This is a genomic window from Leucobacter japonicus (assembly GCF_001273855.1).
GTDB classification, from domain to species: Bacteria; Actinomycetota; Actinomycetes; order Actinomycetales; family Microbacteriaceae; genus Leucobacter; species Leucobacter japonicus.
This window is the reverse complement of sequence record NZ_JHBX01000079.1, coordinates 56,193-168,528: the sequence shown is the minus strand read 5'-3', so window position 1 is coordinate 168,528 and position 112,336 is coordinate 56,193. Positions and strand designations below refer to the sequence as shown.

Here is a 112,336-nt window from a genome sequence, read left to right as displayed (position 1 = left end):
TCGCATAGATCTCGCGACCCCAACGCGTCCAGGTCAGGAAGACGCCGATGAGTACCATCACGATGATCGCGGTGATTGAGATCGGCGAGAAGACCCAGTACTTCACCAGAAGCGGGTCGGTGGCCAGGTAGTTCTTGAGCATCACGGGGCCTCCACCGGCGAGAATCCATGCGGCACCCTGGAGCACCGTGAGCATGCCGACGGTGAACACCAGTGAGTTGATGCCGAGCTTCGCGATGAGCCAGCCCTGCAGGGCGCCGACTGCGGCACCGGCGATGCTCGCAATCGCGATGCTCGGGAACAGGCCGAGGTCGCCGAGCTGCACGGCGATGACGCCGGCGAACACCGCCATGCCGGCAACCGACAAGTCGAGTTCTGCGGCGATCATCGTCACGGCGAGACCGGCCGTGATGATGCCGAGCAGTACGAGTCGCTCGAGAATCGCGTACACCGCCGATTCTCCGCCGAAGTCGGGTGCGAGGAATGAGAGCGCGACGATCAGCAGCGCGAAGATGCCGAGTTGCAGGCCGTAGCGGCGTGCGATGAGTCGAAGCTTGTCGTTCATCGTGCGGTCGCCTTTCGAAGTACGTGGAGCACGGACACGACGATGACGACGAGCAGGCCGACACCGAGCAGGCGCACACCGGTGGGCAGCCCGAGCAGCAGCATGATGTTCGACAGCACGACGATCAGCAGCGCGCCGAGCGCCGAGCGGAGGGGCGAGCCCTCACCGCCGGCGATCGCCGAGCCACCGACGAGCACCGCCGCGATCACGTCCATCGTGAGTGTGGAGAGGTCGTTCGACTGGATCTGGCGCAGCTGCGCTGCGGAGAGAATGCCGGCGATCGCGATCCCCACCGACATGAACAGATACGCCCACGTGGTGGTGCGTCGCACCGAGATTCCGCTGTTGAGCGCCGTCTGGCGATTCGATCCCATCAGCAGGATGCGCCTGCCGACGACGGTGTACTCGATGACCAGCCAGTTGATGATGAGGTAGGCCACGAAGATGTAGACGGGCAACGGGAGCCCCAAGAAGTTCGTGAGCGCGAGCCAGCTGATGCTGATCCCCTCGGGAACGATGACCTGACCGCCGGTAAAGAGCGTCACCAGGCCGAAGATCACAGTCCCCACCGCCAACGTGGTGATGATGGGGTTCAGACCCGCAGCGACGACCATGCCCTGAGCAACCCCGACGACGCAGAGCACGGCGACGGCCGCGAGCATGCCGAGCAGCACTGATCCGGTCACGTTGCCGACGCTCAGGAAGAGCACGGCGGCGAGCACCGTCGATTGGGTCGCGCCCAGCGAGAAGAAGTTGCCGGAGAGCGTCACGGGCGTCATGCCCACGGCGACGATACCGACGATCGACGTGTTGATGAGGATCGCACGGATGTTGTCGAAGCTGAGGAAGCGGGGCGTGGTCAGCGCCGCGATCACGACAATCACGAGAAGCAGAATCGGCAACGCCCAGGTCGACACGAAATGCAGTGTCGACCGGCGCGGAATCACCTGCACCGCGGTGGTGCGGGCTTCGGGGGCGGTGGTCGTCATGCGACGCTCTCCTTCCGCTGCATGACCTCGCGCACGAGATCGGGTTCGGTCCATTCGCTCCACGGCCGAATGTTCGTCTGCTCACCCTTGAAGAAGGTGGCAATGGTGTCGCACAGCCCGAAGACCTCGTTCGTGTCGGAGGAGCTCACGATGATGGCGACACCCGCATCGCTGAGTTCGCGCAGCTGCCGATAGATCTCGGCGCGCGCACCGACATCGACGCCGCGGGTCGGCTCCTCGACGAGCAGCAGCTCCGGCGCGATGCCCAACCATTTACCGACCGCGACCTTCTGCTGGTTACCACCCGACAGCGTCCCGACGGAGGATTGCATGCGCTTCACGTCGATGGCGAACTGCTCGGCATTCGACCGCGCCTGCTGCGCTTCGATACGCGGATTCACGAAGCCGAATCGCGATACCCGGCTCAGCCAGGGTGACGACAGATTGCGAAGAATGGAGATTCCGCCGAATATGCCGTTTCGTTTGCGGTCGGCGGAGCAGTAAGCGATGCCCGAGGCGATGCCTCGTTTGCGGCTGCGCAGATCGACACGTCGACCGTGCAGTGTCGCGCTGCCGCCGAGCACGCTCTCGACACCGGCGAGGCTCTGCATGAACGACTGCGTGCCCGAGCCGAGCTGACCGGTGAGCCCGACGATCTCGCCGCGGCGCACCTGAAGGTCGATCGCACTCTTCAGGCCTGGGGCCTGGAGGCCGGTGACCTGCAGCACCGGTTCGCCGATACCTGCCGAACGCGGCGGGTACATATGACCGAGTTGGCGACCGATCATCATGGCGATCACCTGGTCGACGTCGAGACCGGCGATCTCGCACGGTGCTTCGCTGCGGCCATTACGGAACACCGTCACTCGATCGGCGATCTGGAAGACCTCGCCGAGGCGGTGCGTCACATAGATGATGCTGCGGCCCTCTGCGGCGAGCGCCTTGACCACATCGAGCACGCGCACGATCTCGGCATCGGAAAGTGCTGCTGTCGGTTCGTCGAAGATGACGATCTTCGCGTCACGCGCCAACACGCGCGCAATCTCGATGAGCTGCATCTCCGCAACCGAGAGCTCCTCGATGAGCGTATCGGGATCGAGAGTTTCGAGACCGACGCGCTGCAGCAGCGACGTCGCGTGCGCCCGCAATTTGGCGCGGCCCCACCACAGTGGAGCGTTCATCTGCCCGAGCACGAGGTTCTCGGCGATCGACATCGTTCCAACCGTGCTGTATTCCTGTTGCACGACAGCGATGCCTGCGGACTGCGAGAGCGCGCTCGTCGAGATGTCTGCCGGCGATCCGTCGATCGTGATGTCGGCTCCGGCATCGGGTTTCACCAGCCCGGAGATGACTTTGACGATCGTGCTCTTCCCGGCGCCGTTCTCTCCGAGCAGCGCCATTACCTCGCCGGGTTTGAGCTCGAAACGCACGTCGCTCAGTGCCCGCACGGCTCCGTACGTCTTGGAGACGTTCTCGGCCAGCAGCCGGAACGGCTGTGGATCCTGCATCACACTCACTCCTTCGTGGTGGTGGTCTGGAAGGGCCGGCGCTGACGAAATCGTGCAGCGCCGGCCCGAGGCGTATACCTCGTACTACTTGACCAGATCGTCGACCGTCATGCCCCAGATCTTGAACGAATCGTAGGTGTCGGCCGTGATCGGCGGATTCATCATGAATGTCGTCTTGTTCGGCGGCGTCATCTCGAGTTCCGGCTTCTCCTCATCGGAGGGCAGCGTTGCCGTGCCATCGACGACCTCGCCGGTAGCGAGGTACTGCGCTGCGGTGCGCACGACGAGCATGCCCTCGAGCACCGGAGACTGAATCACGGCGGAGGCAATCTTGCCCTCGCGCAGCGGAGCCTTGTCGCCCGAGTAGTCGCCCGCCACAACGATGACGTCCTCGCCCGGGGTCAGGCCGTTCTGCTCGAGCGCTTGCACCACGCCCGCGGCAGAGTTGTTGTTCTGCGCGTAGATGTAGTCGATGCCATCGCTCTTGAACTTCGGAATGATCTGGCTGGCAGCCTCGTAACCGGACTGCGCGTCGGTCGCCTTCAGCGGCTCCACGACGAGCTCGTTGAACGCCCCGTCGGTTGCCTTGACAAACGCCTCGTGGCGGTCGTCGCCGGCAACGTAGCCGGTGGGGAAGCGGAACTCGATGATGTTCGGCTTCCCGTCTGGGCCGCTGAACTTGACGCCTTCGGCCTTGCGCGCTTCCAGTGACTCGAGCGCGCTCTTGCCTGCCTGCTCACCGATGCCGAGGTCGCTCACACCGGCGTAGGCGGTCACGAACTCTTCTGCGTCGGGCTGCACACCCTGATTGAACTGGAACACCGGAGCCTTCTGCGACAGCAGTCGGATCGAGTTCGTCGCGGCCTCTCCCGCGCTGGGCCAGAACAGAATCGCAGCGGCATCCTCGCCAGTGGCGATCCATTCCTGCACCTGCTGGTCCTGCTCGGTCTGATCGAAATTGTTCTCGAATGCCTTGACCGTGAAGTTCAGTTCTTTGGCCTCGCTCTTGATCGCGGCGAGGTCGGCGGCCATGTAGACATTCGACGTGGTGGGCATGAACACGATGAGGTTCTGGCCGTCCCCGTCGAGAGTGCCGCTGCCCTCGGTCGTCGTCCCGCCTTCGGCGCCGCCGGCAGCTGATCCGCCGCCGCTTCCGCACGCAGCCAGGCTGGCGGCGAGGCCCAGGGAGGCGATGGCGATTCCCACCTTTCGCCAGGTGGTGAATCGTGAACCGATTGATTTCATCTCGATGCTCCTTTGCAACACGGTTTTCGCGAGGCCCGAGTACCGCACCAGCTCCGGTGCTCTCCCTGATCCGCTTGATGTACCAACGTGAAACTGGCCGGAAATGTCTACGATGCAGATGGCAGACGAGCCCGGCGAAAAGTACTCTTCCATAGATCGTGACTGAACACAACTGGTAATGCTAACGTTTGCATAACCGGTATTCCCCAGTTGCTAACGATTGCACCTTCGCATATGTTTGCTTTGGGTTAACATTTTGTCACGCTGAATGTTGCTCAGAAACACTCCGTTCTCTGATCTGCACAGCACCCGCGACCCCGAGGAAGGCGACCCCAATGACGCAGCGCATCCCCCGCTTGCTCCCGACGAGTTGGACCACAGCCGGCAACGCGACTCCGCAGAGCGCCGATGAACGCAGCCCACTCACGCTCCCTGATCGAATCGCGGCGGTTGCCGCTGGCGGTTGGCAGGGATTCGGCCTCGTGCATGATGACTTGGTCGAGTTTCTGCGAACGGGCAGCCTTGATGACCTCTCAGCACTGCTGGGCGACCACGGAATCACCCACCTCGAACTCGAGTTCCTCGGAGACTGGTGGACCACAGGTGATCGACGCGACGCTTCCGACCGCATGCGGCGGGAACTGTTCGCCGCTGCTGAGCGCCTCGGTGCTCGCACGGTAAAAGTCGCGCCGGCGACGCTCGAGGAGCCGATCGACCGCGATCGATTCTTCGAGGAGTTCAATCGCCTGGCTACGGAGGCCGCCGCCCATGGCACCCGGGTCGCGCTCGAGACACTCCCATTCTCGACCAGCACTCCGCGGCTCGAGGACGGCATTGAGCTGGTCACCGAAGTCGGCAATCCAGCCGGCGGGCTGTGCGTCGATATCTGGCACGTGCATCGCGGAAACACGGACTACTCAGTAATCCGCGATCGGCTGCCGGTCGAACATCTCTTCGTCGTCGAACTCGATGATGCGGCGGCGGAGGCCGAAGGCACGCTCTGGGAAGACACCGTGCATCGACGTCTGCTTCCCGGCGCAGGAGCGTTCGACGTGCCAGAGTTCATCAATGCGATCCGCGCCACTGGCTACGACGACATCTGGGGCGTCGAGATTATCTCTCGGACGCATCGATCGCTTCCTCTCGAAGACGCGTTGTCGCGCACGCGCGCCGCGACGCTCGAGTGCTTCGCCGAGGCCGATCGACGACTGACGGCCGGGGCATAGCGCACCATGGAGTATCGCGCGCTCGGCAGCACCGGCATGACTGTCTCCCAGGTCGCCTACGGCACCTCACCCTTCGGCCAGCTCTTCGGCCCCGTTCCATTCGAACAGGCGCGCGCTGCCCTGCTGCGGGCGCTCGAGCTCGGGGTGACCTTCATCGACACGTCGCCCTACTACGGCGACGCAGAGGAGCGACTCGGCCGACTCTCGAACAGCATTCCCGACGATGTAATTGTCGGGACCAAAGCCGGCCGCTACGGTTTCGACGAGTTCGACTTCACACCCGAGCGTATCCGGAGCAGCGTTGACGAGAGTCTGCGCCGACTTCGGCGCGATCACGTCGACATCTTGCAGTTGCACGATATCGATTTCGGCGACCTCGACCGCATTCTCACCGACTCCTACGATGAACTGGTGCGCTTGCGCGATGCCGGAAAGTGCCGGGCGATCGGAATGACCTGCTACTCGGTCGCGGCGACACGTCGGGTGCTGCTCGAGACCGACGTCGATGTCGTGCTGAACTTCGCGCACGGCACCCTGCTCGATGATTCGCTCGACACCGCTCTCGCACCGCTTGCACGCGATCGCGGGGTCGGCGTGATGAATGCCGCCGCCGTGGCACTGGGGCTCCTCACTCCACGCGTGCTCGAGTCCTCCGACCTGGTTCCCATGGCGACGCCCGGATCTCGTGCGGCAGCACGCTCTATGGCCGCGTGCGCCCGCGATCAGGGCGCCAGCATCTCCATGCTGGCAAACCAGTATGCGATGCAGCAGATCGATTGCGACACCACACTGATCGGTACCACGAAGCTGTCGCATCTCGAGGAGGCCGTCGCGGCAGCCGAGACACCGATCGACGCCGCCCTGGCGCGCGAATTGGTCGGCTTGCGGGCACCGATCCGCGAGAACCAATGGAATCCGGGTAGGCCCGAGTAACGCTGGCGTCAGGCCGCGACCTCGCGCACATTTCGTCGCATGCGCAGCAGTTGAGCGCACACCCCGCAGCCGAGGAGCACGAGGGCGAACACCGCGACTCCCTGAGGCCCTCGAGAGCTGAGCACGATCCCCCCGATTGTCGCGCCGAGAAAGCTCCCCAGGTTCGAGGTTCCCGAGACGAGCGATGCGGCAAACTTCGGCCAGGCGCGCGCCGACTGCACGAAGAGCAACTGCGCCGCCGGCGAGTAGGTGCCGACGCCGACACCGACGAGCAACATGCCGATCGCGGTCGCGCCCGCCCCCACTGACGCTCCGTGTAGCCAGGGGCCGGCGGCCGCGCTGACGAGCGCAGCACCCAGCGCACCGCTGATGGCGCTCACCAGCAGCCCGAGGTCGGCGGAACGGTCGGCAAGCCAGCCTCCGCCGAAGTTGCCGATGGTCATGCCGATCCCGAAGAGGAGCATGCTGAGCGCGACCGGGATCACCGGCACTCGATCGGTCGTGCTGCTCGCCGCGGTAAGCGGCGCGACGAAGGTGACGAGCGTGAACCCGCCGATCGCGATGACGGTACCGGTAGCGATAAGCCTGGCGAGCGGTCCGATCGCTGCGCCCGATGCGGCTCCGGCCACTGCCGGAGCGCGTGTCTCCATACTGCCGCCCGGTGGGCGCACGAGCACCACGGCGGGGACAAGGAAGAGGATCGCGCAGCACGCCAGCACGGGCCGCCAGCCTCCGAACGCCCCGAGTTGCGTGCCGAGCGGCACACCGAGCAGATTCGCAATCGCGAATCCGCCCATGACCAGAGCAGCCCCGCGACCTGGGAACGCGGGGCCGAGCATGCGTCCGACGAGAATCGCGGCGATGCCGACGTAGGAGGCGTGCGTCAGCGATGACATGAATCTCAGCGCGACGACGAGTTCGAGCGTGGGGGCGAGTGCCGTCGCCAGCGTCCAAATGGACATCGCAAGCGTGCAGATGAGCGCAGTCGTAGGCAGGGAAAGGCTCCGGAGGAGTAGGGGCGTCACCACCATTCCCGCTACGACGCCGAGGGCGTAGAACGATACGACGGCCCCCGTCACTGCAATCGCGCCATCCGGATCGGCGGCGAATCGTTCCGGGATCAGGTCAGCGGCGATGCGCGGCAGGAGGCCCATCACGACGAACTCGCTGACTCCGATCCCGAACGAACCGCAAACGAGCGCGGCAATGCTCCACGCTCGAGATCTACGCCTCCCCACGACCCCATGCGGTGTTCAGATGCGACTGCGAGGCACGCATCGTCGGCAGGTCGAAGCCGACCGCGTGATACTTCGGGCCGGCAACCAGCAGCTCTTCGGCGGGGAACTTCGTGATGACCTCGCACCCGTCGGCGGTCACGACGAGCTCCTCCTCGATGCGCGCCGCGCCGATGCCGTCGGCCGACGGCCAGTAGGTCTCGAGCGCGAACACCATGCCTTCCTTGAGCTCCTCGGGGTGGTCGAACGAGACGAGGCGCGAGAAGATCGGCTTCTCCCAGATCGAGAGCCCGACACCGTGCCCGTACTGCAGCGCGAACGCGGCCTCCTCGTTCGGAAAGCCGAACTCTTCGGCCTTCGGCCAGACGGCCACGATGTCGGCGGTGGTCGCTCCGGGGCGCACGAGCGCGATCGCGCGGTCCATGTACTCGCGCGCGCGCTTGTAGGCGTCGACCTGCGCTCGGCTCGCGGAGCCGACGGCGAAGGTGCGGTAGTAACAGGTGCGATAGCCCTGATGACTGTGCAAGATGTCGAAGAATGCCGGATCACCCGGCCTGATCAAGCGATCGGAGAAGACGTGGGGGTGCGGTGAGCAGCGCTCGCCCGAGATCGCGTTGACGCCCTCGACGTACTCGGAGCCGAGGTCGTACAGCACCTTCGAGACCAGCCCGACGGTTTCGTTCTCGCGCACGCCCGGCTTCAAGAATCGGTAGAGCTCGTCGTACGCCGCGTCGACCATGGAGGCGGCCTGCGTGAGGAGCTGGATCTCCTCTTTCATCTTCACCGAGCGCGCATTGAGGAACACTTGCTGCCCGTCGACCACCGAGACGCCCGCACGCTGCAGCGCGATCAAGATCGGCATCTCGACGATGTCGACGCCGAGTGGTTCGCCCATCAGGCCGAACTTCTCGAGCTCGCGCTGCACCTTGCGCGCAACCTCCTCGGCGATGCCCGCGTCGGGGTGGAAGGCGCCGCGCAGCGTCGAGATACCGGCGCGTGCACCGGATTCGGCACGCGGCTTCACCGCACCGTGGTGGGGCTGGTGCGGGTCGGCGTCCATCTCCGTCGTGGTCGTGTGCAACCACGGGTTGAACAGGTCGTGGTGCTTCGCGGCGGAGCCGAAATCCCAGACGATCGGGTCGCTGTGACGGGTGATGAGCGAGAAGCGAATCGCTTTGTCCATCGCCCAGGTGCCGATGTGCGTCGCCGACATGTAGCGGATGTTCGAAAAGTCGAACGCGAGCAGCGCCCCCAGATCCGAGCGCTCGAGTTCTTCGCGCAATCGGGCGACCCGCCCGTCACGCAGCGCATCACGATCGATGCGCGTCTCCCAATCCACATCGTTCATACCAAAGGTTGGAATAGCCATGCGTCGTTGCACCTTCCAGGTCGTTCACTCTGTGTGATGATTGAATGTGCCTATCTGCACGATTTGTGTAGCTAGACTAAACGTGTACCGAAGTATCTGGCAAGCGCGGGAGAAACCTCATGACTGATCGCATCGGATTTATCGGGCTCGGCACGATGGGTGCGGCACTGGCGCTCCGACTCGCCCGCGCCGGGTACGCGCCCGTCCTCTGGAACCGCAGCCCAGGCAGGGATGAGGCGATCATCGCCGCCGGCGGCCGCCGTGCCACTACCGCAGCGCAGGTGCTCGCCGAATCAGACATCGTGTGCTCGATGCTCGCAAACGACACCGCGGTACTGAACACCTTCGACGACGACGCTCTCGCATGCAGCACGGCGAAACTGCATATCAATCTCGCCACCGTCAGCCTCGATGCGGCACGAGAATTGGCGGCGCGGCACCGCCACCACGGTCTCGACTATGTCGCCGCCCCGGTCCTCGGCCGACCGGATGTGGCGGCTGCGGGTGCGCTCAACATCATCGCGGGCGGCGCAGCGGCCTCGATCGATCGCGCGGAACCGCTGCTCAGTCACCTCGGCAAACGAGTGTGGCGGGTCGGCGATGATCCTACGCACGCGAGTCTCGTCAAGATCGGCGTCAACTACACGCTCATTCATGCGCTCCAGGCCCTCGGTGAATCGCTGTCGCTCGTCGAGCACGGCGGCGTGGATGCTTCGACGTTCGTCGACATCCTCACCGACACCTCGTTCACCGGCTCGGCATACGTCGGCTACGGCGGGCTGATCGCCCGCCGCCAGTACACGCCAGCCGCGTTCTCAGTGGAACTCGGGCTCAAGGATCTCGGCCTTGCCGAGTCTGCCGCCACTGAACTCGGCGCCGCACTGCCGACCGCACCGGTCATGCGAGACGTCTTCACCGAGACCCTTGCCGATGAGGCGCTCGCTGCCAGCGACTGGTCGGCAATCGCCGAGGTGATCCGCCGCCGACCGCCCCTCGACGGTTAGGCTCGGCCCGCCCCGGCGATCCGACCGCAGTCAATGATCACCGTGGTGACGCATTGATCGCGCCGGCCGGTCCGCCGAAGCCGGCACGAGCACCGGCTCGCGCAAGGCTCGCTGCATGAGCGCCACGTTCGCAATGCCCGGAACGAGCTCGCCGCGCTCGATGCTCACGCCGAGCTCGAGCACTGCCCGGTTCATGGGAACGGGGACGCCGTGCCGCTCCGCCAACCGCATCACCTCGCCGTGGAGCTCCGCCACTTCGCTGCGCCGGCCTTTCATCCAGTCCTGCAGCACCGTCGCGCGCGAGCCGGGAAGCACGTAGTGGGCGACCAAGGTGTCAAGCACCTCAGCGACGTAGGTTTCCGGCGCCGCCGCCGCACTCCCCTCCATGCCGAAGATCGGACGCACTTCGTATCCATGCGCCTGGGCCACCGCGATTGCCTCGTTGCCGGCAGCGAGCATCACCTCGCGCATTCCCGGGTGACGTGCGCATTCGGCAATCGACACGTCCAGAACGGCTGACGTGACGAGTTCGGCCACGTTGAGCACAAGCTTCATCCATTTCGCCGAGCGGATGTCATCCGTCTCCTCGACGATGCCGACGGCACGCAGCAACTCTGCCACCACGGGCACGTGATGGTGCGCCGCAGCATCGAGCGCGCCGACGGCGAACCAGCAACGCTCCGGAGCCGAGTGCCGTTCGACAAGCCCCGGCTCGTACATGGCCGAGGTCACCTCGATGACGGCGCCCAACGTACGCTCCGGGCCGACGATCTCAGCGATCGCGTCCGCAGTCATTCCGTTCTGCACCCCAACGACGACCGACTGCTCATGCAAGAGCGGCTCGATAAGCTGCACGCTCCACCGAGTGTCATACGCCTTGGTGACGACCAACACGATGTCGAACGGGTCACGCATCTCCGCGACCTCGCAGAGGTGGAAGACGGGCACGCGGGTCGTCCGCGTTGTTTCTCCGAGCTGCACACGAACACCGTGCTCACGGATCGCCTCGACGTTCGCGGGCCACTGGTCGATCAGCGTCACATCGTATCCGGCTTCACTGAGGTCCGAACCGATAATCGAGCCGTTCGCGCCTGCACCCAATACCGCGACCCGAGGCGCGGGGCGCCCCTGTTCTCCTGCCATGTCATTCCACCTTGAACAGTCATAGTGTATGGTCATGTTTATTCTAGCTGCACAATTTCACTGATGAAAGGGTGACCATGGATCGTCAACGCATCGCCATACTGGGCGCGGGGGCCAACGGGGCCTCGATCGGAGCCGACCTGATTCGCGCGGGTCTCGATGTCACCCTGATCGACCAGTGGCCCGCGCACGTCGAGGCCATGCGCACCAACGGCTTGACCGTCGAGATGCCCGACCGCACCGAAGTGACGCAGGTCACCGCGCATCATCTGTGCGAGGTGGCAGAGATACGTGACCCGTTCGACATCGTGTTCCTCTCGACAAAGACCTACGACACTCGGTGGAGCGTGCAGCTCATCGAGCCGCTCTTGCACGAGCAGTCGGTGGTAGTCGGGCTGCAGAACGGCATGACCATGGACACGGTCGCCGACATCGTGGGGCAAGAACGAAGCATCGGCGCCGTGCTGGGCATCGCGGCGAACCTCTTCGAGCCCGGCCAGGTCGTACGCCAGGTTCCCCCGTCGGGTACCTGGTTCACGGTCGGCACGCACGACGGCACGCACACATCTCAACTCGCGGCGGTGGCCGACGCGCTCGGCCATGCGGGTGCGATCGAAATCTCCCCCGACATCCGATCTTCGAAATGGATGAAGTTGATCGCCAACATTCCAGAGATGCTGCCCTCCGCAATCCTCGGCGTACCACTGCTCTCCGCGGTCGATGAATCAGGCATCCGCAGTGTTATGGATGCCGCGTCGCGCGAGGCATACCGACTTGCCCTGGACGACGGCGCCACCATGCTCCCGATCTTCGGCAAGACCGCGGCAGACGTGCCCGATTCCGATCAGTACGCGCTCGATCTCCTCGACGCAGTACTGACGTCGTACTCCTTGCCGGATACCCGTGTCGCCGTGCTGCAGGACTGGCAGAAAGGACGTCGCGCCGAACTCGACGGCTTTAACGGGTACATCGTGGAGCGCCGCGCCGCACTCGGCGGGGAGGCGCCCGTCAATGCGGCCATCCTCACGATCGGCGAGCGCATCGAGCGCGGCGAACTCGTGCCGAGCATGGCGAATGCGGAACTGCTCCGCGCGATCCTTCGCGAACCCGTGCTCGTGCCGGCGCGCACCGTGGAGCGCACCGCTGCGCGTCGAATGGAACTCCCGTGATCCTGCACGTCGTCACGTTTGCCTGCACCCCGGGCGATGATGCGCATCGAGCACGATGCATCGAGCGACTGCGCGGCGCACTCGAACCCCTTGCCGCCACGATTCCCGGCGTGCGGTCCCTGCGCGTGGGTGTTGATGAGAGCGGAATCGACGGGCATTGGGACGCGGTACTCCTCTCCACTCACGACTCGGCCGCGGCTCTGGCCGAGTATCAGGCGCACCCGGCTCACGTTGCCGCACTCGCGGTCGTCGGCGAGGTCGTCGCTGCGAAATCGGTCGTCGACTGCGAGATTCCACCCGGCCCATAACCGCAAGTCGCTCATTCGAGCGCGAGCGTCCGCTGTGACTACACTGTGATTCAACACTCCGCGACACTGCACCGTGCCGCCGATCGTCCAGGAGGTACTCCCGCATGTCCGATTCCATCGGCGCCCGACTCCGCGAAACCCGCGAGTCCCGCGGCATGAGCCTCCGCGCGCTCGCCTCAGCCATCGGTGTGTCGCCGAGCCTGCTCTCCCAGGTCGAGACCGGCAAGACGAAGCCGTCGGTGAGCACGCTCTACGCCCTCGTCTCGCAGTTGGACATCTCCACCGATGCGCTGCTCGGACGCGATGAACACAGCCAAAGCGCTGCGCAACGACCGGATTTCCCGTCGGCACCGCACCCCACCGTCCCCTTCGCCGCGCAGCGATCCAGCGAGCACCCCACCTTGGAGATGGACAACGGGGTCAAGTGGGAACGGTTGACCGTGCTCGGCGGAACCGACGTCGAAGCGCTGCGCGTCACCTACCAGCCCGGCGCATCGAGCTCGATCGAGGGGCATCTCATGCGACACTTCGGCATCGAGCACGTCTACCTGCTCGAGGGTGAGCTCACCCTGCAGCTCGAATTCGACACGCACGTGATCGCCGCCGGAGACTCAGTCGCGTTCGACTCCCAGCGCCCCCACCTCTTCGTCAATCGCTCCGACGCGCCTGCGGTCGGCACCTGGTACATCACCGGCCGCGAGGCCGCCGCGCGCGCTTCCTCTGCGGGCACGGAAGAGGTGCTTCCGCATCACCCCGCTGGCGAGGCCCTCAACTCAGCGGTCGACGTGCTGCGCTCGTTCCGCGGCTGACCACCCCATCCGATCAGCGTCGCGAGGCCCACCACCCCGTAGAATCGTCGTGTGCTGCTCTCAGATCGCGACATCAAAGCCGAACTCGAATCGGGGCGCATCGGCCTCTCGCCGAGCGAGCCGTCGATGGTGCAGCCGTCGAGTGTCGACGTGCGGCTCGACCGCTACTTCCGCCTCTTCGACAACCATAAGTACGCGGTGATCGATCCTGCTGAAGAGCAGCCCGAACTCACCCGACTCATCGAGGTCGACCCCGCCGAGGGCTTCATTCTGCACCCGGGCGAATTCGTGCTCGGCTCGACATACGAGCAGGTATCTCTTCCCGACAACATTGCGGCGCGTCTCGAGGGCAAGAGCTCACTGGGTCGCCTCGGCCTCCTGACGCACTCGACCGCCGGCTTCATCGACCCGGGGTTCGAGGGGCACGTCACTCTCGAGCTCTCCAACGTCGCGACACTGCCGATTCGCCTGTGGCCCGGCATGAAGATCGGTCAGCTGTGCTTCTTCCAACTGTCGTCGGCGGCCGAGCGCCCCTACGGCTCGGGGGCGACCTTCTCGCGCTACCTCGGCCAGCGCGGCCCGACGGCGTCGCGCTCGCACCTCAACTTCCACCGAGCCGACGTCACCGCGACCGAGGCCGGAGCGCCCGGGGCGTAAGGACCACTCCGCGGGTTACGCGCGCGTCCCCGCGCCGTCTGACTCGCCGCCGAAACTCGCGGTGACGTCCAGCTGCCGCTGCCCAGCACCCCACGACGCCAGCAGCGCCAACCGTTCGGCCGAGGGCGACCCCGGCTCCGCCGTGTACACCAGCATCACGTTTCCCGGCTCCGCAGTGACGGCGAGCTCCTCGTAGGCGAGCGTGAGCTCCCCGACGATCGGGTGCACGAACCTCTTCGTTCCCGTGCCGTGCGTGCGCACGTTGTGCGCGGCCCAGAGCGCGCGGAACGTTTCGCTGTGCGTGGAGAGCTCCCCAACGAGGTCTTGCAGCGCGGAGTCATGGGGGTCCCGCCCCGCCTCCGAGCGCATGATGCCGACGCACATCTCGGCGAAGAGCTCCCAGTCGGGGTAGAACTCGCGGGCCGCCGGGTCGAGAAACTGGAACCGGGCCAGGTTCGGCGTGCGCCCACCGTCGCCGATCACCGGGGAGTAGAACGCGCGGCCGAGCGCATTCACCGCGATCAGATTCTGTCGAGGATCGCGAACGAATGCCACGCTGCCGCTCATCGCGTCGAGCGCCCACTGCAGGCTCGGCCGAGGCTGCGCCGGTCTCACCGGTCGGCGACGCGCGCGCCCACTGGTCGGGATGCCATCAGCGGCACGCGCCAGATCGAGCAGGTGTGCGCGCTCCGTATCGTCGAGTTGCAACGCACGCGCCAGCGCATCGAGCACCGACGCCGATGCCCCCGCGATCGCGCCCCGCTCGAGCTTCGCGTAGTACTCGACACTGACACCGGCCAACCCCGCGACCTCGCTGCGACGTAGACCGGCGACGCGGCGATTCGTGCTGATGGGCAGTCCAGCCGCATCCGGGGTGAGGCGGGCGCGCCGACTCATCAAGAATTCACGCACCTCGGCTCGGTTGTCCATGCGAGCAGGCTAGTCGAAATGTCGGCGGTGAACCGTACCCTGTCAGTACACCCTCCACCAGAGACTCCCGCGCATGCAGGCCTGCGCGGCAGTATGGACGGGTTCAGTTGCGCCGACCTCTCAGGCGGCCACATTGCAGAAGGAGTTTCCATGCGCGGTGTCATCATGCACGCCCCCGGCGATGTTCGTGTCGAAGATCGCGAGCGCCCCACGATCGTCGAACCGACCGATGCCATCATCAAGGTCTCGGCATCCTGCATCTGCGGGTCCGATCTGTGGCCCTACCGCGGCGCAGAGCCCGTCGATCACTCGCCGATGGGGCACGAATACGTTGGCGTCGTCACCGAGATCGGTGCCGATGTGCGCACAATCGCCGTGGGTGACTTCGTGGTCGGTTCATTCTTCGCTTCCGACAACACGTGCGACATCTGCCTGGCGGGCTACCAGACGCACTGCGTGCACCGGCAGCCGGGGGCCCCGACCGGAGCGCAATCAGAGTACGCGCGCATTCCCCTTGCCGACGGCACGCTCGTCGCGACGCCCGGGCACCCCGACCCCGAACTCATCCCCTCGCTGCTCGCCGCATCCGACGTGCTCGGCACCGGCTGGTTCGCGGCGGTCGCCGCAGAGGTCGGCCCCGGCAAGACGGTCGCGGTCGTCGGTGACGGCGCCGTCGGGCTGCTCGGCATTCTCGCCGCGCAGCAGCTCGGCGCCGAACGCATCATCGCGATGTCGCGTCACGCTGACCGGCAGGCCCTCGCGCGCCGCTTCGGCGCGACCGACATCGTCGAGGAGCGCGGTGAAGCGGGGGTGGCACGCATCAAGGAACTCACCGGCGGGCTCGGCGCGCACAGCACGATCGAAGCGGTGGGCACTCAAGAAGCCATGCAGCAGGCAATCCGAGCAACTCGAGCCGGGGGCCACGTGGGCTTCGTCGGTGTCTCACACGATGTCTCACTCGAAGGCCGCGAGCTCTTCTTCTCAGGCGTGCACCTGCACGGCGGCCCGGCACCCGTGCGCCGTTTTCTGCCCGAGCTGATCCAGCTCATCTGGGACCGCAAGATCGACCCGGGCGTCGTGTTCGACCTGACACTGCCGCTCGAAGAAGCCGCCGAAGGCTATCGAGCGATGCACGAGCGCCGCGCGACGAAGGTGCTGCTCACCACCAACTGACCCCGGTTGGTTTTATATATTTTGATATATTTGACCGATGAATGACGCCATCCAGTTCACTGCACGTTCGGCAGTCGAACTCGCACCTTGGATGCTGGCTGTCGCTCTCCTCGGCGTTCTTGCATTCGGAGCGGCCAGTTGGGCCGTGGCTTGGAAGCTCACACACCCCCGCCATCAGCGTTCCCGGCGAACCATTGTTTCAGTTGGGCGAGTTGCGCGCGGGGGTGCACTCGAGCTTCCCTGCACTCCCGAAACGTCCGCCCCCGGAACCTACGGGCTGTGGCTCGACGACGGCGCCGTTCATGTACGGGTGGGTGGCGTCGTCACCCAGTCTCGGCACACTGTGACGCGCACATGCGAGGCTGTGCGCGGCGAGCGCCCACGCGCCAGGCAGATCTTCCAATGGTCAAGAGTGGCCTACGTAGACCCGGAAGCGCTCGGGCTTCCGTGCGAACGCTTCTTCCCAGCGCCAGGTGCTCCCCTCGCATGGCACGTCCCCACCATGAATCAGGGCAGTACACGGTGGGCGATTCACATTCATGGACTGGGCTCATCCGCAGCTGCCACGCTCGCGAGTTTCATAACGTTCCGAGAGGCCGGTTACCACTCACTGACGACCACGTATGGCGACCCGCGTCGAACCACGCTGGGGCAAGACGAGCACATCGACATTGATCGCCTTGTGCATTACGCCGTGACGAACGGCGCCACTTCGATCATTCTGGTGGGCTGGTCGATGGGCGCCGCGATCGCCCGACCGCTCATCGATTCATCGATTCACGCTCCACTCATACACGGTGTCCTGCTGGTCTCACCGATGCTCGATTGGCGAAACACTGTCGATCATGCTGCTCGCGTCACGAGAATCCCCCGGTTCATCGCACGCGCCGGGCTCTCGTGGGTCGCGCACCCGCGCTTAAGCCGCACCGTCGGCCTGCGTCAACCAATCGACGTCGACGCCATGAGCTGGTTCGGTGGTGTGCCGGTGAGCACTCTGATCTTGCACAGCCCGAACGACCGCACCACACCTTACGCAGACAGTGCGACGCTTGCCGCCGAAAGCTCCGTGCAAGTCACCCTGCGTACGCTCGCTGCTCCCATGCACACCACCGAGTGGAACGTGGCACCCGACGCGTGCTCAGATATGCTCGCCAATTGGCTGCACCGATTCGAGGCCGTCGCTCAGACTGACGGGTTTCACGAATCTAGCGTTTGAGACCGCACCCTCTCAGTGCGCGGCGCCGAGCTCCACGAGCAGCACGCCCGCGCCGATGAGCACGATGCCGGCGCCCATCACCCAGGTCAGCGGCTCCTTGTAGATGAACTTGCTGAGCACAGCGGTCAGCGCAACGCCGACCGCCGCCCAGATGCCGTAGGCGACGCCGAGCGCCATCCCGAGCTGCAGCGTCAGCGACAGCATCACGAACGCCGTCAGGTACCCGGCGACCACCACGATGTACCAGCGGCGCTTCGGATGCTCACCAGTGGTTGCGGCGCGCAGCGACAGCGAGGCCGAGACCTCGCTCAGGATCGCGATCACCAGTGTCACCCACATCATGCGGCCGCCCCCTCCCCCGAATCGGGGCCGGAGCCGGCATCGGCACGGGCCGCATCAGCCGATGCACGAGCCGCCTTGCGATGCGCCGCCTGCGACCCCAGCTCGACGAGCAGCACGCCCCCGATAATGAGCACGATGCCGGCGCCCATGAGGGCGGTGAACGGTTCGTGGAAGATCACGGTCGACAGACTCGCGGTCAGCGCGACCCCCGTCGCACCCCAGATGCCGTAGGCGACGCCGAGCGCCATCCCGAGCGACAGCACCTTGCCGAGACACACAAACGACCCGATGTACCCCACGGCGACAACGATGTAGAGGGCCGGGTGATCCAACGCCGCCTTCAAGCTCATCGAGCCCGTGACCTCAAGCGCGATGGCCCCCGCGAGAAACAGCCAGGCCCGGCTCATCGGCGCCGCTTCATCGGTCGCGCGTCGCGCACGGCCTGCTGAGCCAGCATTTCGTTGTACGCATTGAGTTCGGCGTCTCCCGAGCGATCAGCCGCGCGGTCCTTGCGCTTCTGCTCTTTCTCGTCGCTGCGCGACCACTGAATCGCGACGATGAGCGCGAGCGCGAGCGTCGGCAGCTCGCCGATTCCCCACGCGATGCCACCGCCGGTCGACTGGTCTTCGAGCGGCGGCGCCCCCCAGGTGCGTCCCATCGCGCCGTACCAGTCGGCGAGCAGCAGACCGTCGCCGGTCATGATCGTCACGCCGAAGAACGCGTGCGACGCCATCGTCGCGAACAGCGTCACGATGCGCAGCGGGTAGGGGAATCGGTAGGGCACCGGGTCGACGCCGATCATCGACAGGTTGAAGAGGTAGCCCGAGATCAGGAAGTGGATGATCATCCACTGATGCCCGAGATGCTCCTCGGCCGCCCAGCGCGCGATCGGCGTGAAGTAGAAGACCCAGAGCGATCCCGAGAACATGACTGCAGCAAACGCGGGATGCGTGACCACCTTTGAGAACGGGGTCTGCACCGCCCAGAGAATCCATTCGCGGCCGCCCCACGAGCCATCGGAGCGCTTCTGCGTCGCCCGAAGTGCGAGCGTGACCGGAGCTCCGAGCACGAGGAAGAGCGGAATCAGCATCGTAAGCATCATGTGCCCGAGCATGTGCACGCTGAACAGGTACTGCTCGTACGCGTTGAGCGCACCATTCGTCGTGTAGGCGAGCAGCAGGATGCCGAGAATCCAGGCCGTCGTGCGCCCCGCCGACCAGCGGTCTCCGCGGCGGGCCAGACGGATCACCGCGAGCAGGTACATGCCGATGCCGAAGGCGCAGACGAGCGCCCACAGCAGGTCGAACTTCCACTCGGTCAGGTAGCTCAACGGGGTGAGCTCCGGGGGCAGCGGGTCGCCCGTGAGCCACTCGGCGGGGCCGATGCCGCCCGGCTGATCCCGCACCGGCTCGAGCGCGACCGGCGTCGCCGTGCGCCCGAGAGCGCCCGCGATGCCGCTCGCGACACCGAGCACGGCGAGCTCGCAGACGACGAACCAGGCGAACGGCCGCAGCCCCTTCGCGGAGTTCGCGATGCGCGGGATCAAACGCGTACGCTGCAGCGCACCGAACGCGCCGAGCACCACGAGCGAGCCGGTCTTCAGCAGCACGAGCTGGCCGTAGCCGGTGCCGAAGAGGGCATCCCACGTGCCGACGCGCAGCCAGGCGCTGACGACACCCGACGCCGCGACACCGATGAACGCGAGCAGCGCGAGACTCGAGTAGCGCTCGGTCAGCGCGGCCAGACGCCGGTGATCGACCGTCTTGGCGATAATGATGAGCGTCAGCAGACCACCGAGCCACACGGCCGCGCCCACGATGTGCACGAGCAGCGCGTTGACCGCCGCACCGTGCCCCGAAGCGCCGGCCGCGTGGCCCTGCTGCGCGAGCGGCAGCGCCGTCGCGAGAGCGGCGACGAGCACCACGAGGGTGAGCTTGCGGCCGCGCACTGCGAACGCGAGCACCGTCGTGACAGCGGCGAGTAGCAGCTCGAGCAGCCAGAACTGGCCAAGCTCGATCTCGGTCAAGAACTGGGCGAGGCCCGCACCGAACGTCGCGTTGCCCGAGAACGGCTGGCTCGAGACGTCCATGTACGTGAAGAGGGTTGCGGCGGCACTCGCGACGGTGAGGACGGCGGCGGATCCCGCGGCGAAATCCATTGCCAGGCGCGTCTCGGGGCGATCGCTCGCGAACACCCACACCGCCATCACGACCGAGCCGATAAGGCCCGCCATCGCGACGTTCACCAGGGTGCGCGTGATCGGCAGGCCGAAGCGCACGATGGCGCCCGGGTCGGCGAGGGCGCGCTCTGCCGCGGCGCCGCCGATGGCGAGGCCGAGCCAGAGTGCCAGCAGCGTCACCCCGAGGAGTACGGCGGGGGCGAGGACGCGGACGTAACGTGGCACCCGCCTAGCCTACGCGCTGCGCGGTGTGAGCTCGGTCGATACGGGCGCCGTCTTCGCCGCCTCGCACTCGCTGCCTCGCATCGGCCGCCTCACCTCCGTTGCCGCCCGCCCGCCCGCCGCCTCCCGCTGCCGCCTGCCGCCTCCCGCCTCCCGCCTCCCGCCTCCCGCCCGCGAGATAACCCGTTTCTTGCGAGGTACGGTGTGATTCACAGGTCACCTCGCGAGAAAAGGGTCACCTCGGGGGCAACTCGCGGGGTCACCTCGGGGGCACCCGCGGGCAACTCGCGGGATCACCTCAAGGTCTTGTCGCCAGGGCGGCTCGGGTCGTCGCCCCGCGAAAATCCCCCTCCAAACGACAGCACCCCCGGCCGCAGTGCGACCGGGGGTGCTGAGGAAGACGAGGTTACTTGACCGCAGCCTTGAGCTTCGAGCCAACCGACACCTTGACGCGCTTGCCAGCGGGGATGTCGATGGTCTCGCCGGTGCGGGGGTTGCGGCCGGTGCGAGCAGCGGTGGTCGCGGTCTCGAACGAGATCCAGCCGGGGATCGAAACCTTGTCGCCCGAGGCAACGGTCTCGGAAACAGCGGAGAACAGTCCGTCGATCACGCTGGAGACGGCGGCCTGGCTCTGGCCGGTCTCGGCAGCGATCTTGGCGACGAGCTCGGTCTTGTTGAGTGCCATGTTGTTTCCTTCCAAGGCGATGAACCGAAACGGTCATGCCTCTAGATCTTGGTTCTGGTACCCCTCCGAATGGAGGGTCCGATCGAATGATCGGTTCGAATCTACCCCAATTCGGCGGAATGATGCGGAACTTCGGTCGGAAATTCCCCAGGGAGATGCCATAGGGCGTCAATTTCGCCCCCAGCGGACGCCCGCCCGGCCCGCAAACGCGAAACGGCCGCGGATCCCGAAGGATCCACGGCCGTTTCTGCAAGAAGTGCTTACCAGCTCGACTTGGTGATACCGGGCAGCTCGCCACGGTGCGCCATGTCGCGGAAACGCACACGCGAGACGCCGTACTTCGTCAGCACGCCACGGGGGCGGCCGTCGATGACGTCGCGGCTGCGCACGCGCACCGGCGAAGCGTTGCGGGGCAGCTTCTGCAGGCCCACGCGAGCGGCTTCGCGGCTCTCGTCGGTCCCGTTCGGGTCCACGAGGGCCTTCTTCAGCTCAAGGCGCTTCTCCGCATAGCGGGCAACGATCGCCTGACGCTGCTTGTTCTTCGCAATCATGCTCTTCTTCGCCATGATTAACGCTCCTCTCGGAACTCGACGTGCTTGCGGATGACCGGATCGTACTTCTTGAGCACGAGGCGGTCGGGGGTGTTGCGACGGTTCTTCTTGGTCACGTAGGTGAACCCGGTGCCGGCCGTCGAACGGAGCTTGATGATCGGACGTACGTCCTTATCCTTCGCCATTAGAACTTCACCCCGCGCTTCTGCAGATCAGCGATGACCGACTCGATGCCACGGGCATCGATCAGCTTGATGCCCTTGACCGACAGGGTGAGCGTCACCTTGCGGCCGAGTGAGGGCACGAAGTAGGTCTTCTTCTGGATGTTGGGATCGAACCGACGCTTGGTGCGACGGTGCGAGTGCGAAATGTTGTGTCCGAAGCCGGGAACGGCGCCGGTCACCTGGCACACTGCTGCCATGATGTTTCCTCTCATACCGTGAGACCGGACGGCCTCACCCAAGATTTCTTGTCTGCACAAGCCTGCGTCGCGACCGGGGATCCGGTCTCGCTGCGAGAGCTCGCGCGGTCTGTGCACTGGGACGGCGCACAGCCAAAGATCGAGCTTAGCTCACGTCCGCGCGTGTCGCAAGCTCGAATCCGCGGATCGGGCGCGGGTGCGCGCCCCCGTGAACCAGGCGAGCACCGTGGCGATGCCGAGCGCCGCGACGACGATCAGCAGGATCGCCCAAACGTTCGCCTGCATCACCCAGATCAGGTAGGCCACGAGCGGTGACTCGCCGACGAGCGCACCGAGCCCGGCACCGAGACCCGCACCAACCGAGCTCTGCCGGCCCCAGTGCGAGCCGAGTGCCGCGCAGAGACCCGCGATCACGCTACCCAGCACGACTGGAACGAGCAGGTACGGGATCGCGTAGATGAGACTCCAGGGTGCGCTCACGCGCGGAATGAGCGCGAGGGCGAGCAGCACGACCGCAATGACGACGCTCAGGATCACCAACGCGAGCGCCAACGGCAGGCGTCTCATGTGCGTTCCCCTCTCGGCGGCGTAAGCTGACGACGTGTCACAGCTCCACGAGATCGACCCTACTGCTGCGAGCAGCTCAGACGCACTGATCCGCTACGTCGCGATCGGCGACAGCTTCACCGAGGGCGTCGGCGATGAGCAGCCCGATGGCAGTGTGCGCGGGTGGGCCGATCTGCTCGCGCAGGGCATCGCCGACGCCACGGGTACGGCCATCGACTACGCGAATCTCGCGATCCGCGGTCGTCTGCTCGGCCCCATTCTGGCCGAGCAGCTCGAACCGGCACTGGCGCTCGGCCCGACGATCGTCACGTTCAATGGGGGCGGCAACGACATGCTGCGCCCCCGCACCGACATCGCCTGGATCATGCGCGAGACCGAGCGCGCGCTACTGCGCATTCGCGAAGCGGGTGCCGAGCCGATTCTGCTCGCGGGGGCCAACCCGACGGCGGGCTTGCCGAGCGGTCAGCGCGTGCGGGTCAAGGGTGACGAGATGGTGCGATCCGCCAAGATTCTGGCCGAACGACTCGGGGTGCGCGTCGCCGACAACTGGAGCGATGCCGAGCTCACCGGCCGCCAGTACTGGTCGCCCGACCGCCTGCACCTCGCCCCGGTCGGGCACCACCGGGTGGCGTCGAACGTGCTGCGCGCACTGGGGTACCCGACCCCGAGCGACTGGGTGGTCACGGCCGATCCGATCCCGCGCCCAACGCGGCGGGATCAGCTGCGCTACACCCGCGAACACGTGGTGCCCTGGGTGCAGCGTCGACTCACCGGTCGTTCGAGCGGCGACGGGCGCACGGCGAAGTATGCGGAGTGGACCCGCATCGAGCCGCGCTCGACGACGCCCGACGCGGCGTAGCGCGCCTACGTCGCGAGGTACCCGCCCTCGACCGGAATCGATGCGCCGGTGATGTAGCCGGCGCCGGGCGACGCGAGGAAGCGGACGGCGGCGGCCACGTCGGCGGGCTCAGCGATCCGGCCCAGTGGAATCGCCGCGGCGACGCGCGCTGCAGCGGCATCAGGATCATCGAGCCCATCGAGCCACTCCTGATACAGCGGCGTGCGCGTCATGCCCGGGGCGACCGAGTTGACGCGGATGTTGTACGGGGCCAGGTCGACCGCAGCCGCCGTCGTGAAGGCGTGCATCGCCCCCTTGGTGGCGCTGTAAATGCCCATGGTCGGCACGCCGATGCTGGCAAGACGCGACGTGATGTTGATGATCGCGCCGCCGTCGCCCTGCGCGCGCATCTGCCGGGCGGCGGCGAGCAGCAGCTTCATCGCGGCGAACGTGTTGGTCTCGAAGAGCGCGTCGATCTCGTCGTCTGCGACCTCGAGCAGGTCTTTCGTGTGGTCGATGCCCGCATTGTTGACGAGCACATCGAGCCGACCCGCTTCGGCCACGACCCCGGCGATGAGGCGCGCCGCCGCACCCGCTTCGGTGATGTCGGCCGCGATGAATTGCACGCCGTCGCCCAGGTGCTCGGCCACCTCGGCGCCTCGCTGCTGCGAGCGGCCCGAGATCACCACCGCAAAGCCGTCCGCGCGCAGGTGCCGCGCGATCTCGATGCCGATGCCGGAGGTGGCGCCCGTGACGAGGGCGACGGGGGTGTGCGTCATGTCTACTCCTTCGAGGGGTCGCCGGCGCCGCGATCGACCCGATGCCAGCACGGTACCAGCCGGAATGCGACCACAGCGCACCGCCGCGCACGGCGTCGAGACCCGGGGCGCGTTGCGGAGTGATACGCTCCGCTCGGGCCCTCCGCACGGCGTGCCCGGCAGATGAGACGAGGAGCAGCGGTGAGTGCAGTGAGCGGAAACGGGCGGTTCGCGAACGGGGCCTCGGCGGCGCTCGCTCTTGCCGGTTTGCTGCTGGTCGCGGGCAACCTGCGCGCGGCGCTCACGTCGGTGGGGCCGATCCTCGACATGCTTGAGAGTTCGCTCGGTCTCACCTCGTTCGCGGCGTCGATGCTCATCAGCCTGCCGCTGCTGGCGTTCGCCGGCATCTCGCCCATCGTGCCGACGATCGCGGCTCGCGTCGGGCTCGAACGCCTACTCGGCGGCAGCATGGCGCTGCTCACCGTGGGCATCGTGGTGCGCTCGATCGGCGGTGTCTGGCTCTGGGTGGGCACCATTGCGCTCGGGATCGCGATCGCCGCGATCAACGTCGCCCTGCCGTCGCTGGTGAAGCGCGACTTTCCGCACCGCATCGGGCAGGTCACGGGCGCGTATTCGGTCGTGCAGTCGCTCTTCGCTGCCATCGCCGCGGGCGTCTCAGTGCCGCTCGCCGAATCGTCGGCTCTGGGCTGGAGGCTCTCGCTCGGCATCTGGGCCGGGTTCGCGCTGCTCGCGCTCGCCGTGCTCATGCCGCGCATCCTGCGCGCCGAGTCGCCAAGCGCGGCGGCGCCGAGCACCCCGATCGAGCTGCCCGGCGGCGGCACCTCGCACGATCGTTTCTCGCCGTGGCGGTCGGGCCTGGCCTGGCAGATCACCGCATTCATGGGGCTGCAGTCGATCGGGTACTACATCTTGATCACGTGGATGCCCTCAGTCGAAGCCGCGTCGGGCATCACGCCGACCGCTGCGGGGGTGCACCTACTCATCATGAACGCGGTCGCCATCATCGGCAGCACCGTCTGCTCGGCGCTGATCCCCCGGCTGCGCGATCAGGCGCTGCTGAGCGCGATTCCGGGCGTGCTGTTCATCGGCACCGCGCTCGGCCTCGCGTTCGCGCCCGCCTGGGGCGCGGTGTGGGCCGGGCTCGGGGGCCTCGCTGGCGGCATGGCGATCGTGCTGGCGCTCTCGTTCTTCGGGCTGCGCACGCACCACCATCGTCACGCGGCAGCCGTCTCGGGCATGGCGCAGGCCGTCGGGTACCTCGGCGCCGCCGTGGGCACCCCCATCATCGGCCTGCTGCACGACGTCACCGGCTCGTGGATGCCGGCTCTCTGGACGCTCGGCGTGCTCGGCGCCGCGCTCATCGGCTTCGGGCTGCAGGCCGGCCGCAACCGCTACGTGCGGTAGGGCCGCTGCGCCTCGGCCCGCGGATCGGGGTCAGTTGGGGAGGGTGCGTCGCGTGCGACACCCTCCCGAACTGACCCCGCTGCCATGCGGGCGGATGTGATCGGGCAGGCGTGACCGCACCCTTCCGGGTTTCCCGAATCATCCGGGAGGACGACCCGAATGGTACTGCGGGACGATGCCCGCGCCCGCGCGACCCGACAAGCTGAAAGGGTCGATCACGCCGCTCGGCCGCGTTCCGGGTGGCGACCTCCGAGCCGCGCGCCCGCTTCGGCGCCGCGCGGCCTCAGCCGAAAGCGTTCATGTCGTTCCTCACGCGCACCAGCCTCAAGAATCGCCTCATCGTAGGCCTGACCACCCTTGCGATCGCCGTGCTCGGCCTCGTCTCGATGGGCTCGCTCAAACAGGAGCTGATGCCGTCGATGCAGGTGCCGATGGCCTTTGTGTCTGCGCAGTCGCAGGGGCTCGCTCCTGAAGAGATGGCGAGCAGCGTCACCGAGCCGATCGAGCAGGCCGTGCGCGGGGTGCCGGGGGTGACGGGTGTGACCTCGTCGACGTCGAGCGGCGACGCCCAGATCACGGTCGAGTGGACCTTCGGCGAAGACGACGAGGAAACGCTGCGCACCATTCGCAGTGCCGCCGAGGCGCTGAAGCCGAGCTTCCCGTCGGGCACCGAGCTGCAGGTGATGTCGGGCGGCGCCGACGACATTCCCGCGATGATGTTGAGCGCCGGCACGACCGGCGATCAGGAGACCTTTGGCGACGCGCTCGCGCAGACCGTCGTGCCGGCACTGCAGGGCGTGAACGGGGTGCGCACGGTCACCCTCGCGGGCCAGGAAGCGCACCGCATCATGATCGATCTGCGCGCCGCCGACGTCACCCGGTTGAAGGTCGAGCCGTCGACCCTCGGGCCGATTCTCGAGGCCCACGGTGCCGCGCTGCCTGCCGGGCAGGCCGACTCGGCCGAGGGCCCGATCTCCATCACCGTCGGCTCGCGCCTCGCAACGCTCGAAGACATTCAAAACCTCCCTGTGCCGACCGCCGACGGCGCGGTCAAGATCTCCGATTTCGCTGACGTCTCGACCGAGGCCGTACCGGCGCAGACCATTTCGCGCGTCAACGGCAACCCCTCGCTGACGCTGCAGATCACGCCGGCTCAGGGCGCGAACGTCGTCGAAATCTCTCACGGCGTCAACGCCGAGCTCGATCGCCTCGCGCCGACGCTCGATGCCGAGTTCGTCACGATCTTCGATCAGGCGCCGTACATCGAGCAGTCGATTCACGACTTGTCGGTCGAGGGCGGGCTGGGCCTGCTGTTCGCCGTGCTCGTGATTCTCGCGTTCCTGTGGTCATGGCGATCCACCATCATCGCGGCGATCTCGATTCCGCTCTCGCTGCTCATCACGCTCATCGGGCTCTGGTGGAGCGGCAACACCCTCAACATCCTCACCCTGGGCGCGCTCACGATCGCGATTGGCCGCGTCGTCGACGACTCCATCGTGGTGATCGAGAACATCAGCCGGCGACGGGGCGACGGGCCGTTGACGGTCGAGGGCGTGGTCGCCTCGGTGCGACAGGTCGCCGGCGCGATCACCGCGTCCACACTCACCACCGTGGCGGTGTTCCTGCCGATCGCGTTCGTCTCGGGCATCGCCGGGCAGCTCTTCCGTCCCTTCGCCGTGACGGTGTCGATCGCGCTGATCGCCTCGCTCGTCGTCGCGCTCACCATCGTGCCGGTGCTCGCGTACTGGTTCTTGAACCGATCGCGGGCGGCGGATCCTCAGCCCGCCATCGAAGCCGCCCCCGACCAGGCGACCGCGCTCGCCGACACCGCAGTGCTCACCGCACCCGAGGGCGACGTCACCGCTCCTGCTGCCGTGCCGTCGGAACTCGATGAGATCCACACCGAGCCCGACCGCCTGCAGCGCACCTTCATGCCCGCGCTCAGCGCGACCCGCCGCCACCCGGTGATCACCCTCGTGGTCTCGGGCCTGCTGCTCGTCGCAACGCTCGGCATGACCGCGTTCATTCAGACCGATTTCCTCGGCTCCTCGGGCCAGGAGAGCCTGCAGCTGACGCAGACCCCGCCGAAGGAGGCTGCCGACGATCTGGTCGCCGCGGCCGAACCCGTCGAGCAAGCGCTCGGCGAGATCTCGGGAATCGCCGACGTCATGACGTCGATCCCGGTGCCGACGCCGGGCACCCCGTCGACGATCAGCTACGACCTGCAGCTCACCGATGGCGCCGATGTCGCCCAGGTGGAATCGCGGGTGCAAGATGCGCTCGATGCGCTTCCCGATGCCGGCGAGGTCGCGCTGGCCTCTCAGGATGCGTTCGTCTCGGGCGCCGGTGACGGCATCGCGCTGCAGATCCAAGGCAACGACCCCGAAGCGCTGCGCAAGGCGAGCGATCTGCTCGAAGAACGCCTCGCAGACGCAAAGGGCGTGCGCTCGATCAAGAGCGAGCTCGCCGGCGAGCAGCCGGTGATGCGCATCAAGGTGGACGAAGATCAGGCCGCACGACTCGGCTTCGACCGCGCCACCATCGCGAAGTCCGTGCAGGAGGCGCTGGCCGGCTCCACCGTCGGCACCCTGATGTACGAGGGTCAGGAGCGCGACATCGTCGTGCGCACGCCCGGCGCGACGCGCACCGCCGAGAAGCTCGGCGAGATTCTGCTGCCCGTCACGGCGCAGCAGACCGCGGCAGCTCAGAAGGCCGCTGCAGATGCGCTCGAAGCACAGGCGAAGGCGAAGGCCGAAGAAGCACAGGTCAAGGCCGAGAACGATCTGGCCACGCAGATCGCCGACGCCACGAATCAGCGCGCCGAGCTCGTCGGGCAGATCGGTGAGCTCAACGCGCAGCTCGCCGCCCTGTCAGCCGCACCCATCGTGCCCGAGACCCCGCTCAGCCCGGAGGACGAGGCCGCTGTTCAGGCGCAGATGGACCGTGCCGAGCAGCTCGCCGGGCTGCAGGGCGCGATCGAAAGCGCTCAGGCGGGCATCACCGGCATGGACGAGCAGATCGCTGCGCTGCGCGACGCGCAGAGCGAAGCGGCCACTCAGCAGGTCGAAGCCGAAGCCGCCGAGGCCGAGCAGAAGGCTGCGGCTGAGATCACCGGCACCGCGATTCCGCTCTCGGCCATCGCCACGGTCGAGGAAGAGCTGACCGCCCCGATGATCACCCGCGCCGACGGCGAGCGCCAGGTCACGCTGACGGTGACGCCGCAAGACGGCCAGCTGGCCGTCGCCAGCCTCTCCATCGATGAAGCGATCGCAGACACCGATCTGCCGGCCGGCGTCACGTTCGAACAGGGCGGCGCTTCCGCCGAACAAGATGAGGCGTTCGGCCAGCTCGGACTCGCCATGCTCGGCGCGATCATGCTCGTGCTGCTCGTCATGGTGGCGACGTTCCGCAGCTTCCGCGGGCCCCTCGTGCTGCTCATCTCGATCCCGTTCGCAGCAACCGGGGCGATCCTCGGCCTGCTCATCACCGGCACCCCGCTCGGTCTTCCGGCCCTCATCGGTCTGCTGATGCTCATCGGCATCGTCGTCACCAACGCGATCGTGCTCATGGACCTCATCAACCGTCTTCGCGAGGCCGGCGCCGGGCTCGACGAGGCCGTGGAGCACGGCACACGCCTCCGCTTGCGTCCCATCCTCATGACGGCCGCGGCGACGGTGTTCGCGCTGATTCCGATGTCGCTCGGCCTGACCGGCGGTGGCGTATTCATCTCGAAGCCACTGGCGATCGTGGTGATCGGCGGACTCATCTCGTCGACGCTGCTGACGCTCATCCTCGTGCCGATTCTCTACACGCTCATCGAGCGCCGCCGGGAGCGCAAGCTCGCCAAGCGGGCCGAGCGCCGCGCACGTCGAGAAGCGCAGCGCGCGGAGCGCCGTGCCGACGACGCCGGGGCTCCGGCCGAGGCACGCGAAGCGCAGCTGTCGTTTGCCGCCGATCGCCGGTCGGCGAAGTTGGAGGCACGTGCGGCGAAGGCCGCGGAACGCGCGGAACGACGCGACGCGAAGGCGGCAAAGCGCGAAGCGCGGGCTGCCGCTCGGGCGGAGCGGCGTGCCGCGAAGGGTGGCGGGGCGACTGCGGACGAGGGGCCGGAAGCTCCTGGCGCCTCAGATGCGCCGGACGCCCCGCAGCCGCCGACGCAGTAGGCCGATACCGCCCCCACACCCACATGTGAGCGGGGTCACTTTTGGAGGGTGCGCACAGCGCGACACACTCCGAAAGTGACCCCGCTCCGCCGTATCTGGCCTGCAAGTCAGCCCGTCAGCCCGCGTACCCGCACCTGCACACCTCGGAGCGGAGATTCACCCATTTGCGGACTGAATGGGGCGTTTCGGTCCGCAGAACAGTGAATCTCCGCTATTTCGGGCGCCTGGGCGGGAGGTGCGGCACCGGGCACGTACCGTGTGAGCGAGCCAACGGGCAATCGCCCCCTCCGCGCATTGACACCACAGGGACGAGCGGCGGCGGATCACCCAGCCGCTTTGAGCCCCGACCCCGTCAGGAGCACCACGGTGGTCTCGTCGGGGCGGATCGCCCCACGATCGAGCAGCACCTCGAGCGCGGCAGCAGCCGTCGCACTGGTCGGCTCGACATAGAGCCCGCGCGCCGCGAGCCCGGCGTGCGCGTTGCGGATCCCAGCCTCAGGAACCGCCACCGTGCCTCCGCCGCTCTCACGCAGCGCCTCGAGCATGGGCATGAGGCGCAGCGGGCGGGCGATCGCCGTTCCCTCGGCGATCGTCGGCATGACCGGGCGGGCGGTCGCCGCTTGAAACGCCGCCGCTCGCGCGGCTGCAGCACCGGGAGCCGGTTTCACGTGGAACGCCGCGTCGACGGGCGAGCAGTGCAGGGGTTGCGCGGCGTACAGTCGCGGCAAGCGATCGATCATCCCGGCTCGCAGCAGCTCGCGAAACCCGAACGCGCACCCCAGCAGACTGCTGCCCGCGCCGACCGGCATCACCACGGCGTCGGGAGCCCGAAACCCGAGGTCCTCCCACATCTCGTAGGCGAGCGTCTTCGTTCCCTCAAGAAAGAACGGCTGCCAGTTGTGGCTCGCGTACCAGCCATCGCCGCGCTCAGCCGCGCCAATCGCCGCACTCTGCGACGCTTCGCGGGGCCCGTCGACGAGTTCAATTCGGGCCCCATATGCGCGCGCCTGCACGAGCTTCGCGGGCGAGGTCGACGCCGGCGCGAAGACGGTCACATCAAGTCCACCTGCGGCACCATACGCGGCGATCGAGGCGCCCCCGTTACCCGAGCTGTCTTCGATCACCGACGTCGCTCCCTGTTGCCGCAGCACGGAGAGCATCACGCTCGCCCCGCGATCCTTGAAGCTCCCAGTCGGCGACGCCCATTCGAGCTTGCACAGCGGTCGGGCACCGTGCCACTCGGTCGGCACCAGCGGTGTGCGCCCTTCGCCGAGTGAGATCGGGTCGGGCACGTCAATCGCGAAGGCGGCGCGGTACCGCCACAGTCCGGGCGATCCGGCATCGATATCTGCAGCCGTGATGCCGGCTCCCGGTGCCAGCAGCAGCGGATCACCGGCGTTCGAACGCCACCGCCCCGGCTCGATCGCCACGCGCGCACCGGAGATCGGGTCGACATACGCGGCGTCAATGCTCATGCAGCGCAGCCTAGCAACGCGGCGCTCCCACCACTCTGATCACGATCGGGGTAAGTTGCGGTGGGTGTGCGGCCACACATGGGCGGCAACACACGTCGAAAGTTACCCCGATCGCACCCAGTGCAGCGGCGCAGCGAGCGCGGCAACACAGCGACGCGGCAGCGGCCCGGCAGCGCCGCCCCGCCGCGTCACGCCGTCGGCGGGCGAGGTGCGTCCGGGCCTGGTCCGCCGCCAACGCCGCCCGCACCACCGGCGGCGCCAATCTCGCCACCGACCGCTGCGGCAACGGCGGCGCGCTTCGCCGCCGGAGCCGGCTTGCCGCTGCGCATCGCGGCCATCCGCCCGGCCCGACGCCCGAGCCATGAGACGGTGAGGTTGATGGCGAGGTAGATCACGACGGCCACGACCCAGAAGGTGAAGAGGTAGCGGTTGCCGTAGAAGGTCGATGCCTGCTTCACCGTCGAGGCGAGCTCGGAGTAAGCCACGATGTAGCCGAGCGAGGTGTCTTTCAGCAGCACGACGAGCTGGGCGATGATGATCGGCAGCATCTGCGTGAACGCCTGCGGAAATTCGATGAGCAGGCGCGTGCGCACCGGGGTCAACCCGATCGAGAGGCCGGCTTCGCGCTGCCCCTTGTTCAGCGCGACGATGCCGGCACGCAGTGCCTCGCCGATGATCGCACCGTTGTAGATGATGAGTGCGATGACCACGGCCCAGAAGGCGCCGGTCGAGGCGACGAGCAAGATGAACAGCATCATCAGTAGCACGGGCATGCCGCGGAAGAACTCGAGCAGCACCGTCACGGGCACGCGCACCAGCGCCGACGATGCGAGGCGCCCGAAGGCGAACAGCATGCCGAGCAGCACGGCACCGACCATGGCGACGGCGGCGGCGCGCAGCGTATTCAGCACACCGCGGCCGATGAATTGCCACACCTCGCCGTAGGCCAGCACGTCCCAGCGCGAGCCGTCGAACATACCCGGCGTCTCGTTGCCGTTGACCGCGATCTGCGGCTGCGCGAGGCGCCAGGCGACCCAGCCGAGCAGTCCGACGAGGGCGATCACGCCGACGATTGAGATGATGCGGGATCGCACCCGCGCTTTGGGGCCGGGGGCGTCGTAGAGAACTGTCGCGGTACTCATCGCAGCACCCGCACCTTCTTCTCGATCTGCCCGGCGATGAGACCGAGCGGAATGGTAATCAGGAGGTAGAAGCAGGCGACGCCGACGAGAATCGGGATCACCGCCTGTCCGTTGCTGTTGGTCAGCTGTCGGGCGGTCGCGAAGAGCTCGACCACGAAGAACCCGCCGGCCACCGAGGTGTTCTTGGTGAGGGCGATGAACACGTTGATGAGCGGTGGCACGACCATGCGCAACGCCTGCGGCAGCACGATCAGCGAGAGCGTCTGCCCGAAGCCGAGGCCAATGGAACGGGCGGCCTCGGCCTGCCCGACCGGCACACCATTGATGCCGCTGCGCAGCGCCTCGGCGACGAACGGGGAGGTGTAGATGGCGAGGCCGATCGACGCGAGGATCGCATACGGCGGCTTGTCCGGCACGATCAGCGGCAGCACGAACACCATGAACAGCAGCAGCAGGGTGAGCGGAATGTTGCGGATCAGCTCGGTGTAGACCGTGGCGAATGCGCGCAGCGAGGCGACGGGGCAGATGCGCATGACGGCCACGATGAGGCCGATGAGCAGCGCCCCCAGGCCGCCGAACAGCAGCAGCCTCAGGGTCATCAAGAATCCGGCGAGGATGTCGCCGGCGTTCGCGATCAGCACTTCCACGGGCTGAATCCCTTCTGCGGAGCGGCTCCCGGGGGCGGCGTGCGCCGCCCCCGGGCCAACTCATTACTGACTGGACGCGAGTGCCGTACCGGCATCGCGAGGTGACCGTGAGCGATCAGTAGTTGTCGATCTTCGGCGGCTCGGGCGTCGAGAGCACCTTGCCGGCGGTCTTCTCCCAGGCGGCGGCCCAGTCGCCATCATCGAATGACTCTTGGAGGGTGTCGTTGATGAAGCCGCGGAAGTCGTCGTCACCCTTCTTCAGCCCGATGCCGTAGGGCTCCTCGGTGAAGGGATTGTCGACGACCTCGAACTCGCCCTGATTCTGGTCGGCGAGGCCCGCGAGAATCACGTTGTCCGTGGAGACGGCGACGACCTCACCCGAGCGCAAGGGCTCGAGGCAGTTCGAGTAGGTGTCGGTGGCGAGCACGTCGACGCCTTCCTTCTTGAGGTTCTCTTCCGAGGTCGAGCCGGTGACTGAGCAGACCTTCTTGCCCTTGACGTCGTCGATGCCCGTGATGCCGTCGGGGTTGCCCGAGAGCACGAGCAGGTCTTGACCGGCGATGTAGTACGGGCCGCCGAAGTCGATGACCTGCTTGCGGTCGTCGTTGATCGTGTACGTGGCGACGACGATGTCGACCTCGCCCTTCTCGATGAACGGCTCGCGGTTGGCAGAGACCGCTTCCTTCCACGTGATCTGGTCTTCGGTGAGGCCGAGCTTCGCGGCGATGATCTTGCCGATCTCGACGTCGAAGCCCTCGGGCTTGTTCGTGGTCGGGTTCATGAGGCCGAAGAGCGGCTGGTCGTACTTCGTGCCGATGGTGATCTTGCCGGCGTCGTGGAGTTTCGCCATCGTCGTGCCCGCATCGAAGTTGACGTCTTCGGCGGCTGCCGGTGCCGAGGTGTCTCCCCCGGCGTCGTTCGGCGATCCCGAAGCGCACGCCGTGAGGGCGAGAGCTCCGGCGGCCGCGATGACTGCTGCGTACTTGGCGAATCGCATGATTCCTGCTTTCTCTGCGTTGAGTCTGGTTCGAGGGAATGGTGCGTCAGTGCCCGAGGATCTTCGACAGGAAGTCCTTGGCGCGCGACGTCGTGGGGTCGGTGAAGAACTGCTCGGGCGTCGCCTCCTCGACGATCTGCCCGTCGGCCATGAACACGATGCGATCGGCGGCCCGCCGTGCGAATCCCATCTCGTGCGTCACCGCGACCATGGTCATGCCGTCGTTGGCGAGACCGATCATCACGTCGAGCACCTCGTTGATCATCTCGGGGTCGAGTGCCGACGTCGGTTCGTCGAGCAGGATCAACTTGGGGTCCATCGCCAGAGACCGAGCGATGGCGACGCGCTGCTGCTGCCCGCCCGAGAGCTGAGACGGGAGCTTCTGCGCTTGATTCGCGATGCCCACGCGTTCGAGCAGCGCCATCGCTTTCTCCTCCGCCGCCTTCCGTGAGAGACCGCGAACCTTCATCGGCCCGAGGGTCACGTTCTGCAGGATCGTCTTGTGCGCGAAGAGGTTGAACTGCTGAAACACCATGCCCACGTCGGCTCGCAGCGTCGCGAGGTCGCGGCCCTCCTCGGGCAGCGGTTCGCCGTCGATGGTGATCGTGCCCGAGTCGATGGTTTCGAGCCGGTTGATCGCGCGGCAGAGCGTCGATTTCCCCGATCCCGAGGGCCCGAGCACCACGACGACCTCACCGCGGCCGACTTGCGTATTGATGTTGTTGAGCACGTGCAGATCGCCGTAGTGCTTGTTGACTTCGTTGATGATGACGAGTGGTTCTCGATCGTCGCGGACCACTCTGACCGCTGTCGTCTCTCCCATGCGGTGATCGTACAAAGAGAGCTGAGTCGCGCGAAAGGTCTTGTGCTCGCTGCACAAAGCCGACTAGGGTTTTGCAAAACTCCTGATGAAGCTGGGGAACGGACGGGACGGCGTGGGGAAGCGTCGACTCGCCGCTAGAGCTGTGCCTGCGGCAGGGTCAATCGTTACCAAGCCGTCACCGAGCTGGCGCGAATCGCGGCTTGAGGGCGCGAAATGCGACGCACAACAGGAACACGGCGGTGAGCGCCAGGCCGACTGACCCCCCGGCGGCGACCGAGAATTCGCGCGAGATCCAGAGGCCCGCGAGGCTCCCCGCGATGCCGAGCACTGCCGAGAGCACCGGAATCCATTCGACGCGGTCGGTGAGCACGCGCGCGGCCGCCGCCGGCGCGATGAGTACGGCGACGCCGAGGATCGCGCCCACCGCAGGCATCGCCACGACCACTGCGGCGGCGATGATGCCGGTGACGATGAGTTCGACCTGCCAGGTGCGGAAGCCCGAGGCCACGTATCCGACGGGGTCGAAGGTGTGGAAGAGGATACGCCGGCCGTAGACGGCCGCGAGCACGAGCGACACCGCGAGCACCGCGGCGGTCGAGGTCACGTCGGAGACGCTGACGCCCAGCGGCGATCCGACCAGCAGCGCCTCGACGGGCACCCCGAGGCCGGGGTTGAGCGCCAAGAGCAGCGTGCCGAGCGCGAACCCGAACGACAGCACCACTCCGCTCGTGACCTGGCGCCCCTGACCGGGGATCTTCGCGAGCAGGGTCATCGCGAGCACGAGTACGAGCGCGAAGAGCGCCTGGCCGATAAGCAGGTTCCAGCCGAGCAGCGCGAACACCACACCGCCCGGGAACGTTGCGTGGCTCAGCGCGACCGCGAAGAACGAACGACGGCGCAGCACGATGAGGGTGCCCGCGACCCCGGAGAGGAGGCCGAGCAGCGCAAGCTCGAGCGAGGCGAGCGCGAAGTAGCTCATGCGCGCACCGGCTTCCGCACCGCGCCGATGCCCCAGCGCACGAGCGCGGCGAGCACGTACGCGGCGACGAGCAGCAGCACGACGACCGCGCCCGGTGAGACCGTTGCACCGCCCGTAATCGACCACTCGAACGAGATCCAGAGGCCGGCAACCCCGACGACGAGCGGCAGCAGCACGGCGATCGGAATGAGCAGCGCGAAGCGACGCGTCAGCAGGCGCGCGGCCGCCATGGGCACGGTGAGCAGCGCGATCACCATGAGCACACCGAGGGCCTGCACCCCGGCGACGACGAGCAGGGCGACCGCGACGCCCAGCGTGAGGTCGGCGCGCAGCAGCCGGAAGCCCGCTGCCTCAGCACCGGCCGCGTCGAACGAGCGGAACAGCTGCGCGCGCCAGGTCATCCCGACGATCGCGACGGCGACGAGGGCAATGATGAGGATCTGCCAGAGCTGCGTCTCGGTCACCGTGAGCAGGCGGCCGAAGAGCAGCTCTTGCAGCTGCGCCACGTAGCCTTCCTGGCGGGAGACGAGCACGACACCGAGGCTGAACAGCCCGGTGAGCACGACCGCGATCGCGGCGTCGGCGCCGACTCCGCCGCGGTGTTCGATGACGGTGAAGAGCACGGCGGCGAGGATCGCAGCGACCACGGCACCCGGCAGCAGCAAGGCGGTGCCCCCGATCATCGAGCCGACGACCAGGCCGGGGAACACGGAGTGGACGAGACCGTCGCTCACGAATTCGAGCTCGCGAAAGCTGATGAACAGGCCGACGATGCCGGCCGCGACCGCCAGGATGCCGACGGTGACCAGCGCACGCCACATGAACGGCAGGGCAAAGATGTCGAACGGGCTGGACTGCGCGAGGTGGATGGCCGACACCAGATCGACCGGCATCACTCGGTCTCCCGCGTCGTGGTCACCGTGTGCTGATCGAGTTCGACGGTCGTGTCTTGGAACGCGTGCTGCACGGCATCGAGGGTGAGGGCATCGGCGACCGAGCCGAACGCGGCGGGGTGCCCGGGCTGGTTGGGATGGTGTCCGCTCGCGAGCAGCAGCGCGTGGGTGCACGCCTCCTGCGCGATCTCGAGGTCGTGCGTCGACACGATGATGGTGCGCCCCTCGGCCCGCAGTTCGCGCACGAGCTGCAGCAGCACGTCGCGGTTCTCGCGGTCGAGGCCATTGAACGGCTCGTCGAGCAGCAGCAACCGAGGGTCGGAGACGAGCGCACGGGCCAGGATGCCGCGCTGCTGCTGCCCGCCAGAGAGTTCGCCAAAGCGTCGAGACGCGAATGCGCCGAGGCCGACCCGTTCCATCGCGTCGACGACGGCAGCGCGCCCCTCGCGACCGATCGGACGCAGCGCGCCTCGGGAGCGGTACAACCCCATCGTCACGACCTGGCGCAGCGTGATGGGCAGGGTGGCGTCGCGGGTATCCGCCTGCGGCAGCGAGCCGATGTGTCGGCGGGCGCGATCCGGAGCCTCACCGAGCACTTGCACGGTGCCGGCCGTGCGATCAGCAAGCCCCAGAATGCCGCGCAGCAGCGTCGACTTGCCCGAGCCGTTCGGCCCGATCAGCGCGACCGCTGCCCCCGTCGGCACGTCAAGCGTGAGTCCCTCGACCCGTGCGACGCCGTCGTACCCGAACGCCGCATCGGCCAGTGCAAGCGCGACGCCGCGCCCGGTGAGGGGCGCGGCGTCGGTCGCTGCGGGCACTGCGCAGTGCTGCGGGTCGTGCTCGGGGGTCATCCCTGCAGACTATCGGGCGCGGCGTCAGCCTTCACGCCCCAGGCATCGAGAATCGTCTGGGTGTTGTGCACGGTCGCACCGATGTACGTGGCACCGTCGCTGTCGGGGGCACCGAGGGAGTCTGTGTAGAGCGTCTCGGCATCGATGACCTGCACGCCCGCCTCGGCGGCGATGGCCTCGGCGAGCTTCGGGCTCATCGACGACTCGACGAAGACTGCCTTGACCTTGTTCTCCTTGATCGAGGCGACGAGCGCATCGATGTCGGCGGCGCTCGGCTCGGCGTTGTCTTCGAAGCTGGGCAGGATCGACCCGGCGAACGTGATGCCGTACTCGTTGAGGTAGTAGCGCATCGAGTCGTGGCCGCTCACGAACTGGCGCTCGGCAGCGGGTACGCGATCCACCTCGGTCGCGACCCAGGTGTCGAGGTCGGCGAGCTTGCCGGTGTATTCCGTTGCACGCTGCTGGTAGTCGCTCGCGTGATCGGGGTCAGCCTGCTCAAGGCCCTTCGCGATCTCGTTCACCATGCCCTCGGCGAACTTCGGCGAGGTCCAGATGTGCGGGTTCAGGTCGCCGGGCGCTTCGGCGTGATCGTGCTCTTCTTCGGCGTGATCGTGATCGTGCGCATCTTCGGATTCGGCCGCGTGATCGTGGCCCTCCTCCTCTTCGTCGTGGTCGTCGACGAAGCCGCCGCCCGCGATCGTGATCTGCTTCGCCTCGTCGAGGTCGATGCCGTCGGCCGCGGTGATGATGGTGCCGTCGAAGCCCGACGCCTTGACGGCGTCGTCGACGAACCCCTCGAGGCCGGCGCCGTTGACGACGAGCACATCGGCTTCACCGAGTGCGAGCAGGTCAGCCGGGCTCGGGTCGAAGTGGTGCGCCGAGGCGTTGGGAGCGAGCAGCCCGGTGAGTTCGATGTCATCGCCGCCGACCTCGCCGGTGAAGTCGGTGAGCTGCGTCGTGGTTGCGACGACCTTCAGGCCTCCGCCGCTGTCCCCAGAATCCGCGGTGGCACCGCCGCTGCACGCGGTGAGGGCGAGCAGTGAAGCGAGTGCCGCGCTGGCGAGCAGAACGGGCTTGAGGGGACGTGAGTAACGAGTCATGACACACTTTCTAAATGAGAACGAGTATCACTATACACTCACTCTGGCGTCGCGTTGCCTCGTGATCGCATCCGCGCCGCGACCACCGCGGCGCCTCCGAGCAGTAGGAGCGTCATCGCAAGCGCAGCGGGAACGAATGCGTCGTTTGCGTCGCCCGTGGCCGCAAGGCGCTGATTCGCGGTGGCCGCTCCACCCGCCGGGGCCGCGGGTGTCACAACGGTGGTCGGCGGCGCGCCCTCAGCGCCCGCTTCCGACGGCTTCGTCGGTTCGACGGGGTCAACCGGGTCGACGGGATCAACAGGATCCACCGGCACCGCCGCCACGGCGAGCACCACGGCCTGCGACGTCGAGGTCGCGAACACCGAGTTGCCGGAGTACCGCGCCGTGATGTCGTAACTGCCCTCGGGGAGCGAAGCGATCGCGAGCGTTGCCACGCCCGATTCGATCGGCGCGCTGCCCAATGACTCGCCATTCGCGAAGAACTCGACTGATCCCGTCAACTCGGCCGGAGCGACCGACGCGCTCATCTGCACCGTCTCGCCGACCTTCGTGCTGACGCGATCGAGCGACAACGTCACCGTCGCGACCCGCTGCTGCACCGCTACGGTGGTGTCAGCCGAACGCGAACCGTTCACACCCGCGTTGCCGGAGTACTCAACGGCGAGCACATGCTCGCCAACCGGAAGCTGCACGCCAGGCAGTTCGGCGCGGCCATCGCTCGAGACGGTCACCTCACCCAGCAGCTCCTCGCCCGCCCAGAACCGCGCAGTACCGCCGAGGTCGTCGACGGAGGCTTCGGTCGCTACGGTGGCCGTCAGGTCGATCGTCTCATCGATGAAAACTTCTTCGCTCGAGGCGTCGAGCGCCACCGAGGAAGTAGCCGTGTTGTACGTGATCGTGATGTGACCATTGCCACTGCGCACGCCACTCTCGAAGACCGTGCCGGCGGGGCCGTAGCCCGATCCACCGCCACCGGCGGTGCCCCACACCACCAGGTAGCCCGGCCCACCGCCGGCACCGCCGTAGAACCCACCGCCGCCACCGCCGCTTCCGGGCGATTGCGGGTCTGACGAAGTGGTGTCGCGCCCGTTGCCGCCGATGCCGAGCATGCCGCTCCCGCCACCGTTCTGATCGCCGCCTGCGCCGTCGCCCGCAATGCTCACGACACCGGCGCCACCGACCAACCCACCTCCGGCACCGCCGACAAAATTGCCGTACTGCGAGTTGGTCACCGCAACGGCCCCGCCCCCGCCGCCGGCGACGAGCACCCGATGTTCCAGACCCTCGCCACCCACACGCACGTCGCTCGCGCCGCCACCGCTCGCATTGGAGCAGCCCTGGCTCGACGTGCGACCGCCGCCGTTGAATCCACCGGCGACGCCGCCGGGCTCGCACAGCACGTTCGGGAGCCCCACGCCGCCGACCGTGACGTTGAGCACATCACCCGGCTGCACCGGCAGCACCGAGGTTGCCCGGCCTCCCAGCCCGCCGTTCATGCCGGTCCACTGCGCAGCGTCTCCTCCCGCGGCACCGAACACGTCAGCGGTCACCGACGTGACGCCAGTCGGCACAGTCCACTGTTCCGTCGCGCCGGTGAACGCGAATTCGCAGGTGGCGATGCCAGCGTCGACTGTGCACGCGGCGTCTGCCTGGGCCGGTGCGGCAACCAGCACCGGCAGCCCCAAGGTCATGACGGCCACTGCCAACAGGGTCGCCCCGAGTTTCACACGCATACTCGAGAGCTTAAGTTCCCTGCGGCCGGGTGCCGAGCGATCAGCAGAGAACTGCGTAGCCGAACACGAACAAACAGGTACTTACCGCGTTGACGGCACGACCAGGTGCACAGCGTTGCCCCACGGATCCCAGGCCGTGAGCACGTCGCCGCTGCGCTGAGAGGAGTAGCCGGCGCTTGCGAGGCGATCCTCCACCGCATCAATTGCAGCGGCATCGGGCAGCGACACCGTGAACCCCGCGAGCCCGGTCGCGTTGGTGCGCGTCTCAGTGCCCTCACTCTGCCACACGTTCGTGGCGAGATGATGGTGGTAACCGCCAGCCGAGTAGAAGAGGGCGCCGTCATCCCGGGCCGTCACAGCGAATCCGAGCGCGCCGGCGTAGAAGTCTTCGGCCTGCTGCAGGTCGCCGACCTTCAGATGCACGTGCCCCACTGTTGCCGCGTCGGGCGTCGCCTCTGCGATTGCACTCACATCGGTGCCGAGATGCTCAGTGATGAACTGGTTGGGGTCGAGCACGTCCGACCCCATCTGCACCTCGCCGTCCTTCCACTGCCACTCGTCCCGCGGCCGGTCGACATACAGTTCGAGGCCGTTGCCCTCGGGGTCGAGGAAGTAGAACGCCTGGCTCACAGCGTGATCGGCCGAGCCTTGGAACGTATCGGGGGCGTTGGTCGCGACCTGCAGAATCGTTGCGGCGAGCGCGGGCGCATCGGGGTACAGAATCGCCGTGTGGTAGAGCCCGGGGTCGGTCAATGTCGACCCAGCCTCTCCCGAATCCTCTAAGGTGAGGCGCAGGATCGGCTCATCGAGCCCGAGCACCACGCTGCTGCCGGTTGCGCCTGCGTCAGCGTCATCCGCCCCGTCGATTACCCGCAGGCCGACGGCGTCGACGTAGTACTGCTGCACTTTCTCGAGGTCGTGCACGGCGATCTCGACCACACCCATGTGCGTCTCGTCGGGCAGCGCCGCCGTCGGCTGCGCGTCGCTCTCTGCGCTCGCCGACTGCGCGATCGCGATCCAGGTGATCGCACCGGCCGCAATCAGTACGACGGCGACGATGAGCGTGATGAGCAGGGGCTTGCGAGAGCGGGCTGCAGAAGTGGCCATATCAAGTGGCAACTCTCGCCCATCGACGCGCATTCCTGGGAAAGTGCGGGGACGTCCCCCGTGCAAGCACGGGGGACGGGACGCTACGGCATCACGAGAACCGCTTTCACCGCCTTGCCACTTTGGGTGTCGGCGATCGCCTGATCGATCTGGTCGAACGCGTACTGGGTGATGAGCTGATCGAAGGGGAACTTCCCGGCTGCGTGCAGCGCCAGCATTTCAGGGATGAAGGTCTGGGGCACCGCGTCACCCTCGATGGCGCCGACGAGCGTCTTACCTGAACCGGAGACGAGCCCCAACGGAATCTCGACGCCAGGCTTCGGCACGCCCACAACCGCGATTTTCGCGCCGAAGGCGGTCGCACCCACGAGCTGTTCGATGACCGCGGGCACCGCGGTCGTGTCGACCGCGAAGTCGGCCCCAATGCCCCCGGTGATCTGCTGCACGATCTCGGCGGTGTTTTCCGTACGACTGTCGATCGTGTGGGTGGCGCCGAGGCGCTTCGCGAATTCGAGGCGCTCGGGCAAGATATCGACCGCGATAATGGTGGTCGCCCCAGCGACGACGGCACCCATGATCGCGGAGAGCCCCACCGCGCCGGTACCCGCGACGACCACCGAGGCGCCGGCCGGCACCTCAAGCGAGTTCAGCACCGTGCCCGCGCCGGTCTGCACTCCGCAGCCGAGAGGGCCGACGAGCTCGACGGGTGCGTCATCAGGAAGCTTGACCGCGTTGCGGGCATCGACGATTGCGTGCGTCGCAAACGACGACTGGCCGAAGAATGACCCGCGCACGACTGAGCCGTCAGCATCGGTGAGCGTCGTCGTTCCGTCCGCGCGCACTCCCGCGATGTTCAGCGCCATGAAGTTGAGGCAGTACGCGGCCTTACCGGTGACGCAGTTGCGGCAATGCCCGCACGACGCGAACGAGACTGCCACACGGTCGCCGACGGAGAGCCCGGTCACCCCGTCGCCCACCGATTCGACGATGCCGGCACCCTCATGTCCGAGCACGATCGGCAGCGCTGCGGGGATGTGGCCGTGCTGCACCGCAAGGTCTGTATGGCACAGTCCGGTCGCAACGATCTTCACCAGAATCTCGGAGGGCCGGATGTCGTCGAGGGTCACGTCCTCGAACACAAAGGGTCCGTCCACCTCGTGCAGTACCGCGGCGCGAGCGTTCGTAGTCATCAGGGTTTCCTTCCTGGGAGCCTCGGCTCCGGGGCACCCAGGCCTGATCGTATACCCGCATCGGGAGCTCTCGGCGAAGCCTTGGAGCACTCACAGGGAGTAACTTCGACAGACCGCAAAGCTCCCGAACCGGGCTCATCCGCGGGAGTCGTTCCCGCATCCACCGCCTAGGCTCGACGCATGCGTCTCCCGAACTCCCCCGCGCCCGGCATCGACATCCGTCTGCTGCAGCGCGACGACGCCGAAGAGCTCGCCCGCGCGTATGTGCGCAATCGCGACCACTTGGCTCCTTGGGAGCCCGCGAGGTCTGACGAGTTCTTCACCGCGGCCTGGCAACAGGCAGACATCGGCCAGCGCATCGCGGCCAGCGAAGCCGGCACCGCGTTCAGTTTCGGCCTCTTCTCGTCAGGGGAGGTCGTGGGCCGGTTCAATCTGGCTGGTGTGGTTCATGGCCCGTTCGAAAGCGCCGGGCTGGGCTACTGGGTCGACCAACGCTGGGAAGGGCGCGGGCTCGCCACGGCCACCGTGCGTGCACTGCTCGATTGGGCCCGCACGGAGCTCGGTTTGCATCGCGTGGAAGCCAGCACGCTGATGCACAATCTCGGCTCGCAGCGGGTGCTCGCGAAAGCCGGGTTCGAGCAGATCGGCTACGCACCGAAGTACCTGAACATCGCGGGGGCGTGGCAGGATCACCATCTCTATCAGGTGCTGCTGCACTGAGCGGGTGCGCCGCGTCAGCCGGCGAGAGCGAGATGCAAGATGGGGTACGGTTTCCCTTCCCCGTCGACGTCGCTGCGACCCACCTGCGTGAACCCCTGGCTCAGATAGAACGCCGTCGCGCCCGGGTTCTGCTCGTTCACGTCGACCGCGGTGACGCCGTGCTGAGTGATCGACTCCGCAAGCAGCGCGCTGCCGATCCCCTGGCCTCGGCACTCATCGGCGACGAAGAGCATCTCGAGGTTGCCGTCGAGCACTCCGGCGAAACCCACCGCCTGCCCGTCACGCTCTGCGACGAGCAGCGTGACGGCGGGAAAGTACGCGGTTGCCAGGTTGCCTTCAATGCTCGCGAAGTCGGACTCGGCGAGAAAGTCGTGCGTCGCGCGAACGGCGCTGCGCCAGATCTCGACGAGCCGCGGGTACTCGACCGAGCCGTGGCACGGACGAATGATCAGGGGTGAGGGGTGCGAAGACATGTCGGTGCAAGTGTAGGCCGACCGGCCGATCCCGCTCAGGGAATCGGCACCCCGCGATCCTGCCCCACCCGCTTCATGACTAGGGTCGATTGCAGCCGCTGCACTCCCGGCAGCCCGGTGAGCACAGTGTCGTAGAGCGACTGATACGCGGCGAGGTCGGTGGTGAGCACGCGCAGGATGTAGTCGGGCTCCCCGAAGAGCCGCTGCACCTCGACGACGCTCGGGATCTCGACGACCGCCGCCTCGAACGCCGTGATGACGTCGATGGAGGTGACGCCGATGGTGACGAAGATCACCGCCTCGAACCCCAAGCCGACCACCTCCGGCGACACCACGGCGCGATAGCGCTCGATGGCGCCGGATCGCTCCAACTCTTTCACCCGGCGGTGGCACGACGAGAGGCTCAGGCCGACCTGCTCGGCGAGCTCTGTGGCGCTCACCCGCCCCGATTCTTGCAGTCGTGACAGAATCTCGCGATCCAACGCATCCATGCGGATGATTCTTGCAGATTGCCGCGCAAACGACTCAGAAAACGGAAGCACATTTCCGCGAGAACGCCGTAATCTCTGAGCGTCGAAGGAGGACGGTGCCATGGATTGGACGCTGGCGGGGCAGTTCTGGATCATCGCCGCGGCGCTCGCCGTCACCCCGGGGCCCGATTGGGCGTTCGTGATCTCGGCAGGCGCCCGGCGGCAGCACCCCGCACCCGCGGTACTCGGGCTGCTCAGCGGCTACGTGCTCGTCATCGGCGTTGTGGTCGTCGGAGCCGGCGCCGTCGCCACGGCCTTTCCGCTCGCACTCACGGCACTCACCGTGGCGGGCGGCGCCTTCCTCGTCTACCTCGGCGTCACCACCCTCATGCGCCCGGCCGCTCCGCTCGACGTGACCGGGGAGCCGCTGCACACCGGTGGCTTGCAGCAGTACTTCCGCGGCGCCGGCGTGAGCGGCATCAATCCCAAGGGCGTCATGCTGCTGCTCGCCCTACTGCCGCAGTTCACCGGGCCGGGCGGCGCGTGGCCGCAGCCGATGCAGATGCTCGCGCTGGGCGGACTCCACTTGCTCAACTGCGCGGTCGTCTACACCGTCGTCGCAACGGTGTCGGGTCGAGTGCTCGGCGGGCGGCCACGGGCGGGCTCGATCGTGAGCCGCATCACCGGCGTCATGATGATCGGCGTGGGCCTGCTGCTGCTCGCCGAGCAGATCGCGCCACTGATCTGAGCGCGCACGGCGGCGGCTCGTAAGCTGAGGGGGTGACCGATTCGCCTCCCGCATCGCCGGCCGTCGCGCCGCTGCCGAGCGCTGTCGCCTGGCGCGATGCGCTGCGCAGCGGTGAAATCTCGGCGCACGATGCCGTCACCGAGGTGCTGCACCGCGCAGAGCGCGGCTCTGACCTGGGCGCGTTCGTCTCCCTCGACCGCGACCTCGCGCTCGAGCACGCCTCGGCGGCCGACGCGCACTTCGCGAGCCTCGCTCCCGCCGAACGCGCGCACGCGCTCCCCCGCCTGCACGGCCTCCCGACCGCGTTCAAAGACCTCACCGAGGTCACCGGGTTCGTCACGACCCGCGGCAGCGCAGCGCTGCCGCACGCTCGTGCGGACGACGACGCCCCGGGAGTCGCGGTGCTGCGGCGGGCGGGCGCGATCCCGATCGGCAAGACCCAGGTGCCCGAACTCGGGCTCACCGGCTACTCCGAGAACGCCGTCGCAGCCCCGGCCCGCAACCCGCTCGACCCCGAGCGCACCGCGGGCGGCTCGTCGGGCGGCAGTGCGGCGGCGGTCGCCGCGAGCATGCTGCCGGTGGCGCCGGGAAGTGATGGGGGCGGATCGATCCGCATCCCCGCGCTCGCCTGCGGCCTCGTCGGGCTGAAACCGGGCCTGGGCGCGGTGCCGAGCGACCTCGTCGGTGGCACTCCGGCCGATCGCAGCCTGCACGACGAGTTCGGCGCCCCGCGCCTCGCCGTGACCGGCCCCCTCGCGCGCGACGCGGCCGACGCAGCCCTGCTCTTCGACGCGCAGCGCGGTGCAACGGGCGAGCCGGCACTGGCGGCGGTGCGCGCTGTGGGCAGCGTGACCGACCTGCACATCGGCGCGAGCACGGCCTCGCCGTTCGCCCCGGTCTACCCCATCGTGCTTTCAGCGGAGGCTCAGCAGGCGTTCACCTCGGCGATCGCGCAGCTGTCTGCGCGGGGTCACGAGGTCGAAGACGCCGCCTTCACCTACGACCCCGGGTATCCCGACGCGTTCACCACCTCGTGGACGGCGGGGCTCTCACGGCTGCGGCTCGACGACGCGGCGGTGGATCGCCTCATGCCCCTCACCCGCACGTTCCGCGAGCGGGCACTCGCCCGAGGCGACGACACGCATCGTGCTGCGGGATCACGCCTGCGCGAGTTCGCCTCCGACGTTCGGGCGCAGTGGGGCGCCTACGACGCCGTACTCACCCCCGGGCTCGCGATGCTGCCGCCGCGCATCGGCGCGTTCACCGCGCAAGACGCCGACGGCGACTACCGCTTGCAGTGCGAGTGGGCGCCGTACACGTCGATGGTCAACGTGTCGGGGCTGCCCGCGGTGGCGGTGCCGATCGTGCGGCTGCCGTCTGGCCACTCGATGGGGGTGCAGCTCATCGGGCGCACCGGATCAGAGGCGCTGCTGCTGCAGTTGGCAGCGCAGCTCATGGAGCGGTAGCGGTCGCCGTGTCAGCGAGCGAGGGGTGACTCTGACGCCACGACCTCGCGAGTCATCGGGATCGCACCCATGATGTGCGGGAAGCCGTCGTGCCATTCCACGTCGATACCGGCTGCGGCGAGCGCGTCGAGCCGAATCGCGATGTCGAGCAGCGGCAGCGAGAGGTCGGCGTAGCGCGCTGCCAGCACCTGCGGCACCTGCTCGGCGGTTGCGGCGTGGATGAACCCGGCATCGTCGAGGTGCGTGCCCCGCGTCGCCACCTCGTACTCGCCGAAGCCGCGGCTCATCTCCCAGTCGTCTGCGATCGCGATGTGGTGAATCAGGTCGGTCATCTTCTCGACTCCTCGCTAATGAAACGGTTTCGTAGCATTCACGAGTAGACTACTCCTATGGAGTCAAAACGCGGGCGACCCACCGCCGCCGACAGCGCCGAGCGCACAGCGCGTGTCGCCGCCGTCGTAACCCGCCTACTCACCAGCAATGGCTTCGACGCATTGACCTTCGACCGGGTCGCGGTGGAGGCTCGCGTGGCCAAGCGCACGCTCTACCGCAACTACGTCGACCGTGGTGGGCTGGTGCGCGCGGCGGTGCGGCGACTGCACGACGCGGCGCAGACGTCGGGGCCGGGTGATCCGACACGCACCCCGCAACCGCTGCGCGAGTACGCGACCACTCTCGTCACGACCCTGCTGAGCGACGAGGCGATCGGCGTGCACCGCGCAGTGATCGCTGCGGCGAGTCGATACCCGGAGGTCGCCGCAGCGTTCTACACCGAAGGGCCGCAGCGGTCGATCGACGAGCTGGCCGCGCTGCTCACGTCGATGCCGAACGCGACTCTGGGCTCGAGCGACCAGCCGGCGAGACCAACGGCCGAGCTGCTCTTCGCCGCGCTCACCGGCGAAGCGCACCGACGGCGCCTGCTCGGCCTGAACGAGGCACCCGACGGCCCCGCGATTGCACGGCACGTCGACAGCGCACTGGCAGCCCTGAATCTGTCGCAGCGAGGGGCCGCTTCTGCCCCGCACGTCACGGTGAATCGGCATGGACAACGACAGCGATGGATTCAACCCCCCTCGAACATCGCGTAGTATTTAAAATACAATATACGCGCCGTCTTCTTCTCTCCTGTCTTTCTGCTGCCCCCACGACCCACGCGTCGCTCAGCACTCCCGGAGTCGCAGGCGCGCGTCACCTGTTTGAGGAAGGCAGCCATGCGCACGAAGAGACACACCAACCGCCCACGGAACGCGGCCCTCGGCCTCGCGCTTCTCAGCGCAATCGGCGTCGCGAGCCTGGGAGGTGCGACCGCGGCCACCGCCGAGCCGCTCGACTTCTGGGTCGCCAGCGGATGCGTCGGTGTCATTTCTGACACGTCAGATGGAGGCACCGAAAACTACTTCGCGATGTCTGAGCTCGAATACCTGCCGGGGCACGAATGCCGAGTGGTCGTCACCGATGCCGAGAGCGGGAACGAGGTCGCAGATGTGACGATGTCGGGTACACCGACAGTCGTGTTCCTCCCCGATGCCGGCGATTACACCGTCACCTTCGCCGATGTGACGTGGGACAACGAGTTCGAGGCAACCATCTCACTGACCGACGCGCTCGCCCCGGCGACCGATGAGTTCACCTCCGGCACAGACTGCCGAATCGGGGACAGTCGCCGCTCACTGAGCGTTCCCACGAGCACGGGCGAGGAGTCGATGGATATCGTGTGGACCATCGCTACACCGCAGCCTGCGTGCGAAGAGCAGCTGTCGCCCGATGTCGCCGTCAAATCGACGACTCCCGTTGCGATCAAAAGTGATCGAAACGCCGCTCTCTCGATCGCCACGACCCTCACTGCAGCACCCGGCTCCGTGGACTACCTCATCAACGTTGTGAACCCCTCGCTCGTCCCGCTGAACGTCACGGTCGGGGAATCCTCACAGGCCCTCGTGCCCCATTGCCCCGATCGCGTCATCGCACCAGGCGGGGAGATGGAGTGCACCGCGCAGTACTCGTTCACGGACACCGATGACGTTTCTGGCACCGTTCGACACGTGTTCCAGGCCTCTGGCATCGACTCCGATATCACGGGCCGCATTGGAGCAACGGATTTGACTGCGACTGCGGCGACAGACGCCGTGGTGACACCGGTGACACCGCATCCACGCCTCGATGGACGCTCAACCGAAGCAACGGTCGGAGTGGCCCACGCATACACGTACTCCGTCACTGGAGGCGGTGACGTCGTGCACGCTGCCGGCGCATTGCCACCGGGGCTCTCACTGAGCTCGTCAGGAGACCTGAGTGGAATTCCCACCGAAGCCGGCACGTTCTCATTCACGCTGCAGACGACCAATGAGCGCGGATCGCATACCCTGTCAGACACGCTGACGGTTCAGCCCCCCGCTTCACTGACACCACCAGCCCCAGCGACACCAGAACCGAAGTTAGGTACCATCCATCCGGAGTCTCTCGCTGCAACGGGAGCCCGGACCATGTGGTTGGTTCCCGCAGCAGGCGCGCTTCTTGCGGTGGGTGCGACGTTCCTGTTCATGCAGTTCGCTCGGAGAAGCGCCACCACCGGAACGAGGTAATTCGCTTCCGCGAACGGAGCAAGCCGGGATGCCGTTTACCCAGCAATGGAGCGGACGCGCAGTTCGCGCATAGCTTGCGCATTGCATCGGCGCGCACACTCGAATCATGACCCGCCCAGCGATCCCGGATTCCGCGGCAGAAACCGACCGCACCGCCCCTTCCCTCTCGACTCCCGCGCCCCCCACCGCGGCATTCGAGCGCGCGGTCGATCGGTCTCGTCTCGGCGAAACGTTCGCGGGCACCCCCACGAGCCGCCGGCGCTGGCTTTCCCCGTTGCGCGCCGGCGTCGCGGCTCTCGGCATCGCCATCCTCGCCTTCGGCGGCGGATTCGGCACCGCGTATGCGGTCAACGCGGCCAGCGCGCCTCCCCAGCCGCCGGCCGTGCAGCTCGAGATGCCCGAGGGCCTCATGGGATCGCCGGGCGGGTCATCCACCGACAGCTAAACGACGTCGAGCGGATCCCCCATCAGCTCGCGTGCACGCTCGAGCAGCGCAATGGTCTGAACCGTGCGGTCGAGGGGTCGAAGTGGCGACTCGGTGAGCCCGGCGTCGAGGCAGCGCGCCACTTCAAGCGCTTCCCAGAACAGCTGCGTGTGCGCGAGCGGCTCCTCGTGCCACCGCAGCACTTCGCCGTCGTGGAAGCGCACCTCGACCGGACCGGGCTGGTAGAACGGCGCATCGAGCACGAGGGTCGCCTCGGTTCCCGCGATATAGGCGGTGGTCGGCGTATCCGCGAGCATGGAGGCGCTCACGGTGGCGAGGCGATCCTGCGCGTCACCGAGCAGCGCGTGGAACTCACCGACGGCCCCCGGCGCCGAAACCCCGGGCACGACCTGGCGCCGGCCATGAGCCGCACGTACTTCGAGCCCCGGAATGATCTCGTTCGCGAACATCAGCGTGTACGAGCCGATGTCGTTCATGACGCCGCCGCCCTGAGCCGGGTCCATGGCGCGGTGGTGGTCGACGAGCCGCTCGCCGAGGTTGGCGTGCACCTCGACGATCTCGCCGAGCAGCCCGGACTCGAGCACTTGGCGCACGACTGAGAAGCGCGGCAGTGCGAGCGTCCAGACGGCTTCCATGGCGAAGACATTGCGGGATCGCGCGAGCTCGACGAGCCGCTCGACATCGGCGAGACGCGGCGCCATCGGCTTCTCCACGAGCACGGGCTTGCCTGCCTCGATCGCGAGACTCGCGTGCGCGACGTGGTCGAGGTGCCCGGTCGCGACGTAGACGGCGTCGACATCGCTCGCCACGAGCTCCTCGTACGAGCCGTAGGCGTGCGCGATGCCGTACTGGTCGGCGAACTGCTGGGCGCGGTCGAGGGTGCGCGATCCGACCGCCACGACCTGCTGCGCGGTCGACGCCTGCAGCGCCTCGACGAACTTCGACGCGATCCATCCGGTGCCCAGGATCGCCCAGCGCTTCGGGGCGACCGCAAGCGGGTCGGGCACGTTCGGCTGCGGCAGCACGCGCGCTTTCGCGCCGCTCACGCCCCGGCCTCCACACGCACGAATGCGCCGCCCGAGTGCATGGAGGCGACCGCGGCCGCGGCGACGCGGGTCGCCTGAGCGCCGTCTTCGACCGTCGCAAGCGTGGGCGCGCGACCCTCGTTCAGCGCCGTCACCCACTCCTGCAGCTCGAGGCGGTACGCCTCGGCGTAGCGCGGGCGGAAGTCGACCGGGATGCCGGTACTCGCCGCCAGGTTCGAGTAGGACTGCACACGATGCGGTTCGGTAATCGAGACCGCGCCGGTCTCGCACAGCACCTCGGAGCGCATGTCGTAGCCGTAGCGCGCATTCAGCGAGTTCTCGACGGTCGACAGCGCGCCGTCGGCGGTACGCAGCAGCAGGAAGAACGGCTCGCGCAACCCCCCGCTCGTCGAGCTCGGGGTCTCGGGCGCGTGCCACGACACCTCGGTGACGGGCGAACCGAGCAGCCACGGCACGATGTCGAGGTCGTGGATCGCCGAGTTGTAGATGACGGTCTCGTCGGTGGCACCGGGGCCGGTGGTGACCCCGCGGCCGATCGAGTGCACCATGACCGGGCGGCCGTGCACGCCCGAGTCGACCTCGCGCTTCTGCTCGACGTACCCCGGATCGAAGCGGCGCATGAAGCCCTGGTGCACCAGCGGCGTGCCCTCGCCCACGGCGGCACGGTGCGCGGCGATGACGCGATCCGCGTCTTCGACCGAATACGACAGGGGCTTCTCGCACAGCGTCGGCTTGCCCGCCGCGATGCACGCGAGGGTCTGCTCGGCGTGCAAGAAATCGGGCGACGCGATAAGAACGGCCTCGACCTCGTCGGCGGTGATCAGTTCGAGCGGGTCGGTGTACGCGACCGCGCCCGGGATCGCCGCGACGACGGCCCCCGCGCGCTCGGCATCGGGATCGGCGACGGCCACGACGGTCGCCCCCGAAACCTGCTCGTGCAGCAGTTGCGCATGGAAGGCGCCCATCACGCCCGTGCCGATGATGCCGATCTTCATGGTGCTCCTCTGGTGTTCTTGCCGTACGTGAAAAGTAGCGTTACTGGTCGTAGGCGCCGGGCACGTTCTGATCCCAGTCGATGATCGACCCGGTGACGACGCCGCTGCGCGAGCTGAGCAGGAAGACGATCGCGTCGGCGATCTCGTCGGGCTGGCCGAGCTTGCCCATCGGCTGCGCGGCCTCCGCCTGCTCGAGCCAGGTGCTGTCGGCATCGTGGAACGTCTGCTGCGTCACGGCCTCGCCGGGCGTCGCCGTCCACCCGATGTTGAGCCCGTTGATGCGAATGCGGTCGAAGCGGTGTGCGAACGCCGCGTTCTTGGTGAGGCCCGCGAGCCCCGCCTTCGACGCGACGTAGGGCGCCAGGTACGGCTGCCCGCCGTGCATCGACATCGAGATGACGTTGAGGATCGTGCCCGGCGACTTGCGGCTGCGCATGTCGGCCACCGCGCCCTGCATCGTCATGAACGGCACCGTGATGTTGAGGTGCAGGTGCTCGTCGAGCAGCTCGCGGGTGGTGTCGAGCAGGGTGCCGCGACTGGTGGCGCCGGCCGCGTTGACGAGGCTGTCGATGCGCCCGAAGCGCCCGATCGTGTCGGCAACGGCGCGCTCGGCCTCACCGGGCACGCTCAGGTCAGCGATGATCGCGATCGCCTCGAAGCCCGGGGTGCCGGCGGCCGCGCCCTCAGCGCGGATCGCTGCGAGCGCCACCTCCGCCTTCTCGGCGCTGCGACCGACGATCGCGATGCCCGTCGCGCCCTCGCGCGCGGCGGCCTCGGCTACGGCGCGGCCGAGGCCCTGCGTGCCGCCGGTGACGAGCAGGATGGTGTCTGCGAGCAACTGCTGCATGGTGGGGTCTCCCTCTGGTGTCTCAGTGTCGGCTAGTCAGTCGGTGAGCCGACCGGGCCGCAGCGGCAGACCCGTCGCGGTGTAGATCTCGTCGATGAGCGCCATCGTGCGGCGCGAGCGAGCGATGCCTGCAGCGCCACGCTCGCCACTGCGCACGGCGGCGCGGATGCGCTGCAATTGGTAGGTGTACGACGAGACCGAGCCGAGTGCTTCAACCCGCTCTTCAACGCCCGCACCGGTCGTGGTGCGCACGATGAGCCGCCCGTCTTCCTGAGGTTTCACGAAGTTTGGCAGCACCACTTCACCGAGGCTGCCAGTGACGCGCAGGCCGAAGTTCCAATCCGACTCCATGCTCGTGCGAATCGTGGCCGGCACACCGCCGAGTCGCAGCTCAGCCACGACCGTGGCATCGAGACGAGCATCGGGTGCGTACGGCTGCACATGCGCGGTTTCGAGGGTCAGTTCGGCCCCGGCCGGCAGCCCGGCACCACCAGGCGCATCATCACCCACGGCATCACCGAGCAGCAGCAGCGCGTGAATCGCGTAGCAGCCAAGATCCATGAGCGTGCCGCCGGCGAGGTCGAAGTTCCACCTGGGGTCGTCGGCTCCCGGGTCGGGCATTTCCATGTGCACGTCGATGGCCCGCACCTCGCCGATCGCACCCGATCGCACCAGGTCGATCAGACGGTGCACGCCCGGGTGATCGGCGTAGTGGAAGGCCTCCCACGCCCAGCCGGTCGAATGCTCGAGCCGGGCAGCGACGCGATCGAATTCGGCGAGGTTTGCGGCGAACGGCTTCTCGACGAGCACATTGCGCCCGGCGTCGAGCGCACGCGCGGTCCACTCGGCGTGCAGCCCGTTGGGCAGGCCGACGTAGATCAGGTCGAGACTGTCGTCGGCGATGACCTGCTCGTACGTCTCGGCCGCGGCGGTGAATCCCTTCTCACGGGCGTACTGCCGAGCACGCTCGGGATCCCGAGCAGCGACGACCGCCAGCTCATCACCCGTCTCGGCAGCCGCCTCGATGATCGAGAGATCGGCAATGCGCGATGCGCCGAGCGCCCCGATGCGCAGCGCCCGATGCGGGGCGTGCTCCGCCTGAGCGGTCACGCCGACGCCCCCTCGTCCTCACCGAACGCGGCGCGCACGAACGCGACGCTGCGGCGCGCATTGTCGAGCGCGCGAGTCGCATCGTCGTCGTTCTCAACGACCGTGTCTTGCTCAAGCACGTACCAGCCGTCGTAACCGGCACCTTGCAGGGCCGCGAGAATCTCGCCGATGCGCGCATCGCCGGCGCCGAGCGCCTGGTACATGCCCTGGCGTACGCCCTCGCGGTAATCGATCTCGCCGGCGCGCACGCGCGCCGCGATGCTCAGATTCACATCCTTCAGGTGCGCGTGCACGATGCGCGGCGCGTGCTGCTGCACGAACACGACCGGATCGCCACCGCCGAGCGTGTAGTGGCCGGTGTCGAGGCAGAGCCCGATGCGCGAGCCCGCGACCACGCGCTCCACGGCCTCCGGCGCTTCGACCACGGTGCCGAGGTGCGGGTGCAGCGTCGCGACGACACCGACCGAGGCGGCCGCGTCGAGCGCGCGGTCGAGATTCGCGAGCAGCGTCTGCCACTCGGCATCACTCAGCTCGGCCGCACCGTCGTATCCCTCGTTACCGGTGACTGCTGAGAGCACCAGCGTGGATGCCCCGGCAGCGACGTACGCCTCGAGTTCTCGCTCGATGGCGGGCAGCGGATCCTGCGCGGCGTCATGCAGCACGACCGGGAAGAACCCGCCCACGGCCGCGAGCCCCGCGTCGGCCAAGGCCTCGGCCCGCTCGGCGGGCGTATCGGGCAGGAAGCCCTCGGGGCCGAACTCGGTCGCCGTGATGCCGAGCGACACCATCTCGCCGAGCACGCGTTCGCGCCCCAGCTGCAGGCCCCAGTTCGGAACCTCGATGACACCCCAGCTGATCGGGGCGGATGCGATGCGTGCGGTCATGGGCGACTCCTTCGTCGATTCAGGTGAGGGTGTTCGAGGTGATCTGGCGCGTACGGCTCAGGCGCCGGCTGCGGTGGTGCCTGCGACGGGTGCGCTGGTCTCCCAGGCGCGCGACTCGGCCGAGCGCTCGGCCGCGGTGACGACCTGCGCCGCCGACAGCGCGTCTTGGATGTTCGAGTTCAGCGCCTCGCGGCCGAGCACGGCCTGCAAGAACTTCTTGGCCTCGATGACCTTGAGGTCGTCGTAACCCATCGAAGTGCCGGAACCGGGCTGGAAGCGACCGAAGTCGCCCATGCCGGGGCGCGCCATGATGCGGGTGTAGCCCTGGTTCTCGGCGCCGAGGCCGCCCGAGAGGTGCAGCTCGTTCATGCGCTCGAAGTCCCAGTGCGCCGAGCCCTCGGTGCCGTAGACCTCGATGCCGTAGCTGGCGCGCGGGCCCACCGAGACGCGCGAGGCTTCGAGCGTGCCGACGGCGCCGGCCGCAGCCGCGTCGCCTGAGAGACGCACGAGCATGCCGGCGTAGTCCTCGTTCTCGACCGGCTTCATCACGCCGTCCTCGATCACCGCGAAGTGCGTGCCGGTGCCCATGGGCAGTTCGGGGCGCTCGGTGTACACCGTCGACGTGACCGCACTGACCTCGCCGATCGGGCCGAGCGTGTACTGCACCAGGTCGACGAGGTGACCCATGAGGTCGCCGAGCACGCCGTTTCCGGCGAGGCCGCGCACGAAGCGCCACGAGAGTGCGCCGCGGGGGTCAGACGAGTAATCGGCGAACATTTGGCCGCGAACGTTCGTGATGCGGCCGAGCTTGCCCTCGAGCACCAGCTCGCGGAGGTACTCGATGGCAGGTGCGTGGCGGTAGTTGAAGCCGATCGAGCTGACGACGCCCGCGGCGGCTGCGGCCTCGGCGACCTCGCGGGTCTCGTGCTCGCCGCGGCCGACGGGCTTCTCGATCCAGAAGTGCTTGCCGGCCTTCGCCGCCGCGATGCCGATCTCGGCGTGCAAGAAGTTGGGGGCGCAGATCGACACCACGTCGACCTCGGGGTCGTTCAACACCTCGTGGTAGTCGGCCGAGGCGCGCTCGTAGCCGAGCACCTGTACGGCCTCTTCGGCGCGGGCGGGCGCCGGATCGGCGGCGTGCACCAGACGCGGCTTGATGCCCAGGTCGGCGTACGCGTACTTCAGGTTGGCGTACGCGCGGCTGTGCAGCTGGCCCATCCACCCGACGCTGATGAGGCCGACGCCGATTTCGGTCGTGCCGTCTGCAAGAGTCCGCATAGTCGTTCGCTTCCGTCTTCATGGTGCTGAGCACCGTTGCTCGATGTCTGATGTGTTGCTCGGAAGAGCCGCCATCTCGGTTCCGTCCGGAAACCCGGTCGGAACCTCTACGAAATGGACCGGTCCAAATTGTACGTACATGGATGAACAGATGTCAATGCGGCGCGCGGCCGATCCTGCGCCCGCGCAGCGCGAACACCAGCAGGCCGAGCCCCGCAAGCACGAGGGTGCCGACCGGCAGCCATGCCGCACCGAACCCGGCGAGGAGGCCGGCGCCAGCGAGCGAGCCGATGAAGCTGCCGAGGTTCGCGGTGCCCGACGGCATCGACGAGGCGAGACGCGGGAAGCGCCGCAGCTCTTCGAGGAACAGCACCTGAGCGGCCGGGCTGCCGCCACCCAGCAGCACTCCGATGAGCAGCACGCCCGCGGCCGCCCCGAACGCACCGATCCCGGGCACCAGCAGCAAGGCTCCACCGGCGACGCCGATCAGCGCCACGGCGAGGAAGGTGGGGGCGGCCGCGCGATCCGCCACCCACCCGGCCCCGAAGTTGCCGAGGTTCATGCCGACACCGAACGCCAGCATTGCGAGCGCGGGAGTCAGGATCACCCGATCGCCCTGCACCTCGGCGACAACCGGTGCGATGTACGTCACCACGGCGAAACCGCCCGACGCGACGAGCACCGCCGCGGTCGCGGTGAGCCACAGCCGGCGACCGCCGAATCGTCGCCCGCCCACCGAAGCGCCCGATCCACCCGCGGCCAGCGGCGTCGGCGCGAGCGGCACGATCAGCAGCGCGATCACCGGCACCGCGAACAGCACGGCGCACGCCCCGATCACGAGTCGCCACGACGCGAACTCGCCGAACGCCGTCAGCACGGGCACCCCGAGCAGGTTGGCCACCGCGAGCCCACCGTGCACAATCGCGGCGCCCCGCCCGTACTTCTGCGATCCGAGCAGGTGCGCCGTCGCCATCGCCCCCACACCGATGAAGCTCGCGTGGGTGAGCGCAGCGAGAAAGCGCAGCACCAGCGCAATGCCGAGTGACGGGGCGAGGGCGGTGAGCACGGTCCAGAGCAGCATGCTGCCGGCGCAGGCGAGCAGCGCACCGCGCTCCGAGAGTCGCCGAATGAGCAGCGGAGTCACCAGCATGCCGATGACCACGCCGAGTGCGTACGCCGACGCGAGCCCGCCGGTCGCCGCGAGCGCCGCATCCGGGTGCGCGGCGAATGTCTCGGGCAGCAGGTCGCCTGCTATGCGCGGCAACAGACCCATCACGATGAATTCGCTGACACCGATCCCGAACCCGCCACACACCAGCGCGGCGATCATTACTGCGGCCCCGATACGACCGGGCCCGTTCACACTGCTCGCGTGCACACGCACCTCCTCTCATTTTGAGTTACCGCACGCGACCGCCCAAACAGCGAACGGGCGCCCGACCCAGAAGGTCGAGCGCCCGTTCGCTGTGGTGCTGTGCAGCGCGCGATGCGGCTCAGCGGCGCTTGCCGCCGTCAACCTCGTCGTCTTCGTCATCCTCGTACTCGCCGGGGATCACGCTGACGGCTTCCGTGACGCTCACCCGGCCGACTCCGGCTGCGGAGTCTTCCTGGATCTCGTCGCGGATGGTGCGCACGGTGTCGGTCGAGGTGCCGACGTTGCGCAGCTCGTGCACGAGCTGCTCGAGCTCGGCGCCACCGGCCATCAGGCCGGTCAGCTCTTCGAGCGTGATGTCCGACTTCTCGTGGTAGCCGATGCTCTGGCCGCGCTTCAGCAGCAGGAATCGGTCACCGACCGGGTACGCGTGGTGCGGGTTGTGCGTGATGAAGATCACGCCGAGACCGCGGTCGCGGGCCTGGATGATGTAGCGGAGCACGACACCCGACTGCTTCACGCCGAGGGCGGCGGTCGGCTCGTCGAGAATCAGCACCTTCGCACCGAAGTACACCGCGCGAGCAATGGCGACGCACTGTCGCTCACCACCCGAGAGGGTGCCGATCGGCTGGTCGACATCGCGCAGGTCGATGCCCATGTCGAGCAGCTCCTGCTTCGCCGTCTTCCGCATGAAGTCGACGTCGAGGCGCTTGAACGGCCCCCACCCCTTCGTCTGTTCGGAACCGAGGAAGAAGTTGCGCCACACCGGCATGAGTGGTGCGACCGCGAGATCCTGGTACACCGTGGCGATGCCTCGGTTCAGGGCCTCGCGCGGCGAGTTGAACTTCACCGGGTCGCCCTCGACGAGGTACTCACCGGCGGTGTGCTGGTGCAGGCCGGCGATGATCTTGATGAGCGTGGACTTGCCGGCGCCGTTGTCGCCGAGCACGCACATGACCTCGCCCGAGCCCACCTTGAGGCTGACATCGCGCAGGGCGATGATGTTGCCGTATCGCTTCTCGGCGTCACGGAGCTCGACGAGCGGGCCCGTCACCTGCGACGGCGCTACTGCCGTCTCGGTTGCTGTGGCGTTCACTTTTTCCCTCCTCGGGCGGCTCGACGCTGCAGGGTGAAGTTCAGCACGGTCGCGCCCAGAAGCATCGCACCGAGGAAGAACTTCAGCCAGTCAGGGTTCCACTCGGCGTAGACGACGCCCTTGAGCGCCATGCCGTAGATGAGGGCGCCGATCGCGCCGCCGATCGCGGAACCGTAGCCGCCGGTCATGAGGCAGCCGCCGACGACGGCCGCGATGATGTAGAGGAACTCGTTGCCGATGCCCTCACCCGACTGCACCGTCTTGAAGGCGAAGAGCTGGTGCATGCCCAGCAGCCACGCGCAGAAGCTGACGCCCATGTACAGGCCGATCTTCGTCTTCACGACGGGCACACCCACGGCGCGAGCCGCGTCGGGAGCACCGCCCGAGGAGAAGATCCAGTTGCCGACCTTGGTGCGCTGCAGAATCCAGGTCGCGATGAGCACGAGGATGATCCAGTAGAACACCGTGATCTTGACGTTGACGCCGAAGACCGGAATGTCTGAGGCGAAGACCGCCTCTGCCGAGGCGAACCCGGGCCACTCGGCGATCGACGGGGCGGCGACGCCGCCCGTCAATGCGCGAGTGACACCGAGGTTCAGACCCGTCAGCATGAAGAAGGTCGCCAGAGTGATGATGAAGCTCGAGAGCTTCGTCTTCGTCAACAGCCACCCGTTCAGCAGACCGACCAACAGCGAGAACACGAGGCCGACGATTGCACCGACCCAGACGTTCCCACCGAACCAGTACATGAACAGGGACGAGGAGAGCGCCGCCGAAATGACGCCGACACCGGCCGACAGGTCGACCTCGCCGCCGATCATCAGGAGCGAGACGCCCACGGCCATGATGCCGACCGTCGACGCGCCATACAGGATCGTCGCGATCGAGCTGGGCTGGGTGAACTGCGGGGCGACGACGGCGAACATGATCGCAAGGACCAGTGCGGCTGCGGTGGCGCCCGCCTCGGGCTTGGTGAAGAACCTGGTGAACAGGTTGCCCGAGGCGATGCGCTCGTCGAGTTTAGGAGCTGTTGCTGTACTCATGGATACGACCTTCCGGTTCGACCCTTTCGTTACTCTGCGGCCTCGTCGTCGCCGCCCTCGAACTGGGCTGCGACGCTCGATGCGTTGTCTGCGTTGACGACGGTCGGTCCGGTCAGCACGGCCTGGCCGCCACCGAGCACGTAACCGCCCTCCTTGTAGAGGCGCACTGCCTCGACCGAGGAGTAGCCCTGCACGAACGGCTGCTGGTCGATACCGAAGAGGATCGTGCCATCGTTGATGCCCTTGTAGACGTCAGCGTTCAGGTCGGTCGTGGCGAGCGTTGCGGTTGATCCCGCATCCTTGATCGAATCCATCGCGGTCATCGCGAAGGGAGCCCCGAGGGTCAGCACGGCGTCGATGTCCTTGTTGGTCTGCAGCTTCGACGTGATGGTCGACGCAACGTTCGTCATGTCGGTGCCCTGCACGTACAGCACCTCGGAGGTGCCCTCAAAGGTGTCGGCGAGGCCCTCGCAGCGAGCTTCGAGGCCGACGTGGCCCTGCTCCTGGATGACGCAGATGGCCTTCTTCAGACCCGCCTCGTTGAACTGCTCGCCCGCGGCCTGACCGGCGATGAACTCGTTCTGGCCGAAGTGCGCCAGCACACCCAGGTCCTTGTAGTCGTTCTCGCCGGCGTTGATGCTGAACACCGGAATGCCCGCGTCGACCGCCTTCTTGACCTCGCCGGCCATGGCGTCTGCCTTGGCGAGCGTGACCACGATGCCGTCGACCTTCTGGTCGACGGCCTGCTGCACGAGCTGCGCCTGGCGAGCTCCGTCAGGATCCGAGCTGTAGAGCAGCTCGACGTTGTTGCGCTCTGCCGCATTCTCGGCGCCGGCGCGGATCGTGTCCCAGAAGGTGTCGCCGGGAGCCGCGTGGGTGATGAGGGCGACCTTGATCTCGTCCTCTTCCACACCGCCGCCGCCGCCCGCTGCGCCGCCGCCCGCTCCTGCCGGCGATCCGCAGGCTGCGAGCATGAGGGCGCCCGCCGCTGCGATACCGGCAAGTCCGAACTTCGACCAACGCCCGAAACGTGATTTCAACATAGTTTCACTCCATCGTGTTATTGAACTAATGTCGTTACAAAGCTGATGCTTTGCGATTACAGTACCGTAACTTCCGCATTCAAGCATCACTTACGGTAAAGGTTGGATAACGACCTGCGAGGGTTTCCCCCACAGCCTCCGCCGCCATCCGCACCGTGGCGCGCAGTGCGGCCGCGGAAAATCCAGAGGTGTGCGGGCTCAGCAGCACGTCGGTGCGCCCGGCGAGCGGGTGATCCCGCACCGGCTCATCCGAGAACACATCGAGCCCCACCCCGCCGAGCACACCGGCTTCGAGCGCCTCGACCAGCGTCTCGGTCGACACCAGGTCGGCGCGAGCGCAATTGACGAGTACCAGACCCGGCTTCGCGGTGCGCAGGATCGCCGGAGGCAACAGTTCCCCGCCGCCACCCGGCAGGTGCAGCGTCAGTGCATCCGCGCGGCGCACGGCCTCCTCGAGCGAGACGTTCTCGGCGTCCTCAGCCGTCACGAACGGGTCGTGCACCACGATCTCCATACCGAACGCGCGACCGAATCCCGCGATGATGCGACCGATGCGACCGTAGCCGAGGATCGCGAGCGTGAGTCCGTGCAGATCGCCGGCGGGCGGCACCGGCTCGCAACCCCACTCGTTCGCCGAAACATAGCGATGCGATTCACCGAGGCCCTTCACGAGCGAAGCGATCATCGCGAACGCCCCCTCGGCGACCGCGCGACTGTTGCTGCCCGGGGTGATCGCGACCGGAATGCCGCGCTCGTGCGCAGCGGCGACATCGACGTGGTCGACCCCGACGCCGGTGCGGGCGATCACCCGCAACTTCGGCATGCGGTCGAGCGCTGCACGGTCGAGCCGATACGCGGCGCGAACGATGGCCCCCTCGGCAACGGCCAGGTCGCCCGCCGAAGGGTCGGGCACGAAGATGGCGTCGTCGGGCAGATACGGCACCACGTGCTCGGGCGCCACCGGGCCCAGCGCGACGACGACGGGGCGTTGAGCGTCGGCCCGACCGGCCGCGCTCGCACTCGCACTCGCACTCGCACTCCCGCTCACGAGGTCGCCTCGCGATCCACCCCGAGTCCGTTCGGGATCGCTCCGCGCACCGTCGCCGCGAGCAGCGTCGCATCCGAACCGATGGCCACGAAGCCGAACCCGCGGGCGAGGTACGCCTCGGCGCCGGCCCGGTCGTTCGTCAATATGCCGGCGACCTTGCCGTGCGTGCGGCAGGCGGCGATCACCGCGTCGAGCGCATCCTGGAACACCGGGGCGTCGTACTGGCGCGGCACGCCGAGTGCGTAGCTCAGATCCTGCGGCCCGATGAAGAGCACGTCGGCGCCGTCGAGCGCCGCGATCGCGTCGAGCTCGCGCATCGCCCCCGCGGTCTCGATCTGCACGACCCCGACCGCGCGATTGTTCGCCGCGTCGATGGCGCCGAAGTCGCGGCCCCAGCGGGCGGCGCGGTTGTAGCTCGCCACCCCGCGGTCTCCCTCGGGCGGGTAGAGCCGGTGCCGCAGGGCGTCTGCCGCCTCGGCGGCGCTCGAGATGCGGGGCAGCATGACGCCGGCCGCGCCAGCGTCGAGTACCCGGCCGATGCGAATGCGATCCGGCTGCTCGATGCGCACCAGCGTCGCGACGCCGTACCCGCCCGCCGCCGCCGCGATCGCGCCGACCTGATGCTCGTCGCCGCCCCCGTGCTCGAGGTCGACGAGCAGCCAGTCGAGACCGGCCGACGCGCACACCTCGGCCGCGGTCACCGAGCCGAGCCCGATGAATGTGCCGACCGTTGGCTCACCGGCGAGAAAGCGCTCGCGCAGCGCCCAGCCGGGGGCGAGCGGGCTCGATCCTGCGCCGCTCTGCTTGCCGCTCAGCTGCGCCCCGCTCATCCGTGCCACCGCTGTTCGGCCAGACCCGCACCGTACTCGACGAGCTTCTCAGACGTATCGACGTGCTCCCAGACCTCGGCGGGCGAGACATCCCACCACACCTCCGACGACGGCAGGTCGGCGTGCGGAATCGTGGGCACGACGATCACGACCGGGCCGCGCACCCCGCGCGTCTCGTCGAGCGCGGCGCGCACCGCGGCGGGCGTCTCGGCCGTGCGCACCTCGGCGCCGAGACCCGCGGCGATCTGCGCGAGGTCGATGCGCAGGTAGTCGCCCTCGAGGCGGCCCGCGTCGGCACCGGCGAGCGATCCGCCCGCCTCTCGGTAGCGGAACTCGTTGCCGAAATGCTCGCCCGTGCGCCACATCTGCAGGCGGCGGATCACCTGGTAGCCGTGATTCTCGGAGATGACGACCGTGAAGGGAATGCCCTCTTGCGCAGCCGTCACGATCTCGGTCGGCATCATGACGAACGTGCCGTCGCCGATGAAGGCGGTCACCCGATGCTCGGGATCGGTGTCGGCGAGGCGCACGCCCATCGCGGCGGGCAGTTCGTAGCCCATGCACGAGAACCCGAATTCGAGGTGCGCGTGGCGCCCGTCGGTCGCATCCCAGACCTTCTGCAGATCACCGGGAGGGCCGCCGGCCGCCGCGACGATCGTGTCGCCGGGGCGCGCGTGCTGTTGCAGCAGGCCGATGAGCTGCCCCTGCGTGAGCGTCGCGCCGGTGTCGGGCAGCTCGGGGTGCTCCTCGCGCGGAAAGCGCGAGTCGGCGTCGAGCGCCGCATCGCGCACCGGCAGCCAGGCGTCGCGCGCGGCGACCACGTCGGCACCCCAGGCCTCGGGCACCCGGTACCCGTCGAGCGCTGCGGCAAGCGCCTCGAGCGCGAGCTTCGCGTCGGCGATCACCGCGGTGGCGCCCTGCTTCACGGCGTCGTGCTCGACGACGTTGATCGACGCGAAGCGCACGTCGGGGTTCGCGAAGATCGACTGCGAGGCAGTGGCAAAATCGGTGAGGCGCGTGCCCACGTGCACGATGAGGTCGGCGCGCTCGGCCAGGCGGTTGGTGGTGGGGGATCCCTCGAGCCCGATGCCGAACACGCTCCAGGGGCCGTCAGCCTGCACCGCGCCCTTGCCCGCGAATGTCTCGCTGATGGGCAGGTGCGTCTGCTCACCGAGCCCGGTGAGCACGGCGGTCGCGTCGGAGTAGTGCACGCCGCCGCCCGCGATGATCAACGGGCGCTCAGCACTGCGGATCAGTTCGGCGACCCGCGCGACCTCGGCGGCGTCGGGCACCCGGCGACGGATCACCCAGTCGCGCTCCGCGAAGAACTCCACGGGGTAGTCGTACGCGTGCGACTGCACATCCTGCGGCAGCGCGAGCACGACGGCACCCGTCTCTTCAGGGTTCGCCAGCACGCGAAACGCCTGCGGCAGCGCCGTGAGCAACTGCTCGGGTCGGGTGATGCGATCGAAGAAGCGCGAGACGGGGCGGAACGTGTCGTTTGCGGTCACGTCGGGGGTACCGGGCAGATCGAGTTGCTGCAGCACCGGGCCCTGTCGACGGGTCGCGTACGTGTCGCCCGGCAGCAGGAGCAACGGAATGCGGTTCACCGTCGCGAGCGCCGCGGCGGTGACCAGGTTCGTGGCGCCCGGGCCGACCGACGCCGTGACCGCGAGCGTGCGGCGACGCTTCGACGCCTTCGCGAAACCGGTGGCGATATGGCCGAGCGCCTGCTCGTTGCGGCCCTGCACGAACGGCAGGCGATCCGCGTGCTCGGCGAGCGCCTGGCCGAGGCCCGCGACGTTGCCGTGGCCGAAGATGCCGAGCGCGGCGGGCACGAAGCGCTCGCGCACGCCATCAGCGACGGAGTACTGCGCGGCGATGTATCGCACGATTGCCTGCGCGACCGTAAGCCGGACGGTCTGACCGGAGGTTCCCTGGACCATGTGTGCTGCTCCTTTGCGAGCTGAGGTGCGGTGATGCGGTGAGTGAATGAGCGGCGCGGTGTCGCGCGTGGTGGTGCGGGTGCCGGGTTGGGGGTTCGGCGGGGGCTGCTCGGCAGATACCGGGCCGTCGCGGGTGATGCGGTGCGGCGGCCCCGATCCCGCGCCGCTACCCGTGGATGATGACGGTCTTGACCTCGGTCATCTCCTCGACGGTCGAGCGCACGCCCTCCTTGCCGTAGCCGCTCGCCTTCAGCCCGCCGTAGGGCATCAGGTCGGCGCGCCACAGCGGCGTCCAGCCGAGGTGCACGCTGCCGGCGTCGATCTCGCGCATCGCCCGCACGCCCTCGCCGAGCGTGCCGCCGAAGACGCCGGCCGCGAGCCCGTACGGCGTGCCGTTCGCAGCGTCGATGGCGGCGTCGAAGCTGTCGACCGTGGTGACGGCGACCGCGGGGCCGAAGAGCTCTTCCTGCGCGAACGCCTGGCGGGTGTCGACACCGGTGACGATCGCGGGCGAGACGAAGGCGCCGTCGCGCTCGCCGCCCGTGAGCAGCGTCGCCCCGTCCTCGACCGCGCGGGCGATGCTCTGCGCCACCCGCTCGGCTTCGCGTTCTTCGACGAGGGGGCCGAGTGTCGTGCCCTCTGCGAGCGGGTCGCCCATACGAATCGCCTCAACCTTGGGGCGCAACGCGTCGAGGAAGTCGGCCTCGACATCGCAGTGCACGATCACGCGCTGCACCGAGATGCACACCTGGCCGGCGTTCACGTATCCGCCTGCGGCGACGGCTGCCGCCGCGTTCTCGATGTCGGCGCCGGGCAAGATGACGGTCGGCGACGAAGCGCCCAGCTCGAGCGAGAGCTTCTTCACACCGGCGAGGCTCGCGATGCGCTCCCCCACCCCGGTCGACCCCGTGAACGAGATCTTGCGCACCCGCGGATCGCGCACGAGCGCATCGCCGATCGGGCCACCCGGGCCGGTCAGCACCGAGATCACGCCCTCGGGCACCCCCGCCTCGACGAAGATGCTCGCGAGCGCGAGGGCCGTGAGCGGGGTGGCGCTCGCCGGCTTGAGAATGACCGCGTTGCCGGCGGCCAGGGCCGGGCCAACCTTGTGCAGCACCAGCAACGCGGGGTAGTTGAACGGGGTGATCGCAACGACGATGCCGACGGGCTGGCGCAGCGTGAAGCCGACCTTGTCTTGCCCCGTGCCGGGGTTCGCGTCGAGCGGCAGACTGTCGCCGTACAGTTGCGTGCCCTCGTGAGCCGCGAGACGGATCAGCGCGCCCGAACGGCCCGCCTCACCCTTCGCTTCGGCGAACGGCTTGCCGTTTTCAAGCGAGATGGTCGTCGCGAGTTCGTCGGTGCGGGCGTCGGCGAGCGCCGCAGCACGGAGCAGGATCGCCGCGCGCTCATGCGCCGGCGTGCGGCGCCACTGGGCTGCGCCACGTGCGGCAGCTTCGATCGCGTCGTCGGCATCTTGCGCCGTGGCGAGGGCGACCTCGCCCACGACGCTGCCGTCGAACGGGCTCCGGATCGCCGCGCGCTTGCCGTCGCGCGCTTCACGCCACTCGCCGCCGAGCAGCAGCCCGTAACTGCGGGTGGGGTGCGTCTCGTGCGCCGCGCTGGTGGGGTGCTCGGTGTGTGCGGTGCCCGCCGGTGCTGCCTGCGCTCCGTCGGCCGGCGCGCTCCCCGCCGCTGCTGTCTGATCGCCCATGATCGCCTCTCGTCGTGCCGCTTCATCTTTGATTTGGACCGGTCCAAATTGTACGCACAACGTTTCGCGGAGGTCAAGCGCGTGTTTCGGAGCGGCGGCGGTCACTCGCGGCCCCTCCTCGCCGAGCCCCTCCCTTCTCGCCGAGCCCCTCCCTCGTGCACGCGCAGAAAGGAGGGGCCCGGCAAGATCGGAGGGGCTCGCCACAGAACCAGCTCGCCGCACATCCGGCACTGCGCAACACTGGGCCGGCACGAAAGCAGCCCGACCCAAAAGCGGCCCGGCACGAAACCGCAGCGGCGGGCAGCCCCCCGCGCATGGCACCATAAGAGCGTGAGCACCCCCGAGCCGGCTTCCCGCCCCACCATGCGCGATGTCGCCGAGCGCGTCGGCCTGTCGCGCCAGCTCGTCTCGATCGTGCTGCGCGGAGCGCCGGGCGCCAGTGAGGCGTCGCGCGAGCGCATCCTGGCCGCCGCCCGTGAGATCGGCTACCACCCCGACGACTCCGCACGTATGCTGCGCCGTCGACGCAGTGGGCAACTCGGCGTGCTCTTCACGATGCGCCAGCCATTCGAGGTCGATCTCGTTGACGCGCTCTACCGCCACGCCGCGCAACTCGGCTACACCCTCGCGCTGGGCACCATGGGCGAGCACCGCGACCTCGAGCCGGCGCTCGCAGGGCTCATGCGTCAGCGCATCGAAGCGCTCATCGTGCTCGACTCGGGAGCCGGCATCGACGGGAGCACGAGTTCGCGCACGAACGTGCTCACCGAGCTGCCACCCGGAATCCCCACGCTGCTGCTCGGCGGGCCGACCTCACCCGAGCCCCACGACCGCGTCGATGTCGAGAACGAACGCGGCATCGCTCTCGCCGTCGAGCACCTGATCGCGCTTGGCCACACTCGCATCGCCTACGTCGGCTCCGAAGTCGGTGCGAACGCCGCCCCGCGACTTGCCGGCTTCCGAGGCGCCATGGCCGCGCACGGCCTCCCCGCGCAGGTCGTCGCAAGCGATTACACCGAGCTCGGCGGCCATCGCGCCGCGCTCGGGTTGCTCGCCGACGGGCGCATTCGTGCGGGTGCCGGATCCGCCCCATCGCACTCGACCGAATCCGTCACCGCGCTGGTCTGCATGAATGACCACTCCGCCATCGGTGCGCTGCAGACGCTCGTGCGCGCAGGAGTGCGCGTTCCTGAAGACGTCTCGATCGTCGGCTTCGACGACAGCTCGGCAGCCGCACTGCCCTATATCGACCTCACGTCGGTGCGCCCCGACCCCGACCGCATGGCGCAGTTGGCGGTCGAGACGGTGCATGCTCGCCTGGCTGAGCCGGCAGCGCGCACGGTCACCCGCCACGTGACACCGACCCTCACCGAGCGCGCGAGCACAGCGGTGCCCCGCGCCTGACGCCAATCCGAGCGCACGGCTCGGCGCGCGCCGAGCGGTCGATCCAGCTCGGTGAGAAGTCCGCGCGCATTCGCTACTAGCACGTGCTAGCGAATTGGTGCTAACGTGTCGCCACAGCGCACGAAGTCACGCCACGCCCCACCCGAGGAGCCACATGACCACCGCCGATCGGCACGCCGGCACCCCCATAAGTACCATCACTCCCACGCCCACGCCCACAGGCACGGCCACAACGCCCCCGGCGCTGCTCGCCACCTGTTGGACCACCGCCGGCACCGCACTGCCCTACGCGGGCCACAGCCGCAGCCCGATTCCGCTCGAGCAGCGCGTCGCGGCCGCGGCAGACGGCGGCTGGCAGGGCTTTGGGCTCGTGCACGAAGATCTCGTCGCGTATCTCGAGCGCCGCACCCTCGCCGATCTCACCCGCCTGCTCGACGATCACGGCATCGTGCACCGCGAGCTCGAGCTCATCGAGGATTGGTGGTGCGACGCGGCCGGCGACCCGGAGCGCACTGCGGCGTCGGAGCGGGTGCAGCGCGAGCTGTTCACCGCGGCCGAGGCAATCGGGGCGCAGACAGTCAAGGTCGGGCCCGAAACGCAGGGTCGCCCCGTCGAGCACGCGCGCTTCGTGCAGGCGTTCGGGGCCCTGGCCGATCGCGCAGCCGAGCACGGCACTCGCGTCGCCTACGAGTTTCTGCCGTTCGCGACCCATGCCCCCGCGCTCAGCGACGGCATCGCGCTCGTCACCGAGGTCGGCCACCCCGCGGGCGGGCTCTGTGTCGACATCTGGCACGTCGCCCGCCCGGGCACCGACTACGGCCTCATCGAGCGCGAGCTTCCCGGCGAGTACATCTTCTCGGTCGAACTCAACGATGCCGCTCCCGAGATCGTCGGCGACCTGTTCGCCGATACCGTGCATCGGCGGCGGCTGCCGGGCGCGGGGTCGTTCGACGTGCCCGCCTTCATCCGCGCGATTCGGGCGACCGGGTTCGACGGCCCGTGGGGTGTCGAGATCCTCTCCGACCACCACCGCACGCTCCCCCTCGAGCGCGCGCTCCGAGATACCCGCGAGGCGACTCTCGCAGCGTTCGCTGCGGCGGATGCCGCACCCGCGCTGCCCTGATCGGAGCCGCGTCGACCGCCAGCCCAACAACACCCCACCCCGCAACACCCCAGGAGACCCCATGACCCACACCCCCGTTCGCCTCGGCCTGATCGGTTCTGGCTGGATCGGCGCGTTCCACGCCGAGACCATCGCGCAGCGCATTCCGGGCGCCGTGCTCGCCGCGGTCGCCGACCCGCAGCCCGGCGCCGCCGAACGCGTCGCGGCCCCACTCGCCACCGCCCACCACACGCCCCGGGCTCTGCAGAGCGCCGACGAGCTGCTCGCCGACCCCGAGATCGACGGTGTCGTCATCTCGTCGCCCGCGTTCACGCACACGGACCTCGTCGTCGCCGTGGCCGAAGCCGGCAAAGCGGTGTTCGTCGAGAAGCCGATGGCGCTCACGCTCGCCGACGCCGATCGCGCGATCGCGGCTGCGGCCAGCGCCGGGGTGCAGTTGCAGGTGGGGTTCAATCGACGATTCGCGCACGACTTCGCCGCGGCGCACGAGGTCGTCTCGGCTGGCGGCATCGGGACGCCGCAGCTGCTGCGATCGCTGACTCGCGATCCCGGGCTCGCGAACCCCGGCGCGGTGAAGCCGTGGACGATCTTCCTCGAGACCCTGATCCACGACTTCGACACGCTCAACTGGTTCAACACGGGCGCCCGCCCGATCGAGGTGTTCGCCGTCGCCGACGCGCTCGTCGCGCCCGAGTTCAAGGCGAATGGGCTGCTCGACACCGCCGTCGTCACGATCCGCTACGACAACGGCGCCATTGCGACAGCAGAGGCCAACTTCTCTGCAGCGTACGGGTACGACGTGCGCGGCGAGGTCTTCGGATCGGCCGGCATGGTCACGGCCGGCGACGTGCACGCAACGGCGATGCGGCACTTCTCGGCGACTGGCGCGCAGGCACCCACGGCGCGCCTCAATATCGAGCTGTTCCGTCAGGCGTACACCGACGAGCTGGTCGCGTTCGCGAACGCGGTGCGCGGGATCGCCCCGGCGCCGGGCGTCCGCGCGCCGACCGGCGAGGATGCGCGTGCGGCACTGCAGATCGCACTCGCGTGCGTGCAGTCCGTTGAGGAGAACCGTCCGGTCGCCATCGGTTTACAGCCGACAGCGTAGAGCGAGCGCCTACGCCGAGGCGCGCACCACGAGGGTCGGCGGAATCAGCACTTCGCCTGCGGCCGCCGAGGCCTCGCCCGGCACCGCAGGCGTCAGCGCGTCGAGGAGCGCCTCTGCCGCTTCGCGCCCGATGCGACGGTTGTCGGGGTCGACGCTGGTGAGCGAGATGCGCGGGATCGCGGAGAGTGTCGTGTCGTCGTAGCCGGCGACGCGGCACCCGCTCGGCACCGCGATGCCTGCCGCTTCGAGTGCGGTGATGACGCCGATCGCGGTGAGGTCGTTGACGGCGATGATCGCCTCGGGCAGGTGGTCGGCGGCGAGCAGTCGCTCCACCGCTCGGCGCGCGCCCGCCTCGGTGAAGTCGGCACGCTCGACCCAGGCCCGCGCACCGAAGTCGCGACGCTCCACGGCGGCACGGAAGGCGGATTCTCGCGAGGCAGACACCGTGCCGCCGTCGCCGCCGATGAACGCGATGCGCGAGACGCCCTGAGCGACGAGGTGGTCGACGACGAGGTCGAGCCCCGCCACGTCGTCGGTGCGCACGGTCGCGACGACGTCGGCGGTGGCGTCGATCGCACTGGCCACCACGGTAGGCATCGCGGCGGTGAGCCCGGCCAGTTCGGTGAACTCGGGAATGGTGCCGACGGTGATGAGGCCTGACGGGCGCAGATCGCGGAGTACGTCGAGGTTGTCGCGATCCAGCACCGTACCGCCCGCGCCGTCGTCGACCTGCGCGCTCACGATCATCGTGCGCTTCCCCGCTTCGGCCAGCCGCGCCTTCGCGGCACCCACGATTTCGGCGAAGAGCGGGTTGTGCAGGTTCGACACGAGGATCGCGACGATGTCGCGGCGCCCCGACGAGAGCGACTGGGCAACGAGGTTGGGGCGGTAGCCCAGCTGCGCGGCGGCGTGCAGCACGCGCAGTCGACGCTCCTCGCTCACATTGTCGCCGCCGGTGAACACGAGCGAGACGAGCGACTTCGAGACGCCCGCGACGCGGGCGACGTCGCGGATCGTCGGCGGGCGCGCGGGGGTAGTCGGGCCGCTCTCGGGTGCTCCCGTCTGCTCCGTCATCGACCCTCCTCGCGTCCCGTTCATCTTAGGGGTCGGGTGGCGAGGAGGGTCGTGTCGAACGGCGCGAGGGTGTTCGCGGTGCCGGGTCGCCTAGGCGGCGATGCCCGCACCGAACGCAGCGGTGAAGGCGTCGAGCGCCGCGTTCGGGTCGCCGCTCGCCCAGGCCTCCATGCCGATTACCCCGTCGTATCCGAGGTCGCGGAGTGCTCGGGCCACGGCCTCGTAGCGAATCTCGCCCGTGCCCGGCTCGCAGCGCCCCGGTACGTCGGCGACCTGGATCTCGCCGATCCAGGGCTGCGCCTCGCGCACCAGCTCGACGAGGTTTCCCTCACCGATCTGCGCGTGGTAGAGGTCGAGGTTCAGTCGCAGATTCGGGTGGTCGACCGCGCGCACGAGCGCGAGCGTGTCGGCGGCCCTCGCGAACGGGGTGCCCGGGTGGTCGACCGCGAGGTTGAGGTTCTCGAGCACGAAGGTGCGCCCGGCCGCCCGGCCGAGTTCGGCGACCTGACGCAGCGTCTCGGCCGCGTGCACCCAGTCGGCGCCGCTCACGTGCTCGTGCGGCACGACCGGCAGACCCCCCTCGCCCAGCCCGGTGCCGTGCAGGTTGAGGCGCGGCGAGTCGATGATCTCGGCGGCCGCGAGCGATTCACGCGCGGTGGCGAGCAACTCGCGACGCCCCTCAGCGGTGGTGAGGTCGCCCCGCAAGTACCCCGTCATAGACGAGAACTCGGCTCCGGTGGCGGCGAGCGCCGCGAGGTCTTTCGTGCTCCAATCCCAGATCTCGACGAGCAGCCCGCGCTCGTGAATGCGCTGCACGCGCTCCACGAACGGAAGGTCGACGAAGAGCATCTCTGCGCACGCGGCGAGGCGATAGGTCATCAGGCGATCCTGCGCTCGTACCGTGGCGTTCAGAGCTCGACCGCGACCGCGAAGCCGGTTTCGGCAGAGCGCTGCGCGGCATCTGCGAGGATCAGCGCGGCCCGCCCATCCGCGAACGTCGGGCTGGTGGAAGCCTCGCCGCGCACGAGCCGCACGAACTCCTCGAGTTCGGCGGAGTACGCCTCGGCGTAGCGCTCAAGGAAGAACTCGGGGTAGGCGGGGCGCGCCTCGACCGCGTCGGCCGTCGACACCACCACCGTGTTCGTCTGCGGGTTACCGACCTGCAGCATGCCGCGCGCGCCGAACGCCTCGATGCGCTGGTCGTAGCCGACCGCGCTGTGGCGCGAGTTCACGATCGTGACGACGGCACCGCTCGCCGTGCGCAGGGTGACGACGGCGGTGTCGAAGTCGCCATGCTCGCGGGCGCCAGGGTCGAAGGTGCGCGTGCCGGTCGCCGAGACCGAGACGATCGCGTCGTCACCGGTGAAGAAGCGCGCCATGTCGAAGTCGTGAATGGTCATGTCGCGGAAGATGCCACCCGAGATACCCACGTAGTCTGCGGGCGGGGCTGCGGGATCGCGGCTGATGATGATCAGCTGCTCCAGGCTGCCGATCTCACCGGCGTGCACCCGCGCACGAGCAGCGCCGTGGTTCGGGTCGAAGCGGCGATTGAAGCCGAGCGCGACCGGCACGCCGGCTTCGGCGACAAGCGGGCTGAGAGCGTCGACGCGCGCGATGTCGAGGTCGATCGGCTTCTCGCAGAGCACGGGCAGGCCGGCACGCACCGAGGCTTCGATGAGGTCGACGTGCGTGGGCGTCGGCGAGGCGATGAGCACCGCGTCGATCTCGCCCGAGGCGATGAGTGCCTCGGCCGACTCGGTCGCCGTAGCGCCATAGCGCTCGGCGACGCTGCGTGCACCGTCGATGAACGGGTCGGCCACCCAGGCGAGCGTGGCGTTTGGCGACGCGGCGATGCTGGCGGCGTGCACCTGGCCGATGCGCCCGGTGCCGATGAGTCCGAAGCGGACGGGGGTCTGCGTCATTGCGGGGGTCCCTTGCGATGGGGTGCTGTGCGCGGTGTATCGCGCGCGTACTAGCACGAGCTAAATTGATGTGACAAAGCGAGTGTAGCTCCTGCGCCCCCGGGTGAGCAATGCGTGCTGCTGCGAGCAATCTTGGTCACACGCAGTGAGGGTTTTCTGCATCAGTTTTACTCACCCGCGCGAGCGAGCAAGCACGCAGGCACCCACCGCCGAGCCGCGACCGGTCAGGGGCGCAGGATCGCCGCCGTGGTGCCGCGAACGACGAGTTGGGGCGCGAAGATCCGCGATCCCGCGCCCCCAGTGACCCCAGCGGTGCCCGCACCCCGTGCCGCACCACCAGCACCGAGCTCTGCGAGCAGCACCTCGCCCGCGGCCTCGCCGAGCTCGCGCGGGTCCCCGCTGATCGTCGACAGCGCCACGATGCCGTAGGCGGCAAGCGGGGAGTCGTCGTAGCCGATCACCGAAAGATCTTCGGGCACCACGAGCCCTGCCTCTTGGGCAGCTCCGATCACGCCAACCGCCATCGGGTCATTCACGGCGAATACCGCGGTCGGGGCATCGGTGCCTGATCCAGGCTGCCCAGCTGCGCGACCAAAGAGCGCACCCGACACCGCGCGCGCGGCACCCTCATCGGTCGCGGAGGCCGTAACCACTTGTGGTGTGGCGCTGGCGCCGGCCATCGCCTCGCGATATCCCCGCTCGCGCGCCGCAGCGCTCGCGCCCGGGCCAGAGACGCAGGCGATGCGCCGATGCCCGAGTTCGAGCAGGTGCTGGGTGGCCAGTCGCCCTCCCTCGACCTCATCGCTCGCGATCACCGGGAGGTCGGGCGCCACGAGCGCACGCGTGCCGAGCACCACCGCGGGCACGCCGGCGCGCGCCACCGCCTCGGCGCTCGCTTCTCCGGCGAGCACGATGCCGTCGACGCGCAGCGCACGAAAGGCATCGATCGGATCGACGCCCAGATGGGCGTTCAGCCGGGCATCGGCCACGCTGAGCGCATACCCGCCCGTTTCGAGGGCTGCGCGGAGACCCGCGAGGGCCTCGACGAACCACAGGTTCGCGAAGTCGTCGATGATCACGCCGATGCTGCGCGTGCGCGTGCCCGCAAGCCCGGCCGCCAACCGGCTCGGCGTGTAGTCGAGCTCGGCCACAGCCGCGAGCACGGCGGCCCGCTTCTCGTCACTGACCTTCGGCGAATCGCGCAGCACGAGTGAGACGAGCGACTTCGAGACGCCGGCGCGCTCGGCGACGTCGTAGATCGTCGGTCGTCGCATGGGGTGCCTTTCGGTCGAGGGTCTGGGCGCGAGCTTCAGATTACGTGAGCCCCAGTGCGCGCCGCGCGCGCCGTATTGACAGGACATGGAACCAGAGTTACCGTAATCTCGATTGGAGCGCTCCAACACTAACAGCGCCCACGTTCTCGCAGCAATGAAGCCCCTCGAAAGGAACCCCGTGAACGCATCCATCGGCGTCGCCGTCATCGGAGCCGGCATGGCCGGCAAGGCCCACGCCGCTGCCTACCGCGCAGCCTCCACCCTCTACGCCCCCGTGCTCCCCGAGATTCGCCTCGTCGCCATCGGCGACGTCTTCGCACCCCTCGGGCAAGAGACCGCGAAGCGCTTCGGGTTCGAGCGCCACGTCTCTGATTGGCGCGAGATCGCCGCGGCCGACGACATCGACGTCGTCAGCGTGGTCGTCGCCAATTCGCTGCACCGCGAAATCGTCGAGGGTCTGCTCGCTGCCGGCAAGCACGTGCTCTGCGAGAAGCCGCTCAGCGACACCATCGAAGACGCACGCGCCATGGCCGACGCCGCGCGCGCCGCTGACGCGAACGGCACCGTCGCGCGCATCGGCTTCAGCTACCTCCGTTCCCCGGGCATCGCCTTCTTGCGCAAGCTCATCGATGACGGCCGTCTCGGTGACGTGCAGCACTTCTCGGGCCGCTACTGGACCGACTACGGCTGCCGCCCCGATGCCCCCATCAGCTGGCGCTACCAGGGCCCGGCCGGTTCGGGCGCCCTCGGAGACGTCGGCAGCCACCTCAGCTACATCGCCGAGTTCCTCTGCGGACCCGTTCGCGAGGTTTCGGGCGGCCGCTTCCATACGGCGATCACCGAGCGCCCGAAGCCGCTCGGCCAGGTCGTCGGCCACAGCCGCGGCAACGTCAGCGACGAGACCGCCCCGGTCACGAACGACGACTACGCCACGTTCAACGCCGAGTTCGCGCACTGCGTCGGCACGATCGAAGTATCGCGCGTCGCCGCCGGGCACCCGAACGACCTCTACCTCGAGGTCTTCGGGTCGCGCGGCGCCGCCCGCTGGTCGCAGACCAACCCGGCGCAGGTCGAGGTCATGCTGCACGACGAGCAGGCCGATGTCGCCGGTTACCGCACCATTCCGCTCGGCCCGGCGCACCCGCACTACGCGGGCGGCTGGGCGATGGACGCCCCCGGCGTCGGCATCGGCCAGAACGACCTGTTCGTGCACCAGGCGCGCGCGTTCCTCGAAGAGGTCGCCGGCATCCCCGCCGCCGAGTCGCTGCCGCGCTGCAAGAGCTTCGACGACGGCGTGCACAACATGGAGTTCCTCGCGGCCGTCGCAGAGTCGGCAGCCCACGGCGGCGCAGCGGTCGCGGTCCGCTGATCCTCCATACCCCGAACCTGACACCCCAGAAACGAGCACTCCCATGAAACTCGGCGTCTACAACGCAATCCTCCACGACCGCAGACTGCCCGAGGCCATCGAGGTCGTGCGCGACCTCGGGCTCACCGGCATCGAACTCAACTCGGGCGGCTTCCTACCGTCACTGCACATTCCGACCATCGATCAGATCCTCGAATCCGATGCCGCACGCGATGACTTCCTCGGCATCTTCGCCGGCACCGGGGTCTCCATCGCCGGCCTCAACTGCAACGGCAACCCGCTGCACCCGAAGGCCGCCATCGGCGGTGCGCACGCGGCTGACGTGCGGCGGTCGATCCAGCTCGCCGAACGCCTCGGTCAGGATCGCGTCGTCACCATGTCGGGGCTGCCCGGGGGCGAGCCCGGCGCAACCGTGGTGAACTGGGTCGTTAACGCCTGGAATTCGGCCGCGCTCGACGTGCTCGACTACCAGTGGGACGTGGCTGCGAAGTTCTGGCGCGAGACCGACCGCTTCGCCGCTGAGCACGGCGTCAAGGTCGCGCTCGAGCTGCACCCGCAGAACCTCGTATTCAACTCGGCCGATGTGCACAAGCTCATCGAGCTGACCGGCGCGACCCACGTCGGCGTCGAGCTCGACGCGTCGCACCTCTTCTGGCAGCAGATGGACCCCGTTGCGGTCGTCCGTCACCTCGGCGAGCTCGTGTTCCACGCCGCCGCGAAGGACGTGCGCGTCAATCCCGAATGGGCCGCGATCAACGGCGTGCTCGACAACTCGTTCCGCCGTCTCGGCGCCGACGAGCCGCGCACCAACCTCGGGGGCGACGAGTGGGCGAATGAGTGGCCGAAGCAGTCCGCATGGGACTTCGTCGCACTCGGCAAGGGCCACGACACCGCATTCTGGACCGAGTTCCTGCGCGCGATCCACGAGGTCGACCCCGAGATGTGGGTCAACATCGAGCACGAAGACGTGTCGCTCGGCCGCATCGAGGGCCTCGAAGTCGCCTCGAAGGTGCTGCGCGACGCCGACGCGGCGCTGCAGGCTTCGCTGTAGCGGGGCCCGGCCGTCGCGCGCGGCTCCGCCCCGCCCTCTGGCAGCGGGGTCGCTTTCGGACAGTGCGGCATGGCCGACACCCTCCGAAAGCGACCCCGCTCGCAGATCGCGGGCGGGCGGGCCGGGAGGGGCGCGGGCGACGCCGTCGCGGACGGAGCGACGGGGCGGCGACGCGGGCGATGCGGCCGTTTGCGACCTACAGCAGCCCCTCCGACAGCGCATTCGGCGTGCCGAAGCGATGCGCGGTGATCGACACGGCCTGCTCGTGCAGGTGCGGCAGCATCTCGACGCGGCCTGCCGACACCACGACCCCGCCGTAGACCGCGATGTCGGGCACACCCCCGGTGGCGGCGGTGACGGCGGCCGCCTCTGCCGCGCGGGAGTCGCCCGCGACGATGCGCACGCGCGCTCCGGCGGTGGGCCCCTGCTGCGCGGCGAGTCGGCGCAAGCGCGCAGCCCAGGCCTCGGCGTCTTCATACGCGACCTGCACCCGTGCTGCAGCGAGCGCTTCAGCGATCGGCGCGGGCAGCGCGACCGGCGTGCTGACCTGCGGCGTGGCCCCTGCGGCGAGCGCGGCAGCGATGACGCGCACCGCTTCGTGGGGTGCGGCGTCCGCGGCCCAGCGCACCACGGTCGACACGGGAAGGTAGCGCAGCGCGTTGACCTCGATGCCGAGCTGCGATGCGTCTCGGGCGACGCCGAACTCGTCGTCCCATGCCTGCGCGTCTGAGCCGAGCGCCGCGCGCAACCATGCGAGTTCGGTGCCTGTGACGCCCGCGCGCTCGGCGGCGGTGAGCAGTCGCGCAGCTTGTGGGCGTGGAGCGCGAAGCGGAGCGGTGACGGGTGCGTCGATCCAGTCGCCGAGCCCGTGCAGGTAGTTGGGGCCGCCCGCCTTGGTGCCGGCGCCGATGGCCGACTTCTTCCAGCCGCCGAAGCTCTGCCGACGCACAATCGCGCCGGTGATGCCGCGGTTCACGTAGAGGTTTCCGGCCTGCACGCGGCGCAGCCACAGATCGAGGTCGTCGCGGTCGAGCGAGTGCAGCCCCGAGGTGAGTCCATAGTCGATGTCGTTGACCAGGTCGATCGCGTCGTCGAGCGTCTCGGCGGTCATGATGCCGAGAATCGGCCCGAAGTACTCGGTGAGGTGGTACTCCGAACCCCGTCGCACTCCCGCGCGCACGCCGGGCGTCCACAGCTTCGTCGCACCGTGTCGATCGCGCGCGAGCGGGTGGTCGCTCTCGACGGGCGCCGGTTCGATCAGCCAGTGCTCGCCTGCACCGAGCGTGGTGAGCCCCCGCAGCAGCTTGCCGTCGGGTGCCGTGATGATGGGGCCCATTTGCGTGTCAAGGTCATCGGGGGTGCCGACGGCGAGCGATCGCACGGCATCGAGCAGCTGGCCACGGAAACGCTTCGAGGTCGCAACCGAGCCCACGAGGACCACGAGCGACGCAGCGGAGCATTTCTGGCCCGCGTGCCCGAAGGCAGACAGCGCGACGTCTTTCGCTGCGAGGTCGAGGTCGGCGTTCGGGGTGACGATGATGGCGTTTTTACCGCTGGTCTCGGCGAGGATGGGCAGGTCACGGCGCAATTCGCGGAAGCTCACCGCGGTTTCGTACGCGCCGGTCAGGATGAGTCGATCGACGCGTGGATCTGCGACGAGCGCCGAACCCAGGGTGCGGTCGCCGAACTGCACGAGCTGCAGCACATCGCGCGGCACGCCGGCCTCCCAGAGCGCATCGACCAAGACGGCGCCCGAGCGCGCGGAGTTCGACGCCGGCTTGATGATCACCGAGGAGCCTGCGGCGAGCGCCGAGAGCACGCCGCCAGCGGGGATCGCGACGGGGAAGTTCCAAGGCGGAATGACCGCGATCAACTTCTTCTGCTGGAACTTCGCGCCGTCGACCTGGTCAAGCAGCTGGCCGAGCATGGCGTAGTAGTTCGCGAAGTCGATGGCCTCGCTGACCTCGGGATCGCCCTGGTCAAGCGTCTTGCCGCACTCCGACCCCATGACCTCGAGCAGCTCCGCACGCTTGGCTTCGAGGAGCTCGCCGGCGCGGTAGAGAATGCGGGCGCGCTCGTCTGCGCCCAGCGCCTGCCAGCCGTCTGCCGCTTGCACGCCACGCGCGACGATCTCGTCGAGCACAGCGGTGTCGGCAACGCGCGCCTGAACAACCAGGTCAACGCCAAGCTGCGAGGCCGCCATGCGGCTCGCAATCTGCCGACCCCACACACGGTTGCCCGGGAGGTCGGGGTCGGTGTCGGCCACGTTGTGGAACTGGCCGGTGCGCCCGGCGGCCACCCGAGCCTCCACCCGCCCCTCGACGCCGTCAGTGTCGTAGGTGCGGCGATCCTGCTGCCGGTTCGCGGCGGGCACTGCGAAATGCTCGGGCGCCCCATCGGCCGTGATCGCTGCAAGGTCGGCGAGCGAGGCGAGGAAGCGCTGCTTCTCACGCTCGAAGAGCTCGGGGGCATCGTTGAGTTCGAACACGGCCGACATGAAGTTCTCCTGGCTCGCGCCCTCCTCGAGTCGGCGAATCAGGTAGGCGATGGCGACGTCGAACTCCTGCGGGTGCACCACCGGGGTGTAGAGCAGCAGCGACCCGACCTCGCGCTTCACAGCTTCGGCCTGGCCGGTCGCCATCCCCAGCAGCATTTCGAATTCAATGCCGGCTTCAGCACTGCGGGCCTTCGCGAGCAGCCACGCGAGCGCGATGTCGAAGAGGTTGTGCCCAGCGACGCCAAGGCGCACGTTCTTGACGCGATCCGCGGTGAGGGCGTAGTCGATGACGGCCTTGTAGCTCGTGTCGGTCTGCTGCTTCGAACCCCAGGTCGCGAGCGACCAGCCGTGCATGGTCGCATCAACCTGCTCCATCGGCAGGTTCGCGCCCTTCACCACGCGCACCTTGATAGGGGCGCCGCCGGTGGCGACCCGCTCGGCGGCCCACGTCTGCAGGCGCATCATCGCCCCGAGCGCATCGGGCAGGTAGGCCTGCAGCACGATGCCGGCCTCGAGATCGCGGAACTCGGGGCGATCCAGCATCCGCATGAACACGGCGAGGGTCAGGTCGAGATCCTTGTACTCCTCCATGTCGAGGTTGATGAACTTCTTCGGGCTCGACGCGTTCGCGCGCTCGAAGAGCGGCTTCAGCTGGTGCTCGATGTGCTGCACGGCTTCGTCGAACGCCCAGTGATTGTGCGGGGCGACGGTCGCCGACACCTTGATGGAGACGTAGTCGACATCATCGCGGGCCAGCAGTCGGTGGGTGCCGGCGAGTCGGCGCTCGGCTTCATGCTCGCCCAGGATCGCCTCACCCAGCAGATTGAGGTTCAAGCGCACGTCGTCGCGCTTGATCTTCGCGATTGCCGGCCCGAGCTTGCTGTCGGTCGCATCGATGATGAGGTGGCTGACCATCTCGCGCAGCACGCGACGAGCGATGGGAACGACGGCGCCCTTGAACGGCGCGGCGAGCGCGCCGCCGAGGCCGATCGCGCCCCGCATGGGCGCGGGGAGGAACTTCGGGGTGAGCGTGGTCAGAGTCTTGAGCTTCTTGGCTGCGGCGCCGAGGTCTTCGGGGCGCACCACACCGTCGACGAACCCGACGGTGAAGTCGAGGCCGTTCGGGTCTTTCAACACGCCCGCGAGGCGCGCCGCCGAGGCGTCGGCGGGAATCTCGGCCGCTTCGCGAAGCCAGCGCTGCACGAGCTCCACGGCGGCTTCGGCGAAATCTTGGGGGCGGGCGGCGGCGCCTGCTGCGGTGGTGCTCACGAGCAGCCTTTCGAACGGGCGCGCCACGTGGCGCGCGAAGTGGTGATATTTGCCATCGTGACGCAGCTGGGCGATGAATAAAAGTTCGAATAAAGGAGCAATACTATGAAGCTGAGCTTCACAATTGTGCGTCCGCCGGCTTCGGTGCCGGCGCGCTCCCAGACACTGCATTTCGCGAGAGGATCATCAGCCCATGCTCGAGGTCAAGCGTCTGCGGCTGCTGTGGGAACTCAGCCGCCGCGGCACCGTCATCGCCGTCGCCGAAGCGCTCAGCTACAGCCCGTCAGCGGTGTCGCAGCAGCTCAGCATCCTGGAGCGTGAGGTCGGCATGCCGCTGCTCACCCGCTCGGGCCGCACACTCCGCCTCACCGCAGCAGCTCGATCACTGGTTGCCCACACCGAACAGCTGCTAGCCGACCTCGAACGGGCCGACGACGCGGTGCGCCGCTTCGGTACCGAGGTGATCGGCACGCTGCGGGTCGCCGCGTTTCAGACCGCACTGCTCGCGATCATGCCCCAAGCGCTGCGTCGCATGCGCGCCGAGCACCCCGCCGTGCGCGTCGAAGTGGTGCAGCATGAACCGGCGGCAGCACTCTACGAAACGTGGGCGCGGGGGTTCGACCTGGTCGTCGCCGAGCAGTATCCAGGCCACGCGACCGAGCACTTCGCTGGCCTCGATCGCCAGCCGCTCACGCGTGACGCGATCCAGCTCGCACTCCCGGCGCACGCCGGCGTCGACCCCGAGTTCGACGCCGTCTTCCAGCTGAGCGACGCCGCGTCACTCCCCTGGGTCATGGAACCCGTGGGGGCCGCGTCGCGTCACTGGGCCGAGCAGGCCTGCCGCGTCGCGGGATTCGAGCCAGACGTGCGCTTCGAAACCGCCGACCTGCAGGCGCACCTCCGCCTCGTCGAGTCGGGTCTCGCCGTGGCGCTGCTGCCCGGCATGGTGCACGTCGGGCGTGCGAGCGACATCCGGCTCATCGACCTGCCCGGCGATCCCGAACGCACGGTGTTCACCGCGTCGCGGCACTCCAGCGCTGACAGCCCAGCGCTGGATGCGTTTCGGGCGATCCTCAGTGAGGAAGCGGAGCGACGGTCACTCGCTCACCCGTAGTCGCACTTTCGCGCGCCGCATCGAGCACCGACACCGTGTGCAGCGCTTCGTCGAGGGTGACCGCGGGCGCGGTGCCCGAGGCGATCGCGCGATGCAGGTCGCGGTAGAAGTCGCTGTAGTCGCCGCGCAGTGAGGGAACGCGGATCGGCTCCGCACCGACCGTCAGCACGCCCCAGCGCTCCTCGGCTTCGACGCCCCAAGTGTCGGCGTCGGTTGCCGGTCGCAGCCCGGCGAGCAACTGCTCGTACTGCACGTCGCTCATGTGCGACTCGTAGTTGCCCTCGAGGCCGGTCACGATCATGCGGCGATCCTGACGGCGCGCGCCCTTGGTCGACGACACCGAGCTGAAGACCCCCGAGGCGTGGTGCAGCCCGAGAAAGAACCCGACGTCGACCCGCTCGTCGCCCATACCGACCCAGTCGAGGTGCGCGTCGACGCGCGCGACCGGGCCGAAGAGCTGGATGAGTTGGTCGACCACGTGTGCACCGAGGTCGCGCAGCAGGCCCTCGTCGGGGCCCTGATCGAGCACGGTGCGGTCGTCTTGCTCGAGCGCGAAGTCCGCGCGCCACACCGGTCCCAGCGCACCCGAGTCGAGCACAGAGCGCAGCGTCACGAGGTCGGTGTCCCAGCGTCGGTTGTGGAAGACCGTGAGCACGCGCCCGGCGGCGTCGGCCGCAGCGATGAGCTCGCGGGCCGTCTCCGCGTCGGGCGCGAACGGCTTGTCGGCGACCACGTGCACGCCGCGCTCGAGCGCACGGAGCACCAGCTCACGGCGGGTCGCCGGGGGCGTCGTGATGACGACGGCGTCAACACCCGCATCGATAAGCTCATCGAGCGAAGCGAACGCTTCGACCCCGGGGGCGGCCTCCGCGAGCGACGCACGCGTCGACTCCGCACGGGCGACGACGCCCACGAGCTCCCACTCACTCGCAGCCTGAATGTAGGGCAGATGGAAGAGTCGTCCGCCGACCCCGAATCCGACGAGTCCGATGCGCATGGGTGGTCCTTTCGATCGCACGCGGGTGTGCACCCGCACCAACGAAAACAGCGGGCGGCGCTGATGCGCCACCCGCTGTGATCCTTACTTGCCTCGCGGCACGTAGATCATGCCCGTGGTGACTTCCTCCTCGAGCGCCTCGAGCGTGCGGCCGCGGGTCTCGGGCACCCACTTCCACACGAAGAAGAGCGCGAGTGCACCCACCGCTGCGAACACGAAGAAGGTGCTCGAAATACCGACTCCGTCGACGAGCGGCAGGAAGAACAGCGCGACGATGCCGTTCATGATCCACAGCGCGAAGACCGAGATGCCCATGCCGATGCCGCGCATGTGCAGCGGGAAGATTTCCGACAGGTAGACCCAGACGGCCACGTTGAGGAAGGTCTGCATCGAGCCGACGAAGATCACGACGAGCGCCAGGATGATCCACGGACGGGCCGCGCTGCCCTCGGGCAGAGCGAACGATGCGACGCCGATCAACAGGTGGCTGATAGTGGTCAGCGTGAAGCCGGTGATGAAGGTCTTGCGGCGATCGAAGCGGTCCATCATCTGCAGTGCGATGATCGCGCCGATCACGGCGATGACCCCGGGCGCAACGTTGGCGATGAGGGCGGCGTTCTGCGAGAAGCCCGACTGCTCGAGCACCTGGCTGCCGAAGTACATGATCGAGTTGATACCGGTCAGCTGCTGGGCGATGCCCAAGCCGATGCCGATGAAGACGATCTTGAGCAGGTTGCGGTTCGAGAGGATCGCGCGCCAGCCGAGGTGCTCCTCGCCACGCTCCTCCTCGACGAGCGCGCGCAGGTCCGCAGTCTCTGCTGCGGCGCGTTCGGGAGTGCGGACGGTCGCGAGCACGCGCTCGGCGCCTGCGTAGTCGCCTCGGTTCACGAGCCAGCGGGGTGACTCGGGCATGCGCAGCATGCCGAAGAACAGCGCGATCGCGGGGAGCGCGCAGACGGCGAACATGACGCGCCAGATGTTGTCGATGTGGCCCCACACGTTGCCGATGATGGCGTTCACGACGAATGCGGCGAGCTGGCCGACGACGATCATGAGCTCGTTGCGACCGGCGATCGAACCGCGGATCTCGTAGGGAGCGAGTTCGGCGAGGAACACGGGGACGACGGTCGAGGCGCCACCGACCGCGAGGCCGAGCAGCACGCGACCGACGATGAGCGTCGAGAAGCCGAAGGTGGTGTGGGTGCCGAGCGTCTCGCCGCCGGGCGCGAAGACGACGAACGCGGTGCCCACGAAGAAGAGCACGGCGAGCAGAATGATGGTCTTGCGTCGACCCCATCCGTCAGAGAGGCGGCCGCAAACCATGGCGCCGATCGCGGCGGCGAAGACGAGCGAGCTGGTGAACCAGCCCTCGAGGAACGGGGTGAGGCCGAGCTCCTGCGACATCGGGCTGAGCGCGCCGTTGACGACGCCCGTGTCGTAGCCGAACAGCAGTCCGCCGAAGGTCGCGACCAGCGCGACGAGGCCGAGACGGCTTCGGTGCGCTCCGGTGCCCAACGGCGGCAACGGTGTTCGACTCGTGCCTGCGGTTCCGACTGACATTCTGTGACTCCTTCGTCCTGCGTGCGGCGCGCCGGGTAACGGGCCGCACATCTGAGCTTAACAATGTCGTTACATTTGGACAAACTCTCCCTGGGAGTACAGTGGGAACGTGACGTCACTGCTGCCCGAGATCGCTCCGTGGGCTTGGGCACTCCTCGGCATCGCCGCCGTCATCGTCGGCTTCTCGAAGACCGCACTGCCCGGCATCAACACGATTTCGATCGCGATCTTCGCGGCGCTGCTGCCGGCCAAGCACTCCACCGGGGCCTTGCTCGTGCTGCTCATCGTCGGCGACATCTTCGCCGTGTGGTCGTATCGCAAGCACGCGAACTGGTCGACGATTCTGCGCCTCGCCCCTGCGGTCGTCGCGGGGCTCGCGCTCGGCGCCGTCTTTCTCGCCGTCGCCGACGACGGATGGGTGCGACGGGTCATCGGTGCGATCCTCATCATCGTGGTCGCATTCACACTGTGGCGTCGGTGGCTGTCGCAGCGTTCGGGCGCGGCAGCGACGGCCGGCAACCCGCTCGCCGCGAGCATCGGCTACGGCTCACTCGCGGGCTTCACGACGATGGTCGCGAACGCCGGCGGCCCCGTGATGTCGATGTACTTCCTCGCCGCCCGCTTCCCGGTGCAGGCCTTCCTCGGCACGGCGGCCTGGTTCTTCGCGATCATCAACCTCACCAAGCTGCCGTTCTCAATCGGGCTCGGGCTCATCGACGGCAGCAGCCTGCTGCTCGACCTCTGCCTGGTGCCGGGAGTCGTCATCGGCGCATTCTTCGGGCGTTGGATCGCCGTGCGCGTCAAGCAGCAGGTGTTCGAGGGCGCGGTGCTCGTCGTGACCGTGCTCGGCGCCCTTTACCTGCTGCTCTTCTGAGGCGGCGGGGCCGAGCGGCGCTACCGCTCTGCCCTCCGCTGACCCGCCCCAGACCTGCGATCGGGGTAACTTCGGGTGGGTGCGGCGGCGGAATTCGCCGCTGACACCCACCCGAAGTTACCCCGATCCGGGGGCAGCCGTCAGGCCAGGCCGACGAGCTCGCGGATCTTGGCGAGCTGGAACTTCGAGATCTCGTCGGCCCGCTCGTCTTCCGCAAAGACGTTCGAGACGATGAGGGCGTCGTCGCGGTCGAGGTAGCCCGACTGCTTGAGGGTGCCGAAGAGCTCGGTCCAGTCGACGTCGCCGTCGCCGATCGCGAGGTGCTGGTGCACGCGCACCGCGTTGCCGGGCGGGTTCGTGATGTAGCGGAGTCCATTCGAACGATTGTGATCGAAGGTGTCCGCGGTGTAGACCGCGCCGAGTCGATCGCCGAGCTGCGGAATAAGGCTCGTCGCGCGATCGCCGTAGTGGAACGTGTGCGAGGCGACGTAGACAAAGCCGACCCGGTCGGTGTTCAGGCCACGGATGATGCGCCACGCCTCGAGCCCGTCCTCGACGAAGTCGTCGGGGTGCGGGTCGAAGTTCAGCGTCACGCCCTCGCGCTCGAGCACCGGAATCAGCCGCTCCATTGAGCGGTAGAACGCGTACTCCGACTCTTCTTCACGCTCGGGGCGGCCCGAGAACTCGGTGTTCACGATGGGCGCCTCGAGTTCGGCAGCGATCTCGATGTAGCGGGTCGTATTGAAGACGGCGGCGTCGACCTGGTGCGGTTCGGGGCCGCCGAATCGCTGCACGGGCAGCACGGACGTGATCGTGACGCCCGCGTCGTTCGCGCGCTTCTTCAGCTGCGCGATGAGTTCGCTGTCGACCTTCGGGTAGTGGAAGTGCCGCCCGAAGTCGGGGCTCGGCGTGAGCTGCAGGTATTCGTACCCGAGCCGTGCAACGAGATCGGGGAAGTCGAGCAGATGCACCGAATCGTTGTACGGCGTCGGGTCGAGGGCAATGCGGACCATGGTGCTCCTATGCGAGGTGAAAGCGATGTCGTACTGCGGGTGGGTGCGGCAGCGGGCCTGATGCGGGAGCCGATACCGGCTCTCCCATCAGGCCCAGCACACCGTCTCAGGCGTAGAACGCGGGGCGTTCGGGCGCTTCGACGGCGACCGTGCCGCCCTCGTGCATGGCCTTGACGCCGGCCTCGCACGAGAGGGCGACGAGGTAGCCATCCCACGCGTTCGGGCCATCGATGAGCGATCCGTTGTGCACGGCGTTGACCCAGCGCTGAATCTGCGCGTCATACGCATCGGCGAAGCGGGTCGTGAACGACTCGTGATCCTTCACGCTGAAACGCCCGGCGCTCCAGCGCTGCAGGCCCGAGGGCTGCCCGATGCGGGCAACGCCCTGCTCGAACACGGCCTCGGTGGCGACCTGGTAGCCGAACTGCACGCTGACGCTCATCTCGACGTCGACGAGCACACCGTTCTCGAGCTCCATGATCACCAGGATCGGCTCGTGCAGTCGCTCGGGAGCGAGCGAGTTGCGGCGCGGGTGCTTCACCTCGACGCTGACGACGCGCGACCCGGCGAGCCACGGCACCACGTCGAATTCGTGCACCACCGAGTCGGTGATGAGCATGTCGTTGGTGTAGGTCTCGGGCACCGTCGGGTTGCGGTGCACGGCGCGCACCATCAGCAGTTCGCCGCTCTCGCCCGACTCGACGAGCTGACGCAGCTCCTGGTACTCGGCGTCGAAGCGGCGCATGAAGCCGACCTGAATGTGGGGCTTGTCGAGCTGCTGCTCGAGCTCGAGCACCTCCCACGAGCTCGCCGAATCCTGCGTCAGCGGCTTCTCGCAGAGAATGGGCAGCTTCGCTTCGAGGGCGGGCTTCAGCACGGGCGCGTGGAACTGCCCGGGCACCGCGATAAGCACGGCGTCGAGAGCGTCGGCCGCGATGGCCTCTTCGACGCTCGCGAACACCTGGGCACCCGGGGCGTGCTCGGCGGCTGCTGCGGCGCGGCCGGCGTCGGGCTCGACGACAGCAGAGACGCGTGCACCGCTGATGCGGTGGGTGATGCGGGCGATGTGGTCGGCGCCCATCATGCCGGCGCCGACGACGGCGACGCGGAGATCTTCAGTCATGGGTGAATCCTTTCGAGAAGTGTGAGGGTGGGCGCTTACGACACGCGCGCCAAGTGGGTGCACCCGAAGATGTGCTCGCGCGTGCGCTGCGCGATCGGGAACGGGCGATCGACGTCGCAGCCGTACATGTCTTGCTCGACGATGGCGAAGATCTCGGAGTCGATCTTGGCTACCGCCTCGATGACCGGCGCGAGGTCGGGGATGCCGTGCGGCGGCTCGATCATGATGCCCTGCGTGACGGCCTCGGCGAACGGCACATCGTTCTTCAGCACGTCGAAGAGCAGCGTGGGGTCGACCTGCTTCAGGTGCAGGTAGCCGATGCGCTCGGGGCGCTCCTCGATCAGCTTCACGTTGTCGCCGCCGTAGTAGGCGAAGTGGCCGGTGTCGAGGCAGAGGTTCGTGTAGCGCGCGTCGGTCTCGTCGAGGAAGCGCAGCACCTCGCGGGTCGTACCGATGTGGCTGTCGGCGTGCGAGTGGAACTGCTGCTTCACTCCGAATTCCTCGAGCAGCGCCTTGCCGAGTCGGTCGTGGCCCGCGCCGAGCTTCGCCCACTGCTCATCGGTCAGGGTACGCGACTCGAGCACCTCGCTGGTCGCATCGCTGCGCCACAGGTCCGGGATCACGACGAGGTGCTCGGCGCCGAGCTTCGAGGCGAGCCCCGCGACGTTGAGCGCCTGGTCCCAGGCGCGCTGCCACTCGTCGTCGCCCTTGTGGAATCCGGTGAACACGGTGCCGGCCGAAAGCTTGAGGCCGCGCTTGCCGAGTTCGTCTTCGAGCTGGTGGGGGTCGGTCGGCAGGTAGCCGTAGGGGCCGAGTTCGATCCACTCGTACCCCGAGGCGACGACCTCGTCAAGGAAGCGCTCCCACGGCACCTGCTTCGGGTCGTCCGGGAACCAGACGCCCCATGAGTCGGGGGCGGTTCCGATGCGCAGACCGGGGTTTTCGGCGTTCGTTTCACCCATGGGCGAGAACCTCTCTTTCGGCGACGGTGCCGGATCGTACCCGTCCATCATCGCAGGGGGTCTTTGTATTGACAATAAGCCATAGTAGACCATTTCGCCGAGGTTTCCAGTCGGCAACACTCAGCATCGCGATCGCGCGAGAGTTGCTCACACGCTGGCCCCGGCGAGCCCCGGCACGCCAACGGGCCCGGCCTCGCGCACTGCGAGAACCGGGCCCGTCGTTCAGAGCCGAGGCGCCGAAGCGCCGAAGCCTCGTATCAGCCCAGCAGCGGCTTCTGGGCCGCGACCTGCTCTTCGTACTCGGCCCGCGCGCGCTGCGTGGAGTCGAGCGTCGAGACCTGCGGCACCGGCACGTCCCACCAGCCCGCACCGTCGGGCGCGTAGATCAGCGGGTCGCTGTTGATGTGAATGAAGGTCGCGCGATCCGAGGCCTTGGCCTGCGCGATCGCGGTCTCGAGGTCGGTGATCGCGCCCGCGCCCGGGTCGACCTCGATGACGTCCATGCCGTAGCTGCGGGCGTTCATCGCGAGGTCGATCGGCAGCACCTGCTCGCCCTGGAAGTTCTTCGCGACGCCGTCGTACTCGCGGTACCAGGTGCCGAAGCGCTCCGATCCGACGGTCTCCGAGAGGTGACCGATCGACGCGTAGCCGTGATTCTGAATCAGGATCACAATGACCTTGATGCCCTCGGCGACGGCGGTGACGAGCTCGGTGTTGAGCATCAGGTACGAGCCGTCGCCCACCATGATGATGACGTCGCGGTCGTCTCCGGCTTCGACCAGCCCGCGCTTCGCGCCGATACCGCCCGCGATCTCGTACCCCATGCACGAGAAGGCGTACTCGACGTGGTACCCCAGCGGGTCGCGCACGCGCCACAGCTTGTGGAGGTCGCCGGGCAGCGATCCCGCAGCCTGCACGATGACGTCGGCCGGCGCCGACGAGCGCTGCACGGCGCCGATGATCTCGGGCTGGCCCGGCAAGTCGAGACCCGAGGGCTCGAACGCCTCGTCGACCAGGCCGTCCCACTCCGCCTTCTCGGCGGCGATGCGCTCGGCATAGGAGGAATCGACACGCAGATCCCCTGCCGCCCCGTTTCCGTGGGCGTCGAGCAGCTCGAGGAGCGTCTCGCGGGCGTCGGCGACCACGGGGATCTGCGTGCCGTGCTTGTACGCGTCGAACGACGCGACGTTGATGTTGACGAACTGCACGCCCGGGTTCTGGAACGCGGTGCGCGACGACGTCGTGAAGTCGCTGTAGCGGGTGCCGATGCCGACAATGACGTCGGCCTCCGCCGCCAGGCGGTTGGCGGCGAGCGTACCCGTCGCACCGATGCCGCCGAGGTACTGCGGGTGATCCCACTCGAGCACTCCACCGCCGGCCTGCGACGTGCCGACCGGAATGCCGGTCGCCTCGACGAACTCGCGCAGCTGCTGCTCGGCATCGGAGTAGAGCACGCCGCCGCCGGCGACGATCAGCGGGCGCTTCGCGGTGCGGATCGCCTCAAGTGCCAGGGCGAACGCGTCGCGCTCGGGGCGCGGGCGGCGAATGCGCCACTCGCGGGGCTGCAAGAACTCCTCGGGCACGTCGAGCGCCTCCGCCTGCACGTCTTCGGGGAGCGCGATCGTCACGGCACCGGTCTCGGCCGGGTCGGTGAGCACGCGAAGGGCGGCGAGCGCGATCGAGAAGAGCTGCTCGGGACGCTGCACGCGGTCGAAGAACTTCGAGACGGGGCGGAACGCGTCGTTGACGGTCAGGCCGATGTCGTGGGGCTGCTCGAGCTGCTGCAGCACCGGGTCGGCGACGCGGGTCGCGAAGGTGTCGCTCGGCAGCAGCAGCGCAGGTAGGCGGTTGGTGGTCGCGAGCGCGGCACCGGTGAGCAGGTTGGCGGCGCCCGGGCCGACCGACGCGGCCGACGCGTAGGTGCCGCGACGGCGATGCATGCGGGCGTAGCCCACCGACTGGTGCACCATGGCCTGCTCGTTGCGCGCCTGGTAGTAGGGCATCAGGTCGGGCTGCTCGACGTTGGCCTGCTTGAGCGCCTGGCCGATACCGGCCACGTTGCCGTGCCCGAAGATGCCGAAGACGCCCGGAATGGTGCGCTCACGAATCTCGGTGCCGTCGGCCGCGCGATCCACGGTCCACTGGTTCGCGAGGAATTCGATCAGCGCTTGGCTGACCGTCATGCGCCGGGTGGTCATCGTGCGGACTCCGTTTCGGTGGCGGTTTCGGTGCTCGCGGCGCCGGTGTCGGCGGGAGCGAAGGGGAGGCGGGAGTCGAGCTGCTGCCCCTCCCAGGTGTCGCGCACCCAGCCGTGAGCCGGGTCGTCGCTGATGAGCCATGTGCGCTCGGGGTCGGGCCCGGCCATCACGTTGAGGTAGTACATGTCGTAGCCCGGGGCGGCCACGGCGGGGCCGTGGTAGCCGTGGGGCACGAGGGCGATGTCGCCGGTGTGCACCTGCGAATCGATCTCGATGGGCCCGGCGGGCGAGGAGTACGTGCTGAACATGCCGAACGCGCGCTCGGGATCGACTCCGGCCGGGGCGTCTTTCGTCGGGGCGACCTCGAAGTAGTAGATCTCCTCGAGTTCGGATTCGTGGCCCGGGATGTGCTCGTCGTGCTTGTGGGGCGGGTACGACGACCAGTTCTCGGCCGGGGTGATGACCTCGACGACGATGAAGCGGGCCGCATCGAGCGACTCCTTGCGCCCGAAGTTGTGCACCTGGCGGCTCGAGGCGCCGGCGCCGCGCAACTCCACCGGCACGTCGGCAACCGGCATGTAGCGCGAGGGGCGCACGAGCTGCGGCTGGTCGGCGGGCACCGGAGAGGTGGCGACGAGGAAGCGCGCCTCGCCGTTCGGCGCCGAGGTCGCGGTGACCTCCGCGGTGGCGGCCGACGACAGGTAGAGCACGTCGGTCGGGCCGTCGAAGACCGAGCGACGGCCCGCGAGCTCCGAGGTCGCGTCGGCACCGGCGCTCGCGGTGCCCGCAGCGCCGTCGCGGTAGGTCACCGAGAACGAACCGGAGAGGGGAACGATGAGACGCTCGATGCCCGTGCCCTCGAGCGCGATGGTCGCGCCCTCGACCAGGCGAGCCACCCGTACGCCGGTGTGCTCCCAGCCCGGGATGCGCTCGTCGACGACGGATTCCCATCCGCCCTCGGCGAGTTCACCGCGCCGGTGGAACCAGCGTTCGGCCTGCTGCGATTGCTGCGTCATAATCGTTCCCTGCTCCGATTCGTGCTGCGGATTAGTCGTTCTGCGGGAAGCCGAGGTTGATGCCGCCGTGCTTGGCGGGATCGAGCCAGCGGCTCGTAATGGCCTTCTCGCGGGTGAAGAACTCGAAGCCCTGCACGCCGTACGCCTTTGCGTCGCCGAACAGCGACGCCTTCCAGCCGCCGAAGGAGTGGTAGGCCACGGGCACGGGGATCGGCACGTTGATGCCGATCATGCCGACCTGGATCTCGTGCTGGAAGCGGCGGGCCGCTCCCCCGTCGTTCGTGAAGATCGCCGTGCCGTTGCCGAATGCGCCCGAGTTGATGAGCTCGACGCCCTCTTCGAAGGTCTGCACGCGCACGATCTCGAGCACCGGCCCGAAGATCTCCTCGGTGTAGGCGCGCGAGGTGGTGGGGATGTTGTCGATGAGGGTGGGCCCGACGAAGAAGCCGTTCTCGTGCCCCTCGACCTGGAAGCCTCGGCCGTCGACGACGATCGTCGCGCCATCCTGCTCGGCGATATCGATGTACCCGGTGACCTTGTCGCGGTGCACGTCGGTGATCAGCGGCCCCATGTCGGGCTCGGGCGTCGAGGCGCCGTTGCCGATGTTGAGCTTCGCGATGCGCTCGGTGATCTTCTCGATGAGCTCGTCGGCGACGGGCTCGACGGCCAGCACGACCGAGATCGCCATGCAGCGCTCGCCCGCGGCGCCGTAGCCCGCGTTGATGGCCTGATCGGCGACGAGGTCGAGGTCGGCGTCGGGCAGCACCAGCATGTGGTTCTTCGCGCCGCCGAGTGCCTGCACGCGCTTGCCGTGCTTCGAGGCGGTCTCGTAGATGTACTGCGCGATCGGCGTCGAGCCGACGAACGAGATCGAGTTCACGCCCGGGTCGGTGAGCAGGCCGTCGACGGCGAGCTTGTCACCGTTGAGCACGGTGAAGACGCCGTCGGGAAGACCGGCCTCCTGCCACAGTTCGGCGAGCCACAGCGCGGCCGAGGGATCCTTCTCGGAGGGCTTCACGATGACGGCGTTGCCCGCGGCGACGGCGATCGGGAAGAACCACATCGGCACCATGGCCGGGAAGTTGAAGGGCGCGATGATGCCCGCGACGCCGATCGGCTGCTTGATCGAGTAGACGTCGATGCCGGTCGAGGCGTTCTCGGAGAACGCGCCCTTGATGAGGTGCGGGAACCCAGTCGCGAGTTCCACGACCTCCTGGCCACGGAGAATCTCCCCCATCGCGTCCGAGACGACCTTGCCGTGCTCGCGGGTGATGATCGCGGCGAGCTCGCCCTTGCGCGCGTTCAGCAGTTCGCGGAACTTGAAGATCACGGTCTGGCGCTTGGCCATGGAGAACTCGCTCCACACCGCGAAGCCGCGGTTCGCCGACGCGATGGCCTCGGCGATCTCGGCCTCATCGGCGAGTGCGACGTGGGCCTGCACCTCGCCGGTGGCGGGGTTGAAGACGGGGGCCGTGCGGCCGCTGTTCGAGGCGCGGCGCGCGCCATCGATCCAGTGCGGGATGACGGGGAGTGAATCGGTGCTCATTGCAGTCCTTCGGTCGGGTCAGAAATCAGGTGCGGGATCGCGTGGAGTCTAGGCGACGTCGCGGTGCACGAGCCGTGCAGCCGTGTCGACCGCGCCGGCCACGTCGCCGTCGTGGGGGTAGAGCAGGGTGCGACCGACGGTGAGGCCGCGCACGCCCGGGAGCGCGAGCGCGTTCTCCCAGGAGGCGAAGGTCTCGTCGGGGTCGCCGCCGTTGTCGCCGCCGAGCAGCAGCGTCGGCATCGTGGTGGCCTCCATGACGCGTTCCATCTCGGGCACCACGGGCAGCTTCATCCAGGTGTATGCGCTGGAGTTGCCGAGCCCCGAGGCGATCGCGGTCGACAGGATGACGGCGTCGGCCGACAGGTCGTTCACGACCTTGCCGTTCACGCGGTTGCTCATGAAGGGTTCGAGCATAATCGGCAGGCCGGCCGCCGCAGCGTCGTCGACGGCGCGCGCCGTCGCCTGCAGCGTCGCCGCGGTACCGGCATCGTTCAGGTCGACACGGATGAGCGTCTTCGCGAAGTCGAGCCCCTGCCGCACCATCGCGTCGATGTCGTACGCGGTGTAGCGGTCGTCGAGCTCGAACGAGGCCCCGCGCAACCCGCCGCGGTTCATCGAGCCGACGACGATCTTGTCGTCGAGCAGGCCGAGCGCCGCGAGGTCGTCGATGATGTCGGGGGTGCCGAGCACGCCGTCGACGCCAGGGCGCGATAGCGCGATCGCCATGCGCTCGAGCAGGTCGTAGCGGTTGGCCATGGCGGTGGCATCACTGCCAACGGCGATGGCGCCGCGGGCCGGGTGATCCGCCGCCACGATGAACAGACGGCCGTCACCCGCGATGACGTCGCGCCGGCGTCGCTCGGCGAGCGCGCGGCCGATCGCCGCCGGATCGCCCGCACGGAGGTCGCGCAGGGCTTGGAAATCGAGTGCCATGATCAGGCCCCCTTCGTGAGCAGGGCCTCGACCTCAGCGGCGTCGGGCATAGCCGTGGAGCACTCGCGACGAGTGGCCACGATCGCGCCGGCGACGTTGGCGAAGCGGAAGATGCGCTCGAGATCCCAGCCCTCGAGCAGCCCGTGGATGAGGGCGCCGCCGAATGCATCGCCCGAGCCGAGCCCGTTGATGACGTCCACGAAGTGCGGGGGCACCTCGACGCGCTCGTCGCGCGTCTTCGCGAGCACGCCCTTGGGCCCCTGCTTCACGATCGCGAGCTCGATGCCGCGCTCGAGCAGCGCGTCGGCGGCGCGATCGGGTTCGGTTTCGCCGACCGCGACCTCGCACTCCTCTTTATTGCCCACGGCGATCGTGGCGTGCGCGAGCGCTGCGCCCGCCTGCGCGGTGGCCTCGGCGGGGTCGGCCCAGAACATCGGGCGGTAGTCGAGATCGAAGATGGTGTGGGGCTTGCCGGCACGGGCTTCGAGCGCGGCGAAGTGCGTGGAGCGGCTCGGCTCCTCGCTCAGGCCGGTCAGCGTGAACCAGAGGATGCGCGCCTCGCGCACCGCGTCGAGATCGAGATCTGCCGTCGCGATCTGCAGGTCGGGTGCCTTCGGCTTCCGGTAGAAGTACAGCGGGAAGTCATCGGGCGGAAAGATCTCGCAGAAAGTGACGGGGGTCGGAAACTCGGGATCGATCTTCACCTCGCGCGGGTCGACGCCAAGGCGATCGAGCTCGCGCAACAGGTACCGCCCAAACGGATCATCGCCGACGCGCGATACCAGCGCGCTCGCCCGACCGTACTTTGCGGCGGCGACGGCGACGTTCGCCGCACTGCCCCCGAGGTACTTGCCGAAGCTCGTGACATCTTCCAGGCCGACCCCGTCTTGCAACGGGTAGATGTCGACTCCGAGTCGACCCATGGCCAGGACGTCATCTGGACGCCGCACTTCCGACATTCGATACCCGCCTTCTCGTGGTGACGTGCGCGGGCCCCGTGCACCGCTGCATTTGTCCTAACAATAGCACGAAGATGAACGGAAACCATCCGGAAATACGGGAAAGGGGTAATGTTGTCAGCACATTAGGGCTGGGGACTGTCCCTCGTCGCGAGCCCGCGTGCCACCCCAGCGCCGAGGAGCACCTATGAGTACAGACCCCGTGTGGCCGAGCGAACTCTTCGCCGACCTGGATCGCAACGGGCCCATCCCGCTCTACTTCCAGATCTCGAGCCGCCTCGAGCGCGCGATTCGCGACGGCATCATCCCCGCCGGGGCCCGCCTCGAGAACGAGATCGCGATCGGCCATCACCTCGGTCTCTCGCGCCCCACCGTGCGGCGCGCCATTCAGGAACTGGTCGATAAAGGCCTGCTCGTGCGCCGCCGCGGCATCGGCACCCAGGTCGTGCAGGCGCGCGTCAGCCGCCCGGTCGAACTCACCAGCCTGCAAGAAGACCTCACGCGCGCCGGCCACCACCCCACCACCCGCGTACTCTCGCTCGAGAAGATCCCCGCCGACGAAGAGGCCGCGGTGCGGTTGCGCGTCGCGGTCGGCACGGAAATCACCCGAATCCGCCGTTTGCGCAGCGCGGACGGCACGCCGATGGCGATCCTCGAGAACCTGCTGCCGCCCGAGTACGCCGACATCACGTTCGACGACCTCGAGGCCCACGGGCTCTACGAGATGCTGCGGGCGCGCGGGATCGCCATCAAGATCGCAAACCAGACCATCGGGGCACGTCGCACCCACAGCGACGAGCACGAACTGCTCGACGTCGCGAAGGGCAGCCCGGTGCTGACCATGGATCGCGTGGCCTTCGACCAGGGCGGCAGCGTCATCGAGGCCGGCCACCACTGCTACCGCCCCGACCTCTACTCGTTCGAGACGACGCTCGTCTCGCGCTAAGGGCTCGCACGGAGCCCCAGTCGGTCAGCCTGCCAGTCGTCGGTCAGTCGCCGATGATGTCGCGATAGACCTCGACCAGGCGCTCCGACGACGCCTGCCAGCTGCGGCGCAGGGCGTGCGCGCGCGCCGCGTCGCCCATCTCCTTGAGACGCGCCGCGTCGCCGAGCATCTCGAGCACCGCGTCAGCCCACACCGCGGCGTCGTCGCCCGCGACGAGCGCTCCGGTCTCCCCCGCGATGACCGCCTCGCGCAGCCCGCCGGCGTCGCGGGCGATCACCGGCACACCCGAGGCGGCCGCCTCGAGCGCGACAAGGCCGAACGTCTCTGAGTGCGACGGCACGAGCATCAGGGTTGCCGAGCGAATGCGTTCGGCGAGCTCCCGACGGCGCAGCGCACCATCGAACGCGGTCGTGCGCAGCATGCCGTGCTGCGCCACAGCATCGTGGAGCGCGCGCACGTACTCGTCGCCGTCGGGCGGCGGTGCCCCCACGATGCGCAAGCTCGGGCGCTGATCCTCGGGAATGCGCGCGATCGCGTCGATGGCCAGGTCGAAGCCCTTGAGCGGATGCAGGCGACCGACGAGGATCACCTCGGCTCGACCGCCCCCGCGCAGCCAGTCGCGCTGCTCTTCACAGGCGGCCGTGTCGCACGGGTGGAAGAGTTCGGTATCAACGCCGAGCGGCACGACGCGCACCCGACCCGGATCGCCCGCGAGGCGCGCGAGCACCGTCGCCCGCTCCGCCTCACTCACCGCGATGATGAGGTCGGCTTCATTCGCGAGTCGTGCCTCGCCCGCGAGCCGGCCCGGCGACTCCGGGCGCTCCCCCTCGCCGAGGGGCGACTCGGGCGGCGCCGCGATGGAGTGGTAGCTCTGCACGAGCGGCACACCGAGTTCTCGGGCCACCGGCAGTGCCGCGATGCCTGAGAACCAGTGCTCCGCGTGCAGCACCTGCACCGGGTCGGCGCGCAACTCGTCGGCCAGCAGGTCGCCGAACTGCGCCATAACCGCCTCGTGCTCGCCCTTTGCGAGCAGGCGCGGTGCACCGGCGTCGAGTAGCACGACGGTCAGATTGGGGCGCAGCTCAACGCGCGACGGGGTTTCGGCATCGCTGCGCCGAGTAAAGATGCGCACGCGGTGACCGGCTGCGGCGAGCGCCTCGGCCTGAGCGCGCACGACGACGTTCATGCCCCCGGCGTCTTTCGTGCCCGGCACGTCGAGCGGCGACGTGTGGAGCATGACGAAGCCGATCGACAGCGAAGCGGTATCCATACGTCGAGCGTAGTGGCAGGATCGGGGTACCCGGTGCGTTGGGTGATAATCGCTACGCACCCTCGACTCCAGATACCCCTCGGGGGTACCATGACAACATCTGATCAATCGAGGAGGGTCATGGGTCAGCACGATCACCCGCACGACAACCGGCACGACGGCGACGGCGGCGAAGCCTGCGAGCCCGAGTTCAGCGCCGGCCACCCGGCACGACCCGCGCACACGGCGGCCGAAGGCCACGGCGGTCACAGTCACGACCACGGCCTCCAGGGGGCCTCGTCAGGCACCGCGAAGCATCGCCGCAAGCTGATTCTGGTGCTCGTCATCACGCTCACCGTGTTCGTCGTGCAGGTCGTCGGCGCGCTCATCTCGAACTCGCTCTCGCTGCTCGCCGACGCCGGGCACATGCTCACCGACGCGACCGGTGTCGCCATCGCACTCATCGCAAGCCTGATCGCAGGGCTCGCTCCCACCTCGAAGCGCACGTTCGGCTATCTGCGGGTCGAGGTGCTCGCGGCGCTGGTCAACGGCATCGTGCTCGGCGTCATCGCCGTGGTGATCCTGATCCAGGCCCTCTCGCGTTTCGGTGCCGAAGTCGAGGTGCACTCGGGGCCGATGCTCATCGCGGCGATCATCGGCGCCGCCGCGAACCTCGTCTCACTGCTCATTCTGCAATCTGGCCAGAAGGAGAGCCTCAACGTGCGCGGGGCGTACCTCGAGGTGCTCGGCGATCTCCTCGGGTCGGTCGCCGTCATCATCGCCGGAGTCATCATCATGCTCACGGGGTGGAACGCCGTCGACCAGATCGCGTCCATCCTCATCGCGATCCTCATCTTCCCTCGCGCCATCAGCCTGCTGCGCGATGTCGTCGATGTGCTCCTCGAAGCCTCTCCCAAGAACATCGACGTCGATGCCGCACGCACGCACATGGAAGCGGTGCCCGGAGTCGAAGAAGTACACGATGTCCACGCCTGGACCATCACGTCAGGAGTGCCGGCCTTCTCCGCCCACGTCACCGTCTCGGACTCGGCGTGGAGTGAGCGCGGGTACCACGCGATTCTCGACGAGGTGCGCGCGTGCCTGCACGAGCACTTCGACACCTCGCACGTCACCCTGCAGCTCGAGCCCCGCAGTCATGAGACCGCCGGCGAGCACGTGCACGCCTGACCCCGCCCGATCCGCATGATCTTGCGGGTGAATTCCGGTGTCGCAGGCTGTCGTAAACCGTGACTGACCGCCACCCCTTTGACATAATGAGTATTAGCTGTGTATCAAAGCTAGTTCTCAGAAAGTGAGCTCCTCCATGACCGGTACCGTTCGTAACGCGGTAGCTGAAGCCCTGGCGACCCTGCTGTTCGTCTTCTCGATCGTCGCGGCGATCAACAACGCAGGCGACTTCGCGCCGCTCGCCATCGGCTTCACGCTGATGGTGCTCATCTACGCGACCGGCCACCTCTCGGGTGCGCACCTCAATCCGGCCGTTTCGCTCGGCGCCCTGCTGCGCGGCGCGCTCAGCGCCGGCGACTTCGTCGCCTACGTGATCGCTCAGCTCGTCGGCGGCGTGCTCGGTGCCCTCATCGCAGGGCTCATCTTCCCGGCAGCCGAGGCGGCCAAGGAGATCGAGGTCGGCCCCGCGTTCCTCGTCGAGGCGATCTTCACCTTCATCCTGGTCTACGTCGTGCTCAACGTCGCGACCTCGAAGGACACCGAGGGCAACTCGTTCTACGGCCTCGCCATCGGCTCCGTCGTCGTCATCGGCGCGTTCGTCGTCGGCCCGATCTCGGGTGGCGGCTTCAACCCCGCCGTCGCGCTCGGCCTCGCCGTGCACGGTGACTTCGCCTGGTCGAACATCTGGCTCTACTTCGTCGCCCCGCTCGTCGGCGGCGCGCTGGCCGCCCTCGCATTCCGTGCGCTCAACAGCCACGATCTCGCGAAGGCCGACGCCTAAGCACCCTCCGCGGCCGAGCGCCGCACCCCGAAGGGCCCGATCGGATCACCTCCGGTCGGGCCCTTCGACGTTCACCGAGTGACGAGCGTGTGCAGCAGCTGCATCAGGAACACGAACCCGAATCCGAACCCGGGAATCAGCAACACCGAACCCACGATGCCGCCCCACATCATGCCGCGCTCACGCAGCATCCCAGCCCACACGCTGCCGAGCACGCCGGCGGGCAGCAAGGCGACGCAGATCATCCACATCACCGACAGCCACGTGAGCCCGGCCCAGCTATCGGCAGTCGCCAAGAACCCGATCCAGAACACCGCCAGCCAGATCCACGGCAGCGCTACGCACGCCGGCGCCGCTCGGCGCATCCACCGCGGTCGGTCGGGCGCCTGCACGCCCACGCCACGCCACCCGCGCATCGGGTCGAGCGGCCTCGGCGGCTGATACATCGGTGATCCGTTCGCGTGCAGCGGCGATCAGTCGAGCAGCAGCGCCGGTTCTTCGAGCACAGAGGCGACGTCGGCGACGAAGCGCGAAATCACGTCGCCGTCCACGATGCGATGGTCGAACGAGCCGCCGACCGTCGTCACCATGCGGGGGCGCACCTCGCCGTCGACGACCCACGGCTTCTCGCGAATCGTGCCCATCGCCATGATGCCGCACTCGCCGGGGTTCAGAATCGGCGTACCGAAGTCCATGCCGAAGACCCCGATGTTCGTGATCGTGATCGTGCCGTTCGCCATTTCCGCGGGCTGCGTGCGCCCGTCGCGCGCGGTGATCGTGAGCTGCTCGATCGCGGTCGCGAGGTCGCGCAGGTTCAGCTCCTGCGCGTCCTTGATATTCGGCACCACGAGGCCGCGCGGTGTCGCGGCCGCGATGCCGAGGTTCACGAAGTTGTGGCGAATGATCTCGGTGTCGGTGAAGGTCGAGTTGACTTCGGGGTTGCGCCGGATCGCCCAGAGCATCGCCTTCGCGAAGATCAGCAGCGGCGAGACCTTGACGCCCGCGAAGTCGGTCGAGGCCTTGAGGCGCTTCACGAACTCCATGGTGCGCGTCGCATCGACATCGGTGAACACGCTGACGTGCGGCGCCTCGAAGGCGCTCTCGACCATCGCCTTGGCGATCTGCTTGCGCATGCCCTTGAGCGGAATACGCTCTTCTCGCGCCGCCTGCGGCTCGGGGGTCGACAGATTGCGGAAGAGGCTGGCCTGCGATGCCTGGCGCACGACATCATCGCGCAGCACCTCGCCGGCGATACCCGTGCCGGTGACCTCTGCCAGGTCGACGCCGAGGTCTTTCGCGAGCTTGCGAATCGGTGGCTTCGCGAGCACCGGGGCCGCTTCGGCGACCGGAATCGATGCGGCAGCGGCACCAGCGCCGCCTGCGGCCAGCGGCGGCTCACCGCCACGACGTCGCCGCGACGTGACGGCACCGCCGGTGCCGTACCCCACGAGCACTGCACCGCCCTCGGAATCCTCGTGCTGCACACTCGCCGATGCGTCGGCGACCGCTTCACGCGTCTCGTCGCTGTCGACGGGCGCGGCATGCGTGTCCTCCGACACGTTCGCGGGCGCGGGCGATGCAGGCGCTGCGGCTTCGCCGCCGTCAACCGTGACCCGCATGATCGGGTCACCGACCGGAACCGTATCGCCGACCTCGACCAGCAGCTCGGCGACGACGCCGGTGAAGGGTGACGGCAGTTCGACGAGCGACTTCGCCGTCTCGATCTCGCAGATCACCTGGTTCAGCGCGACAGTATCGCCGGGGGCCACGTGCCACGTGACGATCTCGGCCTCGGTGAGCCCCTCGCCAACGTCGGGGAGGGGGAAGGTCATCTCGCTCATGGGTGCTCCTGGGTTCGGGATGGTCTGAATCAATACTGCATCGTGCGGTCGACGGCCTCGAGCACCCGATCGGCATCGGGCAGGAAGAGCGGTTCGATCGCCGCAGCGGGGAATGGCACGTCGTAGCCGGAGACGCGCAGCACCGGGGCCTGCAGCGAGTAGAAAGCACGCTCGGCGACCGTCGCGGCGATCTCGCTGCCGACGCTTGCATTGCCCGAGGCCTCCTGCGCGACGACCAGGCGACCGGTCTTGCGCACCGACTCCAGAATGGGCTCATAGTCGATGGGCGAGATCGTGCGGAGGTCGATGACTTCGATGCTCGTGCCCTCGGACTGCGCGATTTCGGCGGCCTGCAGCAGCGTGTTGACCATCGCACCGAACCCGACGACGGTGCAGTCGGCGCCTGGTCTGGCGACGCGACTCCGGTGCAAATCGGCCGCGGGGGCCTCAGGATCGACCTCGCCCTTCTGCCAGTACTTCGCCTTGGGTTCGAAGAAAAGCACCGGATCGTTCGATGCGATCGCCTGCTGGATCATCCAGTAGGCGTCGTTCGCCGTCGACGGCGCGACGACGCGCAGCCCCGGGGTGTGCGCGAAGTAGGCCTCGGGGCTCTCTTCGTGGTGCTCGATCGAGTTGATGTGCCCGCCATACGGCACGCGTATGACGATCGGCATGTCGACCTTGCCGTCGTGCCGGGCGCGAATCTTCGCGAGTTGCGTCGTGATCTGGTTGAAGGCGGGGAAGATGAACCCGTCGAACTGAATCTCGACGACCGAGCGGTAGCCGCGGAGCGCGAGACCGATCGCGCTGCCGACGATGCCGGCCTCCGCGAGCGGGGTGTCGAGCACGCGCGCCGAGCCGAACTCCGCCTGCAACTTGTCGGTCACACGGAAGACGCCGCCGAGCGGGCCGATGTCTTCGCCCATCAGCAGCACCCGGTCGTCGGCGGCCATGGCCGTGCGCAACCCCTCGTTGATCGCCTTCGCAATCGGCAGGGTGGTGCGTTCGGCGAGCGTCACGATCTCGGTCATGCGGCGCCTCCTTCGAACGACGACTCGTAGTGCGCGAACCAGGCGCGCTGCTCATCGATGCGCGGATGCGGTTCGGCGTAGACGTGCGCGAACATCGACTCGGGCTCGGGCTTCGGCAGGGTCAGGATCTGATCGCGTACCGCCTTCGCACGCTGGTCCGCGGTTTCGGCGACCTCGGCGAAGAACGCGTCGTCGATGCCCAGGCTGCGCAGGTAGGCCTCGAGTCGGGCGATCGGATCGCGCTGCTGCCAGACCTCGAGCTCGCCGTCGGGCCGATAGCGTGTCGGGTCATCGGCGGTCGTGTGCGCACCGATGCGGTACGTGAGTGCCTCGATGTAGCCGGGCCCCGCGCCCTCGCGCGCGAGCCGCAGGAATCGGCGGCCGACCGCGAACGCCGCGAGCGGGTCGTTCCCGTCGATCTGCACCGCGCGCAGGCCGAAGCCGAGGGCGCGACGGTACAGCGGGGTTCGCGACTGGCGCTCGACGGGCACTGAGATCGCCCAACCGTTGTTCTGCACCACGAAGACCTCGGGCGTCTGGTAGCTCGCGGCGAAAATCATGGCCTCGTTCGGGTCGCCCTGGCTCGAGGTGCCATCGCCGTAGAAGACCATGGTGGCCTCGCCGGTGGCCGTGCCCGCTTCACCCGCGTCGAGCGCGGTATCGCCGTTGCGGCGCTTCGCGTCGAGCACCTGAGCGAGCGCGTGGCCCGTGGCGTGCTGGGTCTGCGAACCGAGCACCAGAGTGTAGAGGTGCACGTTGCCGTTGGCCGGGTCGGTGATGTCCCACCCGCCGTGCGTGACGCCACGGAACTGCGCGGCGATGTCGAGCAGGTCGACGCCGCGCACGCTCGCGACGAGGTGCTCGCGGTAGGCCGGAAAGACGTGGTCTTGAGGTTCGGTGGCTCGCACGAGACCGACCTGGCAGCCTTCTTGCCCGACGCTCGGCACCCAAAGGGCGAGCTGGCCCTGGCGCTGCAGATGCGTGCACTCGGTATCGAAGGCTCGAGTGCCGACCATGTCGCGGTACCACTGCTGCAGGTCAGCAGTGGTGACACCCTCGAGTTCGGCGGCGTATTCGGCAGCAGTGTCTGACGGCGCGTACCCGCCATCCGCATCCAGGAAGCGGATCGGCTCGGGATCGTCGCCGTGCAGCAGGCGCTCTGTGATCTGTTCGCTCATCTCGATTCAGTGTAGTGAGCGGGTCTGCGCATCGCGGGATATACCAGCACTCTTCGCCCGAATGCGCAGGGGCGATCAGCCCGCCGCGAGAGCCGCCAGGTGCGCGCGCACGATCGAGACGACGACCTCTGCGCTCTCCGCCTCTGCCACCGTGACGCGCACACCGGTGCCGGCGAACGGGCGCACGAGCGTGCCGGCCTCGGCGAACTCCGCGGCCAGCGCCAACGCGTCGGGCACCCCGCCGGCCGAGCGATCCTGCTCGGGAATCCACACAAAGTTGCCCTGCGCCTGCGGCACCGCGAGACCGAGTTCGCGCAGCGCTGCGGCGAGCGCATCGCGACGGTTCGCGAGCTCTGCGACGCGTTCTGCGTGGACCGCGCGCGCCTCGGGTGTCAGTGACGCACGGGCCGCGGTTTCGGCGATACCGGTGACGGAGAGCGGAATCGAGACGCTCGCCGCGGCCGCGAAGATCGCCGGATCGCCAACGCCGTACCCGATGCGCAGCCCCGCGAGGCCGTACGCCTTCGAGAACGTGCGCAGCACCACGAGGTTCGGGTGATCGCGCAGCACATCTTCGCCGCGCACCGCCTCGGGGTCGGTCACGAACTCGCGGTACGCCTCGTCGAGCACCACGAGGGTGTCACGAGGAACTCGCACCATGAAGCGGTCGAAGTCGGCGCGGCGAATCGTGGGGCCGGTCGGGTTGTTGGGGGAGCAGAGCAGCACGACGCGGGTACGTTCGGTGATCGCTTCGGCCATGGCGTCGAGATCATGCTCGGCAGCCGCGGTGAGCGGCACCGCAACACTCTCCGCACCCGAGGCGAGCCCCAGCGACGGGTACGCCTCGAAGCTCGGCCAGGCGTGCACGTACGCGTCGCCCGAGCCGGCCGCCGCGTGCACGAGCTGGAAGAGGATTGCGACCGAGCCGGCGGCGAGATGCACGTGCGTGCCCGGTACCCCGAAGTCGGCACCGATGGCGTCGCGCAGCTCCGGCATCGCGACCGCGGCATAGCGGTTGATGTCGGTGCGCCCCGCGATGGCTTCGAGCACGCCGGGAAGCGGGGCGAACGGGTTCTCGTTGCTCGAGAGCTTGAACCCGGGCTTCGTCGGCGCAGCACCCTGACGGTAGGCCGGCACGGCCAGTACGTCGGCGCGAAGACGAACGGGGGAGACTGCGGGCTCACTCATGGTCACCGAGTCTAGTGACGCACGCGGCCTGACCCGAGCGCGCCCCGAGCGGCGGTGCGAGAATGGGCATATGCGATCCGTCATCCGCGTGCTGGTCAACGCCTTCGCCCTCTGGCTCACCACACTCATCGTGGGCGGCCCCGGGAATCACGGAGTGTGGGTGGAGTCGCCCGGCGACACCGTGCTGCGGGAGTTCGGCACGCAGCCCCTGTCAGATATGACGGTGGACGACCCCAATGCGCCGCTCATCCGCATCATCACCCTGGTGCTCATCGCCCTCGTCTTCGGCCTCGTCAACGGCACTCTGGGCCGTGTGGTGCGGTTCGTCTCGATCCCGCTCTACATCATCACGATCGGTCTCTTCGGGCTCATCGTGAACGGGGTCATGTTCTGGGTCGTCGCGTGGCTCTCCGATCTTGCCGGCTTCGGGCTGCGGCTTGGAGGGTTCTGGTGGGGTGTACTCGCGGCGCTCGTGCTCACGATCCTCTCGGGCATTCTGAACGGGCTGCTCGGCACGTCGAAGAAGAAGGACCGCTGAGCACGCCGATCACCGAGAATCACCGATCGCCTCGCTCCGGCGTGTGGGTCGCGTGAGGTGGTCGATCCATTTCGGTGTACCGAATACCCAGGTCCATCCAATTCTGCGCATTGCTCTGGACAGGATCATCGGACCGATGATGCCCGCGAGAACTGAAACAGTGAACACGATCTCGACCGTTGTTCCAGGAATCCGCTGCAAGACGATGCGCGTTCCTGCAAGGAAGATGATGTGCGCGAGAAACACCGGCATGGTGTCGGCACCGATCGCCGTGATCGCTCGACTCACCCATCGCACCCGAGAGATCAAGACCGCGAGCGCGCAGCCTGCGACAATTCCGAGGAGCGTAGCGCTCATGCTCAGTGCGATTTCTGGCATCGTCAGGCGCGCAGTGTCGACGGGATTCACCGCACCCTGGCCGAACGCCCACAGCGCAGCAGCACCGGCGAGCACACCGATCACCAGCCACCTGGCAAGGTGACGGTCTGCCAATTCGGCTGCGCGGGGGGCACCAATGAGGGCTCCCAATCCGATGAATACGACGCTGCCCAAAGGCGTGAGTCCGACGACTCCCGGGTTCCATCCCCAAGTGATCAACGACAGCGCAGTGAGCAATCCGAGCAGCAGCGGAAGCTCCCAGACGCGAAGCATTGCGACGAGTACCGTGCCCACAATCATGAACGGCAGAAAGTACAGCTGATCCGTCGCTCTCCAGATCTCAAGCGCATGCCATCCCAACCCGGTGCCGCCGTTCGTGAGGGGCGCAGCCGCGATTTCGACGGCGCCCTGCAGTACTGTCCAGAGCAGGTACGCCCACAGCAGCGCGAGCGACCGACGCGCCAGGTATCTGGAGGTCCCGCTCCTCTCCACCGCGCGCGGAATGAACAGCCCTGCGATGAACGCCATGCACGGCACATTGAGCATTCGAGTGAAATCATGCAGGCCGACGAACCATGAGCCCGAATCGATCCATCCCGAGTTCAAGAGCCCGACGCTGGCGTGGTTGATGACAACAATGACGAGGGCAAGGCCACGGAGAACATCGATCGGAACCGATCGCCGCATCGCGCCGAAACGCTGGTCGTCTTGCGCTCGCGCGAGCCGCTGCAATGCTCTTTCGTTCGCCATGCCGTCACACCCCGAGAACGCTTGTCGTACTGACCCTTGAATATTTCAAATGACAGAATATCAGAGTTCTGGAGAACGTTCCATTGCTTTCTCCTGCGGGGCTGATGACGCTTCGATGGGTGGCGCCCCGCATGGGAGAATGAGAGACGGACCGCGATCCCGAATCTCGAGAGGCTCACATGACCCCGCTTCCCACGCAGCCCATCAGCCCGCTCGACGGACGGTACCGCGCAGCGGTCGCCGACCTCGGCAACACGCTCTCAGAGGCGGGCCTCAACAAGGCTCGCGTGCACGTCGAGGTCGAGTGGCTCGCCTACCTCACCGAGCACTCGCTGCTCGGTGGCACCCCGATCGAGCCCGAGCAGCTCACCGCACTGCGCGCCTGGGCCGCCGACTTCGGTCAGTCCGAGATCGATGAGCTCGCCGAGACCGAGCGCACGACGCAGCACGACGTGAAGGCCGTCGAGTACCTCGTGCGTGCACGCCTCGAAGCGCAGGGGCTCGGGCACCTGGCCGAGCTCACCCACGTCTGCTGCACCAGTGAAGACATCAACAACCTCTCGTATGCGCTGACGGTCAAGCAGGCCGTCGCCGACGTGTGGCGCCCCCGCTTCGAAAAGGTCATCGGTGCGATCGCCGCCCAGGCCGAGCAGTACCGCGAGCTCCCCATGATGAGCCGCACGCACGGCCAGCCCGCGACGCCGACGACGCTCGGCAAGGAGCTCGCCGTCTTCGTGCACCGCCTCGAGCGCCAGCTCAATCAGATCGACGACATCGAGTACCTCGGCAAGTTCTCGGGTGCGACCGGCACGTTCGCAGCGCACCTCGCCGCCGACCCCGACACCGATTGGGCAGAGGTGTCGCAGCAGTTCGTCGAGGGCCTCGGGCTCGATTGGAACCCGCTCACCACGCAGATCGAATCGCACGACTGGCAGGCCGAGCTCTACACGCGCATCGCTCACGCGAACCGCATTCTGCACAACCTCGCGACCGATATCTGGAGCTACATCTCCATCGGCTACTTCCGCCAGATCCCGGTCGAGGGCGCCACGGGTTCGTCGACCATGCCGCACAAGGTGAACCCGATTCGGTTCGAGAATGCCGAGGCCAACCTCGAGCTCTCGAACGCGATCCTCGACTCGCTCGCCGCAACGCTGGTGACGAGCCGCTGGCAGCGCGACCTCACCGACTCCTCGGCGCAGCGCAACATCGGTGTGGGGCTCGGTCACTCGGTGCTCGCCCTCGACAACATCCTCAAGGGTCTCGGCCAGATCGATGCGGCCCCCGACGTACTCGCCGCCGATCTCGACAGCAACTGGGAGGTGCTCGGTGAGGCGATCCAGACCGTGATCCGCGCCGAGGTGACCGCCGGTCGCTCAACGATCAGCGACCCCTATGCCGCGCTCAAGGAGCTGACCCGCGGCCGTCGTATCGGCCAGGCAGAACTCATCGAGTTCGTGCAAGGCCTCGAAATCGGTGACGCCGCGAAGCAGCGGTTGCTCGCACTCACCCCCGCGACCTACATCGGCGACGCCGTGCGTCTGGTCGACTTCCTGCAGCGCTAGCGCTGCTCGCATGCGCGGGATCGCGCGAGGCTCGGGCGAACGCCCCGCCTTCGCACGATCCCGTTCGTGTATCTGCGCCTGACCGTGGAACCGCGCGCTCGCCTCTGCGCTGTTCGACGGAGCTGAGCGCGAGCTACGATGTGACCATGAGCCCGGAGCCGAGTCGCCGATTCTCGCTGACGACCGCGCTCGACCACGCATTCTTCGTCTACGCGGGCATCGCGGCGATTTGGCTCGCCTGGCTGATTTTCACCGAGAGCTTCCACATCGGCTGGTTCGGCATCCTCTTCATGATCGCCTTCTGGGTGATCCTCGCCTATCTCGTGCTGCCTCGCCTGCATCGCATTCTGACGACGATCTACGTGCCCGACTACTTCATCGGCCGCGCCCGCACGAGCGATGGCTTGTTGGGCGATCCGATCAATCTCGCGGTGCGCGGTGACGAAGACGCGCTGCACCGCGCAATGGAACGTGCGGGGTGGATCAAGGCCGACCCTGTCACCCTCGGCTCATCGTGGCGGATCATCAGCTCGACCATCACCCGGAGCAGTTATGATCGCGCACCCGTCAGCCCGCTCTTCCTCTTCTCGCGCATGCAAGACTTCGCGTACCAGCAAGAGGTCGAGGGGAATCCGGCGAAGCGTCACCACGTGCGATTCTGGCGCACTCCTGATGGCTGGCTGCTGCCCGGTGGCGCCCGCGTCGACTGGTTGGCGGCCGGCACGTTCGATCGGGCCGTCGGGCTGTCGCTGTTCACCCTGCAGGTGACCCACAAGATCGACGCCGATACCGATGTCGAGCGCGACCACGTCATCTCGACCGTGCGTTCAGCGGATGCCGGTGTCGGCCTCGAGGTGCTGCGCGACTTCGCCACCGGGTATCACTCGCGCAATGGTGGCGGGGATTCGATCCACACCGATGGCGACCTGCCGATTCTCGATGTGGGGAAAGCATGAGCGAGCTTCACGCCAAGCGGTCGGCCTCAGAGGCGGCAGCGGTGCTCGCTGGCCCACAGGCCCCGGCACCACCCACAGCGAAGCGCCCGTTGTCGCTGGCAGGGGGCGCCCTGCTCGTGCTGCTGCGCTGCCTCGGCGGCATCCTGTGGATAGTGAGCGTCGTCATCGCCTGGCCACGCCTCATGCGCGATGTCGACCTCGACGGCGTCAGTTCGGGCTTGGTGCTCGGAGTGTTCGTCGCGTTCGAGGCGCTCTGGATCTGCTCGTTGGCGCTTTTCGCCTGGGCGTTGTGGCGGGGCAGCAATCGTGCGCGCATGCTCGCGATGTGCTGGGCGGCCACCAGCATCACCGCGTCGGCCATCAACTACTTCGTGTCTGGTGCGGAGATCACGGTACGCACGACCCTGTTGACGCTCTCACTCGACATACTGCTCCTGCTCGCCCTCTCGAGCCGGGACGCCCGTGCGTGGACCATCGGCCGACGGGATGCGCGCCGGGAGCACAAGCGTCAGCTGCGCCGGGCGTAACGACGGAGAGCCGCAGGCGTCGCGGCCAGTGCCGATGCCCGTTGCGCGAGCGGGGTCAGTGCCAGTTGGGCTTGTCGTCGGGGCCGCGCAGATCTTTGCGCGCGTCGATGTCTTCTTGACTCGGCTTGCCGCCGAGCCCCACGAGGGCGACCATCATGATGGAGACGATGAAGCCGACACCGAGAAAGACCAGACCGAGCACCAGGTCGCGCGTGGTGAGCAGCACGACCAAACCGGCGAAGATGCCGAGCACGAGCGAGAAGCCGATGAGTTCGAGCGGCTTCAGGCGGTCACGACGTGACGGGGTCACGCGATCCTGATTGGCGGGCTCGGGAGGCTGGGTCATCGTGTGCTTTCGAAGAGGTGCAGGGAAACTACTGCTCGGTGGCCGCGACCGACGTCGCGGTGCGACGCGTGTCGAAGGCCGAAATGCCGAGGAAGACGCCGGCGACCATGGCGTAGGCGCCGAGGAAGCCGAGAATGGCCACCTGGTCTGTGCGGACCAGGATGGTGAGCAGCGCGAGGAGGATGCCAATCGCGCCGAGGAACACCGCGTCTTGGCGGCTGCCCGGACGCACGGTCGAGCCAACGAACTCGAGCAGCGCGCTCACGAGTGCCCAAGCCGCGACGATGACCGCGAAGCCGATGACGGAGCCGGTGATCGGCAGCGCGACCGCAGCGGCGATCGACACGACCGCCAACAGGAGCGGCACGGCGTTACCGCCTGAGGCGCGCACCGAGAACCACTCGAGCAGGTGCGCGATGGCGATGAGGCCGAAAATGGCCGCGGTCACGCCGAGGTCGAAGCCCAGCTGCTCGTGCAGGGTGGCGGTGAATGCGATAGCGATGCCGGCGATGATCAGCACGGCAACGCGCACGAGTCGAACGGGGCGTGCGACCGGAGTCTCAGGAGTCGGTGATTCCGCAGCTGTCGGTACTGCAGCAGCCATGACACCCCTTTCTTCGTCTCGCCCCAGTCTACCCCGGCGCCACCCGAGAGAATCCCGGTCGCACCCGCGTGCGGCTGGCGCTCGCTGTCAGACCTGAGGCATGTCTTGGAAGCGCGAGTAGTGGCCTTGGAATGCGACGGTAACGGTGCCCGTGGGCCCGTTGCGCTGCTTGGCGAGGATGAAGTCGGCCTCACCCGCGCGCGGGCTGTCACGGTCACCGACGGCTTCGCGGTGCAGCAGGATCACCATGTCGGCGTCTTGCTCGAGCGAGCCCGATTCGCGCAGGTCGCTGATGGCGGGCATCTTGTCGGCGCGCTGCTCAGACGCACGGTTCAGCTGCGACAGTGCGATGACCGGCACGTCGAGCTCTTTCGAGAGCAGTTTGAGCGCACGCGAGAACTCGGAGACCTCTTGCTGACGGCTCTCCGACTTCTTGCCGCTCGAGAGCAGCTGCAGGTAGTCGATGACCACCATGCGCAGCCCGTGCTGCTGCTTGAGACGACGGCACTTCGCTCGGATCTCGACCAGCGTGAGGTTCGGGCTGTCGTCGATGTAGAGCGGCGCCTCGGCGACACGCGCCTGCGTTGCGGCGAGCTTCTGGAAGTCGCGCTGATCGAGCGCGCCCTTGCGCAGCGTCTGCATCGGAATGCTGGCCTCTGCGGCGAGCAGACGCATCGCGATCTCGGCTCGCCCCATTTCGAGTGAGAAGAAGACAGTCGGCGCGTTCGCGTGCACCGAAGCGTTGCGCGCAACATCCATGGCCAACGTCGACTTACCCATGGCCGGTCGGGCCGCGATGATGATCATCTGCCCGCCGGCGAACCCGTTCGTCATCGCGTCGAGCTCGCTGAAGCCCGTGGGCACGCCAAGCATGCCGTCCGTCTGGCTGTTGGCCTTGTTGATCTCTTCGAGGGCGGCGTCGACCGCGAGGTGCAGGGGCACATAGTCTTCACCCTGACTCTCGCCCGTCACTCCGTAGATCTCCGACTGCGCGACGTTGACGAGATCGATCGCCTCACCCTCTCCCGCATACCCCATCTGCACGATTCGGGTCCCTGCTTCGACCAGACGACGCAGCAGGGCCTTCTCGGCGACGATCTCGGCGTAGAAGCTCGCGTTTGCGGCAGTCGGCACGATGCTGGTCACAGTGTGCAGGTACTCGGCGCCGCCCGCACGCTGCAGCTCACCGCTCTTGGTGAGTTCGTCGGTGACGGTGATGACGTCGGTCGGCTCACCTCGCGAGTAGAGCGAGAGCACCGCCTCGTAGATCACCTCGTGCTTGGGCACGTAGAAGTCGGGCCCCTTGAGCAGACCCGTGACATCGGCGACGGCGTCTTTCGAGAGCAGCATGCCGCCGAGCGCGCTCTGCTCGGCGAGCAGGTCGTAGGGCGGCGTGCGCTCGTGCCCGCGCGACTCTTCTTCGACAAATGGGTCCGGTATGCCCAGGTGCGCGATCGACACTCGGTCACTTCCTCTCGCTGCGGTGGATTCGGTTACTGATCGATCAGACACCAGACCCCGGACATTCACGGTAGGGGTCAGGAGGCCTGGCATCAATCGCCCAACGGCGAACTGTTTTCCACCCTGTGGATAACTTGGTGAATAACTCACCGATCTGAGCCACATGTTTTCCACAACGCTGGGGAAAACATGTGGAGGGCTTGTGGAGGAGAAGTAATTTAGCTCCTCTGATCTGGTTTTTTACTTTTCCACAGGGGAAAAGTTATTCAAGTCTCAGGTGCGCATTGAACCTTGACGAAACGCCCGACATGTGGAGAACTTGCGCCACGCCGAGCGCAATTGGTAGCGCTTTCAGATTCACATCCAAACTTCCTGTTCACGCGGCGTTCAGCGCAAGGACCCCGAGAACACGACGGCGGGGTGCGACTCCGGATCACCGGAATCGCACCCCGCCGTGTCGCGAGAACGGAGCTTTAGCGCTCCGAGATCACCTGCAGCGTGATCTTGGCGTCGACACCCTCGTGAAGGTGGATGATCGCCTGGTACTCGCCCGTGGTCTTGATCGCGGGGAGCGTGATCTTGCGCTTGTCGATCTCGCCAATGCCAGCAGCCGAAACAGCGTCGGCAACCGCAGCGGGCTTGATCGAACCGAAGAGACGGCCACCGGTGCCGGTCTTCGCCTGGAGACGGATCTTGCCCGCCTGCAGCTTCGCCTTGAGCGCCTGCGCGTCTTCGACCGAAGCGAGCGCACGCGCGTCGCGAGCCGCACGGAGCTGCGCGACCTGGGCCTCGCCACCGCGGGTCCAGTGCACTGCGTAGCCCTGGGGCACGAGGTAGTTACGTGCGTAACCGGTCTTGACGTCTACAACGTCACCGGCGGAACCGAGGCCCTGGACCTCGTTCGTCAGAATAACCTTCGACATGTTGCTCTACTCCTTAGCGGCCGGAACCGGCGTAGGGGAGGAGAGCCATCTCGCGGGCATTCTTAACTGCCTTGGCGATGAGTCGCTGCTCCTGGACGGACACGCCGGTGATACGGCGGGCGCGGATCTTGCCGCGCTCAGAGATGAACTTGCGGAGCGTTGCGACATCTTTGTAATCGATGACGCCGACGGTCTGCTTCTTCGCGGGTGCGAGGGTCTTGGCGTTCTTACCGCGACCCGGCTTGCGGGCTGCGCCGCTGGACTTGCCTGCCATAATTGGTCTCTTTTCGTGATGCGTTCCGGCTGGGCCGGATCAAGAAGTTTAGAAGGGTTGCTCGTCGTCGAAACCGCCGCCGAAGCCGCCGCTGGAATCGCCCTGGCCCGAGTTGGTCCAGGGGTTGTCCTGCTGCTGCTGGGGCTGAGCGGCGGGCTGACCCCAGCTGCTCTGCCCGGCGGGCTGATTCGAGTTGCCGCCACCGAAGCCGCCAACCTGACCACGTGCCTGGCCGCGAGCGACCTGAGCAGTGGCGAAGCGGAGCGACGGCCCGACCTCTTCGACCTCAAGGTCGAGAGAAGTGCGCTGCTGCCCCTGGTTGTCGGTGTAGCTGCGCTGGGTGAGGCGGCCCTGCACGATGACGCGCATGCCCTTCGTGAGCGATGCGGCAATGTTGTCGGCGTACTCTCCGTACGCGCGGCAACCGAGCCACAACGGTTCGCCGTCCGACCAGTCACCCGACTGACGATCGCGCACGCGCGGCGTCGAGGCGATCCGGAAGGTCA

At 67.9% G+C, this 112,336-nt stretch carries 106 protein-coding genes and 2 pseudogenes (2 of these 108 only partly in view); 34 read left to right on the top strand and 74 right to left on the bottom strand.

The features are described from left to right. From AMS67_RS03525 to AMS67_RS03510, 4 genes are all read right to left on the bottom strand, one after another. Window positions 1-565, bottom strand: the 5' portion of a protein-coding gene (locus AMS67_RS03525; RefSeq protein WP_075201209.1) for an ABC transporter permease. The gene continues 410 nt to the left of window position 1, outside the view; 565 of the gene's 975 nt are visible here — the first part of the coding sequence; its start codon is at window positions 563-565; its stop codon lies beyond the left edge, outside the window. Beyond that, a complete protein-coding gene (locus AMS67_RS03520; protein ID WP_053386118.1) occupies window positions 562-1,554 on the bottom strand; it encodes an ABC transporter permease in 993 nt (330 codons plus the stop codon). The genes AMS67_RS03525 and AMS67_RS03520 overlap by 4 nt, the downstream gene beginning before the upstream one ends. Then, window positions 1,551-3,062 carry a sugar ABC transporter ATP-binding protein gene (locus AMS67_RS03515; RefSeq protein WP_053386117.1) on the bottom strand — a complete coding sequence of 504 codons (1,512 nt, stop codon included), beginning with the start codon at window positions 3,060-3,062 and terminating at the stop codon, window positions 1,551-1,553. Before AMS67_RS03515 ends, AMS67_RS03520 begins: the two co-directional genes overlap by 4 nt. An 84-nt stretch (window positions 3,063-3,146) precedes the next feature. Continuing rightward, window positions 3,147-4,307 (bottom strand): sugar ABC transporter substrate-binding protein, encoded by a 1,161-nt coding sequence (locus AMS67_RS03510; protein ID WP_053386116.1) that lies wholly within the window; start codon window positions 4,305-4,307, stop codon window positions 3,147-3,149. Window positions 4,308-4,642: 335 nt separating this feature from the next. On the opposite strand from AMS67_RS03510, the gene AMS67_RS03505 reads away from it, so the two are divergent. Both AMS67_RS03505 and AMS67_RS03500 read left to right on the top strand, forming a co-directional pair. Further along, entirely contained in the window at window positions 4,643-5,533 is an 891-nt protein-coding gene (locus AMS67_RS03505) for a sugar phosphate isomerase/epimerase family protein (RefSeq protein ID WP_053386115.1), read from the top strand. Window positions 5,534-5,569: 36 nt separating this feature from the next. Further along, window positions 5,570-6,466, top strand: coding sequence for an aldo/keto reductase (locus AMS67_RS03500; protein WP_241487976.1), 897 nt, complete (start codon window positions 5,570-5,572; stop codon window positions 6,464-6,466). An 8-nt stretch (window positions 6,467-6,474) separates the two neighbouring features. On the opposite strand, the gene AMS67_RS03495 is transcribed toward AMS67_RS03500, so the two are convergent. Then, a complete protein-coding gene (locus AMS67_RS03495) occupies window positions 6,475-7,704 on the bottom strand; it encodes an MFS transporter (RefSeq protein WP_075201208.1) in 1,230 nt (409 codons plus the stop codon). Further along, entirely contained in the window at window positions 7,691-9,070 is a 1,380-nt protein-coding gene (locus AMS67_RS03490) for a M24 family metallopeptidase (protein ID WP_053386112.1), read from the bottom strand. Before AMS67_RS03490 ends, AMS67_RS03495 begins: the two co-directional genes overlap by 14 nt. 113 nt (window positions 9,071-9,183) lie before the next feature. On the opposite strand from AMS67_RS03490, the pseudogene AMS67_RS18095 reads away from it, so the two are divergent. Then, window positions 9,184-9,654: pseudogene (locus AMS67_RS18095) on the top strand (NAD(P)-dependent oxidoreductase); the annotation flags it as partial. Next, window positions 9,655-10,074, top strand: a complete 420-nt coding sequence (locus AMS67_RS18090; RefSeq protein WP_277619549.1) for an NAD-binding protein — start codon at window positions 9,655-9,657, stop codon at window positions 10,072-10,074. It abuts the pseudogene before it with no gap. 30 nt (window positions 10,075-10,104) lie between these two features. Here AMS67_RS18090 and AMS67_RS03480 read toward each other — a convergent pair whose 3' ends face one another. Continuing rightward, window positions 10,105-11,217 (bottom strand): ketopantoate reductase family protein, encoded by a 1,113-nt coding sequence (locus tag AMS67_RS03480; protein ID WP_082305256.1) that lies wholly within the window; start codon window positions 11,215-11,217, stop codon window positions 10,105-10,107. 77 nt (window positions 11,218-11,294) lie between these two features. On the opposite strand from AMS67_RS03480, the gene AMS67_RS03475 reads away from it, so the two are divergent. From AMS67_RS03475 to dcd, 4 genes are all read left to right on the top strand, one after another. Next, entirely contained in the window at window positions 11,295-12,386 is a 1,092-nt protein-coding gene (locus AMS67_RS03475) for a ketopantoate reductase family protein (RefSeq protein WP_053386110.1), read from the top strand. Continuing rightward, window positions 12,383-12,694, top strand: a complete 312-nt coding sequence (locus tag AMS67_RS03470) for a Dabb family protein (RefSeq protein WP_053386109.1) — start codon at window positions 12,383-12,385, stop codon at window positions 12,692-12,694. The genes AMS67_RS03475 and AMS67_RS03470 overlap by 4 nt, the downstream gene beginning before the upstream one ends. Before the next feature lie 104 nt (window positions 12,695-12,798). Then, window positions 12,799-13,503: a helix-turn-helix domain-containing protein gene (locus AMS67_RS03465; RefSeq protein WP_053386108.1), complete on the top strand. Its 705-nt coding sequence runs from the start codon at window positions 12,799-12,801 to the stop codon at window positions 13,501-13,503. 51 nt (window positions 13,504-13,554) lie between these two features. After that, the gene (gene dcd / locus AMS67_RS03460; RefSeq protein ID WP_053351523.1) at window positions 13,555-14,160 is read left to right on the top strand and encodes a dCTP deaminase; all 606 of its coding nucleotides are present in this window, start codon (window positions 13,555-13,557) and stop codon (window positions 14,158-14,160) included. Window positions 14,161-14,175: 15 nt separating this feature from the next. Here the strand turns inward: dcd and AMS67_RS03455 are convergent, their stop codons facing one another. Then, a complete protein-coding gene (locus tag AMS67_RS03455) occupies window positions 14,176-15,090 on the bottom strand; it encodes a helix-turn-helix transcriptional regulator (RefSeq protein ID WP_053386107.1) in 915 nt (304 codons plus the stop codon). Window positions 15,091-15,240: 150 nt separating this feature from the next. Here AMS67_RS03455 and AMS67_RS03450 point away from each other — a divergent pair, with 150 nt between their 5' ends. The 3 genes and pseudogenes from AMS67_RS03450 (at window position 15,241) to AMS67_RS03445 (ending at window position 17,479) form a co-directional block, all read left to right on the top strand. After that, window positions 15,241-16,263, top strand: coding sequence for a zinc-dependent alcohol dehydrogenase family protein (locus AMS67_RS03450; RefSeq protein ID WP_053386106.1), 1,023 nt, complete (start codon window positions 15,241-15,243; stop codon window positions 16,261-16,263). 37 nt (window positions 16,264-16,300) lie between these two features. Then, window positions 16,301-16,642 (top strand): annotated as a pseudogene (locus AMS67_RS18410) (DUF8805 domain-containing protein); the annotation flags it as partial. A 123-nt stretch (window positions 16,643-16,765) separates the two neighbouring features. After that, window positions 16,766-17,479, top strand: a complete 714-nt coding sequence (locus tag AMS67_RS03445) for an alpha/beta hydrolase (protein WP_053386105.1) — start codon at window positions 16,766-16,768, stop codon at window positions 17,477-17,479. 12 nt (window positions 17,480-17,491) lie between these two features. On the opposite strand, the gene AMS67_RS03440 is transcribed toward AMS67_RS03445, so the two are convergent. The 8 genes from AMS67_RS03440 to AMS67_RS03405 all read right to left on the bottom strand — a co-directional run bounded on the left by AMS67_RS03440 (window position 17,492) and on the right by AMS67_RS03405 (window position 22,446). Next, a complete protein-coding gene (locus tag AMS67_RS03440; RefSeq protein ID WP_053386104.1) occupies window positions 17,492-17,821 on the bottom strand; it encodes a DMT family transporter in 330 nt (109 codons plus the stop codon). Continuing rightward, a complete protein-coding gene (locus AMS67_RS03435) occupies window positions 17,818-18,228 on the bottom strand; it encodes a DMT family transporter (RefSeq protein ID WP_053386103.1) in 411 nt (136 codons plus the stop codon). The genes AMS67_RS03440 and AMS67_RS03435 overlap by 4 nt, the downstream gene beginning before the upstream one ends. Continuing rightward, window positions 18,225-20,225, bottom strand: coding sequence for a bifunctional copper resistance protein CopD/cytochrome c oxidase assembly protein (locus tag AMS67_RS03430; protein WP_053386102.1), 2,001 nt, complete (start codon window positions 20,223-20,225; stop codon window positions 18,225-18,227). The genes AMS67_RS03435 and AMS67_RS03430 overlap by 4 nt, the downstream gene beginning before the upstream one ends. Before the next feature lie 403 nt (window positions 20,226-20,628). After that, complete coding sequence (locus tag AMS67_RS03425) at window positions 20,629-20,907, bottom strand: HU family DNA-binding protein (RefSeq protein ID WP_053351518.1); 279 nt, start codon at window positions 20,905-20,907, stop codon at window positions 20,629-20,631. Window positions 20,908-21,167: 260 nt separating this feature from the next. Then, complete coding sequence (gene rpsN, locus AMS67_RS03420; protein WP_025134217.1) at window positions 21,168-21,473, bottom strand: 30S ribosomal protein S14; 306 nt, start codon at window positions 21,471-21,473, stop codon at window positions 21,168-21,170. Window positions 21,474-21,475: 2 nt separating this feature from the next. Next, complete coding sequence (gene rpmG, locus AMS67_RS03415) at window positions 21,476-21,643, bottom strand: 50S ribosomal protein L33 (protein ID WP_017884003.1); 168 nt, start codon at window positions 21,641-21,643, stop codon at window positions 21,476-21,478. Further along, the gene (gene rpmB, locus AMS67_RS03410) at window positions 21,643-21,879 is read right to left on the bottom strand and encodes a 50S ribosomal protein L28 (RefSeq protein ID WP_053351517.1); all 237 of its coding nucleotides are present in this window, start codon (window positions 21,877-21,879) and stop codon (window positions 21,643-21,645) included. The genes rpmG and rpmB overlap by 1 nt, the downstream gene beginning before the upstream one ends. 150 nt (window positions 21,880-22,029) lie before the next feature. Next, a complete protein-coding gene (locus AMS67_RS03405; RefSeq protein ID WP_156316514.1) occupies window positions 22,030-22,446 on the bottom strand; it encodes a hypothetical protein in 417 nt (138 codons plus the stop codon). A 34-nt stretch (window positions 22,447-22,480) separates the two neighbouring features. Here AMS67_RS03405 and AMS67_RS03400 point away from each other — a divergent pair, with 34 nt between their 5' ends. Next, a complete protein-coding gene (locus AMS67_RS03400; RefSeq protein WP_241487975.1) occupies window positions 22,481-23,305 on the top strand; it encodes an SGNH/GDSL hydrolase family protein in 825 nt (274 codons plus the stop codon). Window positions 23,306-23,310: 5 nt separating this feature from the next. Here AMS67_RS03400 and AMS67_RS03395 read toward each other — a convergent pair whose 3' ends face one another. Further along, window positions 23,311-24,063: an SDR family NAD(P)-dependent oxidoreductase gene (locus tag AMS67_RS03395; protein WP_075201206.1), complete on the bottom strand. Its 753-nt coding sequence runs from the start codon at window positions 24,061-24,063 to the stop codon at window positions 23,311-23,313. 180 nt (window positions 24,064-24,243) lie between these two features. Here AMS67_RS03395 and AMS67_RS03390 point away from each other — a divergent pair, with 180 nt between their 5' ends. Further along, window positions 24,244-25,467 (top strand): MFS transporter, encoded by a 1,224-nt coding sequence (locus tag AMS67_RS03390; RefSeq protein ID WP_053386100.1) that lies wholly within the window; start codon window positions 24,244-24,246, stop codon window positions 25,465-25,467. Between the two features lie 299 nt (window positions 25,468-25,766). Beyond that, window positions 25,767-29,630, top strand: coding sequence for an efflux RND transporter permease subunit (locus AMS67_RS03385; protein ID WP_241487974.1), 3,864 nt, complete (start codon window positions 25,767-25,769; stop codon window positions 29,628-29,630). Window positions 29,631-29,953: 323 nt separating this feature from the next. On the opposite strand, the gene AMS67_RS03380 is transcribed toward AMS67_RS03385, so the two are convergent. The 12 genes from AMS67_RS03380 to AMS67_RS03325 form a co-directional block, all read right to left on the bottom strand. Continuing rightward, the gene (locus AMS67_RS03380) at window positions 29,954-31,105 is read right to left on the bottom strand and encodes a threonine synthase (protein WP_053386099.1); all 1,152 of its coding nucleotides are present in this window, start codon (window positions 31,103-31,105) and stop codon (window positions 29,954-29,956) included. A gap of 188 nt (window positions 31,106-31,293) precedes the next feature. Next, on the bottom strand, window positions 31,294-32,247 hold the full coding sequence (locus tag AMS67_RS03375; protein WP_082305254.1) for an amino acid ABC transporter permease: 954 nt from the start codon (window positions 32,245-32,247) through the stop codon (window positions 31,294-31,296). Further along, a complete protein-coding gene (locus AMS67_RS03370; RefSeq protein ID WP_053351514.1) occupies window positions 32,244-32,894 on the bottom strand; it encodes an amino acid ABC transporter permease in 651 nt (216 codons plus the stop codon). The genes AMS67_RS03375 and AMS67_RS03370 overlap by 4 nt, the downstream gene beginning before the upstream one ends. Before the next feature lie 115 nt (window positions 32,895-33,009). Continuing rightward, complete coding sequence (locus tag AMS67_RS03365) at window positions 33,010-33,891, bottom strand: glutamate ABC transporter substrate-binding protein (RefSeq protein WP_053386098.1); 882 nt, start codon at window positions 33,889-33,891, stop codon at window positions 33,010-33,012. A 46-nt stretch (window positions 33,892-33,937) separates the two neighbouring features. Beyond that, window positions 33,938-34,714 (bottom strand): amino acid ABC transporter ATP-binding protein, encoded by a 777-nt coding sequence (locus AMS67_RS03360; protein ID WP_053386097.1) that lies wholly within the window; start codon window positions 34,712-34,714, stop codon window positions 33,938-33,940. Between the two features lie 175 nt (window positions 34,715-34,889). After that, entirely contained in the window at window positions 34,890-35,693 is an 804-nt protein-coding gene (locus AMS67_RS03355) for a metal ABC transporter permease (RefSeq protein ID WP_053386096.1), read from the bottom strand. Then, window positions 35,690-36,586, bottom strand: a complete 897-nt coding sequence (locus tag AMS67_RS03350; protein WP_053386095.1) for a metal ABC transporter permease — start codon at window positions 36,584-36,586, stop codon at window positions 35,690-35,692. Before AMS67_RS03350 ends, AMS67_RS03355 begins: the two co-directional genes overlap by 4 nt. Continuing rightward, window positions 36,586-37,437, bottom strand: a complete 852-nt coding sequence (locus AMS67_RS03345; protein WP_053386094.1) for a metal ABC transporter ATP-binding protein — start codon at window positions 37,435-37,437, stop codon at window positions 36,586-36,588. Before AMS67_RS03345 ends, AMS67_RS03350 begins: the two co-directional genes overlap by 1 nt. Next, window positions 37,434-38,537, bottom strand: a complete 1,104-nt coding sequence (locus AMS67_RS03340; protein ID WP_053386093.1) for a metal ABC transporter substrate-binding protein — start codon at window positions 38,535-38,537, stop codon at window positions 37,434-37,436. The genes AMS67_RS03345 and AMS67_RS03340 overlap by 4 nt, the downstream gene beginning before the upstream one ends. A 38-nt stretch (window positions 38,538-38,575) precedes the next feature. Continuing rightward, window positions 38,576-40,270: an Ig-like domain-containing protein gene (locus AMS67_RS03335; RefSeq protein WP_053386092.1), complete on the bottom strand. Its 1,695-nt coding sequence runs from the start codon at window positions 40,268-40,270 to the stop codon at window positions 38,576-38,578. Window positions 40,271-40,351: 81 nt separating this feature from the next. After that, window positions 40,352-41,377: a VOC family protein gene (locus AMS67_RS03330; RefSeq protein WP_053386091.1), complete on the bottom strand. Its 1,026-nt coding sequence runs from the start codon at window positions 41,375-41,377 to the stop codon at window positions 40,352-40,354. Between the two features lie 83 nt (window positions 41,378-41,460). Next, the gene (locus AMS67_RS03325) at window positions 41,461-42,567 is read right to left on the bottom strand and encodes an NAD(P)-dependent alcohol dehydrogenase (protein WP_053386090.1); all 1,107 of its coding nucleotides are present in this window, start codon (window positions 42,565-42,567) and stop codon (window positions 41,461-41,463) included. A 180-nt stretch (window positions 42,568-42,747) separates the two neighbouring features. On the opposite strand from AMS67_RS03325, the gene AMS67_RS03320 reads away from it, so the two are divergent. After that, on the top strand, window positions 42,748-43,287 hold the full coding sequence (locus AMS67_RS03320; protein ID WP_053386089.1) for a GNAT family N-acetyltransferase: 540 nt from the start codon (window positions 42,748-42,750) through the stop codon (window positions 43,285-43,287). A gap of 14 nt (window positions 43,288-43,301) precedes the next feature. Here AMS67_RS03320 and AMS67_RS03315 read toward each other — a convergent pair whose 3' ends face one another. Together AMS67_RS03315 and AMS67_RS03310 are read right to left on the bottom strand one after the other, a co-directional pair. Then, window positions 43,302-43,760 carry a GNAT family N-acetyltransferase gene (locus AMS67_RS03315; RefSeq protein ID WP_053386088.1) on the bottom strand — a complete coding sequence of 153 codons (459 nt, stop codon included), beginning with the start codon at window positions 43,758-43,760 and terminating at the stop codon, window positions 43,302-43,304. Between the two features lie 35 nt (window positions 43,761-43,795). Further along, on the bottom strand, window positions 43,796-44,251 hold the full coding sequence (locus tag AMS67_RS03310; protein WP_053386087.1) for an Lrp/AsnC family transcriptional regulator: 456 nt from the start codon (window positions 44,249-44,251) through the stop codon (window positions 43,796-43,798). 100 nt (window positions 44,252-44,351) lie between these two features. On the opposite strand from AMS67_RS03310, the gene AMS67_RS03305 reads away from it, so the two are divergent. Further along, a complete protein-coding gene (locus AMS67_RS03305) occupies window positions 44,352-44,978 on the top strand; it encodes a LysE family translocator (protein WP_053386086.1) in 627 nt (208 codons plus the stop codon). A 32-nt stretch (window positions 44,979-45,010) separates the two neighbouring features. Further along, window positions 45,011-46,444 (top strand): amidase, encoded by a 1,434-nt coding sequence (locus tag AMS67_RS03300; protein ID WP_075201205.1) that lies wholly within the window; start codon window positions 45,011-45,013, stop codon window positions 46,442-46,444. Between the two features lie 11 nt (window positions 46,445-46,455). On the opposite strand, the gene AMS67_RS03295 is transcribed toward AMS67_RS03300, so the two are convergent. Beyond that, a complete protein-coding gene (locus AMS67_RS03295; RefSeq protein ID WP_053386085.1) occupies window positions 46,456-46,776 on the bottom strand; it encodes a DUF952 domain-containing protein in 321 nt (106 codons plus the stop codon). Between the two features lie 57 nt (window positions 46,777-46,833). Here AMS67_RS03295 and AMS67_RS03290 point away from each other — a divergent pair, with 57 nt between their 5' ends. From AMS67_RS03290 to AMS67_RS03280, 3 genes are all read left to right on the top strand, one after another. Further along, complete coding sequence (locus AMS67_RS03290; protein WP_053386084.1) at window positions 46,834-47,532, top strand: TetR/AcrR family transcriptional regulator C-terminal domain-containing protein; 699 nt, start codon at window positions 46,834-46,836, stop codon at window positions 47,530-47,532. A gap of 123 nt (window positions 47,533-47,655) precedes the next feature. Then, window positions 47,656-49,026 (top strand): putative Ig domain-containing protein, encoded by a 1,371-nt coding sequence (locus AMS67_RS03285; protein WP_053386083.1) that lies wholly within the window; start codon window positions 47,656-47,658, stop codon window positions 49,024-49,026. Window positions 49,027-49,132: 106 nt separating this feature from the next. Continuing rightward, the gene (locus tag AMS67_RS03280; protein WP_053386082.1) at window positions 49,133-49,471 is read left to right on the top strand and encodes a hypothetical protein; all 339 of its coding nucleotides are present in this window, start codon (window positions 49,133-49,135) and stop codon (window positions 49,469-49,471) included. On the opposite strand, the gene AMS67_RS03275 is transcribed toward AMS67_RS03280, so the two are convergent. From AMS67_RS03275 to AMS67_RS03210, 14 genes are all read right to left on the bottom strand, one after another. Beyond that, window positions 49,468-50,517 carry a Gfo/Idh/MocA family protein gene (locus tag AMS67_RS03275; protein WP_241487973.1) on the bottom strand — a complete coding sequence of 350 codons (1,050 nt, stop codon included), beginning with the start codon at window positions 50,515-50,517 and terminating at the stop codon, window positions 49,468-49,470. The two genes, AMS67_RS03280 and AMS67_RS03275, sit on opposite strands and share 4 nt — an antisense overlap. Next, a complete protein-coding gene (locus tag AMS67_RS03270) occupies window positions 50,514-51,512 on the bottom strand; it encodes a Gfo/Idh/MocA family protein (protein WP_053386081.1) in 999 nt (332 codons plus the stop codon). The genes AMS67_RS03275 and AMS67_RS03270 overlap by 4 nt, the downstream gene beginning before the upstream one ends. 40 nt (window positions 51,513-51,552) lie before the next feature. Further along, complete coding sequence (locus AMS67_RS03265) at window positions 51,553-52,359, bottom strand: SDR family oxidoreductase (RefSeq protein WP_053351491.1); 807 nt, start codon at window positions 52,357-52,359, stop codon at window positions 51,553-51,555. A 36-nt stretch (window positions 52,360-52,395) separates the two neighbouring features. Beyond that, window positions 52,396-53,469 carry a Gfo/Idh/MocA family protein gene (locus AMS67_RS03260; protein ID WP_241487972.1) on the bottom strand — a complete coding sequence of 358 codons (1,074 nt, stop codon included), beginning with the start codon at window positions 53,467-53,469 and terminating at the stop codon, window positions 52,396-52,398. Beyond that, window positions 53,466-54,353, bottom strand: coding sequence for a sugar phosphate isomerase/epimerase family protein (locus AMS67_RS03255; RefSeq protein ID WP_053386080.1), 888 nt, complete (start codon window positions 54,351-54,353; stop codon window positions 53,466-53,468). Before AMS67_RS03255 ends, AMS67_RS03260 begins: the two co-directional genes overlap by 4 nt. A 57-nt stretch (window positions 54,354-54,410) precedes the next feature. Then, complete coding sequence (locus AMS67_RS03250; RefSeq protein ID WP_053386079.1) at window positions 54,411-55,631, bottom strand: Gfo/Idh/MocA family protein; 1,221 nt, start codon at window positions 55,629-55,631, stop codon at window positions 54,411-54,413. A 154-nt stretch (window positions 55,632-55,785) separates the two neighbouring features. Beyond that, on the bottom strand, window positions 55,786-57,009 hold the full coding sequence (locus AMS67_RS03245) for an MFS transporter (protein WP_241487971.1): 1,224 nt from the start codon (window positions 57,007-57,009) through the stop codon (window positions 55,786-55,788). 115 nt (window positions 57,010-57,124) lie between these two features. Further along, complete coding sequence (locus tag AMS67_RS03240) at window positions 57,125-58,099, bottom strand: ATP-binding cassette domain-containing protein (RefSeq protein ID WP_053386078.1); 975 nt, start codon at window positions 58,097-58,099, stop codon at window positions 57,125-57,127. Then, on the bottom strand, window positions 58,096-59,142 hold the full coding sequence (locus AMS67_RS03235) for an ABC transporter permease (RefSeq protein WP_053386077.1): 1,047 nt from the start codon (window positions 59,140-59,142) through the stop codon (window positions 58,096-58,098). Before AMS67_RS03235 ends, AMS67_RS03240 begins: the two co-directional genes overlap by 4 nt. Window positions 59,143-59,171: 29 nt before the next feature. Next, window positions 59,172-60,185 (bottom strand): sugar ABC transporter substrate-binding protein, encoded by a 1,014-nt coding sequence (locus tag AMS67_RS03230; protein WP_053386076.1) that lies wholly within the window; start codon window positions 60,183-60,185, stop codon window positions 59,172-59,174. Between the two features lie 79 nt (window positions 60,186-60,264). Next, complete coding sequence (locus tag AMS67_RS03225) at window positions 60,265-61,233, bottom strand: 2-hydroxyacid dehydrogenase (protein ID WP_082305252.1); 969 nt, start codon at window positions 61,231-61,233, stop codon at window positions 60,265-60,267. Then, window positions 61,230-62,063, bottom strand: a complete 834-nt coding sequence (locus AMS67_RS03220) for an HpcH/HpaI aldolase family protein (protein WP_053386075.1) — start codon at window positions 62,061-62,063, stop codon at window positions 61,230-61,232. The genes AMS67_RS03225 and AMS67_RS03220 overlap by 4 nt, the downstream gene beginning before the upstream one ends. After that, on the bottom strand, window positions 62,060-64,009 hold the full coding sequence (gene iolD / locus AMS67_RS03215) for a 3D-(3,5/4)-trihydroxycyclohexane-1,2-dione acylhydrolase (decyclizing) (protein WP_053386074.1): 1,950 nt from the start codon (window positions 64,007-64,009) through the stop codon (window positions 62,060-62,062). Before iolD (AMS67_RS03215) ends, AMS67_RS03220 begins: the two co-directional genes overlap by 4 nt. 166 nt (window positions 64,010-64,175) lie before the next feature. Beyond that, window positions 64,176-65,720 (bottom strand): aldehyde dehydrogenase family protein, encoded by a 1,545-nt coding sequence (locus AMS67_RS03210; RefSeq protein WP_082305251.1) that lies wholly within the window; start codon window positions 65,718-65,720, stop codon window positions 64,176-64,178. Window positions 65,721-66,050: 330 nt separating this feature from the next. Here AMS67_RS03210 and AMS67_RS03205 point away from each other — a divergent pair, with 330 nt between their 5' ends. The 3 genes from AMS67_RS03205 (at window position 66,051) to AMS67_RS03195 (ending at window position 69,355) form a co-directional block, all read left to right on the top strand. Then, on the top strand, window positions 66,051-67,124 hold the full coding sequence (locus tag AMS67_RS03205; protein ID WP_156316513.1) for a LacI family DNA-binding transcriptional regulator: 1,074 nt from the start codon (window positions 66,051-66,053) through the stop codon (window positions 67,122-67,124). Between the two features lie 154 nt (window positions 67,125-67,278). Further along, complete coding sequence (locus AMS67_RS03200) at window positions 67,279-68,247, top strand: sugar phosphate isomerase/epimerase family protein (RefSeq protein WP_082305250.1); 969 nt, start codon at window positions 67,279-67,281, stop codon at window positions 68,245-68,247. Window positions 68,248-68,308: 61 nt separating this feature from the next. Continuing rightward, a complete protein-coding gene (locus AMS67_RS03195) occupies window positions 68,309-69,355 on the top strand; it encodes a Gfo/Idh/MocA family oxidoreductase (RefSeq protein WP_053386072.1) in 1,047 nt (348 codons plus the stop codon). A gap of 9 nt (window positions 69,356-69,364) precedes the next feature. Here AMS67_RS03195 and AMS67_RS03190 read toward each other — a convergent pair whose 3' ends face one another. The 4 genes from AMS67_RS03190 to AMS67_RS03175 form a co-directional block, all read right to left on the bottom strand. After that, window positions 69,365-70,429 carry a LacI family DNA-binding transcriptional regulator gene (locus AMS67_RS03190; protein WP_075201204.1) on the bottom strand — a complete coding sequence of 355 codons (1,065 nt, stop codon included), beginning with the start codon at window positions 70,427-70,429 and terminating at the stop codon, window positions 69,365-69,367. Window positions 70,430-70,519: 90 nt separating this feature from the next. Then, entirely contained in the window at window positions 70,520-71,308 is a 789-nt protein-coding gene (locus AMS67_RS03185; RefSeq protein WP_053386070.1) for a TIM barrel protein, read from the bottom strand. Window positions 71,309-71,337: 29 nt separating this feature from the next. Next, window positions 71,338-72,351: an inositol 2-dehydrogenase gene (gene iolG, locus AMS67_RS03180; RefSeq protein WP_053386069.1), complete on the bottom strand. Its 1,014-nt coding sequence runs from the start codon at window positions 72,349-72,351 to the stop codon at window positions 71,338-71,340. A gap of 224 nt (window positions 72,352-72,575) precedes the next feature. Continuing rightward, the gene (locus AMS67_RS03175) at window positions 72,576-73,625 is read right to left on the bottom strand and encodes a LacI family DNA-binding transcriptional regulator (protein WP_053386068.1); all 1,050 of its coding nucleotides are present in this window, start codon (window positions 73,623-73,625) and stop codon (window positions 72,576-72,578) included. A gap of 178 nt (window positions 73,626-73,803) precedes the next feature. On the opposite strand from AMS67_RS03175, the gene AMS67_RS03170 reads away from it, so the two are divergent. Together AMS67_RS03170 and AMS67_RS03165 are read left to right on the top strand one after the other, a co-directional pair. Then, window positions 73,804-74,994: a Gfo/Idh/MocA family protein gene (locus tag AMS67_RS03170; protein WP_053386067.1), complete on the top strand. Its 1,191-nt coding sequence runs from the start codon at window positions 73,804-73,806 to the stop codon at window positions 74,992-74,994. A 43-nt stretch (window positions 74,995-75,037) separates the two neighbouring features. After that, entirely contained in the window at window positions 75,038-76,045 is a 1,008-nt protein-coding gene (locus AMS67_RS03165) for a sugar phosphate isomerase/epimerase family protein (RefSeq protein WP_053386066.1), read from the top strand. 196 nt (window positions 76,046-76,241) lie between these two features. Here the strand turns inward: AMS67_RS03165 and AMS67_RS03160 are convergent, their stop codons facing one another. Then, entirely contained in the window at window positions 76,242-79,811 is a 3,570-nt protein-coding gene (locus AMS67_RS03160; protein ID WP_053386157.1) for a proline dehydrogenase family protein, read from the bottom strand. 193 nt (window positions 79,812-80,004) lie between these two features. Between AMS67_RS03160 and AMS67_RS03155 the strand changes: the two genes are divergently transcribed. Further along, window positions 80,005-80,925, top strand: coding sequence for a LysR family transcriptional regulator (locus AMS67_RS03155; RefSeq protein WP_053386065.1), 921 nt, complete (start codon window positions 80,005-80,007; stop codon window positions 80,923-80,925). On the opposite strand, the gene AMS67_RS03150 is transcribed toward AMS67_RS03155, so the two are convergent. Then, a complete protein-coding gene (locus AMS67_RS03150) occupies window positions 80,885-81,922 on the bottom strand; it encodes a Gfo/Idh/MocA family protein (protein ID WP_053386156.1) in 1,038 nt (345 codons plus the stop codon). The two genes, AMS67_RS03155 and AMS67_RS03150, sit on opposite strands and share 41 nt — an antisense overlap. 84 nt (window positions 81,923-82,006) lie before the next feature. Next, window positions 82,007-83,482, bottom strand: a complete 1,476-nt coding sequence (locus tag AMS67_RS03145; RefSeq protein WP_053386064.1) for a sugar porter family MFS transporter — start codon at window positions 83,480-83,482, stop codon at window positions 82,007-82,009. Between the two features lie 109 nt (window positions 83,483-83,591). Between AMS67_RS03145 and AMS67_RS03140 the strand changes: the two genes are divergently transcribed. Next, window positions 83,592-84,356 (top strand): sulfite exporter TauE/SafE family protein, encoded by a 765-nt coding sequence (locus tag AMS67_RS03140; RefSeq protein ID WP_053386063.1) that lies wholly within the window; start codon window positions 83,592-83,594, stop codon window positions 84,354-84,356. Between the two features lie 140 nt (window positions 84,357-84,496). Here the strand turns inward: AMS67_RS03140 and AMS67_RS03135 are convergent, their stop codons facing one another. From AMS67_RS03135 to iolC, 8 genes are all read right to left on the bottom strand, one after another. After that, window positions 84,497-85,369: a sugar phosphate isomerase/epimerase family protein gene (locus AMS67_RS03135; protein WP_053386062.1), complete on the bottom strand. Its 873-nt coding sequence runs from the start codon at window positions 85,367-85,369 to the stop codon at window positions 84,497-84,499. 106 nt (window positions 85,370-85,475) lie between these two features. Further along, entirely contained in the window at window positions 85,476-86,492 is a 1,017-nt protein-coding gene (locus tag AMS67_RS03130; RefSeq protein ID WP_053351468.1) for a Gfo/Idh/MocA family protein, read from the bottom strand. A 35-nt stretch (window positions 86,493-86,527) separates the two neighbouring features. Then, a complete protein-coding gene (locus AMS67_RS03125) occupies window positions 86,528-87,454 on the bottom strand; it encodes a sugar phosphate isomerase/epimerase family protein (protein WP_053351467.1) in 927 nt (308 codons plus the stop codon). Between the two features lie 257 nt (window positions 87,455-87,711). Continuing rightward, the gene (iolD, locus tag AMS67_RS03120; RefSeq protein WP_053386061.1) at window positions 87,712-89,652 is read right to left on the bottom strand and encodes a 3D-(3,5/4)-trihydroxycyclohexane-1,2-dione acylhydrolase (decyclizing); all 1,941 of its coding nucleotides are present in this window, start codon (window positions 89,650-89,652) and stop codon (window positions 87,712-87,714) included. Next, complete coding sequence (iolB, locus tag AMS67_RS03115) at window positions 89,649-90,668, bottom strand: 5-deoxy-glucuronate isomerase (RefSeq protein ID WP_053386060.1); 1,020 nt, start codon at window positions 90,666-90,668, stop codon at window positions 89,649-89,651. The genes iolD (AMS67_RS03120) and iolB overlap by 4 nt, the downstream gene beginning before the upstream one ends. Before the next feature lie 31 nt (window positions 90,669-90,699). Next, the gene (locus tag AMS67_RS03110; protein ID WP_053386059.1) at window positions 90,700-92,214 is read right to left on the bottom strand and encodes a CoA-acylating methylmalonate-semialdehyde dehydrogenase; all 1,515 of its coding nucleotides are present in this window, start codon (window positions 92,212-92,214) and stop codon (window positions 90,700-90,702) included. A 48-nt stretch (window positions 92,215-92,262) separates the two neighbouring features. Further along, window positions 92,263-93,147, bottom strand: a complete 885-nt coding sequence (locus AMS67_RS03105; RefSeq protein ID WP_053386058.1) for a class I fructose-bisphosphate aldolase — start codon at window positions 93,145-93,147, stop codon at window positions 92,263-92,265. Between the two features lie 2 nt (window positions 93,148-93,149). After that, complete coding sequence (gene iolC, locus AMS67_RS03100) at window positions 93,150-94,106, bottom strand: 5-dehydro-2-deoxygluconokinase (protein ID WP_053386057.1); 957 nt, start codon at window positions 94,104-94,106, stop codon at window positions 93,150-93,152. A gap of 187 nt (window positions 94,107-94,293) precedes the next feature. On the opposite strand from iolC, the gene AMS67_RS03095 reads away from it, so the two are divergent. Beyond that, the gene (locus tag AMS67_RS03095; RefSeq protein ID WP_053386056.1) at window positions 94,294-95,052 is read left to right on the top strand and encodes a GntR family transcriptional regulator; all 759 of its coding nucleotides are present in this window, start codon (window positions 94,294-94,296) and stop codon (window positions 95,050-95,052) included. Between the two features lie 43 nt (window positions 95,053-95,095). Here AMS67_RS03095 and AMS67_RS03090 read toward each other — a convergent pair whose 3' ends face one another. After that, window positions 95,096-96,322 (bottom strand): glycosyltransferase, encoded by a 1,227-nt coding sequence (locus AMS67_RS03090; protein WP_053386055.1) that lies wholly within the window; start codon window positions 96,320-96,322, stop codon window positions 95,096-95,098. Window positions 96,323-96,442: 120 nt separating this feature from the next. Here AMS67_RS03090 and AMS67_RS03085 point away from each other — a divergent pair, with 120 nt between their 5' ends. Both AMS67_RS03085 and AMS67_RS03080 read left to right on the top strand, forming a co-directional pair. Then, window positions 96,443-97,489: a cation diffusion facilitator family transporter gene (locus tag AMS67_RS03085; protein ID WP_053386054.1), complete on the top strand. Its 1,047-nt coding sequence runs from the start codon at window positions 96,443-96,445 to the stop codon at window positions 97,487-97,489. A 136-nt stretch (window positions 97,490-97,625) separates the two neighbouring features. Continuing rightward, window positions 97,626-98,270: an MIP/aquaporin family protein gene (locus AMS67_RS03080; RefSeq protein WP_053351458.1), complete on the top strand. Its 645-nt coding sequence runs from the start codon at window positions 97,626-97,628 to the stop codon at window positions 98,268-98,270. A 71-nt stretch (window positions 98,271-98,341) separates the two neighbouring features. On the opposite strand, the gene AMS67_RS03075 is transcribed toward AMS67_RS03080, so the two are convergent. The 5 genes from AMS67_RS03075 to AMS67_RS03055 form a co-directional block, all read right to left on the bottom strand. Then, window positions 98,342-98,716: a hypothetical protein gene (locus AMS67_RS03075; protein WP_053386053.1), complete on the bottom strand. Its 375-nt coding sequence runs from the start codon at window positions 98,714-98,716 to the stop codon at window positions 98,342-98,344. Between the two features lie 27 nt (window positions 98,717-98,743). After that, entirely contained in the window at window positions 98,744-100,111 is a 1,368-nt protein-coding gene (locus AMS67_RS03070) for a dihydrolipoamide acetyltransferase family protein (protein ID WP_053386052.1), read from the bottom strand. A 29-nt stretch (window positions 100,112-100,140) separates the two neighbouring features. Next, the gene (locus AMS67_RS03065) at window positions 100,141-101,142 is read right to left on the bottom strand and encodes an alpha-ketoacid dehydrogenase subunit beta (RefSeq protein WP_053386051.1); all 1,002 of its coding nucleotides are present in this window, start codon (window positions 101,140-101,142) and stop codon (window positions 100,141-100,143) included. Then, window positions 101,139-102,320, bottom strand: coding sequence for a thiamine pyrophosphate-dependent enzyme (locus AMS67_RS03060; protein WP_053386050.1), 1,182 nt, complete (start codon window positions 102,318-102,320; stop codon window positions 101,139-101,141). The genes AMS67_RS03065 and AMS67_RS03060 overlap by 4 nt, the downstream gene beginning before the upstream one ends. Before the next feature lie 75 nt (window positions 102,321-102,395). After that, on the bottom strand, window positions 102,396-103,508 hold the full coding sequence (locus tag AMS67_RS03055; RefSeq protein WP_053386049.1) for a histidinol-phosphate transaminase: 1,113 nt from the start codon (window positions 103,506-103,508) through the stop codon (window positions 102,396-102,398). A gap of 70 nt (window positions 103,509-103,578) precedes the next feature. On the opposite strand from AMS67_RS03055, the gene AMS67_RS03050 reads away from it, so the two are divergent. Beyond that, window positions 103,579-104,046: a phage holin family protein gene (locus AMS67_RS03050; protein WP_053386048.1), complete on the top strand. Its 468-nt coding sequence runs from the start codon at window positions 103,579-103,581 to the stop codon at window positions 104,044-104,046. A gap of 9 nt (window positions 104,047-104,055) precedes the next feature. Here the strand turns inward: AMS67_RS03050 and AMS67_RS03045 are convergent, their stop codons facing one another. Beyond that, window positions 104,056-105,174 (bottom strand): acyltransferase family protein, encoded by a 1,119-nt coding sequence (locus AMS67_RS03045; RefSeq protein ID WP_082305248.1) that lies wholly within the window; start codon window positions 105,172-105,174, stop codon window positions 104,056-104,058. Window positions 105,175-105,353: 179 nt separating this feature from the next. On the opposite strand from AMS67_RS03045, the gene purB reads away from it, so the two are divergent. The 3 genes from purB (at window position 105,354) to AMS67_RS03030 (ending at window position 108,222) form a co-directional block, all read left to right on the top strand. Next, the gene (gene purB, locus AMS67_RS03040) at window positions 105,354-106,739 is read left to right on the top strand and encodes an adenylosuccinate lyase (RefSeq protein WP_053386046.1); all 1,386 of its coding nucleotides are present in this window, start codon (window positions 105,354-105,356) and stop codon (window positions 106,737-106,739) included. Between the two features lie 146 nt (window positions 106,740-106,885). Then, the gene (locus AMS67_RS03035) at window positions 106,886-107,695 is read left to right on the top strand and encodes an LssY C-terminal domain-containing protein (RefSeq protein WP_053386045.1); all 810 of its coding nucleotides are present in this window, start codon (window positions 106,886-106,888) and stop codon (window positions 107,693-107,695) included. Beyond that, window positions 107,692-108,222, top strand: coding sequence for a hypothetical protein (locus tag AMS67_RS03030; RefSeq protein WP_053386044.1), 531 nt, complete (start codon window positions 107,692-107,694; stop codon window positions 108,220-108,222). The genes AMS67_RS03035 and AMS67_RS03030 overlap by 4 nt, the downstream gene beginning before the upstream one ends. A 55-nt stretch (window positions 108,223-108,277) precedes the next feature. Here the strand turns inward: AMS67_RS03030 and AMS67_RS03025 are convergent, their stop codons facing one another. From AMS67_RS03025 to ssb, 6 genes are all read right to left on the bottom strand, one after another. Further along, a complete protein-coding gene (locus AMS67_RS03025) occupies window positions 108,278-108,568 on the bottom strand; it encodes a hypothetical protein (RefSeq protein ID WP_053386043.1) in 291 nt (96 codons plus the stop codon). Window positions 108,569-108,596: 28 nt separating this feature from the next. Continuing rightward, window positions 108,597-109,172 carry a hypothetical protein gene (locus AMS67_RS03020; RefSeq protein WP_053386042.1) on the bottom strand — a complete coding sequence of 192 codons (576 nt, stop codon included), beginning with the start codon at window positions 109,170-109,172 and terminating at the stop codon, window positions 108,597-108,599. Window positions 109,173-109,259: 87 nt separating this feature from the next. Next, window positions 109,260-110,633: a replicative DNA helicase gene (gene dnaB, locus AMS67_RS03015; protein WP_053386041.1), complete on the bottom strand. Its 1,374-nt coding sequence runs from the start codon at window positions 110,631-110,633 to the stop codon at window positions 109,260-109,262. A gap of 473 nt (window positions 110,634-111,106) precedes the next feature. Then, window positions 111,107-111,556, bottom strand: a complete 450-nt coding sequence (rplI, locus tag AMS67_RS03010; protein ID WP_053351444.1) for a 50S ribosomal protein L9 — start codon at window positions 111,554-111,556, stop codon at window positions 111,107-111,109. Between the two features lie 13 nt (window positions 111,557-111,569). Next, on the bottom strand, window positions 111,570-111,830 hold the full coding sequence (gene rpsR / locus AMS67_RS03005; RefSeq protein ID WP_053351443.1) for a 30S ribosomal protein S18: 261 nt from the start codon (window positions 111,828-111,830) through the stop codon (window positions 111,570-111,572). A gap of 48 nt (window positions 111,831-111,878) precedes the next feature. Continuing rightward, a protein-coding gene (gene ssb / locus AMS67_RS03000) for a single-stranded DNA-binding protein (RefSeq protein ID WP_053386040.1) crosses the window boundary here: on the bottom strand, window positions 111,879-112,336 show its 3' portion. It continues 85 nt past the right edge of the window; 458 of the gene's 543 nt are visible here — the last part of the coding sequence; its start codon lies beyond the right edge, outside the window; its stop codon occupies window positions 111,879-111,881.

Excerpts from the sequence above, each read along its gene's own strand:
- AMS67_RS03520 (WP_053386118.1), bottom strand. The coding sequence starts at position 1,554 with ATGACGACCACCGCCCCCGAAGCCCGCACCACCGCGGTGCAGGTGATT.
- AMS67_RS03515 (WP_053386117.1), bottom strand. The coding sequence starts at position 3,062 with ATGCAGGATCCACAGCCGTTCCGGCTGCTGGCCGAGAACGTCTCCAAG.
- AMS67_RS03510 (WP_053386116.1), bottom strand. The coding sequence starts at position 4,307 with ATGAAATCAATCGGTTCACGATTCACCACCTGGCGAAAGGTGGGAATC.
- AMS67_RS03505 (WP_053386115.1), top strand. The coding sequence starts at position 4,643 with ATGACGCAGCGCATCCCCCGCTTGCTCCCGACGAGTTGGACCACAGCC.
- AMS67_RS03500 (WP_241487976.1), top strand. The coding sequence starts at position 5,570 with ATGACTGTCTCCCAGGTCGCCTACGGCACCTCACCCTTCGGCCAGCTC.
- AMS67_RS03490 (WP_053386112.1), bottom strand. The coding sequence starts at position 9,070 with ATGGCTATTCCAACCTTTGGTATGAACGATGTGGATTGGGAGACGCGC.
- AMS67_RS03480 (WP_082305256.1), bottom strand. The coding sequence starts at position 11,217 with ATGGCAGGAGAACAGGGGCGCCCCGCGCCTCGGGTCGCGGTATTGGGT.
- AMS67_RS03475 (WP_053386110.1), top strand. The coding sequence starts at position 11,295 with ATGGATCGTCAACGCATCGCCATACTGGGCGCGGGGGCCAACGGGGCC.
- AMS67_RS03465 (WP_053386108.1), top strand. The coding sequence starts at position 12,799 with ATGTCCGATTCCATCGGCGCCCGACTCCGCGAAACCCGCGAGTCCCGC.
- AMS67_RS03455 (WP_053386107.1), bottom strand. The coding sequence starts at position 15,090 with ATGGACAACCGAGCCGAGGTGCGTGAATTCTTGATGAGTCGGCGCGCC.
- AMS67_RS03450 (WP_053386106.1), top strand. The coding sequence starts at position 15,241 with ATGCGCGGTGTCATCATGCACGCCCCCGGCGATGTTCGTGTCGAAGAT.
- AMS67_RS03445 (WP_053386105.1), top strand. The coding sequence starts at position 16,766 with ATGAATCAGGGCAGTACACGGTGGGCGATTCACATTCATGGACTGGGC.
- AMS67_RS03440 (WP_053386104.1), bottom strand. The coding sequence starts at position 17,821 with ATGATGTGGGTGACACTGGTGATCGCGATCCTGAGCGAGGTCTCGGCC.
- AMS67_RS03435 (WP_053386103.1), bottom strand. The coding sequence starts at position 18,228 with ATGAGCCGGGCCTGGCTGTTTCTCGCGGGGGCCATCGCGCTTGAGGTC.
- AMS67_RS03425 (WP_053351518.1), bottom strand. The coding sequence starts at position 20,907 with ATGGCACTCAACAAGACCGAGCTCGTCGCCAAGATCGCTGCCGAGACC.
- rpsN (WP_025134217.1), bottom strand. The coding sequence starts at position 21,473 with ATGGCGAAGAAGAGCATGATTGCGAAGAACAAGCAGCGTCAGGCGATC.
- rpmG (WP_017884003.1), bottom strand. The coding sequence starts at position 21,643 with ATGGCGAAGGATAAGGACGTACGTCCGATCATCAAGCTCCGTTCGACG.
- rpmB (WP_053351517.1), bottom strand. The coding sequence starts at position 21,879 with ATGGCAGCAGTGTGCCAGGTGACCGGCGCCGTTCCCGGCTTCGGACAC.
- AMS67_RS03405 (WP_156316514.1), bottom strand. The coding sequence starts at position 22,446 with ATGAGACGCCTGCCGTTGGCGCTCGCGTTGGTGATCCTGAGCGTCGTC.
- AMS67_RS03395 (WP_075201206.1), bottom strand. The coding sequence starts at position 24,063 with ATGACGCACACCCCCGTCGCCCTCGTCACGGGCGCCACCTCCGGCATC.
- AMS67_RS03385 (WP_241487974.1), top strand. The coding sequence starts at position 25,767 with ATGTCGTTCCTCACGCGCACCAGCCTCAAGAATCGCCTCATCGTAGGC.
- AMS67_RS03380 (WP_053386099.1), bottom strand. The coding sequence starts at position 31,105 with ATGAGCATTGACGCCGCGTATGTCGACCCGATCTCCGGTGCGCGCGTG.
- AMS67_RS03375 (WP_082305254.1), bottom strand. The coding sequence starts at position 32,247 with ATGAGTACCGCGACAGTTCTCTACGACGCCCCCGGCCCCAAAGCGCGG.
- AMS67_RS03365 (WP_053386098.1), bottom strand. The coding sequence starts at position 33,891 with ATGCGATTCGCCAAGTACGCAGCAGTCATCGCGGCCGCCGGAGCTCTC.
- AMS67_RS03360 (WP_053386097.1), bottom strand. The coding sequence starts at position 34,714 with ATGGGAGAGACGACAGCGGTCAGAGTGGTCCGCGACGATCGAGAACCA.
- AMS67_RS03355 (WP_053386096.1), bottom strand. The coding sequence starts at position 35,693 with ATGAGCTACTTCGCGCTCGCCTCGCTCGAGCTTGCGCTGCTCGGCCTC.
- AMS67_RS03350 (WP_053386095.1), bottom strand. The coding sequence starts at position 36,586 with ATGCCGGTCGATCTGGTGTCGGCCATCCACCTCGCGCAGTCCAGCCCG.
- AMS67_RS03345 (WP_053386094.1), bottom strand. The coding sequence starts at position 37,437 with ATGACCCCCGAGCACGACCCGCAGCACTGCGCAGTGCCCGCAGCGACC.
- AMS67_RS03340 (WP_053386093.1), bottom strand. The coding sequence starts at position 38,537 with ATGACTCGTTACTCACGTCCCCTCAAGCCCGTTCTGCTCGCCAGCGCG.
- AMS67_RS03335 (WP_053386092.1), bottom strand. The coding sequence starts at position 40,270 with ATGCGTGTGAAACTCGGGGCGACCCTGTTGGCAGTGGCCGTCATGACC.
- AMS67_RS03330 (WP_053386091.1), bottom strand. The coding sequence starts at position 41,377 with ATGGCCACTTCTGCAGCCCGCTCTCGCAAGCCCCTGCTCATCACGCTC.
- AMS67_RS03325 (WP_053386090.1), bottom strand. The coding sequence starts at position 42,567 with ATGACTACGAACGCTCGCGCCGCGGTACTGCACGAGGTGGACGGACCC.
- AMS67_RS03320 (WP_053386089.1), top strand. The coding sequence starts at position 42,748 with ATGCGTCTCCCGAACTCCCCCGCGCCCGGCATCGACATCCGTCTGCTG.
- AMS67_RS03315 (WP_053386088.1), bottom strand. The coding sequence starts at position 43,760 with ATGTCTTCGCACCCCTCACCCCTGATCATTCGTCCGTGCCACGGCTCG.
- AMS67_RS03310 (WP_053386087.1), bottom strand. The coding sequence starts at position 44,251 with ATGGATGCGTTGGATCGCGAGATTCTGTCACGACTGCAAGAATCGGGG.
- AMS67_RS03305 (WP_053386086.1), top strand. The coding sequence starts at position 44,352 with ATGGATTGGACGCTGGCGGGGCAGTTCTGGATCATCGCCGCGGCGCTC.
- AMS67_RS03295 (WP_053386085.1), bottom strand. The coding sequence starts at position 46,776 with ATGACCGACCTGATTCACCACATCGCGATCGCAGACGACTGGGAGATG.
- AMS67_RS03290 (WP_053386084.1), top strand. The coding sequence starts at position 46,834 with ATGGAGTCAAAACGCGGGCGACCCACCGCCGCCGACAGCGCCGAGCGC.
- AMS67_RS03285 (WP_053386083.1), top strand. The coding sequence starts at position 47,656 with ATGCGCACGAAGAGACACACCAACCGCCCACGGAACGCGGCCCTCGGC.
- AMS67_RS03280 (WP_053386082.1), top strand. The coding sequence starts at position 49,133 with ATGACCCGCCCAGCGATCCCGGATTCCGCGGCAGAAACCGACCGCACC.
- AMS67_RS03270 (WP_053386081.1), bottom strand. The coding sequence starts at position 51,512 with ATGAAGATCGGCATCATCGGCACGGGCGTGATGGGCGCCTTCCATGCG.
- AMS67_RS03265 (WP_053351491.1), bottom strand. The coding sequence starts at position 52,359 with ATGCAGCAGTTGCTCGCAGACACCATCCTGCTCGTCACCGGCGGCACG.
- AMS67_RS03255 (WP_053386080.1), bottom strand. The coding sequence starts at position 54,353 with ATGACCGCACGCATCGCATCCGCCCCGATCAGCTGGGGTGTCATCGAG.
- AMS67_RS03250 (WP_053386079.1), bottom strand. The coding sequence starts at position 55,631 with ATGCGGACTCTTGCAGACGGCACGACCGAAATCGGCGTCGGCCTCATC.
- AMS67_RS03235 (WP_053386077.1), bottom strand. The coding sequence starts at position 59,142 with ATGAGTACAGCAACAGCTCCTAAACTCGACGAGCGCATCGCCTCGGGC.
- AMS67_RS03230 (WP_053386076.1), bottom strand. The coding sequence starts at position 60,185 with ATGTTGAAATCACGTTTCGGGCGTTGGTCGAAGTTCGGACTTGCCGGT.
- AMS67_RS03220 (WP_053386075.1), bottom strand. The coding sequence starts at position 62,063 with ATGAGCGGGGCGCAGCTGAGCGGCAAGCAGAGCGGCGCAGGATCGAGC.
- iolD (WP_053386074.1), bottom strand. The coding sequence starts at position 64,009 with ATGGTCCAGGGAACCTCCGGTCAGACCGTCCGGCTTACGGTCGCGCAG.
- AMS67_RS03210 (WP_082305251.1), bottom strand. The coding sequence starts at position 65,720 with ATGGGCGATCAGACAGCAGCGGCGGGGAGCGCGCCGGCCGACGGAGCG.
- AMS67_RS03200 (WP_082305250.1), top strand. The coding sequence starts at position 67,279 with ATGACCACCGCCGATCGGCACGCCGGCACCCCCATAAGTACCATCACT.
- AMS67_RS03195 (WP_053386072.1), top strand. The coding sequence starts at position 68,309 with ATGACCCACACCCCCGTTCGCCTCGGCCTGATCGGTTCTGGCTGGATC.
- AMS67_RS03190 (WP_075201204.1), bottom strand. The coding sequence starts at position 70,429 with ATGACGGAGCAGACGGGAGCACCCGAGAGCGGCCCGACTACCCCCGCG.
- AMS67_RS03185 (WP_053386070.1), bottom strand. The coding sequence starts at position 71,308 with ATGACCTATCGCCTCGCCGCGTGCGCAGAGATGCTCTTCGTCGACCTT.
- iolG (WP_053386069.1), bottom strand. The coding sequence starts at position 72,351 with ATGACGCAGACCCCCGTCCGCTTCGGACTCATCGGCACCGGGCGCATC.
- AMS67_RS03175 (WP_053386068.1), bottom strand. The coding sequence starts at position 73,625 with ATGCGACGACCGACGATCTACGACGTCGCCGAGCGCGCCGGCGTCTCG.
- AMS67_RS03165 (WP_053386066.1), top strand. The coding sequence starts at position 75,038 with ATGAAACTCGGCGTCTACAACGCAATCCTCCACGACCGCAGACTGCCC.
- AMS67_RS03155 (WP_053386065.1), top strand. The coding sequence starts at position 80,005 with ATGCTCGAGGTCAAGCGTCTGCGGCTGCTGTGGGAACTCAGCCGCCGC.
- AMS67_RS03150 (WP_053386156.1), bottom strand. The coding sequence starts at position 81,922 with ATGCGCATCGGACTCGTCGGATTCGGGGTCGGCGGACGACTCTTCCAT.
- AMS67_RS03145 (WP_053386064.1), bottom strand. The coding sequence starts at position 83,482 with ATGTCAGTCGGAACCGCAGGCACGAGTCGAACACCGTTGCCGCCGTTG.
- AMS67_RS03135 (WP_053386062.1), bottom strand. The coding sequence starts at position 85,369 with ATGGTCCGCATTGCCCTCGACCCGACGCCGTACAACGATTCGGTGCAT.
- AMS67_RS03130 (WP_053351468.1), bottom strand. The coding sequence starts at position 86,492 with ATGACTGAAGATCTCCGCGTCGCCGTCGTCGGCGCCGGCATGATGGGC.
- AMS67_RS03125 (WP_053351467.1), bottom strand. The coding sequence starts at position 87,454 with ATGGGTGAAACGAACGCCGAAAACCCCGGTCTGCGCATCGGAACCGCC.
- iolD (WP_053386061.1), bottom strand. The coding sequence starts at position 89,652 with ATGACCACCCGGCGCATGACGGTCAGCCAAGCGCTGATCGAATTCCTC.
- iolB (WP_053386060.1), bottom strand. The coding sequence starts at position 90,668 with ATGACGCAGCAATCGCAGCAGGCCGAACGCTGGTTCCACCGGCGCGGT.
- AMS67_RS03110 (WP_053386059.1), bottom strand. The coding sequence starts at position 92,214 with ATGAGCACCGATTCACTCCCCGTCATCCCGCACTGGATCGATGGCGCG.
- AMS67_RS03105 (WP_053386058.1), bottom strand. The coding sequence starts at position 93,147 with ATGGCACTCGATTTCCAAGCCCTGCGCGACCTCCGTGCGGGCGATCCG.
- iolC (WP_053386057.1), bottom strand. The coding sequence starts at position 94,106 with ATGTCGGAAGTGCGGCGTCCAGATGACGTCCTGGCCATGGGTCGACTC.
- AMS67_RS03095 (WP_053386056.1), top strand. The coding sequence starts at position 94,294 with ATGAGTACAGACCCCGTGTGGCCGAGCGAACTCTTCGCCGACCTGGAT.
- AMS67_RS03090 (WP_053386055.1), bottom strand. The coding sequence starts at position 96,322 with ATGGATACCGCTTCGCTGTCGATCGGCTTCGTCATGCTCCACACGTCG.
- AMS67_RS03085 (WP_053386054.1), top strand. The coding sequence starts at position 96,443 with ATGGGTCAGCACGATCACCCGCACGACAACCGGCACGACGGCGACGGC.
- AMS67_RS03080 (WP_053351458.1), top strand. The coding sequence starts at position 97,626 with ATGACCGGTACCGTTCGTAACGCGGTAGCTGAAGCCCTGGCGACCCTG.
- AMS67_RS03075 (WP_053386053.1), bottom strand. The coding sequence starts at position 98,716 with ATGTATCAGCCGCCGAGGCCGCTCGACCCGATGCGCGGGTGGCGTGGC.
- AMS67_RS03070 (WP_053386052.1), bottom strand. The coding sequence starts at position 100,111 with ATGAGCGAGATGACCTTCCCCCTCCCCGACGTTGGCGAGGGGCTCACC.
- AMS67_RS03065 (WP_053386051.1), bottom strand. The coding sequence starts at position 101,142 with ATGACCGAGATCGTGACGCTCGCCGAACGCACCACCCTGCCGATTGCG.
- AMS67_RS03060 (WP_053386050.1), bottom strand. The coding sequence starts at position 102,320 with ATGAGCGAACAGATCACAGAGCGCCTGCTGCACGGCGACGATCCCGAG.
- AMS67_RS03055 (WP_053386049.1), bottom strand. The coding sequence starts at position 103,508 with ATGAGTGAGCCCGCAGTCTCCCCCGTTCGTCTTCGCGCCGACGTACTG.
- AMS67_RS03050 (WP_053386048.1), top strand. The coding sequence starts at position 103,579 with ATGCGATCCGTCATCCGCGTGCTGGTCAACGCCTTCGCCCTCTGGCTC.
- AMS67_RS03045 (WP_082305248.1), bottom strand. The coding sequence starts at position 105,174 with ATGGCGAACGAAAGAGCATTGCAGCGGCTCGCGCGAGCGCAAGACGAC.
- purB (WP_053386046.1), top strand. The coding sequence starts at position 105,354 with ATGACCCCGCTTCCCACGCAGCCCATCAGCCCGCTCGACGGACGGTAC.
- AMS67_RS03035 (WP_053386045.1), top strand. The coding sequence starts at position 106,886 with ATGAGCCCGGAGCCGAGTCGCCGATTCTCGCTGACGACCGCGCTCGAC.
- AMS67_RS03030 (WP_053386044.1), top strand. The coding sequence starts at position 107,692 with ATGAGCGAGCTTCACGCCAAGCGGTCGGCCTCAGAGGCGGCAGCGGTG.
- AMS67_RS03025 (WP_053386043.1), bottom strand. The coding sequence starts at position 108,568 with ATGACCCAGCCTCCCGAGCCCGCCAATCAGGATCGCGTGACCCCGTCA.
- AMS67_RS03020 (WP_053386042.1), bottom strand. The coding sequence starts at position 109,172 with ATGGCTGCTGCAGTACCGACAGCTGCGGAATCACCGACTCCTGAGACT.
- rplI (WP_053351444.1), bottom strand. The coding sequence starts at position 111,556 with ATGTCGAAGGTTATTCTGACGAACGAGGTCCAGGGCCTCGGTTCCGCC.
- rpsR (WP_053351443.1), bottom strand. The coding sequence starts at position 111,830 with ATGGCAGGCAAGTCCAGCGGCGCAGCCCGCAAGCCGGGTCGCGGTAAG.